Origin of the sequence: Cohnella thailandensis (genome assembly GCF_014212135.1) — a bacterium.
GTDB lineage: Bacteria > Bacillota > Bacilli > Paenibacillales > Paenibacillaceae > Cohnella > Cohnella thailandensis.
The window spans coordinates 115,344-230,686 of record NZ_JACJVQ010000017.1; the positions used below are offsets into that span (position 1 = coordinate 115,344).

The window sequence follows — 115,343 nt, forward strand, 5'->3', positions numbered from 1 at the left end:
TCGGGGCGGAGAAGGGCGTGACCTCCGCTCCGTGGGAGTCTCTTAAGGAGCTGTGCGCGGAAGCGGACGTCGTCATCAATACGACATCCGTCGGCATGTCGCCTAACGCGGAGGCGACGCCGATCGACCCCGAGTGGCTTCGCCCGGGGGCCGTGGCCAGCGACCTCATTTACAATCCTCTCACGACCGCCTTCCTCAAGGGGGCCGAGAAGAGAAGCTGCCGCATTCACGGCGGTTTAGGTATGTTCGTGTATCAGGGCGCCTACGCCTTCGAATATTGGACGGGGCAGCCCGCGCCGGTCGCCGCCATGCGAGGCGCCGTGCTGGAATCGTTCGGGGCCGCCGTCCCGTCCTGATCATTCAAGACCGATAAGGAAAGCAGGTAAGCAACCATGTTGACAGGCAAACAAAAAAGATTTCTGCGTTCGCAAGCGCACCATCTCGATCCGATCTTCCAAGTGGGGAAGGGCGGAACGAACGATCACCTCATTCGCCATATCGAAGAGGCGCTGGAAGTTCGCGAGCTGATCAAGGTGAATATTCTGAACAACAACGACGACGACCGCCACGAGGTGGCCGAGGAGCTCGCGGAACGCTCGGGAGCCGAACTCGTACAGGTCATCGGGAAGACGATCGTGCTGTACAAGGAATCCAAGGACAACAAGCAAATCGTGCTTCCGCACTGAATGCGAGGTTGCGCCCCGACATGGACAAACGTTCAGACAGCGGCAAAATCCGGACGGGACTCATGGGAGGAACGTTCGACCCCATTCATATCGGGCACCTGATCGCGGCGGAAGCGGCGATGGAAGAAGCGGGCCTTGAGGAGGTCTGGTTTATCCCGACCAACACGCCTCCCCATAAGCCCCAGCCGGGAGCGGACGGAAGCCGGCGGCGCGCCATGGCCGCGGCCGCCGTCGCGGACCGCCCCGGATTCCGGGTCGAGGCGCTCGAGCTGGAGAGAGGCGGAGTCTCTTATACGATCGATACGGTAATCGCGCTTCAGGAGCGAGAGCCGGATCGGGAGTTCCACTGGATCGTCGGCACCGATATGATGAACGATCTGCCGAACTGGCGCCGAATCGAGGAGCTTGCCGAACGGATCTCCTTCATCTGCCTGGGACGGCATGGCGAGGAGAGCGAGGAAGCGGACTTGCCCGATTATTTGCGCCGCAAGATCGTTCCTGCCCGCATGACTCCGATCGGCGTTTCGTCGACGGACATTCGGGAGCGCAAGCGGAGCGGACGCTCGATCCGCTATCTCGTTCCTCAGGCTGTGCTGGATTATATTGAGGGGAATGGATTATATGAATCGTGAAGCTTTGATCGAAGCGACCCGGAGCCAGATGCCGGAGAAGCGGTGGCGACACGTTCAAGGCGTCGTCGATACGGCGGTTGAGCTTGCCGAGCGTTTCGGCGGAGACAAGGACAAAGCCTGGCTCGCCGCCTTGCTTCACGATTATACGAAAGCATGGGCGACCGATCGGATGGAGAAGCTCATTCGCGAGGAAGATCTGCCGAAGGAGCTGCTTGAGCATGACAAGGAGCTCTGGCATGCGCACGTCGGCGCCTGGGTCGTCCGGCGGGAGCACGGCATCGACGACGAAGAGGTGCTGGACGCGATCCGCTATCACACCTCCGGGCGGGAACGGATGACGCTGCTGGACAAAATCGTCTGCCTGGCCGATTATATCGAGCCGGGACGGGATTTTCCGGGCGTGAATCGAATTCGCGAGCTCGCGCAGAATAATCTGGAAGAAGCGCTGCTAGCCGGGTTCGACGGAACGATCAAGCTGCTTGTCGATCAAGGGAAACGAATTTTCCCTCTGACGGTGCTGGCTCGCAATGATTTGCTGCTAACGATAATCAAGAACAAAGGGTAAGGATATAGAGGAAGACGCGATAAGGAGGCTAATGAATGGCTTTATCTTCGGACAAATTGCTTCAAGCAGCCGCGCTGGCGGCGGAAGACAAGAAAGCGAACGACGTGGTGGCGCTTAATCTTCAAGGAATCTCGCTGGTGGCCGACTACTTCTTGATCTGCCACGGCAATTCGGACACGCAGGTGCTGGCGATCGCCACGGAGATCCGCAAGAAAGCGGAGGAATTGGGCGCCAAGGTACGCATCGAAGGCATGGACACGGCCCGCTGGGTACTGATCGACATGGGCGACGTCGTCGCGCACGTCTTCCATCGCGATGAGCGCGAGTACTATCACCTGGAGCGGCTGTGGTCCGACGCGAAGGCAGTGACCTTCGCATGACGCTGGCCGCGGGTACGATCACGACTCTGCTCGCCCGCAGGGAGGTTGCGCCTTACGGGTGGTTCCTTGCGGAGGAGGAAGAAGGCGGGCTTGAGGTTCTGCTTCCGTACGGCGAAATTCTCGGCGAAAGGCCGGAAGCCGGCGACGAAGTGGGCGTGTTCCTGTTCCATGACGACAAGGGGCGCATTACCGCCACGACGAGAGAGCCTCTCATTACGCTCGGCGAGATGCGCAGGCTGAAGATGGCGGACTTTCATCCGCGCTTCGGCTGCTTCCTCGAGATCGGCATCGGGCGGCAGCTGCTCCTTCCGATTAAGGAGCTGCCGGAGAAGAAGGAGCAGTGGCCGCAAGAGGGAGACGAGCTTCATGTCGTGATGAAGCATGACAAGGAAGGCCGGATGCTGGCCCGGTTGGCGAAGCTGGAAGACTTCGAGACGGCCGTCTTTCGCGCGCCGAGCTCCTGGCACCACGAAGAGAAAATCGCCTGGGTCACCGATACGTTCCGCGACGGCGTGTTCGTGCTCGTCGACGGCGGCGTCATTGGTTTCGGCGCGTTAGGCTACATACCGACGGCGTCGATGACGAAGCCTCTCCGCCTTGGCGAGAAGGTTCTCGCCCGGGTCACCCAGGTCAAGGATGACGGCCGGGTGACGCTGTCGATGCGCTCCTCCAAGGAGAAGGGACGGCTCGAAGACTCCGATCGGCTGCTGGAATTCCTGCGGGCGCGCCCCGGCGGCTCGATGCCCTACAGCGACGAGTCCCCGGCGGACGCGATCCAACGCCGTTTCGGCATCAGCAAATCCGCCTTCAAACGGGCGATCGGCAAGCTGATGAAAGAAGGCCTCGTCATCCAGCAGGGGAGCTGGACCAAGCTGACGGAGGCGGGAGGCTCCCCGGCTCCGGACGCGGGTAAAGATTCGGAGAAGGAATAGGTTCGACCCTGCCAAAGGGAAGCGTCTTCGGACGCTTTTTTTATCATCTATCGACTACGAGGGGGAGACTTGGGTGAGATCCTATCGGCAATTCGCCGCGGTTTACGATCGGTTGATGGAGGAGATGCCTTACGCGGAGTGGCTTAGCTTCGCCAGGCGCTGTTGGGATCGATACGGGATGCCGGCGACGATCGTCGATCTCGGCTGCGGAACGGGCAATATCGCGATACCATTGGCGAAGGCGGGCTTCCGGGTGTTCGGAGTCGACCTGTCCTCGGACATGCTGGCCATGGCCCGCAACAAATGGGAAGCAGGGGGCGGGCGCAGCCTGATCGCGTCGGCGGAGAACGGCTCGATTCGATGGCTTCAGCAGGACATGAGCGATTGGGAGCTGCCGGAGCCGGTCGACGCGGTCATCAGCTTCTGCGACAGCCTCAACTACTTGACCGAACCGGAGAACATCGTCTCGACCTTCCGTCGCACCTTCGAGGGGCTGGCTCCCGGCGGCTTGTTCCTGTTCGACGTCCATGCCCCGAGCCAGCTCGAGAGGTATGCGGAGGAGCAGCCGTTCGTGCTGGACGAGAAGGACGTCGCCTACATGTGGGTCTGCGATTACGATCCGGAGCGAATGGAGATCGAGCACGACCTCACGTTCTTCGTTCGCGAGGAATCGGGAGCCGGCGGCCCGAATTCCGGCTTGTACTACCGCTTCGAGGAATCCCACGTCCAGCGCGCCTACGATCCCGATTGGCTCGCCGGACAACTCGCCGCCGCCGGCTTCGAGGTGCTCCATCGCTTCGCGGACTTCAAGTGGGCCGACGCGAACGAGGAGTCCGAGCGGTTATTCTTCGTGGCTCGGAAGCCGATGGCGAATGCATAACTCAGCGGCTGGATTGTAAGGTGACCGATACACAAGCCGTCCCATAGACAGTTGGCAGTAAGCCCAGAATGAGTAATGGTTGGGTTCAAGTCGGCTAACCAAACGTTGCGTAAAGCGCCAAGATGAGTAATGGTGCACGTAGAATAATCAGTGGACACTCGTTAAGAGAAACCCAATAATAAAGCTTAACGGGAGGTGTTCACATGGGCGGACAACGGGTGCATCACAATGAGGAGTTCAAGCAACGCACGGTAAAATACATCCAGGAACAGACTAAGTCGGTGGTGCAGATTGCACAAGAATTGGATATTCCAGAAAAGACGCTTTACAGGTGGATTGGAAAGTACCGTCAGTTTGAAAATGAGCCTGTGAATAGCGCAGATCGCATTCGTGAGCTTGAACAGCTTCTCCGCGAGAAGGATAAGCAGGTTTCGGAGCTCGAACAGGAGCTTGAAATCGTAAAAAAAGCAGTGCACATCTTCAACAACCCAAGAAAGTAAAATTTCAATTCATTGAAGATCATAGCTCCGACTTTCCTGTGGAGAAGATGTGCATGATTTTAGGAGTTTCTCGGAGCGGATATTACAAGCGGAAGAACGCGGAGCCTAGCGCTCAAGCCCTCAAGAAAACCGAGATAATGGAACGCATCTCTTATCACTTTTATGATAAGAATGAGCAATACGGCAGCCCGAGAATTACCCGGCTGCTGCACGAGGAAGGCTACAATGTTACCGAGCGGACGGTCAGCATTTACATGAAAGAACTGAATATCAGAAAGCGATACGGCACTCCAAGCGGTGCGGATCGAAGCTTATAATCTGTTTCCAAAAAAGGAGCAAGCCCCGCCGGGCTTGCTCCTTTTAATGCTAACTTTTATCCGGCAACGCTCTTGCTCTCTTCCACCGGCTCGTAGCGGCCCGGCCAGAAAGCGGCGCGGCCGAGCAGAGTCGTGATCGCCGGAACGAGGAACGGCCGGACGACGAACGTGTCGAGCAGCACGCCGATGGCGGTCACCGTGCCGAACTGGACGAGCACCTGAATCGGCAGCGTGCCGAGAACGGCGAACGTTCCCGCCAGAATGAGACCGGCGGACGTGATGACCGAGCTGGTCTCGCCGACACCTTCCTTGATCGCTTGCTTGAGCGGCATCGTTCGGCGTTTCTGCCAGATGCTCGAGATCATGAAAATGTTATAATCTTCGCCGAGCGCGACGAGGAAGACGAAAGCATAAAGCGGGATGGAGCCTTGGATGGCGTCGGCTCCCATGAAGTGATGCAGCACGAGCCAGCCGAGACCGAGCGCCGAGAAGTACGACAGGATTACCGTCAGAACCAGATAGACGGTGGCGACCGCCGAACGCAGATACAGCAGAAGCAGCAGCGTAATCAGTCCGATGACGACCGGGATGATGACTCGCGTATCGCGTTCTCCGGTTGCCTTGTTGTCGTGCTGCTCGGCCGTCTGGCCGCCGACCCAGACGCTGTCCTCGGCGTTAGAGACGCCGGCTTGCGCAAGCGCGTCTTCCGCGGTCTCCCTCAGATCGGGAATGTGGCCCATCGCTTCGAGAGAATAGGGATTCATGGCGAACTGAATCTCGTACATTACGATATTCGGATTGCTCCGGCCGGTTTGGGGCTCGCCGACGACGCTGATATAGTCGAGCGACTCCAGTCTGTCGGCCAAGCCGGATACGTCCTTGCCTTGCGAGTCGACGATCACTTGAGCGGGGGCGAGCTCGCCCGGCGTGAATTTATCGCCGATCGTAGCGAACCCTTCGCGGGACTCCATATCCTTCGGGAACGAGGACAGAATATCGTAGGTGAATTTGACCTGCGTGCTGGCTCCTGCCAGCGCGCCGAGCACCACGACGCAGACGATGACGATCGTCCACGGCTTTCGGACGACTAGCGAGCCGACGCGATTGCGGGCAGGCTTCTCCGGAGCGGGAGCCGGTTTGCCGCGGCGGGCGGCCCGCTCGGCCTGCTGCTCCCGCGTGCGGGGAACGAACGGCCAGAACGAGGCGCGGCCGACGATGGCGAGCAGCGCCGGAACGAGCGTCAGCGAAGCGATGCCCATGATCAGAATGGCGATGCTGAACGGGGCGGCGAACCGCTGATAAGCACCGTATTCCGCGAGCAGCAGCGCGAAGAGCGCGAGAACGACCGTGATGCCGCTCATCGCGATCGCGCCCGACGAATCCGTAATGGCGGCGCGAAGCGCGGCGAACCGGTCGGATTCGGTCTTGAGCAGTTGGCGGAACCGGGCGATCAGGAACAAGCAATAATCGGTTCCCGCGCCGAACAGAAGCACCGTCATGATGGAGATGCCTTGCGAGTCGACGGTAATCCAGCCTTCGCGCGCCATCCAGCCCAGAATGGGACTGACCGCCAGATAAGCGAACCCGACCGCGACGATCGGGATGATCGCCAGAATCGGAGAACGATAAATAAGAAGCAGAAGAACGAGAACGAGCAGGACGGTGGCGACCATCAAGGCGAAGTCCGCATTTTGGAACAGGCCCGTCGCATCGATCTGAATTCCTACCGGTCCGCTGACCCTGGCGCTTAACTCGCCGGAATCGGCGGCGGCCTCGAACGGATCGGAGCCGAAGAGAGCCCGGACCTCCTCCTTGATCTCATCCACGCTATCTTTGAGTTGATCGGTGTCGGCGGCTTTCTCGAACAAAACCGGAGATACGAAAGCGGTGCCGTCTTCGGAAAGCTGCGACTTAAGAGCTTGAAGCGGCATTTGGTGCAGCGGCGGAACCGTTGTCTGATGGGGGACGGGCTCGGCCGTCAGCTTCTCCGACAGCTTCTGGATGTTCTGCAGATCGGCATCCGTCAGACCGCCGCCGCGATGCCAGACGAACAAGGCCGGGACGTCGGCTCCGCTAGGGAATTGCTGCTCCGATACGGCCTCCGCCTGTACGGAGGGCTTGGAATCGCTCAGATTGGGAGCGTTGTTCCGCTCCTGATCGCCGACCGCGGGAAGCAGGACGTTAAGCAGCGCCGCCGCGACGATCCAGACGAGCAGCGTGATCCACCGGCTTCGCTTGCCCGCGACCCATCGGCCTAAGAAGGTATTTTCTTTCATCCTCATTTTCTCTCCCCAGCTTCTATTTTGGACGATAATGGGCTATCACGGATAATTATATATACCGGAAGGTTAATTATCAAATGTGGCTCGCAAAAAAAATTTACGGTATGATGTTTGGAAGGTTTAACGTATGCGGAAAGAGGTATTCGGAATGAACAAGTCTAAGCCGAAAAGAGCGCCCGGGCGGCCCAAATTCGCCGATCAAGCTTCTCCGATGCGCGACACGGTGCTGAACGCGGCTTCGCTGTTGTTCATGGAATTCGGGTACGAGCCCGTCTCGATCAACCAGATCGCGGACAAGGCGGGCGTGACCAAAGCTTCGGTCTACTACTACTTCTCGAACAAAGCACAGCTGTTTACCGAGGCGATCTCCGAGATGATGAAGCGTATCAGCGTTTACTCGTCCCGGATTCTTAAGGAAGAAACCGATTTTAAGACCCGCCTTGCGAAGCTGGCCCGCGTGAAAATGTCTTCGACCCACGTCGAATTCGAAACGATGATGAGAGAGGCGCTCGCTTCCCTGTCCAAGGAGCAGCACGAGCAGATCCGGCAGGCGGAATTCGGCATCCATCTGGCGCTTGCCGAAGCGTTCGAGCAGGCCCTTAAGGACAAGGTGATCGAGTCGCCGCTCAGCCCGCTGCTGCTCGCCCATTCGTTCGCCGCCCTGCTGATGCTCGGCAACCGGGAGGCGGAGCTGACGCGGGAGACGGACGGGGAGGAGCTCCCCAAGCTGATCGTCGATCTGTTCTGGAACGGGATCGGGTCTCGCGCTTGACAGCGTTCGCGCGGTTTGGCTATAATCAGGGCATAATTATCGGCTGGGAAAAGGAACAGTAGCCGCAATCCGTCATTCAGAGAGCCGGCGCTTCGGTGCGAGCCGGTTGGCGGTAGCCGCGAACTCGCCTTGGAGCCGCCCGCGCGTAATCCGCTTCCGGCGGCAAGCGCGGCGTCGCCTTCTCGTTACGAAGGTAGAGTGGACGCGATGCCCAAGCAGGGCAGCCGTCAACTAGGGTGGTACCACGGGAATAATCCTCTCGTCCCTAGCGTGATTTTTGACGCTGGGGCGGGAGGTTTTTTGCTATCTGAGAGGGGTTATCCGACAATGGCGCAAGACAATCCGCACGGCTATAAGCCGCAGACGATCGAACCCAAGTGGCAGGGCTACTGGGACGAGAACAAGACTTTCCGCACGACGAACGATGCGGGCAAACCGAAATTTTACGCGCTCGACATGTTCCCTTATCCTTCGGGAGCGGGCCTTCACGTCGGCCATCCGGAAGGCTACACGGCGACGGATATCGTAAGCCGCTTCAAGCGGATGCGCGGCTTTAACGTCCTGCACCCGATGGGCTGGGACGCGTTCGGCCTGCCGGCCGAGCAGTACGCCATCCAGACCGGACGCCATCCGGCCGAATTCACGAAGATCAACATCGACAACTTCCGCCGCCAGATCAAGTCGCTCGGCTTCTCGTACGACTGGGATCACGAGATCAGCACGACCGATCCGGACTATTACAAGTGGACGCAGTGGATTTTCATCCAACTGTACAAGAAGGGGCTTGCTTACATCGCCGAGGTGCCGGTCAACTGGTGCGAAGCGCTCGGCACGACGCTGGCGAACGAAGAAGTCATCGACGGCAAGAGCGAGCGCGGCGGCCATCCGGTCGTGCGCAAGCCGATGCGCCAATGGATGCTCAAGATCACCGAATACGCGGAGCGCCTGCTGAACGATCTGGAGGAGCTGGACTGGTCCGAGAGCATCAAGGATATGCAGCGCAACTGGATCGGCAAGTCCACGGGCGCGGAAGTGACGTTCGATATCGAAGGCCATGAGGGGCAATCGCTTACCGTGTTCACGACGCGTCCCGATACGCTGTTCGGAGCGACCTACTGCGTGCTGGCTCCGGAGCACGATCTGGTAAGCGCGATTACGACGTCCGCGCAGAAGGCGGCCGTGGATGCGTATATCGAGCAGTCTTCGCGCAAGAGCGATCTGGAGCGCACGGAGCTGGCGAAGGAGAAAACCGGCGTCTTCACCGGCGCTTACGCGGTCAATCCGGCGAACGGCGAGAAGCTGCCGATCTGGATTGCCGACTACGTGCTCGGCGGCTACGGAACCGGAGCGATCATGGCCGTTCCGGGCCATGACGAGCGCGACTGGGAGTTCGCGTCGAAGTTCGGCCTGAGCATCGTCGAGGTCGTAAGCGGCGGCGACGTGAAGGAAGCGGCGTTCACCGGCGACGGCGAACACGTGAATTCGGGCTTCCTGAACGGCCTGTCCACGCCGGACGCGATCGCGAAGATGATCTCCTGGCTCGAAGAGAACGGCAAGGGCAAAGGCAAGGTCACCTACCGCTTGCGCGACTGGCTGTTCAGCCGCCAACGCTATTGGGGCGAGCCGATTCCGGTGCTGCACTTCGAGGACGGCACGATGGAGACCGTTCCGGAGGAGGAGCTTCCGCTGCTGCTGCCGGAGATGGAGAGAATCGAACCGTCCGGCACGGGCGAATCTCCGCTCGCGAACGCGACCGAATGGGTGAACTACGTCGGCAAGGACGGCCGCAAGGCGCGCCGCGAGACGAACACGATGCCGCAATGGGCGGGCAGCTCGTGGTACTACCTGCGGTTCATCGATCCGAAGAACGACAAGGAGCTCGTCTCCTTCGAGAAGCAGAAGGAATGGCTGCCGGTCGACCTGTACATCGGCGGCGCCGAGCACGCGGTGCTTCACTTGCTGTACGCGCGCTTCTGGCACAAGGTGCTGTACGACATCGGCGTCGTCTCGACGAAGGAGCCGTTCCACAAGCTCGTCAACCAAGGGATGATTCTCGGCACGAACAACGAGAAGATGTCCAAGTCCCGCGGAAACGTTATCAACCCGGACGACATCGTGAACGAATTCGGCGCGGATACGCTCCGCCTGTACGAGATGTTCATGGGGCCGCTGGAAGCGACGAAGCCGTGGAACACGAACGGGGTCGAAGGGATGTACCGCTTCCTCGGCCGCGTATGGAGACTTTTCGTAGACGATAACGGGAACTTAAACGAGAAGATCCAGGACGTGCCGGGCGACGAGGCGTTCCGCCGCACGTGGCACCGCACGATCAAGAAGATTACCGAAGACTACGAAGGACTGCGCTTCAATACGGCGATCAGCCAGATGATGATCTTCATCAACGAAGCGTATAAGACGGACGTTCTTCCGAAGCAAGCGATGGAGAACTTCGTGCAGCTGCTGTCTCCGTCCGCTCCGCATATCGCGGAAGAGCTCTGGGAGCGCCTCGGCCATTCCGGTTCGATCTCCTACGTTCCTTGGCCGGAATTCGATCCGGCGCTCACAGTGGACGCCGAGGTCGAGATCGTCGTGCAGGTGAACGGCAAGATCGCCGAGCGCGCGATGGTCGCGGCCGACCTGGACGAAGCGGGATTGCAGGAGAAGGCGCTTGGTCTGGAGAAGGTACAGTCGCTGATCGCCGGCAAAACCATTCGCAAAGTCATAGCCGTCAAAGGCAAGCTCGTCAACATTGTAGCCAACTAACTAGGAAGGGGCGGCCTCTCTCATGGAGAGGTGCGCCCCTTTGTCGTCTCCGAATGCCGCTAGCCGTCGCTGTTTAATGAAGCATCGACTTTGTCCAGGTCCTCCGCAAATTTGGCGTGCGTCGTGCGGAGCACCCGCAAGAAAGCTCCGTCCGTCGCCTGCTTGAGCTCTTCGAGGGCGGCCGCCGTAATCCCTCCGGGCACGGACACCCGCTTCTGCAGCTCGGCGGGAGAGCAGCCCGCGGTTTGCAGCAGACGGGCGGTGCCGAGCAGCATATCCCTGGCGAGGACGGAAGCGGTCTCGCGGGCGATGCCCGTCGTCGACACGGCTGCCTCGATGAATTGCTCCAGCAGGTTGGCCATGAACGCGGGACCGCAGCTTGCGATATCCGACGCGACCCGAACCTCCTCCTCGGCGACCTGGATCGGACGGCTGATCGAGGAGAATAAACGGAAGAGCAGCGCACGGTCCCTCTCCTCCAGGCGGCTCCCGAACATGACGAGAGACGAGCCCGCGAGCGTCTCGTTCACGATGCTTGGAATGATCTTGGCCACCTTGCAGGGAAGATGCTCCTCGAGCGACGAGATCCGAACGGGACTCGTAATGGAGACGACAATCTGCCAAGGCTGCACGACCGGAGCGATCTCCTGTAGAACGCCGCGGAAGTCCATGGGCTTTACGCATAGGAAAACCAGATCGGAATCGAGAGCCGCGCTTGCGTTGGAAGGGGCGATCTGGAGTCCGGGATACCGGTTAGCTAGCGCATTCGCTTTGGACAACGTGCGCGAAGACAGGAGGATGTCCGCGGGGCGCAGCGCCCCGGAACGAATGAACGAACCCGTCAACATGCTGCCCATGCTGCCAGCGCCGATGAAGCCGACCTTCATCTTCGACCCCTCCCCTTTAGACGCTTTAACTTCTTCACATTGTATGTGGCAGGGCTTGGCCGTCATTCTTATTTTCCGACAATTATCCAATAGGGAGGTAATCAAGATGAATAGCAAGAGCAGCCGATCCATTCCGGATAAGAGAGGGCTGGCCGCGGGGGCGACGGCTCTGGCAGGCTTGGCGCTGCTCGGCTGGGCGTTTCTGCAGCCGCCTAAGGAGGCTGGGGTTCCCGGATGGACTCCGGTGAACGAGCAGGTGGCGGAAGCGCTGCTTCCGTTCTCGGAGACGGAGCCCGCGCCTAGTCCCGCGGCCCAGCCTTCGGCTGTCGAGCTTCAGGCTGCTGCGGGGACGGCGCCGGCCTCGTCGGGCGCGTCCGAACCGTCTCCGGCCTCGTCAGGCACTTCTGAACCGTCTCCGGCCTCGTCAGGCACTTCTGAATCGTCTCCGGCTTCGTCAGGCGCATCCGAATCGTCTCCGCTGCCGTCCGCGCCCGAATCCGCCGTTACCGAATCCGTTCCGGACGGCCGCTTGAATCTTAACGCGGCGACGGCCGAGCAGCTGGACGAGCTGAAGGGAATCGGCCCCTCCAAAGCGCAAGCGATCGTTGCTTACCGGGAGGAGCATGGGGCTTTCAAGAGCGTGGAGGAGCTTCTTCAGGTGAACGGAATAGGCGCCAAGGTGTTCGCGGCTATCCGGGATTCGCTTAAAGTATAGGTTCCTTTTTAATTCCTATCTTTTCACTTGGATAAAAGTGTGAGACAATAGGCGGGAATTAACAATTCGTGAGAGGCATGGGAGGAGTAAGAAGATGACAACGAATCGTGAATTATCTTTGGAAACGCTTGCCGTACATGCGGGCCAACAGATCGACCCGACGACGAATTCGAGAGCGGTGCCCATCTATCAGACCAGCTCGTATGGCTTCCGGGATACCGAGCATGCGGCGAACCTGTTCGCGCTGAAGGAATTCGGCAACATTTATACCCGCATCATGAATCCGACCTCGGACGTGTTCGAGCAGCGGATCGCCGCTTTGGAAGGCGGAGCCGCTGCGCTAGCCGTGTCGTCCGGACAAGCCGCCATAACGTATTCGATCCTCAACATCGCCCAAGCGGGCGACGAAATCGTCTCCTCTACGAACTTGTACGGCGGAACCTACAATCTATTCGCGATTACGCTTCCGAAGCTCGGCATACACGTCAAATTCGTCGATTCCTCCGATCCGGACAATTTCCGCGCCGCTATTACGGATAAGACCAAGGCGCTGTACGCCGAGACGATCGGCAATCCGAAGGGCGACGTGCTCGACATCCAAGCGGTTGCGGACATCGCTCATGAGCACGGAATTCCTCTTATCGCGGACAGCACGTTTTCCACTCCTTATCTGACTCGCCCGATCGAGTTCGGAGCCGACATCGTCGTGCATTCCGCGACCAAGTTCATCGGCGGTCACGGAACGTCGATCGGCGGCGTCGTCGTCGACAGCGGCAAATTCGACTGGAAGGCCAGCGGCAAGTTCCCGGGCCTCACGACGCCGGACCCGAGCTATCACGGAGTGGTGTATACCGAGGCGGTAGGGCCGATCGCTTATATTATCAAGATGCGCGTTCAGCTGCTTCGCGACATGGGCGCGGCGTTGTCTCCGTTCAACTCGTTCCTGTTCCTGCAAGGGCTGGAGACGCTGCACCTGCGGATGGAACGCCATAGCAGCAACGCTCTCGCGGTAGCGAAGTTCCTTCAAGAGCATGCGGCCGTCGAGTGGGTCAGCTATCCGGGCTTGCCGAATCATCCTTCCCATGAGCTGGCCAAGAAGTACTTGCCGAAGGGACAAGGGGCGATTCTTACGTTCGGCATCAAGGGCGGGCTTGAAGCGGGGAAGAAGGTCATCAACTCGGTGCAGCTGTTCTCCCACCTTGCGAACGTCGGGGATTCGAAGTCGCTCATCATCCACCCGGCCAGCACGACTCACCAGCAGCTCTCGGAAGAAGAGCAGCTTTCGGCCGGCGTCACGCCGGGGCTGATCCGGCTGTCGATCGGCACGGAAGGCATCGACGACATCCTGTACGATCTGGACCAAGCGCTGGCCGCTAGCCAAGCGTAACGGAACAGGGTATTCTAGAGGAAACGGCGCTTAGTCGCGTTTTCCTTGCAAAGAAGGCAGTTGGAGGTTAGGAATAGAATGGCACAGACGGTGCGCAAAGACTGGGATACTTACTTCATGGATATGGCCTTTATGGCGTCGACCCGCTCGCGTTGTCCAAGGCGGCATGTCGGCGCGGTGCTCGTGCAGGGCAAGAAGCTGCTGGGAACGGCGTACAACGGCGCCCCGATGGGCGTTCCGGATTGCTCCGAGGACGGCTGCATGATCGTGGAAGAGTTCGAGGCTCCTCCTCCGGGAGGCGAGGCATCGGGACTGATCAAGAAGCAGCGCTGCATTCGGACGATTCACGCGGAGCAGAACCTGCTGCTCTTCACGGACCGGATCGATCGGGAGGGCTCCTCCGTCTACGTGACGGACCAGCCCTGCTGGACCTGCTCGAACATGTTGGCGAACAGCGGGGTCAAGGAGATCGTCTACCACCGGGCGTATCCGAAGGATCAGGAGAAGGTCACGGGCTTGATGCGGCAGCGCGGCATTCTATTCCGCCGGATCGACGGCTACACGCCTCCGCCGGATACCGAAGTACAGGATGTTTCGGTCGGATAAGCAAGTTCATATTGCGAGAATGAGGAAGAACCTCGTCACCTTTGCGGGCGGCGGGGTTCTTTTGTCGTTATGGCGCTCGAGGCGCAAGGACGTTCGAAGAGCAAGCCGATTTTCGGAGAAAAGGAGAGGAGCGACTTGAGCAGACGGCCGCTGGTGGCATTTATGGCTTGCTGGACGTTGGGCGCATCGATTTATTCGCTGTTTCAAGGGGCGTCCGCGATCGGCGTTTTGTTCGGTGCCCTTCTGCTTCTGGCGGCGTATGCGCTCGCCGTTCCCGCCTCCCGGAGGCTCGTCGCGGCATGTGCCGCGGCGCTCTTGTTATCGGCGGGAGAGCGCGTATGGATGGACGCCAGGCACGGCTCCGATATTACGCCGCTTCTCGGCGGCCGGGAGGAGCAGCCGGCCATCGTGAGGGGACGTCTCGACGCCCCGGCTGCCATCGACGGCGAAGTCGTCACGTTCGAGCTCCAAGGCGAATCGATTGAGCTAGGGGAGAACGGGGCGGACGGCTCCGGAGCCTCTTCCGTGCCGATCCGAGACAAGCTTCTCGTTCGGATATGGCTGCAGGAAGAGGAGGAGCAGCGAATCGCGGCTTCCTGGAGGCGGGGAGATGAAGCCGTCATTCAAGGAGAGCTCCAGCTGCCGGCGGATGCGGGCAACTTCGGAGGCTTCGACTATCGGAGTTATCTCCGAAGTCTGGACATCCACTGGTCGCTCACGGCAAAAGGAGCTTCCGCGGTCTCCGTTCAACCCTCGGATCCGCCGTGGAGGCTGCTTCCTCTTCGCCTGGCGGACTCTTGGAGAGAGAAGCTTGGCGGCTGGATGGACAGGCTTTACGAGGGGACGGATCGGGGCTATATGAAAGGTCTCGTGCTCGGAATCGAGGACGATCTGGATCCCGAGCAGTTCGCGGCCTTTTCCCGTCTGGGGCTGACCCACGTGCTTGCGATTTCGGGACTTCACGTCGGCGTCGTCGTTTATATTTTGCTGCAAGCGGCATCGATGCTCAGGCTCCCTCGGGAGCGGGGGCAGGAGCTGGCGATCGCGGCCCTTCCGGCTTATATGCTGCTTACCGGCGCTTCGCCTTCCGCGGTGAGGGCCTGCCTGATGGCGATGCTCGCTCTCTATATGGCCCGCCGGAATCAATTGAAGGACGGCCTGCATCTTCTGTCCGCGGCGGCGCTTGTCATGATGATGCTGGAGCCGCGTGTCGTCGAGAACGTCAGCTTCCAGCTGTCGTTTGTCGTGACCGCGGGGTTGCTGCTGTTCGTTCCGGGCGTAAACGATTGGCTTGCGCCTCTCGTCCGCTGGAAGTCCATGAGGGGAGCTCTCGCTGTCACTCTAACCGCGACGGCGGTCTCTTTTCCCATCTCCATCTATTATTTTCACCAATTCCACTTGCTCTCGTTCGCGGCCAACCTTCTGCTCGTTCCGTTCATCAGCTTCGTCATCATGCCCCTCGGCATGGCCTCCTTGGCGCTCGCAGGCTTGTGGTACCCGCTCGGGAGAATGACCGCGCGGATCGCTTCGTGGGGCAACGGGCTGACGGATCTCGCGATCGCGAAGATGGAGAGCATAAACGGGCTTCAAACGTATTGGCCGCAGCCTTCCCTACTATGGGTGTTCGCCGCTTATGCTTTGCTTTTCGCGACTTTCGGAGCTCTGAATCGTTTATATACATGGAAGCATGAAACGACGGAATTAAGGGATAAGGTTCAGATCGAGCTTAGAGCTCTGCGGGTGCCGCCGCGTTCGGGCACGGATCGGATAGGGGAGGATACGGTCCCGTTGGCGGAGGCGCTTCCCCATCCGCTTGCCGCCAACACTAAGCAAGGCAAGCGAAAGCTTCTGCTTCTCATGGCCTGTTGGGGAGTATGGCTCGCTTGGGGCATTCAGCCGGCAGCCCTGGATCGCGATGCGAAAGTCATGTTTCTCGATGTCGGACAGGGGGACTCGATTCTGCTTCGTTCCGGCACGGGCAAGTTCGGCCTGATCGACGCGGGGGGGACGGTACAGTTCGGCAAGAAGGAAGAATGGAAGATGAGGCGCGACCCGTACGAGGTCGGGCTGAAGACGGTCGTCCCTCTGCTCAAGCAGCGCGGAGTGCGCAGCCTGGATTGGCTCGTTTTAAGCCATCTGGATCAGGATCATATCGGGGGAGCTCTCGCCGTGCTGGAGCATTTTCCGGTCAAAAGGCTGTTTTTTAACGGTACGGTGAAAGAGGACGATACGGCGCGGGAGCTCTTCGAGCTCGCGGAACGGCGAGGAATTCCGATGTTCTCGCTTCGCCAGGGAATGAGTTGGGCATGGGATCGCTCCTCTTCCTTGCAGGTTCTTTACCCTCCGAATCGTGGGGAAGCCGGGGTCGAGATCGAGCCGGAGCAGAACGATCGCAGCGTCGTCCTCCTTCTGACGATGTACGGGAGGACTTTTCTGCTGCCGGGAGACCTGGAAAAGAAGGGAGAGGCCGAATTGCTCGTCGCGGCCGCCGGCGATACGAAGTCCGTCGACGTCTTGAAAGCCGGACATCACGGAAGCAAAACCTCCACGACCGAACCGTGGCTGAGAGAATGGGCTCCGGGCGAGGTTGTCATATCGGCGGGACGCAACAACTTGTACGGGCATCCCCATTCCGACGTCCTCGGGCGGTTGGAGGAGCTTCGGATTCCTTATTACCGGACGGATCTGAACGGGGAGATCCAATACCGGGTATCGCCCCGGGGAGAGCTGATCCGGAGGACGAAGCGGGAACCCGAATCCGAATCCCGATTATTCTATCGATTGACTTGAAATATAGGCATTGCTAGACTGTGAGAAGCGTAAACAACCAGGCCGCTAAATTTCCTGATGTTAGCATGGAGCTTGGTGCAACTTTTCGACGCTCGTTTGCGTTAAGGGAAGTGCAGAGGGGAGGATCTTCTGTGGTGGAGCTGGATCTTATCAAAGCTGCGCAAGCCGGCGATCGCGACGCCCTTGTGGAGCTGCTCCGCGGAATAGAGAATCAAGTATATCGCACCGCATACTACTTGCTAAACAACGAACAGGATGCGCTCGACGCTTCTCAGGAAGCCTTGATTAAAATTTATACCAAAATTCATACTTATGAAGAGAAGGCCCAATTCCGGACATGGGTTCAGCGGATCGTGACGAATCTGTGCATCGATAAGTTTCGCCGAATCCGTCCGTCGGTGTCCATCGACGAGCACGAGCTCGTTTTCGAATCGGCGGACAACGTCGAGGACGAAGTCATGTCGGCCTATGCCTCGGAAGAGATCCGCGAAGCGATCGGCAAGCTTCCGGAGCATCATCGGACCGTCATTATTCTTAGGTATATGCAGGACTTCTCGTATAACGAGATCGCGGATTCGTTGAATCTGCCGCTTAATACGGTGAAATCTTACTTATTCCGGGCAAGGCAGCAGCTGCAGACGCTGCTGCGAGATTATCAGAAAGGAGGTGTTCGGGGATGACTTGCGATGAAGGAAGGGAGCTTATCCAGCATTCGATCGACAGCGATCTCGATTCGCAAGAAACCGTGCTAATGAACGAGCATATTCGAACTTGTCCGGACTGCGCCGCTTTCCTCGAACGTATGACCCTCCTGTCGAAGAACCTCGCGGAGCTTCCGCGGGTCGCTCCTCCTTTCAGCTTGGTGGATGCCATTCTGCCGAAGCTGGAGATCATCGACGCGGAGGCTCGCGTTGCGGAGGCTCGCGCCGCGCAAACGGGGAACGCCGTTTCGGAAGAGTCTGCGGTACCAGCCGAGCTTCCTCGCCGACGGAACCGATCGACGCTGCGGCGCGTTGCCGGAGCGATCGCGGCGGGACTCGTCGCCGGACTGGTCATCGTGACGGCGCCGTCGTTGTTCCATTCGTCTTCGAACGACAGCGATTCGAAAGATTCGGTCGCTCTCTCGGAAGCGCCGGCGGCCAAGTCGGAGGCCAGATCGTTCTCAACGGAAGCTTCGCAAGACTCGGCCGGCTTCTCCGCGAATTCTTCCCAGAGCGAAGATGACGCGGAAGCTCCTTCGGAGACGGAATCCTTAGGCACGGAACCGACTGCGTCGGTTAAATTCGCCGAGCCGGCGCCGTCGGTAGGCGAGTCGGCCGCACCCGCGGCGGATAGCTCGGATACGGCGGGCGCGGGGGAAACGAAGGAGACAACGGGATCGATCGAGAGCGGAGCGGTCGCGCCTTCGAAGGGAATCGCTCCGAGCGCGACTCCATCGCCTTCGGCCGAAGCGACCGGCAAGTCGCTGGCGGGAGAATCGGGCGGGGAGGGCTTGGTTCCTTCCGAGGGCGGAGAGACGAGCGGCGCTCTTGAAGACGCGGAGATGAACGGGGCGTTAAGCGTACCGTTCCCGGCGCTCGAATGGATATCGCCGGACCAGAAGCTTAAAGCCGTCGCCGAGGAGCAGAGAATCAGCGTCTATTCCAATGAAGACCATTCGTTGATTTTCCAAAGCGCGTTGCATGAAGGAGAGTCGCTTAGCAGCGTTTATTGGGAGCAAGATTCCTCCTTGCTTCATTACTCCTGGAAGGATTCGGAGGGCAACATCAAGGATATGGTTTGGGACGCCTCGGCCAACGTCGAGAGCCCGGCAAGCGAGTCGCCGAACGAAAGCTCCGGCGAGTAACGTTCTTCCGCGATGCTGCGTATGATGAAGCATAAACGTTGGAGACGTTCGGCAGCTATGGAACGTCCAAGGACTTTAGGTCGCGGTCGTTCGCGCACGGTTCCATGGGCCGGGCCGGCGGACGTTGACATAGATGTCCACATGCGAAGAGACTGTCTCGGAAGGTTCCGTCGGAACCGGAGGAGGCAGTCTCTTCGTTTCGATCGGCGGCGGAGATCCTGCGTTCCTGCCGGCGCTCCCTGGCGCTAGTTGCGGCTCGGCCTCCACATTTGATAGACTTTGAATGACGCAGGCATTCCATGCCTGCAGGAAGGGGAAGCATACGATGGAGGCTAGGAAAGCTCTGCGGGAAGTGAGAGAAGGCAAGATCAAGCCTTATTACATACTGTTCGGGCTGGAATCGTATCTGGTCCAGGAATTTACGGAGAAGCTGACCGCGAAGCTGATCGAGGCGGAGCACAGGGACCTCGGCGTCATTCGCTTCAGCACGGCGGAGAGTCCGCTCGACGAGATTCTTGACGAAGCGGAAACGATGCCATTCCTCGTGCCGAGCAAGCTCGTTCTGGTCCGGGACAGCGTCGTCTTCGGAACGGGCCGCGAATCGGCCAAGATCGAGCACCGCGCCGAGCGGCTTCTCGAGTACATGAAGCAGCCGATGGACAGCACGGTGCTCGTCTTCATCGTACCGCACGAGAAGCTGGACGAACGAAAAAAGCTCGTCAAGCTGGCGAAGGAGAAGGAAGCGGTCGTGTCGTTCACCCCGCTGCCGGCCGAGGAGCTGATGCAGTGGATTTCGAAGCGGATCGAGTCCCAGGGACGCCAGTCGGATCCCGGAGCGGTAGAAGAGCTGCTGCGGAGGGTGGGCCCGGACATGAGCTCGCTCGCGGCCGAGACGGACAAGCTGTGCCTGCACGCGGGCGAATACGGCAAGGTGACCGTCGATTCGGTCGCGACTCTTGTGCCGGCAAGCACGGAGCAGAGCGTATTCAAGCTGACCGAAGAGATCGCCTCCTTGCGCACGGATCGGGCTCTTGCTTTGTACTACGACCTGCTGAAGCAGAAGGAAGAGCCGATCAAGCTGGTCGCGCTGCTGGTCAGGCAATTCCGGCATATGCTGTTCGTGAAGGAGCTCGGCAAGCAGGGGTACACCCCGCAGCAGATGGCGGGGCAGATCGGCCTTCACCCCTACGCGGTGAAGGTGACGGCCGACCAGGCGAAAGGGTTCTCGTCGGAGCGGCTGTCGTCGGTGCTGGAGCGGTTGGCGGAGCTGGACTACGAGATGAAGACGGGGCGAGTGGAGAAAACGCTCGGACTCGAGCTGTTCCTGCTGAAGACGGGCTCGGAGGGCGGCGGCTGACGGGCGTGGAGGCTTGCGGGCGGTGGAGGCTGATGGATGACTTCCGCCTCCTGGCAGGAAGGTCAAGAGCGACTGGCGATGGTCTACAGGCTCAACTGAATAAAATCTACTCAGGCAAGCCCGCGACCGACCGAGCAGTTGGCTCAGTTGAGTAAAAAATATACTCAAGTAAGCCCTCGCCCGGCCGAGCAGCCGGCCAAATGGAGCCTTATTTACCCAATTGGCCTTACAAGCAAATAAAAAAGGTTGACCTTGGGAACGAAATACTTCGCGACCACAGTCAACCCTTTATTTGTTTGAACGGTTATTAAGCCTTAGGCTTGAGAAGACAACGCGTTCAACTTCTTAGCCAGACGGGACTTCTTGCGGGCAGCCGCATTCTTATGAATAAGGCCTTTGGTTACCGCTTTGTCCAACTTCTTCTGAGCGAGTTGAAGCGCTTCTTTAGCAACGTTCACGTCCGTTCCCACAACGGCTACGTCAGCTTGCTTGACAGCCGTGCGAAGCGCGGACTTCTGGGAAGCGTTGCGCTGACGACGCTTGTCGTTCGTCTTCGTCCGTTTGATAGCGGATTTAATGTTCGGCATTGATTTCACCTCCTGGCAAAGCAACAAGTATTTCTCCAGACAACTTGTAACATTCTATCATGGAGGGGGGCAAAACGCAAGCAAAACAACAGGCGAAGCGCTCGGCCAAAAAGCGTTAGCCCGCGATTTTGGCCCGCTGCCAGGCTTCGGTCTCTGCAGAGGAGGAGAGAGATGATGAACGAGCAACAACTGGATTTAAGGGAATACGAGGTTCAAATCGACTTGGCCGTCGAGGCCAGGGAGCTGGCGGGCTCGCCGGACAGCCAGATTCCCGGAGTTTGGTCGGAGACCGAGAAGGCGAACGGGATTACCGTTACCCGCATGCATATCCAGTCGGACGAGGGCGCGAGGGCGATCGGCAAGATGAAGGGCCATTACGTGACGCTCGAGGTGCCTCAGCTGAGAAACGGGGACTCCGATCTGCAAGACAAGGTGGCGACCACCTTCGCGAAGGAGTTCGAGGGCTTCCTGAAGCGCGTCGGCATCGGAAGAACGGCGAGCGTGTTCATCGTGGGGCTGGGCAATTGGAACGTCACGCCCGACGCTCTCGGCCCACTGGTCGTCGAGAATATCATGGTGACGAGGCAGTTTTTCGAGCTGATGCCGGACCAGGTCAGCGAGGGCTATCGGCCGGTCAGCGCGGTCGCGCCGGGTGTGCTCGGAACGACGGGGATCGAGTCGAGCGACATCGTGCAGGGGATCGTGGAGAAAGCGAAGCCCGAGCTGGTGATCGCCATCGATGCGCTGGCGGCCCGGTCGCTGGAGAGAGTCAACACGACGATCCAGATCGCCGATACCGGCATTCATCCGGGCTCCGGCATCGGCAACAAGCGCAAGGGGCTTACGCAAGAAATTCTAGGCGTTCCCTGCATCGCGATCGGCGTTCCGACCGTCGTCTACGCGTCCACGATCGTGAACAACACGATGGATCTGGTCCTGCAGCACATGGAGAAGCACACGCCGAATACCGACAAGCTGTTCGGCGTCTTCGGAACGATGGAAGGCAACGAGCGGCTTCAGCTCGTCAAGGAAGTGCTCGACCCTCTCGGCCATAACCTGCTCGTGACGCCGAAGGAGATCGACAAGTTCATGGAAGACACCGCCAACGTCATCGCGAGCGGTCTGAACGCCGCGCTTCACGAAGCGGTGGACACGGACAACGTGGCGGCATATACGCACTAGCCGACAAGATAGCCGAGAAGGCCTCGAGAGCGAGCGGACAAACCGCCGCCTTCGAGGCCTTTTCGGGATGATGGCCAAACATGGAATATAAACGCAATGAATCGTAATTTAGCAACATGATATCTTTGTTAGTCCATGTTATGATGTCACATAGCTAACATTTTGCCGATCCGGCCCTGCGCCGGACCGGACAAAGGAGATGTGAGAGATGGGCATCCTTGTAAACGAGCAATCGTTGACGTTCCATTTGCAGGCCAAAGACTCGAGCTACGTCATTCAGGTGATCGACGGCTATCCCGTTCATCATTACTGGGGCAAGAAGCTTCGTTCGGACAGCAATCTGAACAACCTGGCGAACTATCCGGAGAACGCTTTCCTGGATCGCCTGCCTCAAGAATACGCTCAATTCGGCTCGGGAGATTTCCGCCAGCCGGCCTACCAGATTCAATTGGAGGACGGCTCCCGCGTAACGGAGCTCGTCTACAAAGGCTACCGGCTCCTTGCCGGCAAGCCGCCGCTCGACGGTCTTCCGTCCGTCTACGCGGAATCGGACTCCGAGGCTCAGACGCTCGTACTGGAACTGGAAGACAAGTATTCCGGGCTGACGGTTTATCTGAACTATACCGTCTTCGAAGGCTTCGACGCGATCGCCCGCTCGGTCCGGTTCGCTAACGACGGCAAGCAGCGGCTGCGCCTCATGCACGCCTTCAGCGCGAGCGTGGACATGCTGAACAAATCGGACTACGAGATGGTGTATTTGGCGGGGGCTTGGTCCCGCGAGGCGCACGTTCGCCGCAGGCCGATCGGCCCCGGCGGCTCCCGCATCGAGAGCCGCAGAGGAATGAGCGGCCATCAATTGAACCCGTTCGTCGCGCTGGCAAGCCCGAAGGCGGACGAGGATCAAGGGGAAGTGTTCGGCTTCAGCTTCATTTACAGCGGCAACTTCGCGGCGGACGTCGAGGTGGATCCGTTCGGCTCCACCCGCGTCTCGATCGGCCTCAATCCGTTCGACTTCGCTTGGAACCTCCCGGCCGGCGAGTCGTTCCAGACGCCGGAAGCGGTCATGGTTTACTCGAACGGCGGCCTGGGCGACATGTCCCGCACGTTCCATAAGCTGTATCGCACCCGGCTGTGCCGCGGCGCGCACCGCGACAAGGAGAGGCCGATTCTCGTCAACAACTGGGAAGCGACCTACTTCGACTTCAACGCGGACAAGATCGAGTCGATCGCCGAAGCCGGAGCCGAGCTCGGCATCGAGCTGTTCGTGCTCGACGACGGCTGGTTCGGCAAGCGCAACGACGACACGACGTCGCTGGGCGACTGGTTCGAGGACCGGAACAAGCTGCCTAACGGCCTCAAGGATCTGGCCGAACGCATCAACTCCCGCGGCCTCAAGTTCGGACTCTGGTTCGAGCCCGAGATGGTTTCCCGGGAGAGCGAGCTTTACCGCGCCCATCCCGACTGGTGCCTGCATGTCGAAGGACGCCGCCGGACCGAATTCCGCACGCAGCTCGTGCTCGACTATTCGCGCCAAGAAGTCCGGGATTACATTTACGGATTGCTCAGCCGGATTTTCCGCGAGGTTCCGATCTCCTACATCAAGTGGGACATGAACCGCTGCCTGACCGAGGTCGGCTCGGCCGACGCGCCGCCGGAGCGTCAGCTGGAGATCGGGCACCGTTACGTGCTCGGCTTGTACGAGCTTCTGGAGCGCCTCACGGCGGAGTTCCCGCATATCCTGTTCGAAGGCTGCTGCAGCGGCGGGGGGCGTTTCGACCCGGGCATGCTCTACTACATGCCTCAGACGTGGACAAGCGACGATACCGACGCGGTGGAGCGGCTCAAAATCCAATACGGGACGAGCCTCGTTTACCCGATCAGCACGATCGGAGCCCACGTCTCCGCCGTTCCGAATCACCAGGTCGGCCGCTATACCCCGCTCGAGATGCGCGGCGACGTCGCGATGTCGGGCAACTTCGGCTACGAGCTTGATCTGACCAAGTTCACCGACGAGGAGAAAGAGGTCGTCAAGAAGCAGGTCGCGACGTACAAGGAAATCCGTTCGCTCGTCCAGCAAGGGGACCAGTACCGGCTCATCAGCCCGTTCGAAGGCACGGAGACATCCTGGATGTTCGTGTCCGAAGACAAGAAGGAAGCTCTCGTCTTCTACTTCCGCGTGCTGGCGGAGCCGAGCGCGCCTCCGAAGTCGGTGCTGCTCCGGGGCTTGGATCCGAACCTCGATTACCAAATCGACGGAGAGGGCGAATGGCTCGGCGGCGACCGGCTGATGCAAGCGGGCCTTAAGATCGAGCATCGCACGGGAGATTACTTAAGCCGGATGTACCGTCTGCGTTCGCGCGCCTGAGGATTGAAGTCCACGATTCCGAATGGATAAGCAGCATAACGATATCGGCAAGCCCTCTGACTTTGCGAAGCAGGGGGCTTTCCTGCGTTCGGGGCTCCGAAAACGTTTTTTGCTCTTGATCGAGGATAATCGAGTATAATAGAAACAAGGTGAAAGATGGCTAACCGTGTCCGCGAACCGCGGACGGCGCCGTCTTTTCGTTTGAACAAAGGGGAAAAGCACGCCATGAAAAGACGAATGCCGCGACTGCCGAGCAGGCTGGCGATTCCGGCGAGCCGGATGGAGACCAAGCTTGCGATCGTGTTCCTGTTCCTGATCATTCTGCCTATCGGACTTATCAGCTATATCTCGTCGATACGGTATTCGGATACAATCGAGAAGAACACCGTAACCTATGCGACGCAATTGACCGACCGAATGATGAGCAAGCTGGACGATTACATGCTGGACATGAAGAAAATCTCGATCCTTCCCTCTTATCTGGCGGAGCTGAAGGACGGGCTCAAGATGTCCAACAACCTATACGACGGCAAGATGAACAGGAATGAGGACCTGACCGACCTATCCCCGGAAGAGCAGACGAGAACCATCGAAATCCAGCGCAAGATCGGCAGCAACGTCAATCTGCTCAACAACATCAAGAGCGGCACGAATTCCTTTTACATGTTCGACCGTTACGGCCATGTCTATTACGAGACCAAGAACCAACGGATTCGGGCGGATCTCTCGACCGTCTATGCCGAGTGGAGCGAGAAAGCCTACGCAGCCCACGGAACGCCGGTCCTGCTTAGCACGCAGGAGGTCGCGAACTCTCCGAACGCGAAACGTTACGTCTTTACCGTCGTGCGGGAGCTGATCGACCCGGCTTCTTACGCGCGGCTCGGAGTGATCGCCCTGGACGCCAACATCTCGGTCATCGAGAACATCGTCAAGGATCTCGATACCGCGACCAAAGGGCAGACGATGATCATCGATAACGACGGTAAGGTTATCTACGACAGCGAGAAGAAATACTTGACGCAGAATTGGACGAGAAACGATCTGATGGAGCTGACGAACAATTCGCACGGCAGCTTCCATTCGGACATGGACGGCGAGCCTTCGCTGACGATCTACAAGCAATCCTCGGAGACGGGCTGGCGGGTGCTAATGACGATCCCCCAGGAGCAGCTGATGGAGGATGCGACCCTCACCCGCAATTTCACGATCATATCGGCGAGCGTGATCATGATTTTCGCCCTGCTTATCTCGCTCGTTCTCGTGTTTGCGCTTACCCGGCCGATGAGATCGCTGGTCAAGCTCATGAAGGAAGTGCAGACCGGCAACATGGACGTCGTGTTCCCCGTCGTGCGGCGCGACGAGATGGGGCTTGTCGGCAGCGCCTTCAATCGGATGATCGACCGCGTCAAGACGCTGATCTCCGATATCGTCGTGATGGAGAAACGCAAAAAAGAGGCGGAGCTGCAATCGCTGCAAACGCAGATCAATCCTCATTTTATCTATAACACGCTGGAATCGATTCGGATGACCGCCGTCCTGAATGACGATAATGAGGTTGGCGAAATGACGAGGCTGCTCGGGAAGCTGCTGCGCTACAGCATTCATGCCGGAACCGAGACGGTGCCTCTCGAACAGGAATGGGATCATCTCCGGATGTACGTTCAATTGTTGAATTACCGCTACGGGAACCGGTTCAAGCTCGAGCTTCCGGAAGACTCGGAGATTCGGATGAACGTCATGAAGCTGCTCTTCCAGCCGATCGTCGAGAACGCCGTTTACCACGGAATGGACGAGGACAAGACCGGCATGACGATAAAGATCGAGCATCAGCTGGAGGGCACCGATCACCTTTTCCGCGTGATGGACGACGGGGTCGGCATGGATGAGGACAAGCTGTCCCAGCTTAGAGCGGGTCTTCGGGAGGAATTGGCGGAATGGGACGGACACGGAATCGGACTCCGGAACGTCAACGAACGGCTTAAGCTCCGGTACGGGGAACCGTACGGCATCGGCATCGAGAGCGAGCCCGGCGTCGGAACGACCGTTATCGTCCGGATCCCGCAAGCCCATATGAAGGAGGAATAGCAAGTGCTTCGTATCGCGATCGTAGACGACGAAGAGAGAATCCGGCTTGGCCTGGCCAAGCTGATCCAACAGGCAGGAGAAGCGTACGAGGTCATCGGTTTATATTCAAGCGGGCAAGAGCTGCTCGACGCGCTGTCCGAATCGCAGATCGATCTGATCATCACCGATATCAAAATGCCGCAAATGAACGGGCTCCAACTGATCGAGAAGGTGCAGCAGCGCAAGCCGAAAATCAAATTCGCGATCGTCAGCGGGTTCAACGACTTCGCGTTCGCCCGGCAAGCGCTTCGCAACGGCGTCGAGGACTATCTGCTCAAGCCTGTCGATCAGAACGAGCTGTTCCAATTGCTGCAGCAGGTCAAAACGCACGTGGAGCTGGAGCGGTACCGGAAGACGGTAGCCGTCGACGAGCATATCCGGCTCCTGCTTCGCAACGACATCGAACAGCTGCCTTCCCACATGATTCAGGAAGCGAACCGGGAGCTTAGCCAGACCCCGCTGCTCAAGGACCATTATGCCGTCATGATTCTTCACGAAGAGCAGGAAGTGAGCGCCGGGCGCGTCGAGAAGCTGATCTCGGGCTGGGCGAGGGAGTTTCGGATCTTGAGCTGGGAGCCGCGCCAGACGGTCATTGTCATCGCGATCGGCTCGTCGGACCACGCGGATACCGCGAAGGAGCTGGGAATGACGCTTCTGCAGAAGCTGCCCGCCTTCTCCAAGGCAAGGTTAGGGATCAGCGCGATCAATCAAGGCGCCTTGAAGCTAAGGGAGACTTATCGCTCGGCGCTCGGGGCTCTTGAAGCGGCTTGGTACGAATCGGGCACCAGGGCGTTCGCCGACGCGTCCCACGCAAGCAAAAGAACCGAAGAGGGACTTCAACTGCAGCGTTATTTGGACAAGGAGCTGAGCCCGGCGCTGCACCTGCTCGATTTCGAGAGGGTGGATGCCATCCTTCAAAGCTGGAAGCAGGATGTTCTCAAGCACCAATTACCCTGGTTCTCCTTGCGGGAGAGCTGCTCCTCGATCCTGGCGAAATTACGCGACGAAAGAAGGGCTCGCAGCCTCTCTTCCTCGGATTCGGAGGAGGAAGCGGAGAGATGGATTCCGAGCCGCTTTCTGGACTGGCAATCGTTCGCGGCCGAATTCCTGGCGGCCGTAAACGAGCAATTGCAGCAGCTTAAAGACGAAGGCAAGACGAATCGCGTCGTCGAGACCGTCAAAACCTATATCGACAAGCATTACAAAGAAGAGCTGGAGCTCAACCGGCTGGCGGAGACCGTCTTTTTGACGCCGAGCTACCTAAGCAAGCTTTTCAAGACCGAAACCGGCGAGACGATTACCGACTACATCATCTCCGTCCGCATCGAGCATGCTAAAGACCAGCTCAGCAAGGACAACGGAATGAAAACGTACGAGATCGGAGAATTGGTCGGATACCCCGATCCGGCTTATTTCAATAAAGTGTTCAAAAAAATAGTAGGAATGACTCCCAAAGAATACAGAGAAAGGGCAAGACGCTAACGAGAAGCCAAGTTAGGTTGCAGTTATCTAAAATCAAGACAAGGAAAACAAACAGAAAACATTAAAAAGATAATCTTGAACCATTATAATGAACGTAACAAGCTTGAAAGCGATGCCACTTGTCGGTGCTTCGAGCCAAGGAAGCAGGAGGTTGTTATGTTCAATTTAAGCTACAAAACACAGCGGATTCTTATTTTATTCGGATTCCTTCTGATTCCTGTCCTCCTCTCCTTAACCTTTACTTACATTCCAGCCGCGTCATTGCTGTACTTCAGCTTTACGGACTGGACCGGTTTGGGTTGGGAGATGAACTGGGTCGGTCTGGATAACTATAAGGAAATTTTTAGCCGTCCCGAAATTTTCGGCGTGTTCAAGAACAACGCCTATTACTTCGTCGGCGGTCTGATCCAGACGGCGATCTCGCTTTATTTCGCGGTTATCCTAACCAATCGCCTGAAAGGCCGTAACTTCTTCCGCGTCATGCTGTTCCTTCCGTACGTTCTCCATAGCGTGGCGGTCGTTATCATGTTCCGGAACGTTTACCATGCGGAATACGGCTCGCTGAACATTTTCCTGGACGCGGTCGGCCTGAACTCTTGGCAGCAGGAATGGCTCGGCAATCCAAGCCTCGTCAACATCTCGCTCGCGTTCATCTCGATGTGGAAGTTCATGGGCCTTAACATGGTCATCTTCATCGGCGCCATGCAATCCATCCCGAGCGACCTTTACGAAGCGGCCAAAATCGACGGCGCGAATTCGTGGCAGAGCTTCCGGTTCATCACGCTGCCAAGCATCAACGGCGTCGTGCAGCTGATGCTGATCATGTCGCTGGCCGGCTCCCTCGAAGCCTTCGATACGCCTTATATCATGATGAAGGGCGCCAACGACACTTCGACGTTCGTCATTCAAACCGTGGAAATGGCATTCAAATTCCAGAAGGCGGGTCTCGCTTCCGCCATGGCTGTTGTCCTCCTGATCATGGTGTGCATCTTGATCGGCATCCAAAAACTCATCTTCAAGGAGGAGAAATAATCATGGAAGTCCGCCCTCCGTTATGGGTCACCCTGGCCAAATACATTTCGCTTCTCGCCGCCATGTTCGTGGTCTTGTTCCCGATCTACTCGATCTTCGTCGGGGCGTTCAAGACCAAAGAGGAATATTACCAATCCGGCCTCGGCTTGCCGCAGGATTGGTTCAACTTCGATAACTTCTCTCGGGTATACGAAGTAGGCAAGCTCGGTCTCGGCTTCAAGAACATCCTGATCATCCTCGTGATAACGCTTATCGGCAACATCATTCTCGGAACGATGGTCGCCTATGCGCTCGGACGCTTCGACTTCAAGCTGAAGAAGCTCATCATGGGCATGTACCTGATGGCGACGTTCATTCCGATGGTCACGACTCAAGTCGCTACGTTCACGGTCGTTAAAGAGCTCGGCCTGTACAACAACCTCGGAGCCCCGATCCTGATCTATCTGGGAGCGGACGTCCTGCAGATTACGATCTACTTGCAGTTCATTCGCAATATCCCGAAGGATCTGGACGAGAGCGCGATGGTCGAAGGAGCTTCGCTGTTCAAGATCTATCGCTCGATCATCTTCCCGCTGCTGACGCCGGCGACGGCTACGCTGCTTATCCTGAAGACGATCAGCGTTTACAACGACTTCTATACGCCTTACCTGTATATGCCAAGCCAGGATCTGCGGGTCGTATCGACGGCGCTCTACGCCTTCATCGGTCCGAACGCCGCCCAGTTCAACGTCATCTCCGCAGGCATCCTGATCATCTTTATCCCGACCGTTATCGTCTTCCTGTTCATGCAGAGATACATTTTCTCGGGCGTAACGAGCGGAGCGGTCAAGTAAGATCGGCTATGTCCGGATAGGCTCGCGATGAGTCGGCTATTTCCTAACGCAAACGAGTGTGTTATGATAACAGATAATTTGTTATCGACTATTCGACATGCGTGGGAAAGGGCCGGCTCATTTTATGTCCAAAAAAGTAACGATGCAGCAAATCGCGGATCACGTCGGAGTGTCCAAGTTCGCGGTCTCCAAAGCTTTAGCCGGCAAATCCGGAGTAAGCGCTGACACGAGAGAGAAAATCATCGGGGCGGCGACGCAGCTCGGCTATTTCGTGCAGAAGAAAGCGAAGCCGGCTAACGCCCGCGCGCCGCTTCCGGAATCCGCCGGCAAGTCTCAGCGGGATACGATCATCGTTCTTATTCCCAACGTTAGATATCAGAATCGGCATTCCTTCTACTGGGGCCGAATCATCGACGGCATCACGAACGGCTTGGAGGAGCACCAGATCGGCATCATGATCGTGACCGAGCATATCACCGACAACTTCGCCAAGCTGATCAATCCGGACGGCGTGCTCGGCCTGATCGGGGTCGGATTGATCTCCAACCAATTGCTGCTCGAGATTCGCAACCTGGGCATTCCGTTCGTCATGGTCGACCACGAGGATCCGCTCATTCCGTCGGATTCGCTCTTCATGAACAACTTCGAATGCATGCGCAGGGTGACGAATTATTTGTTAGGCAACGGTCACGAGCGCCTGCAGTTCGTCGGCAACATCCGGTATTCGAAGAGCTTCTCCGACCGTTGGCTCGGCTATCGCTCCATGATGGAGGAGATGAACGTCGAGCTGGATCAATGGCCGGAGCTGCTGACCTTCGAAGGCGACAACCGTTCGGAGATGACGGAGACGCTGGAAGCGATCATTCATCGGTATATGGAAGAGAAGGAGCTGCCGACCTCGTTCGTCTGCGCGAACGATTCGATCGCCTTATGCGTGATGACGGTGCTGATGAAGCTCGGCGTCGACATTCCCGGGAAGTGTACCGTAACGGGCTTCGACAACATCGAGGATGCCGCGCTCTGCAAGCCGACGCTCAGCACCGTTCACGTCAATAAGGAAGCTCTCGGCCAACGCGCCGTCGAGACGCTGCTCTGGAGAATCGCGCACCCGGACAGCCCGAAGGAGAAAATTCTGCTCTCCGGAGATTTCGTATTGCGGGAATCGACGGCCCCGGCTTCGGCGGCGGCATCGATGTAGTTTAGTTAGGCGCTTAGGCGCAAGGACTGCAACGCTTCTTCGGAAGGTTGCGGTCTTTTTTTCGTTTAAATGGGATTGCGGCTTCGCAGCTTGTATTTTCGCCCATCCTGCCTGCTTGTTATTGACTTCTCACCCTGGGGTGATAAAATGCTGATTGTGAGATGTTATTAAAATAGAGAAACAAAAGTCTAACAATAATAACATTTTGGTTTACAAAAAGGAGTGAGCAACATGAACACGTGGTCGGAGACGGTATGCGGGATGACCTGGGGGTGGACCGGCGTCCGCGGCACTTGGACGGGCGAGGCCGCCGATCGTTCGATGGAAGAGATGGCGAAGCTCGGAGTCAACTGGGTGGCGATCGCGCTCGCGGCCCTGCAGGAGCATCCGCAATCGACGGCGATCCCTTTCCGCGAGGAGCCTACCGTGACGGATGCCGAGGTTCGCCTCGCGATCCGCAAAGCCAAGTCGCTGGGCCTCAAGGTGTGCCTGAAGCCGGTCGTCAATTGCGCGAACGGCACGTGGCGCGCTCACATCGGGTTCTTCGACAACGACATTCCGGGAGAGCCGACTTGGCGGGAATGGTTCGCTTCCTATGGCGAGTTCATTAAGCACTACGCGGCGATCGCCGAAGAAGAGGGCTGCGAGATGTTCTGCATCGGCTGCGAGATGGTCCAGACGGACAAGCGGGAGGCGGAATGGCGCCGGCTTATCTCCGAGGTTCGCCCGATCTATGGCGGGCTGATCACCTACAACTGCGACAAGTATCAAGAAGGATACGTCGCTTGGTGGGATGCGGTCGACATTATCTCCTCCAGCGGCTATTACCCGATCGGCGAATGGGAGGAGCAGCTCGATCGCATCGAAGGCGTCGTGAAGAAGTGGAACAAGCCTTTCTTCTTCATGGAAGCCGGATGTCCGAGCCGCGAAGGCTCCCCGAGCCGTCCGAACGATTGGTCCCTTCCGGGCGGCCCGTCCGAGGAAGCGCAGAAGCGGTACTACGAGGACATGTTCGCTGCGAACGCGAAGCGCGACTGGATGAGGGGCTTTATGCTCTGGGACTGGCCGGCCAAGCTGTACGACGCTTCCGAAGCGGCGGCCAACGACGATTATTGCATGTACGGCAAGCAGGCGGCGGACGTCGTGCGCGATCATTATACGAACCTATTGAAAAAATAAACGAGACCATAGACTGGAGGAGACGGGTACATGAGCGAACTCGCTACGGCGCAATGGCGCGAGCAGCTGACGTCCGAGCTCAAGGACAACATCCTGGGCTACTGGATCAAGAACACGGTCGATAACAAGCACTTCGGCTTCATCGGCGAAATCAAGAGCGGCGGGGAAGCCGTGGAAGACGCGGATAAAGGGTTGGTGCTTCACGCGCGCATTCTGTGGACCTTCGCGTCCGCCTACCGCGCTTATAAAGATAATGTTTATCTGGATATGGCTAAACGCGCCTACGAGACGTTGCGCACGAAATTCTGGGATTCCGAATTCGGCGGCCTCTATTGGATGATCGACGTGAACGGCAAGGCGACGGCGGACAAAAAGCAAGTGTACGGCCAAGCGTTCGTCATTTACGCTCTTGCCGAGTTCGTTCGCGCGACGGGCGACCAAGAGGCGCTCGCTTGGGCGGGCGAGATCTACAAACTGCTCGAAAAGCATGCTTACGATCCCGTGCACCTCGGCTACGTCGAAGCGCTGGCGCGCGACTGGACCGAGACGGCGGAGCTGAGCCTGAGCGGCAAAGACCTGAATGAACGCAAGTCGATGAATACCCATCTGCACGTGCTGGAAGGCTACACGAACCTTTATCGAGTATGGAAGCCGGAAGGGCTGCGCGCGAAGCTGAAGGAGCTCATCGAGGTTCATTTGGACAAAATCATCGATTCGAGCACGCACCACTTCCTGCTGTTCTTCGACGACGAGTGGCATTCCAAGACGCCTCACGTGTCCTACGGCCATGACATCGAAGGCAGCTGGCTGCTCTGGGAAGCGGCCGAAGTGCTCGGCGACGAGGAGCTCCTCCCCCGCGTGAAGGAAGCGGCGCTTCTGATGGCGCGCGCGACGCTGGAGCAGGGCGTCGACAAGGACGGCGGCGTATACAACGAGTTCGACGGCGACAGCCATCTGGACGACTCGAAGGATTGGTGGCCGCAAGCCGAAGCGATGGTCGGCTTCCTGAACGCTTATCAGCTGTCCGGAGATTCCGTTTACCTGAACGCCGCCAAGAAGAGCTGGACGTTCATCCGCGATTGCATCAGCGACCGCGAGGGCGGCGAATGGCATTGGCAGGTCACGCGCGCCGGGGTTCCGGTTCGCTCCGAAGATCAACCGAAGGTCGGGGCATGGAAGTGTCCTTACCATAATAGCCGCGCATGCTTCGAGGCGCTTGAGCGCATCAATTTCTAAGAGAAGAGGGATAATGGAATGAGCAATTGGATGGAGCAATTGAAGAGCTTGGCCGCTAAGCAAGAAGAGTTGATCGCGAGGCCGAACCCGGCCGTCGTGCCCGGCAACGGAATCTTCTACCGCCACGAACACCCTGTCGTCACCGCCGAACACGCTCCGCTGTACTGGCGGTACGACCTGAACCCGGAGACGAACCCGCACCTGATGGAACGCATCGGCGTCAACGCCGCTTTCAACGCGGGCGCGATCGAGCTGGACGGCAAGTTCTACCTGATGGTTCGCGTAGAAGGCGCGGACCGCAAGTCTTTCTTCGCGGTAGCCGAGAGCGATTCCCCGACGGAAGGCTTCCGCTTCTGGGATTATCCGGTTCTTCTTCCGGAGACGGAAGATCCGGACATCAACGTCTACGACATGCGTCTGGTGAAGCATGAAGACGGATATATTTACGGCCTGTTCTGCTCCGAGCGCAAAGACCCGGACGCGCCTAAGGGCGATACGTCCAGCGCGGTCGCCCAGGGCGGCATCGTCCGCACGAAGGACCTGAAGACATGGGAGCGCCTTCCGGATCTGAAGACCCCTTCCCCTCAGCAGCGCAACGTCGTGCTTCATCCGGAGTTCGTGGACGGCAAGTACGCGTTCTACACCCGTCCGCAGGACGGCTTCATCGATACCGGCGCGGGCGGGGGCATCGGGTGGGGCTTGTCCGAGAGCATGAACCCTGCGGTCGTTCCTCGCGAATCGATCGTCGACGAGAAGGTATACCACACGATCAAGGAAGTGAAGAACGGCCAAGGCGCGGCGCCGATCAAGACGCCGAAGGGCTGGCTGCACATCGCCCACGGCGTTCGCAATACGGCTGCCGGACTTCGTTACGTCATCTATGCCTTCATGACCGACTTGAACGATCCGAGCAAGGTCATTCATGCGCCGGCCGGTCACCTGATCGCGCCGGAAGGCATGGAACGAGTCGGCGACGTCTCGAACGTCGTGTTCACGAACGGACTGATCGCGCGCGACAACGGCGAATTGTATATTTACTACGCTTCCTCCGATACTCGCCTCCACGTGGCGTCCACGACGATCGACAAGATGGTCGACTACGTGACGAACACGCCGGAAGACGGGCTCCGTTCCCGCGCGAGCGTCGAGACGCGCTCCGCGCTCATCTCCAAGAACCTGGAGCTGATGAACCGTCCGGAGTACGCTTTCCTGAAGCGCCAAGGCTGATTCGGTTAGGTTTTTCCATTAGCTAACAATTTGGCGAACGGAACGCAAGAAACGAATAGAAATGAATAGAAACGCCTAACAACCCTCTGTAGCAGCGATAAATCGCTCAATTACAGGGGGTTGTAAACTAAAATTATTTGTTTGTTATCATAAATGATGACAATAAAAACAAAATGGTTGCCTGTTAACCTAGCTAGAAATGCTTATAATTAAGAAATGTAAGCGATGCCAAGTCGTTTTCATAACGGGTTGGCAGACTCGCGAAACCAATTTTTTGGGGGTAGTGCTTAAGATGAAAAAGAGTTCTTTGACAGTCCTGTCCTTGATTCTGTTGTCCTCCGCCCTTGCGGCTTGCGGCAACAACAACAATGAGAACGGCAACGCTTCTTCTTCTCCGTCGGCATCGGCATCGGCTTCCGCATCCTCGGATGCAAGCGGTTCCGCTAACGCCGAACTGTCCGGCAAGATCAAGGTTCTGACACACCGCACGGACCTTGTCGACGACGGCACGATGGCTAAATACGCCGAGAAGTTCAAAGAAAAGTATCCGAACGCCGAAGTGGAATTCGAAGCGGTAACCGACTACGCGAACAACATTAAAGTTCGCCTGACGACCGGCGAAGCCGGCGACGTCAACATGATCGATTCCAGCCTTCCTCCTTCCGAATTCCCGAAATACTACGAGCCGCTTCCGGACTCGATGTTCGAAGACGTGTATTTCGCGGACTATGATGCCTACGAAGGCAAGCGTTACGGCATCACTTCCGGCGTGAACACGACCGGTATCGTCTACAACAAGACGGCGTTCAAGAATGCCGGCATCGACAAGATCCCGACGACTCTCGACGAGCTGTATGCTGCCGCGCAGAAGCTGAAGGACGCCGGCATCACTCCGCTGTACATGAACTACGGCGCTCAATGGCCGGTCTCGAACTGGGGCGAAAACTTCTACACGACCCCTGCAGGCGATGCGAAGTGGACCGACACGCTGATCTCCCAGGACGCTCCGTTCACGGTTGACGGACCTTGGGGCCAACTGATCAGCATCGCCCGCACGTTCGTCGAGAAGGGCTGGACGGAGAAGGACCTGTCCACGGACAACTGGGAAATGTCGAAGGGCGAAGTCGCCAGCGGCAAGGCCGGCATGTACTTCCTCGGCAACTGGGTTATCCCGCAAGTCATCGGCGCGGGCGGCACTTCCGAAGACATCGGCTTCTTCCCGCTTCCTTACGACAACAGCGGCAAGTACAACGCTCCGCTGGGCGGCGACTACTATGTCGGCGTAAGCAAGGACAGCAAGAACAAGGAACTGGCTATCGCATGGGTCGACTTCTTCGTTAAGGAGTCCGGCTACTCCGCCGATTCCGGCATGATGTCCGTCCTGAAGTCCCAGGAATCCACGATTCCGCAATTCGCCGAGTTCCAATCGTTCAACCCGACCTTCATCGAATCGACGGCCGTCGATCCTCGTTACACCGAGATCGCGAAGAAGGCCGAAATCGATCTGGGAACGGGCAGCGTCGACCAAGAGCTGATCGTCGCCAAGGATCTGCAAAAGGCATTCGACGAGCTGAACGCGAAATGGGCTAAAGCCAAGAAGGATCTTGGCTACTAAGATCCAATCAGCCCCTGCATAGAATAACCAGAACCAGCCTCCCGGCCAACCAGGCCGAGGAGGCTGGTTTTTTTGTGTTTCCGTAAGGATTCTCCAATCTCGTTCTATCAGATTGCTCTCTCTCATACACTTCACTATCAAGCCAAATAATAGAGAGACTCCTTCTACAGGGAACATAGGGAGGCAATCATGAAACGAATCGTCGTCGTACGCCGCAAGCGACCCGGCCGCCATCTACGCCGCATTCTCTCGACCGGCAAGGCTTTTCTCCTCTTAAGCTTCAGTTCGATGCTCGTTTTCCTTATGCTCGGGTTAGGTGGCATGCTGCAGAATACGTTGTCTTCCAGTCCGATTCAAACGATGAAAGGCTTTGCGGCCTCCTTATCCAGCGATCTATTCTCCTCTCTGTTAGGTATGGAATTGCCTCATATGGCGAAACAAGAAGATAGCGACGCGTTTTCCGCGCAACGGATGGCGGCATTCCTGGTCCGGTTCCTGACCGATCTGAACCCGAACGACCCGAAGAGCCTGCTGGAGCTCGGAATGCCCGGAGTCGCCCAAGACAAGGCGGTTCTGCTCCGGCCGGGCTCGGGCGGCAACGCGGACGACGCGCCGCTGGACCATGCGCCGGAGATCCAAACCGAGGACGCTCCCGGCGTGGAACCGGACGGAGAGGAAACCGGGGAGCCAAGCGAGCCTCCTGCGTCCGAAGCGCCGCCACCCCCCGGGGACCCCGCCGGTACTCCGGCTCCGGAGGACGGGACCGAGGCTCCGGATTCCGGCGAGACGGAAGGCCGCAAAGTCGTCTTCGTCTATCACTCCCACAATAGGGAATCTTTCTACCCGGAGCTTAAAGCCGGAACGAAACAGCCGGATTCGGGCGCGGTGAACGTGACGCTTGTCGGCAAGCGGCTCGTCGGCCAGTTGGAGAAATTAGGAGTCGGCGCGGTACACTCCAACGACGACTACGCGAAGACGATCAAGGATTACAACTGGAACAACTCCTATAAATACTCTCTCCAAACGGTCAAAGAAGCGATGGCGGACAACAAGGATTTGCAAATCTTTTTCGATATCCATCGCGATTCCCAGCGCCGAAGCAAGACGACGACGACGATTAACGGAGTCGATTACGCGCAGGTGTACTTCATCATCGGGCATCGGAATCCGAACTGGGAGGAGAACGAGAAGTTCGCCAATTCGATCCATCAGGTGCTGGAGAAGGAATATCCGGGCCTCTCCCGGGGAATTTGGGGCAAGGACAGCACGACCGGCAACGGGGAATACAACCAATCGGTGTCTCCGGACAGCGTGCTTATCGAAATCGGCGGCGTGGACAACACTCTCGCGGAATGCTACCGGACGGCGGACGCGCTGGCCAAGGTGGTCGCCGAGCTTTATTGGGAGCGGCAGGATGCCGTGCAAGTGAGCGGCCGGGCCGCGGACACGTCAAAACAATAAGGAGCGGAGAGCTATGAGAAAGGATCTATTTAAATTGATGATCGTCGCGGGGGCCATTCTGTTTGCCGTCCTGTTCGGCATGGAGCTGGCAAGCAGCGGCATTCAATCCGTATACGGGCCGGTAGATTCGGGCGGCTCCGCTTCAAGCGGCGGCAACAGGAACGAAGCCTCTGCCGATCCGGTAGCCGACAACCCGCGATACCAAGACTCTTACGAAGAAGAGGCTCCCGAGAATGCGAGATACGGCAACGAGCCTGAAGGCATCTCTTATGATTCCGAAGCGGCCGCCCAAGAGGGGGAGGCGGTCATCCCGCGGCTCGACCGTCCGTCCATGGTGGATCGGCTCGCGGGCAAGACGGCGGAAGCTCTGCAGAGCGCGTCCAAAGGCGGAATCCATTTTATCGTGAACCTGTTCAATCGGACGACCGAGTGACGGATAATGTCTAAAAATAAGACAAAAGGCCGTAGAAATCCTCGGATTTTGTAGTAGGGGTTACAGAAATGGTCCTATTTCCTGTGGTAGTATCTTCATGGGAATAAAGTTCTAAGAATCATAGAGATAGAGAGAATGGATAGTGGAGCGGGGACATGAGGCTAATACCGGTTGATGAATTAGTGGCAGGGGATCTGTTGGCAAAGGGTTTATTCGACGAACACGGGCGGTTGGTCCTTCAATCAGGAGCCCAATTGAACGATAAATTAATAGAAGGCATTAAACGCTATGGACACCGGTACATCTTCGTCGACGTTGCCGGGGACAGAGTCGGAAGAAGGGACTATGGCTTCAAGAGAAGCATTAGAGGCTTGACGAAGGATATGCTTCAGAGGGTATTCGAGTCCATTCGGACGCAAAGCCCCCTTCCCGACAGCCAATTGATGGAGTGGGCGGACCATATCTCCGATGCGGTTCTTCAGGAGCAAGAAGTCCACGTCCATGTCGGCGATTTGGAATTGGACAAGGAAGAGGAGCTTATCTCGCACAGCGTGAACGTGACGTTCCTCTCCTTGCTGACGGCCAGAAAGCTCGGCTACAAGCATAGTGCGCTGCGCGAGGTGGCGATCGGAAGCCTGCTGCACGATATCGGCCTCGTTCGTCCGATGGATACCGCGGTGGTGATTCGGCATCCGGTCATCGGATTGGAGATGGCTCGCCGGATCAAAGGAATTCCGGAAGCGTCGCTTCGCATGATCGCTCAGCATCATGAGCAGGTGGACGGCAGAGGATTCCCGCACGGCTTGGACGGCGGGCGGATCGACGAAGCCTCCCAGATCGTCGGCCTTAGCAGCGAGTTCGATCTCTTCCTGAGGGACGGCGCCCGCAAGCGCCTGCCGTGCGAAGGAGTCGACTTCATCATGTCGAAGATCGATACCTCCTTTTCCTATGGCGTCGTGAGCGCCTTCGTGAAGTCCTATCAGCCTTATCCGACAGGAACGCAAGTCCGGCTGACCGGGGGCTTGCTCGCGACGGTGTGCGAGCAGAACAAGGGACATTCCTGCCGCCCGGTCGTCAAGCTCGCCCAATTCGGCACCCGATTCGACCTGCTCTCGCATACGACCTTCCGGATCGAAGAGGTTCTGGCGGAGCCGGCATTTTCGCTAGGGGGAACAATTGCATGACGGTAACGTCCGCGAAATTACGGTCCACGTTTCCTTTTTTCAAGGATACGCCGACCGAGCTGCTCGACAAGATCTCGCCGAACATCGTCGAGAAAAGCTTTCGGAAGGGAAGCGTCATTTTCCTGGAAGGGAGCACGGGGGAAGAAATTTTTTTTATCGCTTCCGGAACCGTGATCGTATCGACCTTAAACAATAGCAAAAAAGTCGTATTAAGCATTCTGAGAGAAGGGGATTATTTCGGCGAGATGGCCCTCGTCATGCCGGGTCTTGCCCGTTCGGCGACGGTAGAGACCTTGACGCCGACCAAGCTGTATTCCCTTCGCAAAAGCGCCTTCGAGCTGCTGTACGACCAGGATAGAGCCATCCTGGTTCACCTGCTCCTAAGCTCGATGGAACGGCTCAACCGCGCGAATCAGCAGATCTACGACATGACTTTTCTCAGCGTTCGGGCGAGAATCATCAAGCGGTTGTTGGCCCTTTACGACCAGTACTCTCTGGGCGATTCGAAGTCCGAGGGGCCGATTCCTATGAAAATAACGCATCAGCAGCTGGCGGACATGGTGGGGGCGGTCAGGGAGACGGTGTCCAAAATCGTTCAGGAGCTATGCGACGACGGATTGATCGCCATTCGCCAGAAAATGGTTTATATCGCCGATCCGGCCCTTTTGCGAAGAAGGCTGGAGAAAGAAGCCTAAGCCGATTGACAATCGTTGGCAGAGTCTCTACAATGAGGTCATATGCTTAACAAAGGGGCAATTTTCATGTTGGTCTTGGTTCTTAACTGATCAATTGGATAAACCGTTTTTTCGATGCGATATGCGGCTGCTGCAGGCAGTCTATTCCTTTGCGTCGATTAACGGTTTCTGATTGCCAGGGAAGAACCGGTCAAGCACGCCCCAGCCGTTAAGGCAACGTTCGGGCCATTGACCGTGCTCATTCGGGCACGGTCTTTTTGCGTCTATTTTAAGCCCTAAGAAGGCTTATTTAAGCGCAGCTCCGACGTTGCTCCATACAGGCCGCGCGCTTCGCCGATCTTGGCGAGCCGCGGCTTTTTTGCCGTTCGGTAAATTTCGAAGAAGAAAACGGAGGCACGTCCCATGAGAGAACATTCGTTAATCAAACTGGAATATCATAGAGCGCTGGATACGGTTAGGCAATACCTCGTCACGTATCCGGGAAGGAAGCTGGCCGAGCGTCTGCAGCCTTCGACGGATCGGGTGACGATTCGGGCCCGCATGGCGGAGACCGAGGAAACTAGGAAGCTTCTGTCCAAAGGAGCGCAGCCGCCGCTGCCGTCGCTTGAAGGGGTGGAGGAGGTCATGGCGCTTCTCGGCACGGGGTATATTCTGTCCGAGCAGCAGCTGGGCTGCCTGGCCCGGTTTATTCGCAGCTGCGGGCAGCTGATGAAGTTCATGGAAGCCAAATCCTTGGAGGCGTCCGTCGTCGCTTCTTATTCGGCTTCCATGTACGAGCTGGACGGCTTGCTCCGCTCGATCGAGACCAGCATCGACCGGGGGCGGATCGTCGACGGGGCGAGCGCGGAGCTCGGGAAGGTCCGCAAGCGGATCCGGATCGCGGAGGAGAAGCTTCACCGGAAGCTGGAAGCGCTGATGGCGAAGCATTCCTCCCATCTGCAGGAGAGGCTGGTCAGCCAGAGGGGCGGCCGATTCGTTCTTCCTATTAAGAAGGAATACCGCAAATTCATCCGGGGAGCGGTTCTCGACGAATCGTCCAGTGGCCAGACGGTGTTCGTCGAGCCGGAGGAAGCGAGTTCTCTGGCGGAAGAGCTTCAAATGCTGCGTTCCGAAGAGAATCGGGAGGAGATGCGTATTCTGGCGGGCTTAACGGAAGAAGCCGAGACCAACCGGCAGGAGCTGTCCGTCAACATCGAGACGGTCGGCCACTACGACTTGCTGATCGCGAAGGCGAGATGGGCGCTCGCGATCGACGGGCGTCCCGTCGAATTGAACGAAGAAGGAATCATCGAGCTTAAGGGAGCGAGGCATCCTTTCCTCGGCGCGAATGCCGTTCCCTTGAACGTGAAGGTCGGGGACGATTACCGCTCGCTGCTCATAACGGGACCGAATACGGGCGGCAAGACAATCGCCCTGAAGACGGTCGGACTGCTGACGTTGATGGCCCAGACGGGGCTCCTCGTTCCCGCGGAAGAAGGCAGCCGATTGGCCGTTTTTCGCCAGGTGGAGGCGGATATCGGGGACGATCAGAACTTGGATCGTTCGCTCAGCACCTTCTCCGCCCACTTGACGAACCTGATCGGCATTCTGTCGGAGGCCGGCCGGGCTACGCTTGTCCTGCTTGACGAGCTCGCGACCGGAACCGATCCGGGCGAAGGGGTCGGGCTGTCGATCGCCGTGCTGGAGGAGCTCCATAGAAGAGGAAGCGTCGTGCTGGCCACCACCCATTTTAACGAGATCAAGCAGTTCGCCCGGGTAACTCCGGGGTTTCGCAACGCCCGAATGGCATTCGACGAGGAGTCGCTGCGTCCTCTTTACCGGCTGGACATGGGAGAAGCGGGCGACAGCTACGCTTTCGTGATCGCGAGGAAGCTCGGGGTGGAGGAGAAAATCCTTCGTCGGGCCAAAGAGATAGCGGAGCGGCTTCAAGCGGGACGGGGGAAGACGGAGGACGGGGCGCTGTTCGAAGGCGCGGAGCTTCCCCCGGCGGAAGCGAAAGGGAGTTCAAGAAGCTCCGGAGATCCCGCGCGGCGGCCGGCTGCGAATCGCGAGGAGGCCGAGGAACCGGCCTTTAAGGTCGGAGACGTCGTCTGGATTCCGAACCTGAAGGTGACGGGAGTCGTGTTTAAGCTGCACGACGAGCGAGGCAATATGATCGTTCAAGTCAAGGGACAGAAGCTCCGCATCAACCGAAAACGCGTCAAGCCTTATATCGACGGCTCCCGATTGTACCCTCAGGATTACGATATGGATATCGTCTTCGATACGATCGCCAACCGGAAGCTCCGGAAGCAGATGGGCAAGCGCCATGTCCAAGGTCTCCGGATCGAGAGGCCTCCCGGAGACTAAACGATCGCGGCGATTGATGACCTGCCGATCCGTTGCTATAATAGATTGGATAGCCTCATGATTCGAGGATCCGGTGGAGGTACTGATGGCAGACAATCAACGCAAACAGAGCCATATTCGCAATTTCTGCATTATCGCGCATATCGACCATGGCAAATCGACTTTGGCCGACCGCATCTTGGAATATACGGGAACGCTGACGTCCCGCGAGATGCAGGACCAAATACTCGATTCTATGGATTTGGAGCGGGAGCGGGGCATCACCATCAAGCTCCAGGCGGTCCGGCTCCAATATAAGGCCGACAACGGCGAGACGTACACGCTTCATCTCATCGACACGCCGGGGCATGTCGACTTCACGTACGAAGTGTCGCGCAGCTTGGCGGCCTGCGAAGGAGCGCTGCTGATCGTGGACGCGGCCCAGGGCATCGAAGCCCAGACGCTGGCGAACGTCTACCTGGCGCTCGACAACAACCTCGAGATCCTTCCGGTCATCAACAAGATCGACCTGCCGAGCGCGGAGCCCGAACGGGTGAAGCAGGAGGTCGAGGACGTCATCGGCCTCGACGCCAGCGAAGCGGTGCTCGCATCCGCGAAGAACGGCATCGGCATCAAGGAGATTCTGGAGCAGGTCGTCCACAAGATCCCGGCTCCGCAAGGGAACATCGACGCGCCGCTCAAGGCGCTGATCTTCGACTCGCACTATGACGCCTATAAGGGAGTCGTCTGCTACGTCCGCGTGATCGACGGAAGCATCCGCGCGGGCACCCCGATCAAGTTCATGGCGACGGGCGCGACCTTCGACGTCGTCGAAGTCGGAACGTTCAAGCCCCGCGCGACCGTCGTCGACGAGCTCGGTCCGGGCGACGTCGGCTTCGTGACCGCCTCGATCAAGAACGTCAAGGATACGCGCGTCGGCGATACGATCACGAACGCGAAGGCGCCGACCGCGGAGCCGCTGCCCGGCTACAAGCGGATCAATCCGATGGTCTTCTGCGGCCTGTATCCGATCGATTCTTCGGACTACAACGACCTGCGCGACGCTCTAGAGAAGCTGGAGCTGAACGACGCCTCCCTGCGATTCGAGCCGGAGACGTCCCAGGCGCTCGGCTTCGGCTTCCGCTGCGGCTTCCTCGGCATGCTGCACATGGACGTCATCCAGGAGAGAATCGAACGCGAGTTCAACATCCCGCTGATCACGACGGCTCCGAGCGTTATTTACAAGGTAACGCTGACGAACGGCGAACAGCTCGACATCTCGAACCCTTCCGAGTATCCGGATACGGCGAAGCTCGACTTCGTCGAAGAGCCGTACGTGAAGGCGTCGATCATCGTCCCGAAGGATTACGTCGGCGCGATCATGGAGCTCTGCCAAGGCAAGCGCGGAGAGTTCATCGACATGCAGTACCTGGACACGAACCGGGTCACGCTCAAGTACGAGATCCCGCTCGCCGAGATCGTTTACGACTTCTTCGACCAACTGAAGTCCAGCACGAAGGGCTACGCTTCCTTCGATTACGAGATCTCCGGCTATCGCCAGTCCAACTTGGTGAAGATGGATATCCTGCTGAACGGCGAGCAGGTCGACGCCTTGAGCTTCATCGTTCACCGGGATCGCGCTTATCAGCGCGGCCGCATCATCTGCGAGAAGCTCAAGGACCTCATTCCCCGCCAGATGTTCGAGGTGCCGATCCAGGCGGCGGTCGGGCAGAAGATCATCTCCCGCGAGACGATCAAGGCGATGCGCAAGAACGTTCTCGCGAAGTGCTACGGCGGGGACATCTCGCGGAAGCGCAAGCTGCTCGAGAAGCAGAAGGAAGGCAAGAAGCGGATGAAGCAGGTCGGCAACGTCGAAGTGCCTCAAGAGGCGTTCATGGCCGTCCTGAAGATCGACGAATAGATGATTGGAGACGAGGAATGAACCGGGAGACCGGTTCATTCCTTGCTTACGGATAGAAAGGAGGGAACGCCGATGTCCGTCGGTCCCTTAATGAATCGTTCCGCGGAAGGGGCGGCCCGGGTCCCCTTGCACGAATGGACTCCCCGCGCGCTCTATATCCATATCCCCTTCTGCACGAATAAGTGCTTTTATTGCGACTTCAACTCCTACGTGGTGGAAGGGCAGCCGGTCGACGCTTATCTGGACGCGCTGGAGCGGGAGATGGAGCAGACCGTGCAAGCTCTTCCTCCCGAAACGATCCGGAAGGTGTTCGTCGGAGGCGGGACGCCGACCGTGCTGAACCCCGTTCAGATGAAGCGGTTCCTGGATTCGGTCTCCAGACACTTCCCGGTGGCTAGGGATGCCGAATTCACGATGGAGGCGAATCCCGGCACGACCGATCCGGCGAAGCTGGAAGCGATGCTGGCCGGCGGAGTGAACCGGATCAGCTTCGGCGCGCAATCGTTCGACAACGAGCTGCTGAAAGCGATCGGCCGCATCCACGAAGCGGACGACGTCATTCGCAGCATCGGCAATGCCCGCGAGGCGGGCTTTACGAACTTGTCCATCGACCTGATGTTCGGCCTGCCGCGGCAGACGCTGAAGCATCTGGCGGACAGCGTCACGACGGCGCTTCAGCTCGACCTGCCGCATTATTCGCTGTACAGCCTCAAGGTGGAGGAAAATACGCTTTTCCATCGTTTGTACGAGCGAGGAGAGCTGCCCCTGCCCGAAGAGGATCTCGAGGTGGAGATGTACCGGCATCTCCGCGACCGGCTGGGCGCGGCGGGCTACGCGCAGTACGAAATCAGCAACTTCGCGAAGCCCGGACGCGAGAGCCGCCACAACTCGACCTATTGGCATAACGAGCCTTATTACGGGCTCGGCGCGGGAGCGCACGGGTATGCCGGAGGAGAGCGTCATCTGAACATCAAGGGAGTGCAGGCCTACATCGACGCCGCGAACGAGGGTCTCCCTCGGAAAGAAACCAATCCCGTCCCGGTCCGGGAGGCCATGGAGGACTTCATGATGGTCGGATTGCGGTTGCTGGAGGGCGTTCGGGGGGAGGAATTCAAGAAGCAGTTCGCCGGCGCTTCCCTGGAAGACGTCTTCGGGCCGGTGCTCTGGAAGCTGCGCGGCCAAGGCCTCATCGAGCCGTTCGGAGAGGGAGTCTCCGCGGGATACCGTCTGACGGAGACCGGCATTCCTCTGGGCAACGAAGTGTTCGGAGCTTTCTTGGAGTGAAGCGATAAGCAAATGGTAAAGCGGCGGCTGGAGAGTTCCAGCCGCCGCTTTACTCATTCGAGCGATCCGCCATCTTCTCGTTAAAAGCCCGAGACTGGCCTTTGGCGATGCTCAAGGTGTTCCAGCTCGCGGAACGAGCGGCTTTGACGAGATAGACGATCTGGCCCGTGTGATAGGACAGATGCGTAATCTGGCGATGGATTGCTTTAAGCACGGTATGCGGTTCCCCGCGGATGGTCACCGTGCGCAGCAGATCGTCGGGGCGCAGAGACTCTATCGCGTCAAACAGCGCCTTCCAGCCACGCTCCCATAGCTCGATCAGCGTTTCCCTCGTCCACTCCTTTTCCTCGAATTCCGCATCGCGGTTCCGATCCGGCTTCTCCCCGTCGCTTGTCAGAAAGTCCGTCCATCTCGAGAGCATGTTGCCGGCCATGTGCTGGACGATGACGGCGACGCTGTTGCTCTCCGGCTCGGGCTTCCAGCCGATTCCCTCTTCCGAGAGTTGCTTTAAGGCCCCGTCGCCCAGCTTCTTCGTTCCGCGGAAGTCGGCAATGGCCAACTCCAGCGCATAAGCGCCGATCGATTCCGTTTTGTCCATGCGATCCTCTCCTTTCCTTCATTATAAGAAGAAATGCATAACGGAGGTTAGTTGATTTTTTTATAACACGATCGCGCAACTTGCGTAAAAAACACTATTGAGTTATCATTCGCTCTGTTGTATATTTATTCACATCGATTGATTTCGGATTCAGGGAAAGAAGGGATACGCGTGAACATGACCATTACTTGCCGCAAGGCGAATCCAACAGACGTGGATGCCTTGCACGAGCTCATTCAAGGATACGCAGCCAAGGGGATCATGCTTCCGCGATCCAGAGAGGCGCTGCTGCGCCACATCGATTCTTTCTTCGTTGCGGAAGAGGGCGGCATGCTCATCGGGTGCGGTTCCTTGTTCCGTCTCGGGGCCGATCTGGTCGAGATTCGCTCGCTCGGCATGGCCGAGGGCTACAAGGGCAAAGGGCTAGGAACGATGATCGTGAACGCGTTGATAGAAGAGGCGCGCGCGATGAAGACTCCGAAGGTCATGGCGCTTACGTATGCGGTCGACTTCTTCCTTAAGAACGGATTCAAGGTCGTCGACAAGGAGATTTTCCCTGAGAAGGTATGGACCGACTGCGTTCACTGCAGCAAGCGGCATGCCTGCGACGAGATCGCCGTCGTCCGCGTGCTGAACGAATCCGTTCCATCCTGATCGGCATTCATACGCATAACCATTGCAAGCAGGCGCCAAACCGTACGGAACGTTCTTGACAACGACCGGAACGGTTTGGTATTTTTGTAGTAGTGATTAGCACTCAACCACATTGAGTGCTAACGACAAAACAGGGAGGGGACGCGGAGTGCTAAGCGAACGTCAGAGAATGATCCTTAATGCCATAGTCGACGACTATATCCGTTCTGCTGAGCCGGTCGGTTCTCGCAGCATATCGAAACGATCGGACGTAGCCTTCAGTCCGGCTACGATTCGGAACGAGATGGCCGATCTGGAGGAGCTGGGCCTGCTGGAGCAGCCTCACACGTCCGCCGGGCGCGTTCCCTCCATTAAAGGCTACCGCTATTACGTCGACCACCTCATTCAAGTAGGCGGAATCGGCGAGCAGGACATGCGGAAGATCCGGGGCTTTTTTGCCGAGAAGATGATCCTATGGGAAGAAGTCATCGGCCACGCCGCGACGATTCTGTCGCAGCTGACGAACTACACCTCGATCGTGCTTGGCCCGGAGACGTTCCAGGCGACGCTGAAGCATTTTCAGCTCGTTCCGATCAACGAATCGTCCGCCGTCGCGATCATCGTGACGAGCACGGGGCACGTGGAGCATCGCACCGTGAGCATACCGGAAGGAATCGGCATGGACGACATCCAGAAGATCGTGAATCTGCTCAATCATAAATTGAGCGGAATTCCGTTCATCAAGGTGAAGTCGGTGCTCCACAGCGAGATCGGCAAGGAGCTCAGCCGGATCGTCGATAGCTGCGAGCAGATTCTCGACGTGCTGGAGACGACTCTGGCCGAGAAGACGGAGCCCAAGGTCTATCTCAGCGGAACCACCAATATTCTGACCCAGCCGGAATTCAAGGATTTGGGCAAGGTCAAGGATATTCTGGATATGCTTGACGAGACGCCGAAGCTTCTGCGGCTTTTCCATTCCGTTCCGGAAGGCATTCAGGTTAGAATAGGCACGGAGAATGCGATGGAAGCGATCAATCAGTGCAGCTTGATTACGGCCACTTTTTCCTTTGAAGGACAATCCCTCGGATCGATCGGCATACTGGGTCCTACCCGTATGGATTACGTGAAGGTACTGAGCTTGCTTGACTATTTGTCCAAGGATATGTCGTCGTGGTACGCCAAGCAGCACAAGTAAAAGGGTATATCCCGATTAGTCGAGTGGTACGGTAAGGAGGTGATCCCTGCGTGAGCAGTCCAGAAATGAAGGAGCACGAAGAGATGGAACAAGAGCGCAACGCCGCTTCCGAGGAAGCCGTTCAAGAGACGACGGAGGAGCGGGCGGATTCGAACAACGAGATCGAGGCGGAGGACGCCATTCAGGAAGATCCTCGCCTTGAGGAGCTCCGCAAGCAGGCGGAGGAAGCGAACGGGCGGTTTTTGCGAGCCCAGGCGGATTTCGATAACTATCGCCGCCGTACGCTTAAAGAGAAGGAAGAGCTCGCCCAATACGCATCGATTAAGCTTATCGGCAGCTTGCTTCCGGTCGTCGATAATTTCGGCCGGGCACTGGCGACAGGCGGCGAGTCCGCCGACGTCCAGTCCTTCGCTAAGGGCGTGGACATGATCTACCGTCAGCTGTGGCAAGTGCTGGAAGGCGAGGGGCTTAAGGAGATGGAGGCTGTCGGCCAGCCGTTCGACCCCGAATTCCATCAAGCGATCATGCAAGTGGAATCGGACGAATACGAAGAAGGCACGGTCGTCGAGGTCGTGCAGGCCGGGTACATTCTTAAAGATAAAGTCATTCGCCCCGCGATGGTCAAAGTCAGCGGGTAACGATAGAACAACGTTAACCTAGCGAGAAGGAGCTGTTTATAATGAGTAAGGTAATTGGTATCGACTTGGGAACGACGAACTCATGCGTAGCGGTAATGGAGGGCGGCGAAGCCGTCGTTATTCCGAATCCGGAAGGCAATCGCACGACCCCTTCGGTCGTAGGCTTCAAGAAGGACGGCGAGCGCACGATCGGCGAAACGGCGAAGCGCCAGGCCATCACGAACCCGGACCGCACGATCATCTCGATCAAGCGCCACATGGGAACGAACCACAAGGAGACGATCGACGGCAAGGATTATACGCCGCAAGAAATCTCCGCGATGATTCTCCAGAAGCTGAAGTCGGATGCCGAGGCTTATCTCGGCCAACCGGTTACCCAAGCGGTTATCACGGTTCCGGCGTACTTTAACGACAGCCAGCGCCAAGCGACCAAAGACGCGGGCAGCATCGCCGGTCTCGAGGTGCTGCGTATCGTCAACGAGCCGACGGCTGCCGCGCTTGCTTACGGCCTCGAGAAGCAAGAAGACCAAACGATTCTTGTCTTCGACCTTGGCGGAGGCACGTTCGACGTCTCTATCCTGGAGCTTGGCGACGGCTTCTTCGAAGTTAAGGCGACGAGCGGCGATAACCACCTCGGCGGCGACGATTTCGACCAAGCGATCATGGAATATCTGTCCGCCGAGTTCAAGAAAGAGCACGGCGTCGACCTGCTCAAGGACAAGGCGGCCGTTCAGCGCTTGAAGGATGCTGCCGAGAAGGCGAAGAAAGAACTGTCCGGCGTCCTCAGCACGACGATCTCCCTACCGTTCATCACGATGGTCGACGGCGTTCCCCAGCACTTGGAGCTGAACCTGTCCCGCGCGAAGTTCGACGAGCTGACGGCTTCCCTGGTCGAGCGCACGATGGCTCCGACCCGCCAAGCGATGTCCGATGCCGGCTTGTCCGCTTCGGAGATCGACAAGATCGTCCTGGTCGGCGGTTCCACCCGTATTCCGGCCGTTCAAGAAGCGATCAAGAAGCTGACGGGCAAAGAGCCTCACAAGGGCGTTAACCCGGACGAAGTGGTCGCGCTGGGAGCAGCCGTGCAAGCCGGCGTATTGACCGGCGAAGTCAAGGACGTCGTGCTTCTCGACGTTACTCCGCTGTCTCTCGGCATCGAGACGGCAGGCGGCGTCATGACGAAGATGATCGACCGCAACACGACGATCCCGACGAGCAAGTCGCAGGTGTTCTCCACCTTCGCCGACAACCAAACGCAGGTCGAGATCCACGTTCTGCAAGGCGAGCGCGCGATGGCGAAGGACAACAAGACGCTCGGCCGCTTTATCCTGAGCGACATCCCGCCGGCTCCTCGCGGCGTTCCGCAAATCGAAGTCTCTTTCGACCTCGACGCCAACGGCATCGTGAACGTCTCCGCTCTCGATAAGGGAACGGGCAAGAGCCAGAAGATCACGATCACTTCCTCCAGCGGCCTCAGCAAGGAAGAGATCGAGCGCATGCAGAAGGAAGCCGAGCTTCATGCCGACGAAGACGCGAAGCGCCGCGAACTGATCGAAGCGAAGAACTCCGGCGACCAGTTGATCTACACGGTAGAGAAGACGATCAAGGACCTCGGCGACAAGGTTGACGCCGGCGAGATCTCCAAGGCGGAAGCGGCGAAGGAAACCCTCAAGAAGGCGCTCGAGAGCGAGAACCTCGACGAGATCAAATCCGCGACCGAAGCGTTGACGGAAGTCGTTCAGCAGCTCTCCGTCAAGCTCTACGAGCAAGCGCAAGCCGCTCAAGGAGCTCCGGGAGCGGAAGCCGCCGGCGATGCGGGCTCGGCTCCGAAGAAGGACAACGTCGTCGACGCCGACTACGAAGTCGTGGACGAAGACAAGAAATAAGATTCCGAATAGTTAACGAAAGTCAAAGCAGCTTCGGTTAGCCGAGTCGTCCAGCCGTTTTCTGAATTTCCTCTAAGGTCTATATCTCCCTGGAATATTTATGTCCGCCCATCGAGCCCCTTTGCATTCGCGAAGCAACCGTTCCGAACGAAGGGGCGAGGTCCGGCGGCCGGAAGGAGATATAGACCGGCTATCGGGGGAAATCCGTTCAGTGAACGATAGGCGCTCTCCGGCCGCGAAGCCCGCTTTGACTTTCCTCATGAAGATGGAGGTGGGGAAGTGGCCGACAAGAAAGATTACTATGAGGTGCTTGGCGTAGGCCGAAACGCCTCCGCGGACGAAATCAAGAAGTCCTACCGCGGTCTCGCGCGCAAATACCATCCGGACGTCAACAAGGAAGCGGACGCGGAGGAGAAGTTCAAGGAAGTCAAGGAAGCGTACGACGTCCTAAGCGACGATCAGAAGCGGGCGCGCTACGACCAGTACGGGCATGAAGACCCGATGGCCGGCTTCGGCGGCGGCGCGGGCGGAGCGGACTTCGGCGGCGGCTTCGGAGACATCTTCGACATGTTCTTCGGAGGCGGCGGCGGCCGCAGGGATCCTAACGCCCCGCAGCGCGGCAACGACCTGCAGTACACGATGACGATCGAATTCAAGGAAGCGGTATTCGGCAAAGAGACCGACATTACGATTCCGCGGACCGAGACGTGCGACACTTGTCACGGCAACGGCGCGAAGCCGGGCACCAAGATCGACACCTGCTCCGTCTGCCATGGCTCCGGCCAGCAGGAAGTGGCGCAGAACACGCCGTTCGGCCGGATCGTCAACCGCCGCGCGTGCTCCAACTGCGGCGGCCGCGGCAAGATCATCCGCGAGCGCTGCACGACTTGCAGCGGCAGCGGCCAAGTGAAGCGCCAACGGAAGATCCACGTGAAGATTCCGGCCGGCGTGGACGACGGCTCGCAGCTGCGCGTCAGCGGCGAAGGAGAAGCCGGCGTGCGCGGAGGACCTAACGGCGACTTGTACCTGGTGCTCCGGGTGAAGTCGCACGACTTCTTCGAGCGCGAAGGAGACGACATCTACTGCGAGGTTCCGCTGACGTTCGCCCAAGCGGCTCTCGGCGACGAGATCGAGATTCCGACGCTGACGGAGAAGGTGAAGCTGAAGATTCCGGGCGGTACCCAGACCGGTACGTTCTTCCGCTTGAAGGGCAAGGGAGTGCCGAAGCTGCGCGGCTACGGCCAAGGCGATCAGCACGTCAAGGTGACGGTCGTCACCCCTACTCAGCTGAATGACGACCAGAAGGAGCTGCTCCGCCAATTCGCCGCCAAGAGCGGAGAGGAAGCGAGCAGCGAGCATCATGAATCGATTTTCGAACGCATGAAAAAAGCCTTCCGAGGCGACTAGGCGATCGGCCTTGACCATGGAAGCCGGACGGAATCCCGGAGCGAACCTCCCCGCGGATCCGTCCGGCTTCGTTCGTTCGTACAGCCTGCCATGAATGAGCCTCCCTGGTTCGGAGCAAGCTAATGCAATCATCGGCATTGATTTTATCTGCCGTGAACCGAGGGAGGCTGATCGGAATGACAGATAACGGCAATGGACAAAACCTAAGCTCTTACGACGCCGAAGCCGGCTCCTTGCCCACCGCGAAAGCGGAGGACGTCGAGTTCTCCGGCGAGCTGGCGGACGAAGAAGACCGGATCGCGCAGCAGCGCGCCCGAGAGGCGGACGCCCGGGCGGCCGAATACGAGGGGGATTAGCCAAGTGGACATGCAATCCCTTCAGGCAAGCTTCCATCATCAGGAACAGGCCGAGGAAGCGGTTCGCAAGCTAGTCGCCTTAAGAGCGAATCGTTTCCGCATGGAGAGATCGGGGGGAGGCGCCGACTTCGGCTCCAAGCAGGCTTCCGCGGATTCCAGCATGAGCGAGCTGTCCGCTTCGCTGATCGGAGCTTCCCGGACCGAGGCGGCTGCCGAGCTCGGAACGGACTCCGCCTTAGGGCAGCCGGACTTCAACCTGACGGTTGACGTTCCCGCCGAAGCGGTGGAGATGGCTCGCAAGGTCATCGAGTCGGTCGGAGGCCAATGTCACTGAAGACGACGCTTCGTCGCAGCCTTTATGCTCGCGGCGAAGCGTTTTTTTGCGTCCGGGGAAACGTTGCGTGTATAATGAAGGACATCACGGGCGCGACGAGCGCTTTTTAGAGTTTGCGGGGAGGAACATAAGTTGCGTTGGTTCGAATTGACCGTGTTTGCGACGGAACCGTCCCAAGAGATGGTTGCGCATTATTTGACCGAATTGGGCGCCGGGGGAGTCTCCATCGAGGAATCCTGGTCTCCGGATAAGCCGAGGGACACTTCGCTGGGGCAATGGTACGACAAGCCTCTGAACGATATTCCCGCCGGTTACGCCTACATCAAAGGGTACTTCTCGGAAGATGCCGATATGGACGGCATCGCCGCCGAGATGAACGAGCTGCTCAAGGGGCTTCCGGAGTTCGGCTACGATGCCGGCGACTTCGAGATCAGCCGGGCCGAGGTGGACGAAGAGGATTGGGCGCACGCTTGGAAAAAGTATTTCAAGCCGATCGCCGTCTCCGAGCGTCTCACCATCAAGCCGACTTGGGAGGAGTACGAGGCGAAGCCGGACGAGCTCATTATCGAGCTGGACCCCGGCATGGCCTTCGGAACGGGGACCCATCCGACGACGGCTCTTTGCCTGCGCACGCTGGAGGGGGCGATCAACGAAGGAGACAACGTGATCGACGTCGGCACGGGCTCCGGAATTCTGGCGATCGGGGCGATCAAGCTGGGCGCGAACCGGGTGCTGGCGCTCGATCTGGATCCGGTCGCGGTGTCCAGCGCGACGGAGAACGTCAAGCTGAACGGACTGGAGGACCGGATCGAAATCCGGCTGAGCGATCTGCTTGGCGTCCTTCAAGACAGCGGGCGGCAGCCGGGAGAGGTCAGCAGCGTGCGTCCTCCGGTCGATCTCGTCGTCGCGAACATCCTGGCGGAGATCATCCTACTCTTCATCGGCGACGTATACGACGTGCTGAAGCCGGGCGGCATTTATATCGCCAGCGGCATTTACAAGAATAAAGAAGATGACGTGGCTTCCGCCTTGCAGGCCGCGGGCTTCGAGATCATCGACCGCGTTCGCCAGGACGATTGGATCGCGTTCGTATCCGGCAAGCCGAAAGGGGAGGACGAATGAACTTTTTCGCGTATCCCTTAGAGCACATGCCCTTCGTCGTCGTGACGATGCTGGTTGCTTTTACGATACACGAATTCGCGCATGCCTGGACCGCATGGAAGTTCGGGGATTCGACCGCTTACGAGCAAGGCAGAGTCACGCTGAACCCGGCGGCCCATATCGACTGGCTCGGCGTGATTTTTCTGCTGATCGCCGGATTCGGGTGGGCGAAGCCCGTCCCGGTCCGCCGGGGCCGATTCAAGCATCCGCGGCTGATGAGCGTTCTCGTCACCGCGGCGGGGCCGATCAGCAATCTCCTGCTCGCTTTCGTCGGGTTGGCGATCATGTATCTTCTCGTCAACCTGGGCGTGCTTAACGATCCGTCGGCGGCGGTGCGGGAGAACGTAGGCATGTTCATGGCTTACTGGCTTCATATCAACGTTATTTTGTTCCTGTTCAACCTGATTCCCTTGCCTCCGCTGGACGGTTACCGGATCGTCGAGGAATTCGTTTCCGTGAAGCTGAGAATCCGGATGGCCCAGAACGAGCAATGGGGCATCTTCGTCTTTATTCTCCTCGTGTTTATACCGCCGCTTCGGGACGCGACGATCGATCCGCTGTTCTCTCTGGCTCTGCCGATCGTGCAGGGCATGCATGAGATTACGGGGGCGATCTTCGGCCATCACGCGGATTCTTCCATTATCCCGAGCCTATACGGGTGGAGGTTCTGACGGAAGAGGAGATAGAGCTGGTCAACGCGGAATGAGAGCGGAATCTCGTTGGCGTCTAGAACGCCGAAGAAGCCGTGCGTAGACGTTTCGGATAAGGATCGAGTAAAATAGATTCTCCGAAACGTTGAAAAAAGGAAGTCCTTCGGGTCTTCGGGAGGATAGATGGCATGCAGCGTTATTTTGTCGGGCCCGAGCAGGTCGGACCCGATCAAGTCGTCCTGGAAGGCGACGATGCCCGGCATCTGGCTACGGTTATGAGGGCTAGAGCGGGCGAGGAATTCATCGCCTGCGACGGTTCGGGAAGCGAGACGCTCGCGAAGATCGTCTCCATCGAACCGGGGCGCATCGCGGCGTCGGTCGTGGAGCGAAGGCCAAGCTTGGCCGAGATGAGCTGGCGGGTGACGGTCGCCCAGAGCTTGCCGAAGGGCGACAAGCTGGAGACGGTCATCCAGAAAGGAACCGAAGCGGGAGCCGCCGCCTTCCGGCCGTTCCTGTCGAAGCGCACCGTCGTTCAGTACGACGAGCGCAAGGAGGCGAAGCGCCTCGAGCGATGGCGCAAAATCGCGAAGGAAGCGGCGGAGCAGGCCCATCGCGGACTCGTTCCCGAGATCGCCGCGGTCTGTTCCTGGAAGTCGCTCGTCGAGAGCATGACTCGTTACGACCTGACATTGATATGCTATGAAGAAGAAGGAAGACGCGGGACGGGACTTCGAACCGCGCTCTCTTCGTTTCGACTAGGATTCGCGGGCGACGCGGAACGATCTCCGCGGGTGCTGCTGGTCGTCGGTCCCGAGGGCGGCTTCGATCCCCTTGAGGTGGAGCAAGCCGTAGGGGCGGGGGCCGTCCCGGTCGGCCTGGGAAGGCGAATTCTTCGCACGGAGACGGCCGCGCTCGTGGCGCTGGCTTGCGTCGCTTACGAATCCGGGGAATTGGGAGGTTGAAGAACGATGCCTTCGGTGGCATTTTACACATTGGGCTGCAAGGTGAATTTCTACGATACGGAAGCCATGTGGCAGCTGTTCAAGAAAGAAGGCTACGAGCAGGTCGACTTCGAGACGACGACCGCCGATGTCTACGTCATCAACACGTGCACGGTCACGAATACGGGCGACAAGAAGAGCCGGCAGATCATCCGCCGCGCCGTTCGCCGCAATCCGGACGCCGTCATCGCGGTGACGGGCTGCTACGCGCAGACGTCGCCGGCGGAGATCATGGCGATTCCGGGCGTCGACCTCGTCGTCGGAACGCAGGATCGCGACAAGCTGATGTCGTTTATCTCGGACATCCAGCGGGACCGCAAGCCGGTCAACGCGGTGCGCAACATCATGAAGACCCGCGAGTTCGAGGAGCTGGACGTTCCGGCGTTCGCCGACCGGACGCGCGCTTTCCTTAAGATCCAAGAGGGCTGCAACAACTTCTGCACCTTCTGCATCATTCCTTGGTCCCGCGGGCTGTCCCGCAGCCGGGCGCCCGAGAGCGTGCTGTCCCAAGCGAGACAGCTCGTCGCCGCGGGCTATCAGGAGATCGTCCTGACCGGCATCCACACCGGAGGCTACGGGGACGATCTGGAAGGCTACCGGCTGGCGAACCTGCTGGAGGATCTCGACAAGATCGAAGGACTCGAGAGAATCCGCATCAGCTCCATCGAAGCGAGCCAGATCGACGACGAGATGATCCGGGTGCTGAACGGCTCCAAGAAGATGTGCCGCCATCTGCACATCCCGCTGCAAGCCGGGGACGACGCGATCCTGAAGAGAATGCGCCGCAAGTACACGACGGAGGAATTCGCCGGGAAGATCGCCCGAATCAAGGAAGCGATGCCCGGCGTCGCCATCACGACCGACGTGATCGTCGGCTTCCCGGGAGAGACCGAGGAGCAGTACGAGAACGGCTACCGGTTCATGGAGCGGATCGGCTTCTCCGAGATGCACGTGTTCCCTTATTCCAAGCGAACCGGAACGCCGGCGTCCCGCATGGACGAACAGGTGGACGAAGAGGTCAAGCATGCCCGCGTCCATCGGCTCATCGAGCTGTCGGAACGTCTTCAGGGCGAGTACAGCCGCCATTGGGTCGGCGAAGAGCTGGAGGTCATTCCGGAGCGGGTGACGAAGGGCGAAGACGGCAAGGTGCGGCTGGCGGGTTATTCCGACAACTATCTGTCCGTCGAATTCGAAGGCGACGAGTCGATGTATCGCAAGCGCTGCCTCGTTCGGGTGACCGAGAGCGGAGCGAACGAGAATCGGGGCGAGCTGATCGCCGTGCTGAGCGACGTGCGGCCGATGGCCATGCAAGCGTAGAAGGACCATGAGGTCAGCGAGAGATTTCATAACGACGGATCGTTCGCAGGAAAGCTCCGACGGTATGAAATCTTTCTGCTGTCTACCTATCGGAGGAGAGGCCCGGGTGAAAGAGATATCGGCAGGCGGGGTCGTCTACCGCAATCGAGACGGCAGGCTGGAGATCCAGCTGATTCGTGACCGGTTCGGCAAAATCACTCTGGCGAAAGGCAAGCTGGAGGCGGAGGAGACCGAGCGGCAGGCGGCGTTGCGCGAGGTGGAGGAGGAGACGGGAATCAGGGGCGCGATCGTGGCCCCGTTGTCCGTCATTCGTTACGAATACGAGTCCTCGGAGCGCGTAACCGTTCAGAAAGAAGTTCATTATTATTTGGTCGAAGCGGGAGAGGGCTCGCATAGGGCCCAGACGGAAGAGATCTCCGGAGTGGATTGGTTCAGCCCGGAGGAGAGCTGGAGGCTTCAGCTGGCGGAAGGCTACGACACGAACGACGAGGTGCTGCGGCAAGCGTTGGAGAAGCTCGGCATCTCGACGCTCGGCCATTCCCGTCCGGACGCGGCCGGCAGATTCCCGATCTGGCTGCCGGGAACGCCGATCGCTCCGTTCATCGATCATACGCTGCTTAAAGCGGAAGCAAGCTCCGCGGACTTCCGGAAGCTGTGCGAGGAAGCGCTTCTGTACGGCTTCTATGGCGTCTGCGTGAACGGCAGGTGGGTTCGCCAATGCCGCGAGCAGCTGAGCGGCACGAACGTGAAGGTATGCGGGGTGGTCGGCTTCCCGCTGGGCGCCGGCGCGACCCGCGCGAAGGCTTTCGAGGCGGCTGCGGCGGTCGAGGACGGAGCCGCGGAGATCGATATGGCGCTGTCCGTCGGCAAGCTGCTGGAGGGGGACTACGCTTCGGTAGAGAGGGACATCTCCGCCGTCGTCCAGGCCGTACAGGGCGGAGCGCTCGTGAAGGTCATTCTCGAGACGGGCATGCTGACGTCCGATCAGAAGCGCGAAGCTTGCCGACTGGCGGAAGCGGCCGGCGCGGATTACGTGAAGACGTCGACCGGGTTCGGACCGGGAGGTGCGACGGCGGACGATATCGCGCTCATGAAGGCGAGCGTCTCTTCCCGAATGGGCGTCAAGGCGTCGGGAGGCATCCGCGACGCGGCCAAAGCGCGGCAGCTGCTGCTCGCGGGCGCGAGCCGTCTCGGCACCAGCTCGGGCGTGGCGATCGCAGCCGGCGCCGCCGGTTCGGCGATGGGCTCGGAGAGCTGCTGAGCCGCTTTAAGCGGCGGGCGGAAGTCCGCTGCTCTTGCCGGCCCCGCTGCTTCCGCGGCGGTACATCAGCTGGGCGAACGGAAGAACGAGCAGGGAGCAGGCGATGTTGAAGATCGTCTGGCCGTGAGCGATCTGCGCCGCCGGATCGTCGGGGGCGAACGCGGAAGCGGCGGCGAGCAGCTGGCTCATGAACGGGTAGAACAGGGCGGCTCCGGACACGTTCAGCGCGATCTGGGCGAGGGCGACGAAGCGGCCGCCTTTGCCCCCTCCGAGCGAGGCGAGCAGGCCCGTGAAGCAGGTTCCGACGTTGGCGCCGAGCACGATGGCGATCCCCGTCTCGGGAGAGAGGGCACCGGAGTTCGCGAGGCCCATGGACATGCCGATGACGGCGGCGCTGGAATGAACGGCCGCGGTGAGCGCGGCTCCGCCCAGCACGCCCCAGATCGGCTCGGCTTCCGCTTTGGACGTCAGCTCGAGAAAGCTGCTGCTCTGCAGGAGCTGGGGCCCGATGGATTGAAGCACGGCGAAGCCGATCAGCAGCAGGCCGAAACCGGCGAGCGCGGCGGCCCCGAACCGCATCGGCCCGATCCATCTCTTGGGCAGCCGGGGGAGAAGCTGCATCTCGCCGGCCAGCGCCGTCCAGCCCCACGCGGCGAGGGCGACGAGCAGCACGGGAATGCCGTAATCGTGCAGGCGAAGGCTCATCAGCTCGGTCGTCAAGCAGGTGCCGACGTTCGTGCCGAGAATGATGCCTAGAGTCTGGCCGAGCGGGAGCAGCCCCGCGTTCACGAGCCCGATGGTAATGACGGTCACGGCCGTGCCGCTCTGGAGCGTCGCGGAAGATAGCGTGCCCGTGAGGAAGCCCTTCAGCGGAGTCGAGGTCGTCCGGCCAAGCACCTCGGGCAGGCGGCTTCCCGCCCATTGGCGAAGAGCGGCTTCCATCAGCTTCATTCCGAAGAGCAGGAGAGCCAGTCCGAACGTCGAAGCGAACACGATATTGGCGATCATCGGGAAGACCAGCTCCTTTCTGCGTCGAACAGGTTCGCGAATTTCTCTGCCAAAAGGGAGAAAACGCGTTACAATAAGGTTGCTATAGTCGATATGACCGACTGCCTCTCCGCCGAGAGCGTCAAAGAGGCGTGCAATAGACGATAACGTTTTTGCTTGCCCAGTAATATATGTGATGAACGGACAAGTCATGATAGGAAAGGTGGAGCTAGCCATGGCAAGCTCGAATCAATCAGGAGATCAAGCTTCTAACCCGGCTTCCGCGCAGACGCCCGCGAAGGCGCGAGTCGTGCTCGCCCGTTCGCGGCGTCCGCGTCTGGAGCAGGGCCATCCTTGGATCTATGCCAATGAGATCGAACGTACGGAGGGAGAACCGGTCCCGGGAGATCTCGTCGAGATCCATAATCACAAAGGCCAATATTTAGCGACGGGATATTGGAACCCTTCCTCCCAGATCACCGTCAGGATCGTCTCCTATCAGCCGCTGCAGGCGATGGACGAGGATTGGTTCCGGGACAAATTCCGGCAATGCGCCGCTTACCGGGAGCGTTTCGTGGGCGCCGAGAGGTCTTGCCGGGTCGTTTTCGGAGAAGCGGACTTCCTCCCCGGCTTGGTCGTCGATCGCTTCGAGGACGTCCTGGTCGTTCAGGTGCTGACTCTCGGCATGGACGTCGCCCGGGATAGCTGGCTTCCGGCGCTTGTCGATACGTTTAAGCCCAAGGGCGTTTACGAGCGCAGCGACGTCGGCGTCCGCACGCTGGAAGGGCTGGAGGAGCGCACCGGCGTCCTCTACGGCGATTGCCCGCGGCATATCGTCATCGAGGAGAACGGCCTGAAAGTGGAGGTCGACATCGAAGGCGGCCAGAAAACCGGCTACTTCTTCGATCAGCGGGAGAATCGCGCCGCCATCGCGCCGGTCGTGAAGGGTTGGGGCGCGCGCAGCGGAATCAAGCTGGAGGAGCGGGAGACGGAAGATGGCGTTAAGCTCGTCCCCGTCAATTCGAAAGGCAACGAGGTCACGTTCCCCTATTGGGACGGCGCGACCGTGCTCGAATGCTTCGCGCACACCGGCAGCTTCACGCTTCATGCGTGCAAATACGGCGCGAAGAAGGTCACTTGCCTCGACGTTTCCGCGCACGCGATCGAGACGGCGAAGCGGAACGCCGAGCTGAACGGCTTTACGGACAGGGTAGAATTCGTGACGGCGGACGCTTTCGAGTATTTGCGCCAGCAGGTCAGCGGCAAGGAGGAGCGGGCGGCTCGCAGCGAAGGCAAAACGGACACGTCCAAGAAGCTGTCGGGGGAGGCCCGCACCTGGGACGTCGTCATTCTGGACCCTCCGGCCTTCGCCAAGACCAAGCGAGCCGTGCCGGGGGCGATCCGCGGCTACAAGGAGATCAATCTTCAGGCGATGAAGCTGATCAACGAAGGCGGCTACCTCGTGACGGCGAGCTGTTCCTACCACGTCCGGCCGGACTTGTTCATGGAGACGCTTCTCGATGCGGCTGCGGACGCCGGCAAGACGCTCCGGTGCATCGAATGGCGCGGGGCCGGCAAGGACCACCCACAGCTGGGCGGCGTCGAAGAGGGGCACTATTTGAAGTTCGGCATTTTCGAGGTTCGGTCCCGGAAGCAGCTGTAGAGCAAACTGTCGACAATTGTTAGGAAAATGTTAGTGTCAAAACCTGTAACTTTCTTAATCTCTCTCTTGTAATCTTAAGATACGGTTACGACGATGAGGGGGATTAAGATGACGGACATTCTGCATTTCGGCAGTCGCACGGTGCCGTTGCTGAATAGAGCCAAACGTCTGGAGAGCAGGCGGCTGCTGCAGGAACGTATGAAGGAAATGACGCTCGACCTCGAATTCCGGCGGAAGTGGAAAAAAGTGACGAACGTGGAATTGTGGTCCGATGCGGCGATCTTCAAGTTCTCGGACGGCACGAAGCTGTATCTGAACATTTCTTAAACATATAAGCTAACAATTAGTGAATCGACGGGTGCCGGGGCATCCGTCGATTTGTTTTTTTCTAAACGGAGGCTAATAGCCGACGGATGCAATCGAACGTGTGTGCGCATGGTCTCCTTGTGTTACAATAGAGTCTATCAGGTTGACCGACAAGACCGGGAGGTAGAGGAATAGATGACGCTTCGGCTAATAACGGGACGTTCCGGAAGCGGCAAGACCAGGGCGTGTCTCGACGAGATTCGCGAGCGGCTGAAGGAGAACCCGGACGGCCCTCCCCTCCTGTTGATCGTGCCCGAACAGGCGACGTTCCAGGCGGAATCTGCCATGGTGGCGACGAAGGGACTCCATGGCTTCCTGCGGGCGCAGGTGCTTAGTTTCCGCCGGCTGGCTTTTCGCGTCATGCAGGAGACGGGCGGGCTGGCGAATATACCGATCAACGAGAACGGGAAGGCGATGCTGATCCACAAGGCTTTGCAGCGGCGGCGCTCCGAGCTAAGGCTGTTCCGTTCGGGAGCCTCGGCCGGCGGGCTCGTCTCCAAGCTGGGAGATCTGTTCACGGAGTGGAAGAGATACGGCAACGACAGCGGGAAGCTGCTGGAGTCGACGAGGGCGGAGGGGAGCTTCGCGCTGGACGAAGCGCCTCTGCTGGAGGACAAGCTCCACGATTTGACGCTGCTGTATCGGGAATTGGAAAAGGAGCTGGCCGGCAAATGGATGGACGGAGAGGACGCTTTGGCCCGGCTGGTGGAAGGAGCCGCGAACGCGCCGCTTCTCGAAGGCGCCGAGGTGTGGCTGGACGGCTTTCACGGCTTCACCGAGACCGAGTACGAGGTCGTCGGGGCGCTCCTTCGCCGGACGAAACGCGTCTCCGCGGCTCTGTGCCTGGATCGCCCCTACGAAGCGGGCGAGCGCCCGGGCGAGCTCGAGCTGTTCCACCCGACGGCGACGACGTCCGCCCGGCTATGCGAGCTGGCGGAACAATCCGGCGTCGCGATCGAGGCGCCGCTCGTCCTGAAGCCGCCCGTGCTTCCGAGGTTCGCGGGCAGCCTGGTTCTCGCCCATCTGGAGCTGTCGTACGGCGAGCGCCTGGCATGGAACGGAGATAGAAGGCTTCTGCAGCCGGACGGGGCGCTGTCGGTTCACGCGGCGGCGAACCGAAGGGCGGAAGCGGAAGCGGTCGCGAGGGATATGCTTCGCCGAAGAAGGGCGGGCGAAGTCCGGTGGCGGGACATGGCGGTTTTCGTTCGCAATATCGAGGATTACGCGGACCTTCTCGGACAGGTTTTCTCCGATTACGAGATTCCGTACTTCCTCGACGGCAAGGCGGCGGTCGCCCACCATCCGCTCGTCGAGTTCGTCCGTTCCGCCCTCGAGACCGTCTTGTCGGGCTGGAAGTCCGATCCTCTCTTCCGCTGCGCGAAGACCGATCTGCTCCGGCAGGCGGGAGAAGCCGTAACCCGCGAAGACGTGGACAAGCTGGAGAATTACGTGCTGTCCGCCGGCATCGAAGGCTGGAGATGGCACGACGACCGGGTCTGGCGGCCGCTAAGCGGCTCGGATCTGGAAGCCGAGGAGCAAGGCGGCGGAGAAACGCAGATGGAGCGGTTGATCAAGATTCGCGACGCCCTGCTGGCTCCTTTGCGCCGAATGGAGCAGAAGCTGAAGAAAGCGGCCACGGTGACGGAGCTGTGCGTCGCGCTATTCGAGCTGCTCGAAGAGACGGAGGCGGCAGACCGGCTCGAGCGCTGGAGCGCCCAGGACGAAGCGGCCGGGCAGCCGGGCAAAGCGAGAATGCATCGGCCGCTGTGGGACGGCGTCATGGAATTGCTCGATCAGCTCGTCGAGATGACGGGAGAAGAGCGTCCGGATCTTCCGCTGTTCGTCGGAATGGTGGACGCGGGGCTGGAGCAGCTCAAGCTGGGGGCGGTGCCTCCGGCGCTGGACGGCGTCCTGATCGGCAGCCCGGAGCGGACCCGCTCCGATCGCATCTGCGTGCTTTACTTGCTCGGGGCGAACGACGGCGTCATGCCGCAAACGATCCGCGAGAACGGCTTGCTCTCCGAAGAAGAGAGAGAACGCCTCGGGGATTCGGGAGTTCGAATGGCTCCGGGCGCCAAGCGCCGGCTGCTGGACGAGAGATTCCTCGCGTACTGGACGCTGACGACGCCTACCCGCCATCTCTGGATCAGTTATCCTATGGCGAACGAGGAAGGCCAAAGCTTGCACCCTTCGGAGATCATCCGGCATTTGAGAAAAAGGTTCCCGGGCTTGCCGGTAGGCTCGCTGTCCGCCGAGCCCGTTGCCGGCGACCCGGACTCCAAGCAGCTGGAGTTCGCCGTCTATCCGGGGCGCTCGCTCACCTACCTGGTCTCCGCGTTCCGCCACTGGAGACAAGGGGGGGAGCTTGCGCCGGGCTGGTGGTCGGTCTACCGCTGGCTGAGCGAGCGGGAAGAATGGCGCCCGAAGCTCGGGAAGCTCCTGTCCTCCTTGCTTTACCGGAACGACGAAGAGCCGCTGACGAAGGAGACAAGCCGTCTGCTCTACGGAGACCGGCTGCTCGCGAGCGTCTCGCGGATGGAGCGGTTCGTCTCCTGCCCGTTCCGGCATTTCTCCTCGCATGGGCTGCGCCTGCGCGAGAGAAGGCTGTATCGGATCGATGCGCCCGACATCGGGCAGCTGTTCCACGCCGCGCTCCGGCAAACGACCGAGAGGCTGTTCGCGGAAGGGCCGGCGGCCATGGACATGGCCCGTTGGCAAAGCGAAGCGGCCGCGGCCGTGGAGCGGCTGCTGCCGAAGGTCCAGTCGCAGATCCTGCTGTCCTCGCACCGGCATCAAGCGATGGCGCGCAAGCTGAGGGACATCGTCTCCCGGGCTTCGGCCATGCTCGGAGAGCAGGCCAAATGGTCGGCATTCCGTCCGGTCGGCCTCGAGGTCGATTTCGGGCCGACGGGAACGCTGCCTCCGCTCTCCCTCGACCTGGGCAACGACCGCTGGATGGACATCGCGGGACGAATCGACCGGGTCGACGCGGCGCCGTCCCAGGACGGGGTTCTGCTCCGTATCATGGACTACAAGTCCGGCGCGGTCAAGCTGAAGCTGGACGAGATCGCCTACGGGCTATCCCTGCAGATGCTGACCTACCTGGACGTCGTCGTGTCCCACGCTCCGAGCTGGCTGGGGCTTCAGGCGAGCCCGGCGGGCGTGCTTTATTTTCACGTGCACAATCCTTTGATTCATACCTTGAACGGATTGTCGCGGGGCGATGCCGATCAAGCGATGAGGAAGGAGTTCCGCATGCAAGGGCTCGTGCTCGCCGACGGGGACGCCGTCACGCTGATGGACGAATCGCTCGCGGACGGGGGCAAGTCGACGATCGTGCCGGTCGAATTCAAGAAGGACGGCTCCTTCTCGTCGCGTTCCCAGGTGGCGGACGAACGCCAGTGGGGAGTGCTGCGGAGATCGGTGAGGAAAAGCATCAAGACGATCGGCAAGCGGATCGTCGAAGGGGACGTCTCGATCGCTCCCTATCGGCTTGACAAGCGCAGTCCGTGCCAGATGTGCGAATTCCGGCCGGTCTGCCAATTCGACGGCCAGATGGAGGGCAATTCTCTCCGCCAGCTGCCGAAGCCCGGCAGCAAGGAGCAGGCATGGCAGTGGCTCGAAGGGAACGGAGCGGCCGAGGAAGAAGGAGGAAGGACATGAGGAACGCCCGATTGGAGGCGACGTACAACAAGCCGGAGGGAAGCCGCTGGACGGACGAGCAATGGGCGGCGATCGCGGCCGGCGGCACGAACATTCTCGTCGCGGCGGCGGCGGGCTCCGGCAAGACGGCGGTGCTCGTCGAGAGAATCATCTCCCGGATCGCCGACGAGCGGCGGCCTCTCGACGTGGACTCCCTTCTCGTCACCACTTTCACCAAGGCGGCGGCCGCGGAGATGAAGGAGAGAATCCGGCTGGCGCTCGAAGAAGCGCTCGACCGCGATCCCGAGTCCGAGCATCTGCGCCGGCAGCTCGCGCTGCTTCCGCGCGCCTCGATCACGACGCTGCACTCGTTCTGCATGGAAGTGATCGAGAAGTACGCGCCGCTTATCGGACTCGATCCCGGCTTCCGGATCGCCAACGAGACGGAGGCCGAGCTGCTGCGGATGGATACACTCGACGCGCTGTTCGAGGAACGATACGAGAGCGAAGGGGAGAACGGGCCGCTCGCCCGGCTGGCCGATCAGTACGGCGGCGAGCGAAGCGACGAGCCCCTGCACGGCCTCGTGCTGGAGCTGCACGAATTCGCGCGCAGCCATCCTTGGCCGGAGTGGTGGCTGAGGGAGACGGCCGCCGGCTTCCGGGTCTCCGGCGCGGAGGAGCTCGCATCGTCCGTTTGGGCGGCCAGCATGAGGCAAGCGGTGGAACAGGCGCTAGAGGGGGCGTTGGCGCTGCTCGCGAGCGGCCGGGAGATCGCGGACGGTCCGGCGGGCCCCGCGCCTTACGCGGAGACGCTGGCGAGCGACATGGATGCGGTCGCCGGGGCTCTCCGGGCGGTTCGAGGCTTGCCGTGGGAGAGCTGGAACGCGGCGTTCGCGGCGATCTCCTTCGGCAGGCTGAAGCCTTGCCGCGGAGAAAGCTACGATCCCGAGCTTCAGGAGCGGGTCAAAGGGCTGCGCGACGAAGCGAAGAAGACCGTCGCGAAGCTGGCGGAGGAATGGTTCGTCCGCACGCCGGAGCAGTATGCGGAGGAGCTGAACGCCATCGCGCCGGACATGGCGGAGCTCGCCGAGATCGTCATCGCCTTCGGCGAACGCTACGAGGAAGCGAAGCGGGAGCAAGGGCTTCTCGACTTCGGCGATCTGGAGCATTACGCTTTGCGGGTGCTTCGGGACGAGTCCTCGTCTCCGGAGAGAACGATCCCGTCCGCGGCGGCGCTCGACTATCGCGAACGGTTCGCGGAAATTCTTCTGGACGAGTATCAGGACACGAACGAGGTGCAGGAGGCGATCGTCTCGTTGATCGCCAAGGAATCGCCGGGCAACGTCTTTATGGTAGGGGACGTGAAGCAGAGCATTTACCGCTTCCGCTTGGCCGAACCCGGATTGTTCCTCGCGAAGTACAAGAATTACGACGTATGGACGCCGCGCCGGGAGGACTTGCACGCCGTCCTGCCGGAGATGCCGGAGACGGTGGAGTCGGCGGAGTCGGCTGCGGCATTGGAGGCGCCGGAAGCGGCGGATTCGGCCGAGAGGGCAAGGGCGGCAGCGACGGTCGTTCTGGGTGAAGGGGACTCGGAGGAAGCGGCGGCCGGCGGGATCCGTCCCGCTCTCCGCGGGCTGCGGATCGACCTCGCCCGCAACTTCCGCAGCCGAACGCGGGTCGTGGATGCGGTCAACCATGTTTTCCGCCTCATCATGCGGGAGAAGGTCGGGGAGATGGATTACGACCGCCGGGCCGAGCTGATTTACGGCGAAGGATATCCGGCGGATGAGGAGACGGACGGCTCGCCCGGGTCCCCGCATTCGGTCGAGATGATCCTGCTGCAGTCCCACGGCCAGGTCGGCGCCGGAGAAGCCTCGGAAGAGGAAGCGCCGGAAGGGGCCGCGGCGGACCCGGAACGGGAGGCGGGGATTCCGGAGGAAGAGCTGGAGACCGTTCAGCTCGAAGCCCGCTGCATCGCCTCCGAGATCAAGAGGCTGATGGGCCATTCGGGAGAGAAGCCGTTCACCGTCTATGACGGCAAGAACAAGCTGTACCGCCCGCTCGCGTACCGGGATATCGTCATCCTGCTGCGGGCGGCGACTTCGCTGTCGCCGGCCATGCTCGACGAGCTGAAGGCGGCCGGCATCCCCGCGTACGCGGATCTCGCGACCGGCTATTTCGCCGCTACGGAAGTGGACGTCATGCTCTCCTTGCTGCAAGTAATCGACAACCCGGACCAGGACATTCCGCTCGCCGGAGTGCTGCGCTCGCCGATCGTCGGCCTGTCCGCCGAGCTTCTGGCGAAGATTCGCATTCAGGATCGCCGGGGCACGTTCTACGAAGCGGTCCGAGCGGCGGCGTCCGAATCGCCGGAGGCGGAGCTGGCCGAGCGTCTAACCGACTTCCTTGCGTCGGTGGACCGCTGGAGGAGCTTCGCCCGCAGAGAGGCGCTGGCGGAGCTGCTCTGGCTGCTTTACCGGGAGACGGGCTACTACGACTTCGTCGGCGGTTTGCCCGGAGGCGTCCAGCGCCAGGCGAACCTTCGCGCCCTCATCGACAGGGCACGCCAATTCGAGACGAGCTCGAGCTCGCGGGGGCTGTTCCGATTCCTCCGCTTTCTGGGGCGAATGCGGGATACCGGAGCCGATCTCGGCGCCGCCCGCGCCCTCGGCGAGCAGGAGGACGTGGTCCGGATCGTCTCGATCCACAAGAGCAAAGGGCTGGAATTCCCGGTCGTGTTCGTCGCGGGCTTGGGCCGCTCGTTCAACAAGCAGGATCTGAACGGCCTATTCTTGAAGCATAAGAAGCTCGGCTTCGGCCCGAAGCGGGTGGAAGCCGAGACGCGCGTCGCGTATCCGACGTTCCCGCAGCTGGCCATACGCCGCAGGCTGAAGGCCGAGATGCTCGCGGAGGAGATGCGGGTTCTGTACGTGGCGCTTACACGTCCGAAGGAGAAGCTGATCCTGATCGGAACGACGAAGGACGCGGACAAAGAATTGAATCGCTGGCGGGAGCTTGCCAACTCTTCGGAGAACGGGCTGCCCGACTATGCGGTCGCCTCCGCCAACCGGTACTTGGACTGGGTCGGTCCGGCCGCTACGCTCGCCGCCCGTTCCTGGAAGCTGCCCGGCGACGATAGAGGAGAGGACGGAGAAACGGCGGGGCCGACCGGGTGGCATTGCCGGGTCGTTCCGGCGGCCGCCTACATGCGCGCGCCGGAACCTCCGCCGACGCCGGACACCGGGGAGCAATCGGCCTGGAATCTCGTCCTGGAGCTGAAGCCCGTTCCGGTTCCGGCCTCGGAGGCGGGAGAGAGAGCCTACGAGGCGCTGTCGTGGGTCGACCCGCATCGCGAAGCGACGCAGCTCGCGGCGAAGACCTCGATCACGGCGCTGAAGCGTCAATTGCTCGAGTACGACAGACCCGGCTCGGCAGCGGAAGCTGCGGAGCAAAGCTTATCCGAGCAGGACGAGAGCGAGGAGCTGCGCCTGAACGCGGGAGAAGACCTGCCGGCAGTGTCGCTGACTTATCGCCTGCGAAGGCCGAAGTTCCTTGGCAACCGTTCCTTGACGCCCGCCGAACGCGGTTCCGTCGTCCACCTTGTCCTTCAGCATCTGCCGCTGAAGCCCGGAACGGACGCTTCGGACATCGAACGGCTTCTTGAGCTTCTGATCGAGAGGCGGATCGTAACGGACGAGCAGCGCCGGGCCGTCGATCCCTCGATGATCGCCGCCTTCTGCCGGACGCCGCTGTACGAGCGGATGTGCCGGGCCGGCAAGCTGTGGAGAGAAGTGCCGTTCAGCTACGGGCTGCCGGCTCCGTCCGCCTATCCGGCGGCAGGGAGCGGAATCGAGGAGGATACCGTGCTGATCCAAGGCGTCATCGACTGCCTGTTCCCGGAGGAGGACGGACTCGTTCTGATCGACTACAAGACGGACAACGTTTGGAACGGGGCATGGGAGGAAGCGGCGGAGAAGCATCGGTTCCAGATCGAGCGTTACGCGGAAGCGATCGCGGCGATTCTCGGCCGGCCGGTCAAAGAAGGCTACGTCGTCTTCGTGGACGGAGGCGAATGCGTGCGATTGCTGTAAGCGATCGCGGACGGGCGCCGTCCGGCTAGCCGAACGTACCTTGAAGCGCTATAATCCTTACTAGTAGATGAACCAAGCCGCGCGCAAGCCGGCTCGGAAGGAGAACCCCATGTCAGGCAAGAGAAAACTCGCAGTTCCGATTCTTCTTATCGCGATGACAGCGATGGCGATTTTGATCGTTCTGCTGTTCTCCAAGGTGCTTTTAAACGATCAAGCTTCATCGACCGACCGCGGCATTCGGCTGGCCGAGCAATACGAGCAGTGCCAAGCCTATGCGGCCGCGCTGCAGGGCGGAACCGAATCGCTAGCCACGGCGGATACGGCGGCGGACAGGCTTCCGGCCGCGGCGCAGCTGGGGCAGCTTGCTCCGTTGGAAGAGGGATGCGCGGAAGTGCTGTCGCGAAAAGCCGTCAATCCGGAAAATGACGAAGAGGCGGCCAAGCAGTCGATCTTGGCGGATTTGGAGAAAATCCGCGCCGCCGCGCAGCAAATCGGTCTTCATGAAGGCCCCGCAACCGATGAGGAGCAAGCGGCGTTGGCCAAGCTGCGGGCAGGCGGAGAAGAGCTTGCCGGAATCTTGGGCCAATACACGGTTCCGGCGGAGGGAGACCGCTACCGGCAGATGGCGGCCGGCGTCGATTGGACGAAGCCGGCGGCGGACGCGGCGCTTCGGATTCGTGAGCTTGCGGAATCTCTTCCCTCGAAGGGATAATCCGGAATTCCCGCCGAAGCCGCAGCCCCGTCCGTTGGACGAGCGGCACCCGATTGCGATATGATGAGGGCAAACGATGGAACACAGATGGAGGTTAGAAGCGTGGATTGCCTTTTCTGCAAAATTATCGAAGGATCGATTCCTTCCCGCAAGGTTTACGAAGATGAATTCGTGTATGCTTTCGAAGACATTCAGCCTCAAGCTCCCGTTCACCTTCTCGTCATTCCGAAGAAGCACATCCCCTCGATGAACGAGGCGGAACCGGAGGATGCGGAGCTTCTCGGACGCGTGCTGCTGGCGGCCAAGAAGGTGGCGCACGACGCGGGACTGGCCGACAGCGGCTACCGTTTGATCAACAACATCGGCAAGGACAGCGGGCAAGTCGTCTTCCACATTCACGTCCACGTACTCGGCGGCGAGAAGCTGGGCGCCCTGAACGCGTGACCCGACGATCGGCTCGAATCGTTCCAGGCCAAAAGGAAATAAAAACGAAATGGGCGAAAGTTGACACCTCTACTTTTCATCACCTATAATGAAGTTTGATAACCGTGTGTTGTGGTCTGTTCCGGAGGGAGGGATAACTGGTGTCCGAAACAAAAGTTCGTAAAAATGAAACACTCGACGCTGCACTCCGCCGCTTCAAGCGTTCAATCGCCAAAGATGGCGTTCTCGCGGAACTGAAAAAACGCAAGCACTACGAGAAACCAAGCGTTAAGCGGAAGAAGAAGTCCGAAGCCGCACGTAAACGCAAGTTCTAGGAGGAATCCGCATCATGAGTCTCGCGGAACGTTTGAACGAAGACATGAAGCTGGCGATGAGAGCGCAGGATAAATTCAAGCTCTCCACGATTCGAATGGTTCGTGCGGCGGTCAAGAATCAAGAAATCGATTTGCGCCGCCCGCTTGAAGATAGCGAAGTGCTCGACATATTGAGCCGCGAAGTCAAACAACGCAAAGATTCCCTCCAGGAATTTCAGAAGGCCGGCCGTGATGATTTGGCTACCGACTTAGCCGCAGAAATTGACATTATCGCTCAATATCTTCCTCAACAGCTGACCGAAGAAGAAATCAAAGCTATTGTTATGCAGACCATTCAAGAGACCGGTGCTTCTTCCAAGGCGGATATGGGGAAGTTGATGGGAGCATTGATGCCGAAGGTGAAAGGACGCGCCGACGGCAAGCTTATCAATCAGCTCGTCCAACAATTTCTGCAGTGATTTCTCGCAAACAAACGAAGCACTTCCTAGCGATAGGAAGTGCTTTTTCCATGTCTTGGATGTGTCCAAATTGTGAAAATCGTATGGAACCAAGGCGCTCTAATGTTCGTATACCTTTGTAATGTCGGAAAAAAATACATAGGCAGAGGGAGGGGTGCGATTGCTAAGGAAGATAAGGCCTGCGATTGGCGGACGGAGTCGAACATTCGCGCTCGCGTTTATGCTGTTGCCGCTGCTGCTGCTTATGCTGCCGATTTTCGCATTAAGCGAGGCGAGCGCGTCCGAAGGAGCGGCAACGGCGGAGTCGAAGCTCGTGCCGGAGAATGACGGCACGGGCACCGTCTACGTCGTTCCCGTCCATTCGACAATCGAGAGAGGGATGGCGTCATTCCTGGATCGGGCGATCGCCGAAGCGGAAGAGGCGAAGGCCGCTCTGCTCATCCTTAGGATCGATACGCCGGGAGGAAGCTTGCTCAGCGCCGACGAGATCGGCAGAAGAATTTCTTCCGCGAAGGTTCCGACCGTCGCGTTCGTGGAAGCGAAAGCGGCCTCGGCGGGAGCCTATCTGGCGCTGAATGCCGATCGAATCGTGATGGCGCCGGGCTCGACGATCGGAGCGGCGATGGTCGTCGACTCCAACGGCGACGCGGTCGAAAATCCGAAAACGGTGTCCTTCTGGGCCAGCGAGATGAAGTCGGCGGCGGAGAAGAACGGACGAAACGGTACGATCGCGGTCGGCATGGTCGATCCCCAGCAGATTGTCGAGATGAAAGAGATCGGCCGAACCAAAGAGAAAGGGCAGATCATCTCGCTGACGGCCAACGAAGCGCTTCAGGTCGGCTATGCGGATAAAATCGCCGGTTCGGTTCAAGAGGCGGCCGAGTGGGCCGGCATGGATCAATTTACGACGGTGAACGTGAACCCGACTTTCGCGGAGAAACTGTCCCGCTGGCTAACCTCGGATTTTATCTCGACGGTGCTGATGATCGTCGGGCTTGCGGGCATCTTCATCGAGCTGTTCGTTCCGGGCTTCGGGGCGCCCGGCATTACGGGAATCGTCGCCTTCGCCTTGTATTTCTTCGGACAGTACGTGGCGGGCTTCGCCGGATCGGAAGCGATCGTTCTCTTCGTTCTGGGTCTTCTGTTCCTTCTGCTCGAGATGTTTATTCCGAGCTTCGGAATCCTCGGCATTCTCGGCGTGGCCGGCGTCGCGGCGGGAATCGGGATGGCCGCTTACGACACGGGGGACGCGCTCCAGTCGCTTGGAATCGCCGTTCTGGTCGCCGCCGTCATCGTTGCCGTTGTCTCCTACCTTTTCCGCAGAAAAGGAATTTGGAACCGGCTCGTGCTTCGCGAGCGGTTGACGAGCGACGAAGGCTTCATCCCCGACGCGGGCCGCGAGATTTGGGTCGGCAAGACGGGAGTGGCGGTATCCCCGCTGCGGCCGTCAGGCACGGCGGAGGTGGACGGAACGAGAATCGACGTCGTCTCTTATGGAGATTATATCGAGCCCGGAACGCGAATTCGGGTTATGGAGACGGACGGGACGAGAATCTTGGTCAAAAAAGAATCGCCGGAGTAAACCGGTCGCGGTATGCTAAGATGGACGTAAAAACGAACGAACCTATCGGAGGGATCCTATGGATTGGAATATCGAACTTCTCGTAATCATCGCCCTGGCTTTTATCGTGCTCTGCGTGTTCCTGAGCTTCTTCCCGTTTATGCTCTGGATCTCGGCCTTGGCGTCCGGCGTGCGGATCGGAATCATCACGCTAGTCGCGATGAGGCTGCGCCGCGTTACCCCGTCGCGGATCGTCAATCCGATGATCAAGGCGACCAAGGCGGGATTGGGACTCTCGATCAACCAACTGGAGAGCCACTTCCTTGCCGGAGGCAACGTGGACCGGGTCGTCAACGCCCTGATCGCGGCGCAGCGCGCCAACATTCCGCTTGAGTTCGAACGCGCGGCGGCGATCGATCTCGCGGGGCGCGACGTGCTGCAGGCGGTGCAGATGAGCGTCAACCCGCGCGTCATCGAGACGCCGGTCGTCTCCGCCGTGGCGAAGGACGGCATCGAAGTGAAGGTCAAGGCGCGGGTGACGGTTCGCGCCAACATCGACCGCCTCGTCGGCGGCGCCGGCGAAGAGACGATTATCGCCCGAGTCGGCGAAGGCATCGTCAGCACGAACGGTTCGGCCGATTCCCACAAGGACGTGCTCGAGAATCCGGATCTGATCTCCCGCACCGTGCTGGCCAAGGGGCTGGACGCCGGAACGGCGTTCGAGATTCTGTCCATCGATATCATGGACGTCGACATCGGCAAGAACATCGGCGCCAATCTCCAGACCGAGCAGGCGGAAGCCGACAAGCGCATCGCCCAAGCCAAGGCGGAAGAGCGCCGCGCGATGGCCGTCGCCCAGGAGCAGGAGATGAAGGCCCGCGTCGTCGAGATGAGGGCGAAGGTCGTCGAGGCCGAGTCGGAGGTTCCGCTCGCCATGGCCGAAGCGCTTAAGGGCGGCAATCTGGGCGTCATGGATTACATGAACTTGAAGAATATCGAAGCGGATACCCAGATGAGAGGCTCAATCGGCAAGTCCGACCCTAGCCGCGGTGACGGCAGAGAAGGTTGATCGGGATGGAGCGGCTAATCGAGTTTCTCCTGGGCAACATCTATTACGTGGTCGTGGTCGTCGGGTTGATTTACGCGATGTTTTTCCGCAAATCCCCCGACGACGCCAAACGTCCGAACCGCATGCCGGACTTCGGAGGGGGAGGGCAGCGCCGGGAGCGCCCGCAGGGGCCTCCTCAGCGTCCTCGGAGGCCGGGCGAAGCGCCGGCCGGGACGAAGCCGCAGGGGCGGCCCGCGGCGCGTCCGGAACGCGAAGAGCCGCGCGGCGGGCTTCCGGGCCGGCAGGACGCGCCGGCTCCCGCGCGTACGGCCGAGCCGGCTTATGAGCCGGCGCCACGGCCCGCGGCTTCGCCGTTCGAGGCGCCCGCCTACGGGGAGCCGGCTCCGGCCGTGCCTGCGGCGCTCGCTGCGGCTCACGCGTCGCAGGCCCGCGCTGACGGCCCGAGTCCGTTCGCCGAGGAGCGCCCGGCGGCCTCGTCCGCGAGCCCGGTTTACGCGCCGTCTGCGGGCGGGCTGCAGCCATCGCGCGAAGACTTGGCCCGGGCGATCGTCTGGTCCGAGATTCTCGGACCTCCTCGCGCCCGCAAGCCATTTCGCCGATAACCGGTGAGAATTGGCATCGCATCGTATCCCTGCCATGCCAGGAATTGTATTTGGAAGTCCGGCATAAGCGGGACCGGTTCGCGGATATTTACTATCGAGCAGAGCTTCTACTGGGAGCTCTGTTTTATTTGCGATAGAACCTATTGCCGATCACCGACGCGCCAAGCGCCGCAAGATCGCCCGCAGTAGAGTCGTGGTTACCCAAGTGACGAGTAACTTTCCTCCAACTTTTCCGCCAACCGCCGAAACTAACTCGTCTATATAAGTCCTTTTTCCCAATCTACCGTCCTTCCAATCCTCTATTCGACTCCCCTGAAGGTACGCAAGCCGCTTCGATCCAAGGGTAGTTCCCCATTGGTCATTTTTGCCATGCGCAGGCCGAGGCCGGAGCATGATCCCGCATAAAGCCGCATAAGGTGTAAGGTAAAGGAGGGAGGCGCGTCATGCCGCGAGTTGTCCGCAAGCTGCGCAATTGGACCGCGCGCATCCTCGACTTACCGCAGGACGTCGTGCTGAACCTGCCGCGGATCACGATGATCGGCGGCATTCAGATGACCGTGGAGAATCACCGGGGCGTTCTTCATTTCTCCCCCGAATCCCTCCGTCTAGCCATGGAGAAGGGGGAATTGGAGATCACGGGGAACGAGCTGGTCATACGCAACATCGGAGCGGAAGAGGTTTTCGTAGAGGGGACGATAACCGGCGTCAAGCTCAGCGCGGGAAGCAAGAAGAATCCCTGAGCGGCCTGACGGCGGACGACTTGCTTGATAGATTCCAGCGGGCAGAGGAGATCGGCGCCGGAAGCGAACAGGCTTGCCGGCCCGTTCGATTCGAATGGCATGGGCGGAGACGACCTCCGGGCAAGAGGCGGAAGTCTCGCTTCCTTCCATGACCGGACAAGCCTCCCGGCCCGATCTCGATAAAAGGATGTGGGAGCGATGAAAGGCAGCTGGTTTCAATACGCGAAGGGCTTTGTAAGGGTCAAGCTGTACAAAGGGGACGCGGAGCAATTCCTGAACGAAGCGGTCAAGCAGCGCGTGGAGCTGTGGGACCTGAGCTTCGAGCGAGAAGGCAAGCTGATCTTCTACGTGTCGATTCCCGATTATTTCCGACTGAGGCCGCTGCTGCGGGCCGTGCGGGGGCGAAGCCGCGTTCTGGAACGGCACGGGCTGCCCTTTCAGATGGCGCGACTTGCGCGGCGCAAAACGTTCGCCGCGGGAATGCTCGGTTTCGTGGTCGCCTTATACTTGATGTCGACGCTCGTCTGGGACGTCGAAGCCGAAGGAACGGCGACCATCTCGGAGGAGCAAATCCTTGCCGCGGCCAGGGCGGAAGGGGTTCGCCCGTTCCAATGGTCGTTCCGCCTGGGAGAAACGACGGAGCTGGCCGATCGGATCGCCCAGCGGCTTCCGAACGCGACTTGGGTCGGAATCGATAAGCAGGGCACCAAGCTCGGCATAACCGTGATCGAATCGAGCCGCCCCGAGCAGACCAAGCTTCAAGGGCCTCGCGATCTGGTCGCAAGCGCGGACGCGGTCGTCACGCGGATCGTCGCCGAGAGCGGCCGTCCCAAGGTCGCGAGGAACGACCGCGTGCGCAAAGGCGACGTGCTCATATCGGGCATCGTCGGCGAAGGCGAACGTACGCAAGCCGTTATCTCCAAAGGAGAGGTGCGCGGGCTGGTCTGGTACGAATTCAAGATCGAGTCTCCCCTCGAGCGGGAAGTCAAAGCTTACACGGGAGAAGAGATCACGAGAAAATATTGGCTTATCGGCAACAGAGCGCTCCAGGTAACCGGATACAAGGGGCCGACCTTCGCGATGTCGGATACCCGCGCGGCTTACAAGAAGCTGAGGCTGGGACCTTGGACGCTGCCGTTCGGAAGCGGAATCGAGAAGGAGAAGGAAGTCGTCGTCTTGAGCGACCGCTTGTCGGAAGAAGAGGCGAAGAACGCGGGTTTGGCGCAAGCCAGGCTCGAACTGTTGGCGAAGTGCGGCGAAGGGGCGGTCATCAAGGCGGAAAAACTTTTGCATGAACAAACGGAGAATGGTAAAGTGGTGATAAATGTTCTGTTCGAGGTGGAACAATCCATCGCGCTCGAACGTCCCATAATCCAATATAACGTTCCACAGATGAATGTCGAGCAGGGGGAATGAGGCTTTTTGTCGGACACCAAGCAAATCATCGCGATACCACTCCGCAACGCGGCGGAAGGGCTGGCCCTATTCGGTCCCCAGGACAAGTTCCTGCGGATTATTCAAGAGGAATCCGAATCGCTCATTCATTCTAGAGAAGCGGAGATCATGATCGAAGGTCCCGAATCGGAGGTCCGATCTCTCCAGCAATTGTTCGACACCCTTCTTCAGCTCATCCGAACGGGTCTGCCGCTCGGGGAGCGGGATGTCAGATACGCTTACGAGCTTGCGCGCGAGATGAAAGCGGACGAGCTCCTGTCCTTGTGGAGCGGCGAGATCGCCACGACCTACAAAGGCAAGCCGATAAGCCCCAAGACGCTGGGACAACGCCATTACGCGACGACGATCCGCAAGAAGGACATCGTGTTCGGCATCGGCCCCGCCGGCACGGGCAAGACGTACTTGGCCGTCGTGTCGGCGGTCGCCTCGCTGAAGGCCGGCAAGGTAAAGCGAATCCTGCTAACCCGTCCGGCCGTCGAGGCGGGCGAGAACCTGGGCTTCCTGCCGGGAGATCTTCAGGAGAAGGTCGATCCGTATTTAAGGCCGCTGTACGACGCGCTTAACGACGTGCTTGGCGCGGACGGCGTGGCGAAGGCGATGGAACGCGGACTGATCGAGATCGCTCCGCTCGCCTACATGCGCGGCAGGACGTTGGACGATTCCTTCGTCATTCTCGACGAGGCCCAGAACACGACTCCCGAGCAGATGAAGATGTTTCTGACGCGGCTGGGCTTCGGCTCGCACATGGTCATAACGGGAGACGTCACGCAGATCGATTTGCCGAAGGGCAAGAAGTCCGGACTCATCGAAGCGCAGAGAATCCTGCGCAATATTCCGGATATCGGGATCGTGACCTTCTCGGAGCAAGATGTCGTTCGGCATCCGCTCGTCCAGAAGATCATTCTCGCTTACAACGAGGATCATCAAGAATCACAAGCGTAAAGGAGAGGAACGCCGGATGAATCGGAAACGAAGCGGCCCGGCGGGCATGCCGTCATCCTTTAAAGCGGGGGGCTGGAAGCACAGCGGGGCAGTAAGGATCATCTTGCTGCTTCTGTTCGTGCTGCTTTTTTACGTGAGCTTGGCTCCGCGCCTTGTCCCCGAGACCTACGATATCGCCTTGAACAGCAAAAGCGAGCACGAGATCAAAGCGCCTCACCAGATCGTAGACGAGAAGGCGACGCTCGAAGCGCAGGAGAAGGCGGCGGAGAAGGTCGATTCCGTCTATTCCAACGTAGGCCTTCATAACGAGCTGCTTATCGACGAGATCTTGATCCGGATCGACCAGTTGAACCAGGACGACCAGGTCACGACTCAGGACAAGGTCGATATCTACCGCAGGGAAATTCCGGAGAGACTCGACCAATATATCAGCAGCTTCATTCAGTCGAACTCCAATTCGACGGCTTATTCCGCCAATTTGCTGGCGGAGATGAAATCAGTCGTCGAGGAGCAGCAATACAGCATCCCGGAAGAGACCTTCTACAAGATGCCGAAGCTGACTTCGGAGCAGATCTCCGAGATGCGGACGGTAAGCCGGGAGATCGTGCGGAAGGTGTCCGGGGAATCGATCGCCGACGCGGAGACCGCCAGAATCACCGTACCGGAGCTTGTCAACGCAAGCTCCTTGTCGCAGAGGGCGGAGCGGGAGATCGTGCAGGAGCTGGCGCGCTTCGTCATTACTCCGAACAAGTTCTACGACAAAGACGCCACCGAGGAGGCGAAGGTCCAGGCGAAGCAGAATACGCCGGCCGTCGTCATCAAGCAAGGCGACCCGATCGTCAAAGCGGGCGAGGTCATCACGCAGGATATTTACGACCGTCTGGACAGTCTCGGCTTGCTGAAGGAGGAGAAAAACTATCTTCCGCAGCTAGGCGTCTTCCTATTGTCCCTATTGTTCGTGTCGGCTCTCGTCGGCTATCGGGAGTTCATGGCGGCGCTTGCTTCTTCTTCGTCCCCGACGACGGGCAAGCGCAGCAACGTGCAGTGGCTGATGCTGCTGCTGATATTCGCGCTGAATCTACTTTTGATGCATCTCGTCGCGCTGGCGCATAGCGAGAGATGGCCGTATATCGCATTCTTGGCTCCGGTAGCGCTGGGCAGCATGCTTGTCACGCTGCTGCTCGACATGCATCTCGGCATCGTGAGCGCGATATTGTTCTCTTGCCTTTCCAGCATCATTCTGAACGTAGGGCAGGAGACCGTATTCGACTTCCAATACGGCTTCGTTACCGCCGTCGTCTCGTTTGCGTCCGTGTTGGCGATCCATCGCGCCAGCCAGCGCTCCTCGATCCTGAAGGCCGGCGTCATGGCGAGCCTGTTCGGGTCCATCGCCGTCGTCGCCCTGCAGCTCGTCCAGTCCGACGTCGAACAGGGACAAATGCTGCAGACGGTCGGCTTCATGCTCGTCAGCGGGCTGTTTACCGCCGTTCTGGTCATCGGATTGATGCCGTTCTTCGAGCTTACGTTCGGCATTCTCTCGGCTCTTAAGCTGGTGGAGCTGTCGAATCCGAATCATCCCCTGCTCCGCAAGCTTCTAACGGAGACTCCAGGCACCTACCATCACAGCCTGATGGTCGGCAACCTGTCGGAGGCGGCGGCCGAGGCGGTCGGCGCGAACGGCTTGCTCTGCCGGGTAGGCTCCTTCTACCACGACGTCGGCAAGACCAAGCGGCCGTCGTATTTTATCGAGAACCAGAACGGCGGCGCGAATCCGCACGACAAGCTGGATCCGAAGGTGAGCGCCTCGATCATCATCGCGCACGCCAGAGACGGGGCGGAGATGCTCCGGCAGCATAAGATTCCGAAGCCGATCCGCGATATCGCGGAGCAGCATCACGGAACGACTTTCCTTAAATTTTTCTACTACAAGGCCGTCAAGCAGGCGGAAGCCCAGGGAGTGGAGAATCAATGGACGGAGGACGATTTCCGCTATCCGGGGCCGAAAGCCCAGTCCAAGGAAGCGGCGATCGTCGGCATCGCCGACAGCGTCGAGGCGGCCGTCCGCTCGCTCGATCACCCGACGGTGGATCAAGTCGAGGCGATCATCGCGAAGATTATCAAGGACCGGCTGGACGATCAGCAATTCAATGAATGCGATTTGACCATTCGTGAGATGGATAAGATCGCGGAGACGCTCAAGGAGACGGTGATCGGCATGTTCCATTCGCGGATCGAGTATCCGGACGATAAATCGCTCAAATCACGCGGAGACGCAAAGGAGCAACAGGAATGACCTTAACTTTGGAATGGTATGACGAGAGAGAAGGCTCCGACGAAGCGAAGGAAGCCGGCTGGAAGGAATTGCTGGAGCGGCTGCTGAAGCTGGCCGGCGAGTCCGAAGGGGTGGAGGCGGGCGTCGTCTCGCTCACCCTGACCGACGACGAGGGCATCCGCGAGCTGAACCGGGAGCATCGGGGGCTCGACAAGCCGACCGACGTCCTGTCGTTTCCGATGAGGGAACCGGGCGCCGACGAGCCGGAGATTCGCTACGACGACGACTACGAGACGGTCGAGGAAGAGCTGGACGGGGACGACGGGTTGGAAGCGGACGGCTTCGATCCTTTCGCCGAGATGCTCGGCGACATCGTGATCTCGGTGCCGAGAATGCACGAGCAAGCGGAGGAGTACGGGCATAGCGCGGATAGAGAGCTCGGCTTCCTCTTCGTCCACGGCTTCCTGCATCTGCTCGGCTACGACCACATGACCGAAGAAGAGGAGAAGACGATGATCGCCAAGCAGGAAGCGGTCTTGTCGAAAGCGGGGTTGTCCCGTTGAACGGGAGACGTAAATGGAATCGGAATGAGCGGGAATCGTTCCGCCATTCGATCGAAGGCATTGCCTACACGATGAAGCATGAGTTCCATATGCGCGTTCATGCCGCGGCGACGGTCGTCGTTCTCCTGGCGGCCGTCGCTCTTAAGCTGCGATCGGAGGAGTGGCTTTGGCTGCTCTCCGCCGTTGCGGCGGTTTGGGTGACGGAGCTGATGAATACGGCGATCGAGAGAACGGTCGATCTGGCGTCGCCCGGCGAAAGCGAATTGGCTAAAATCGCCAAGGATACGGCTGCCGGAGCGGTGCTCGTTGCTTCGATTTACGCCGTTGCGGTAGGGTCGATCGTTTTGGGACCGCCGTTGTGGGAGAAGCTGTTCGGTTGAAGGAAGACCCCGGGATGCCAGGATTGAAGTAATTATACATAATTATCGCGCGGGATCTCGTCTTCAAAAAACAAATAGATTGATAAGGGGAGGAATGGGAGAAAATGAGCTGGAGCGGTTGGACGCAAGAGAAGCTGCTGGAGCAAGCGGCCGAGGCGATGAAGAGAGCCTACGTCCCTTATTCCAAATTCAGGGTAGGGGCGGCGCTTCTGGATGCCGACGGGCGCGTGCATTACGGCTGCAACGTCGAGAATGCCGCATACTCCCCCTCGAACTGCGCGGAGCGTACCGCCCTGTTCCGCGCGATCGCGGACGGCCACGCGGCGCGTTCCTTCCAAGTAATGGCGGTCATCGGCGATACGCCGCAGCCGATTACTCCCTGCGGAGTATGCCGGCAAGTGATTTCGGAGCTGTGCTCCCCGGAGATGCCGGTCGTGATGGGGAACCTGCAAGGAGACATCCGCGTGACGACCGTGGCGGAGCTGCTTCCGGGAGCGTTCGGGCCGAGCGATGTGGAATACGGAAAGAAGGACTGACATGACGGACAAAAAAGACAAACCTAAATTCAAATCGGGCTTCGTGGCTATCGTGGGAAGGCCGAACGTCGGCAAGTCCACGCTGATGAACCAAGTGATCGGACAGAAGATCGCGATCATGTCCGACAAGCCGCAAACGACGCGCAACAAGATTCATGGCGTTTATACGACGGAAGAGATGCAGATCGTTTTCCTCGATACGCCCGGTATCCATAAACCGAACTCCAAGCTCGGCGATTATATGGTCAAGTCGGCCGAGGGAGCGCTCAGCGAAGTCGATGCCGTGCTGTTCCTGACCGACGTGTCCGAGGAGCTCGGAGGCGGCGACCGTTACATCATCGAGCAGCTTAAGAAAATCAAGACGCCGGTCTTCCTCGTGCTCAACAAGATCGACAAGGTGCATCCGGAGCAGCTGCTTCCGGTCATCGAGAAGTACTCCAAGCTTCACTCGTTCGCGGAGATCGTGCCGGTATCGGCGCTTCTCGGCAACAACGTCACGACGCTGCTGGACCAGATCGGCCGTTATCTGGAAGAGGGCCCGATGTATTACCCGGCCGACCAAATCACGGACCATCCGGAGCAGTTCGTCTGCGCGGAGCTGATCCGCGAGAAGATTCTGCAGCTGACCCGCGAGGAGATTCCCCATTCCATCGCCGTCGAGATCGAGAGCATGGGCAAGGGAGATAACGGCGTCGTGAATATCGGAGCCGTCATCTACGTGGAACGGCCTTCGCAGAAGGGCATCGTCATCGGCAAGCAGGGCGCGATGCTCAAGCAGGTCGGCAAGCTGGCCAGAGAGGACATGGAACGTCTGCTCGGCTCGAAGATTTTCCTGGAGCTGTGGGTGAAGGTGAAGGAAGACTGGCGGAACCGCGAGAGCGTGCTGAAGTCGCTCGGTTTCCGGCACGACTGACGGGGCGCAGCGGGCTCCCCCGCGCGACTTCTCTGCCGAATGGCTGATGGATGGCTAATGTTGTTAAGCATGCGGAAGCCCGGGCGGTGGCATCCTAACGACGGAATACGGGGCAAGTCATTTCCGGCGGAGAGGATGAGGCATTGTGCGGGACTTCACGTGGCACGTGTTTACGCAGACCGGCGATATCGAAGCCTACTTGCTGTATAAGGAAATGATCCAATTGGGGGCCGTCGGCCAAGGGCCGGAATCGGCGCCCGAAACAGCCTTGGGCGAGCCCGAAGGCGAACCGGCTTCGCCGTAAGGCGGAGCCGTCTCGATAAGTCCCGCCGGCGCTTAGAGCGGCGAGGCGGGGGTGGCGGAGGAGAGGCCGATGCTGTATCGCATGGAAGGGATCGTAATTCGCGGTACGGATTACGGGGAAGGCAATAAGATCATCACGATATTCACGCCGTCGCACGGCAAGCAAGGAATCGTGGTCAAGGGGGCTCGCAAGCCCAAGAGCCGATACGCTTCCTTAGCTCAGCTGTTTACGTACGGCGATTTTTCATTTTATAAGTCCGGCAATCTGGGCTCCTTGAACGCCGGGGAGATTCTCGAATCGTACCGCGAGCTCAGGGAGAATCTGGACCGATCCGCCTATGCCGCTTATGCCGCCGAGATGTGCGACCGGGTGGTCGGCGAGGAGGATGCCAGCGGGTACCTGTTCCACCAGTTCAAAGCGTGCCTGACGGCGCTGGCCGAAGGGAAGGACCCCGCCATCGTCATCCGAATCTTCGAGATGAAGGTCGTCCATGCGGTAGGCTATGCCCCGATGCTGGACGAGTGCGCGGCGTGCGGGCGAACGGAAGGCGGCTTCCGGTTCAGCGCCCATCTGGGCGGCGCGATATGCGAGCGGTGCCGGCATCAGGACCCGGGCGCCCTCGAGCTGGCGCCGCAAACCTGGAAGCTGCTTCGGATCTTCTCGAGGATCGATCTCAGGCAGCTCGGGCAGATCGACGTGAAACCCGCGATCAAGGCGCAGCTTAAGACGGCGATGAGGCGCTGGATGGATCACCACCTCGGGATGAAGCTCAAATCGGTTCATTTTCTGGACCAATGGGAGAAGCTGGACGAGCTGCCGCTTCCCGTTCGGCGATCGCCTCCCGGCGGACAGGAAGAGCAGTCAGAATGATTCAACGTTTCGCAACATATCCAGTACATAATCGGCGCTAAAGTATGTTATTCTGAGTACGGCACTTATTTGTATACGGCAAACGATCGCAAAGCTTCTTCCCTGTCCCACGGGCGGTGAAGAAGCTTTGCTTTGGCCATGGAAAGGGGTCGAACGATGGACAAGCTTAAAGAGAAATGGCTCGAATTCCGCAAAGCGTCGCGCTTCAAGGTCATTCCCGTGATGCTCATTCCCGTCGCTCTCGGCGCCTTGGGCGCTTACGTTTGGGACGGCGACTTCAACCTGTGGCTGCTGCTGCTCACGCTCCTCGGTTCGGGTTCCGCGCATCTTTTTTCCAACATGATCAACGACCTGTGGGACTACAAGAACGGCACCGACAAGGAAGCGCATGAGATGCAGGACGCGATCTCGACGAATTCCGGCTTCCTGACCAAGGGGATCTGGAGCGCGAAGAAGTTCGCGTTCGTGACGTGGATCCTGTTCGGAATCGCGGCTTTAAGCGGCATTATCCTTAGCTTTATCAGCGGATGGTGGGCATTCGTTTTCGGAGCGCTCGGCGGCTTGATCGCTTATTTCTACGTCGCTCCTCCGATTCGGTTCGGCTATCTGGGCAAAGGCTACAGCGAGATCGCGATTCTGCTCTCGTTCGGCGTCCTGCCCGTTGCCGGGTCGTATTACGTGCAGACGTCCCATCTCGATTACCGGGCTCTGCTGCTGTCCCTGCCGATCGGACTGCTGACGACGCTTATCCTGTTCAACCACCACTTCTTGCATTGGCAGGCGGATCGTCAGGCGGGCAAGAGAACATTGGTCGTCGTCTGGGGGGAGAAGAGGGCGCTTCGCTTCTCGCGGGCCTTGCTGCTGCTTGCCGTGCTTAGCCACCTTGCGTGCGCGGCGACGGGCGTCGTTCCGATCTACGCGCTGATCGCCCTGCTGACCGCGATTCCGTTGTATTCCGCGTACGGCAAGCTGAAGGAAAAGAACTCCTCCGTCGCCTACGCGCCGCTGATGGGCGCATCGGTCAAGATGACGTCGCAATTCGGAATCATTCTGATTTTATCGCTCGTCATTCAGGGGCTCATCCTTTAAAGCTCCCAATCTATACAACTGGAGATGAAGGTCATGGAGAAGATTTACGGAGATTTCCATACGATTCTGGACGAAGGCAAAGTGTGGAAAATGGGCGGCTTCAAGCTTCCGGACGGCTCGTTCTGGGAATATCGGGAGCCGGACGCCACCGTTATCGTTCGTAACGGGATGCTGTACGTGCGTGCTCCGCTGAGCCGCGGCCACGATCGCATTCAAATCCTCGACAACGCCAAGCACATGTACTACTCGGTCGAAGAGGTGGAAGCGCCCGAGCGGGGCGAGCTGACCTTCGAGTTCCAGCTTCGCTGCCGCACGCAAGGCACCGCGCCCGGCGACCTGTACGACGGGTACGTCTCGCTGAACCTGCTCGACTTCACGACGGGGGCCGCGCTCGACTTCTTCGCCGGCGACGATAAGTACGCTTCGGTTTACGCGGTGCTTCCGTTCCCGGGCGTCGCGGTGCCGCCTTCGGATAAAACCCGCTACTTCTGCGTCTTTAAGGAAGACACGAACTTCAAGGCCCGCGAATTCAACGATTACAAAATCGTCTATAACCGCGCGAAGGACGAGGTCGTTTTCTACGTGAACGGGGAAGAGGTACGCCGCGAGAAAAACGTTCCGATCAAGTTCAACCGCTTCACGATCGCTCTCGGCATCATGACCGAGAAGGATTTGTCGCCGGAAGGAAGCGTGTCGGTCCACGGCCAGACGGTTATCGCGGAGTATTCTCCGGTCAAGGTGACGATCAAGGAGCAGGCGGGAGAGTAATTCGACGAAATTCGTTTGACACGTCCCGGCAGCTTGAGCTACAATGTACTTTACAAATGGATTGGCGCTCGAAGAAGGAGAAAGTAGCCGGTTGCCTGTCGGCAGCTGCAGCGAGTCGGGGGATGGTGCAAGCCCGGCGCGACGGATCGGCGAATGGCGTCTCCGGAGAGGCATCCATTATGGTGTGAAAAAGCGGGCATGCGCTCGGATTCCATCTGGCCCCATCCTCGGATCGAGGTTGGCCGGAGCAATGGGGAACGACGCTGCCAAGTAGGGTGGAACCGCGGGAACGCAACGCTCCCGTCCCTACGTCTGCAGGGGCAGACGTAGAGACGGGAGCTTTTTGTCGCTTCCTCTCTCGCAGGCCCGCCAATTCAGCCCGTTTTGAGGGATAAGGAGCGATTGGGAACATGAATTTTCAGCAAATGACATTGACGCTGCAGCAGTTCTGGGCGGAACAGAACTGCATCGTCGTCCAGCCGTACGACGTCGAGAAGGGCGCCGGAACGATGAACCCGATGACCTTCCTGCGAACGATCGGACCGGAGCCGTGGAACGTCGCGTACGTGGAGCCGTCCCGCCGTCCGGCCGACGGACGCTACGGCGAGAATCCGAACCGTCTCTACCAGCATCATCAATTCCAGGTGATCATGAAGCCGTCTCCGGACAACATCCAGGAGCTGTACCTGGAGAGCCTGCGCCGTCTCGGCATCGATCCGCTGCATCACGATATCCGGTTCGTCGAGGACAACTGGGAATCCCCGACGCTGGGCGCCTGGGGCCTGGGGTGGGAAGTTTGGCTCGACGGCATGGAGGTGACGCAGTTCACGTACTTCCAGCAGGTCGGCGGCATCGACTGCCATCCGGTCGCGGTAGAGATAACGTACGGCATGGAGCGTCTCGCTTCCTATATTCAAGATAAAGAAAACGTGTTCGATCTGGAGTGGGTCGAAGGGGTCAGCTACGGCGACGTCTTCAAGCATCCGGAATACGAGCATTCCAAATATACGTTCGAGGTATCGGACGTGCCGATGCTGTTCCAGCTGTTCTCCACCTACGAGGCGGAAGCCAAGAGAGCGATGGACGAGAACCTCGTGTTCCCGGCGTACGATTACGTGCTCAAGTGCTCGCACGCGTTCAACCTGCTCGACGCGCGCGGCGCGATCAGCGTGACGGAGCGGACGGGCTATATCGGCCGCGTGCGCAACCTCGCCCGCTCGGTGGCGGCGACGTTCCTGCAGGAGCGCGAACGCCTCGGATTCCCGCTGCTGAAGAAAGGAGAGGAGCAACATGGCTAAGGATCTATTGCTCGAGATCGGCTTGGAAGAAGTGCCTGCCCGCTTCGTGCGCGGAGCCATCGACCAGCTGAAGGATAAAACGGAGAAGTGGCTGGAAGGAAGCCGCCTCGCCTATGAAGAAGTCAAAGCCTATGCGACGCCTCGCCGCCTTGCGGTTCTCGTGATCGGCCTCGCGGAGAAGCAGGCCGACGTCAGCGAGGAAGTGAAGGGACCGGCGCGCAAGATCGCCAAGGACGCGAACGGGGAATGGACGAAGGCGGCGCTCGGCTTCGCGAGAAGCCAGGGAGTCGAGCCGGAAGACCTGTTCTTCAAGGAGCTCGCGGGCGTCGAATACGTCTACGCGAACAAGTCCAGCATCGGCGTCGAGACGGCGGGATTGCTTCCGGAAGCTCTTCCCGCGCTGATTACCTCGCTGACCTTCCCTAAGAACATGCGTTGGGGAGGCTACGAGCTCCGTTACGTTCGGCCGATCCGCTGGCTGGTCGCTCTGTTCGGCTCGGATGTCGTACCGTTTGAAATTACCGGCGTGCATGCGGGCGATACGACTCGGGGGCATCGTTTCCTGGGGACGGACGCAAAAATCGTCGAGCCGTCGCAATATGTGGAGAAGCTCCGCGAACAAAGCGTCATCGCGGACATCGAGGAGCGGCGCAAGGAGATTCTGGACGGCATCGACCGGCTGGCGGAATCGCGCGGCTGGACGATCGCGGTGAAGGACGACCTGCTGGAAGAGGTTCTATTCCTGGTCGAGACTCCGACGGTGCTGACCGGCTCCTTCGATCCTTCGTTCCTCCATATCCCGCAGGAAGTGCTGATCACGTCGATGAGGGAGCATCAGCGCTACTTCCCGGTGCTGGACAAGGCGGGCAAGCTTCAGCCTTACTTCGTTACCGTCCGCAACGGAGACTCGGCTTCCATCGAAGTGGTGGCGAGAGGCAACGAGAAGGTGCTTCGCGCCCGTCTGTCCGACGCCAAGTTCTTCTACGAGGAAGACCAGAAGGTTCGCCTTCCGGACTTCCTGGCGAAGCTGGAAAATATCGTTTACCACGAGGAGCTCGGCACGGTGGCCGACAAGGTCCGTCGGATCTCGGCGGTGTCCGGCAAGCTGGCCCGCAAGCTGAACGCGGACGCTTCCGCGCAGGCGGACGTCGGCCGGACGGCGGAGCTGTGCAAGTTCGACCTCGTGACCCAAATGGTCTACGAATTCCCCGAGCTTCAAGGAATCATGGGCGAGGACTACGCGCTGAAGGCCGGCGAGAGCCAAGCCGTCGCCAAGGCGATCAACGAGCATTACTCGCCGCGCAACGCGGGCGATACGCCGCCGGCTTCGCTCGTCGGAGCGATCGTCGGCATCGCCGACAAGATCGACACGATCGTCGGCTGCTTCTCGATCGGCATCGTGCCGACTGGCTCTCAGGACCCGTACGCGCTGCGCCGCCAAGCGGCGGGCATCGTCGCTACCCTGCTTGCCCACGAGCTGGATTTGACGCTTCCGGAGCTGTTCCGGATGGCGCTCGAAGCGCATGCCGAAGCTCGTCCGCTCAAGCGCGAAGCGTTCGATATCCTGAAGGATCTGGGAGAGTTCTTCTCGCTGCGCGTGAAAAACGTGCTGACGGAGCAGCACATTCGCTACGACGTCGTGGACGCCGTTCTCAGCGCGGGCTCGGATGACGTTCGCCGGACGATTCTTCGGGCGAAGGCCCTGCAGCGGCATGCGGAAGATGGACGCTCGGAAGCGTTCCGGCCGACGGTCGAAGCGTTCAACCGCGTCGCGAACCTGGCCGCGAAGGCCGGGGAGTCCCGCCAAGTGATTCCGGATCTGTTCGAGAACGCGGCGGAAGGAGCGCTTTACGAAGCGTGGCAGAAGGCGCACGGCGAGTACGTTCTCGCCTGCGCGGAAGCAAATCTGGCCGACGGACTCGGCGCGCTCGCGGCCATGACCGGCCCGATCTCGTCCTTCTTCGAAGCGGTCATGGTCATGGCCGAGGACGAAGCGATCCGCAACAACCGGCTGTCGCTGCTCGCCTTGATCGCGGACGACGTTCGTTCGTTCGCCGATTTCTCCAAATGGGTAGGTTAATCCGATAGGAGGTGCGCGGGATGAGCGCCGAGAGCGTCACCGTTTACGTGGTGTCCGATTCCGCCGGCGATACCGGCGAGCTGGCCGTTCGCGCGGCGGCCGCCCAGTTCCATCCGCTGCAGGTGCAGATTCGCCGGATCGGCTTCATTCAATCCTGCGAAGCGATCGATGCGGTTCTGGCCATGGCGGCCAAGGATAGCGGCATCCTGTTGTTTACCCTCGTCATTCCGAATTTGCGGAATCACATGGTCGAGCGGGCCGCGAACGAGAACATCGTCGCGATCGACCTGCTCGGCCCGCTGATCGAGAACATGGAGAGAAGATTCGGGCGTCCTTCCCGGCATGAGCCCGGCTTGAACCACGTTCTGGATGCCGGCTATTTCCGCAAAGTCGAAGCCGTCGAATTCGCCGTCCGATACGACGATGCGCGGGATGTCACCGGCATCGGCAAGGCGGATATCGTCCTGACCGGCGTGTCCCGCACTTCGAAGACTCCGTTGTCCATGGTCCTCGCGCACAAGACGTTCAAGGTCGCGAACGTTCCGCTCGTTCCGGAACTGACGCCGCCGCGGGAGCTGTTCCTGGTGAATCCGAAGAAGGTCATCGGCCTTACCATTCGGACGGAAGCGCTGAACGCGATCCGGAAGGAGAGGCTGAAGGCGCTCGGATTGCCGGATTCCGCCTCCTACGCCACGCTCGCGCGAATCGAGCAGGAGCTGGAATTCGCGCATCGGATCATGAAGAAGATCGGCTGCGTCATCATCGACGTCTCGAACAAAGCCGTCGAAGAAACGGCAAGCCTCATCCTGGAACATTTCCAAAAGTGAGGCGTGGCCGGCGACCGGGCCGGAATCGCGCGCCGTCTAAGCATAACCAGCCATTCGCGACGCGGAATGGCTGGTTATTCGTTGAGTAGGACTAAAGGGAACATTTGACAAAAATTCGACATATTTGTGGCCGAAGTCTTGACAGCGGCGGGTATTAGGTATATCATTTGAAAATTTAATGGGACGCAGGCAGGATTTTGAACCGGATTAGCGTATATAATATTACGGCAAACTTTGGCCCAGATCATGTGGTGATGTCGGATGATCCCGTTTCGGAATCGGGTTGTGGTGGATGGAGACGCTTGTCCGGTCAAGGCGGAGATCGCCCAGACGGTGCGCAGCTGCGGCGCGACGGCGCTGCTGGTGTCTTCCTATGCGCATCATCTCGTCAGCGAGCCTTCGGTAGAAGTCGTGACGGTGGATTCGAGCGATCAAGCCGCGGATTTGTACATCGCGAACGCCTTGAAGCCGACGGACGTGCTCGTTACCGGAGATTACGGCTTGGCGGCGATCGGTCTTGCGCGCGGCGCGGCGGTGCTGACGCCGAGAGGACGGCAGATCTCCGAATCGGATATCGGCGGCCTGCTCGAGCAGCGTCATCTGTCGGCCAAGATGCGGCGCGGCGGCGCCCGCACCAAAGGGCCTCGCTCGTTTACGGACGAGGATCGCGACCGATTTCGGCATAAACTGACATTTCTCCTTCGGGATTTGCAGGAGAATCCGAATCGTTAGCGAATTATACTATCGGATCGAATCAAAAGCTGTCGCCTGCAGATCGGGAGAACGAATGTTCGAAGCCGTCGGTTCAAATCGCGAATCGAACCGTTTCGCGGTCGGGTCTCGTATAAGAAGGTGAAGCCAGAATGAACAACGGAATGATCCCGCAAGAGGCGATCGACGAGGTGCTGAGGCGCTACGATATTGCCGAAACGGTCGGTCGCTATGTTCATTTGACCAAGCAAGGGAAATATCTTAAGGGACTGTGTCCGTTCCACTCGGAGAAGACGCCTTCCTTCACGGTGACGCCGGAGAAGCAGATCTATCACTGCTACGGCTGCGGCAAGGGCGGAAACGTCATCAAATTCGTCATGGAGATGGAGAACGAGACGTTTCCGGAGGCGGTCAAGCGGCTGTCGGAAGAAGCCGGGCTCCCGGTTACGTGGACTCTCTCTAAGGAAGCGGAGGAGATATCCCCCAGACAAAGGGAGAAGGATACTCTATTCGAAGCGAACGCCTATGCAACGAAGCTGTACCATTATATCCTGCGCAACACGGCCGCCGGAACTCCGGCGATGGATTACCTGAGGTCGCGCGGCTTTACGGACAAGCTGATCGAAGAGTTCGGGATCGGCTACGCCCCCTCCAGATGGGATACTCTCACCCAGGCGCTCGCCCGCAACAACTTCGGGCTCGACGAGATGGAGAGGGGCGGCCTGCTGCTGAAGCGCCAAGAAGGTGAGGGCTTCGTCGATCGGTTCCGCGATCGGGTCATGTTCCCGATTCACGGGTCGGACGGCAAGGTCATCGCGTTCGCCGGCCGATTGATGTCGGCCGGACAGCCCAAGTACATGAACTCCCCGGAGACGCCGGTCTTCAACAAGAGCCGAACGCTTTACCGGCTTCACGAAGCTCGGGGACCGATCCGCAAGCTCCGGCAGGTCGTTCTCTTCGAAGGGTACGTCGATGTCATCAAGGCCTGGTCGGCCGGCGTCCACAACGGAGTAGCGACCATGGGAACGGCGCTTACCGCGGAGCATGCTTCCGTGCTGCGAAGGTTCGCGGACGAAGCGATTCTCTGCTACGACGGAGACGATGCGGGTCAGGCGGCCGCCCAGAAGAGCATTCCGATTCTGGAGGAGGCGGGGCTTCGGGTTCGAGTCGGCATGCTGCCCAAGGGGAAGGATCCGGACGAGTATATTTCGGAGAACGGTCCGGACGCTTTCATGAGGGAAGTTATCGAAGGAGCCGTATCGACCGTTAAATTTCAGCTCATCTATTTGAGGAAATCCCATATACTCCTAGAAGAAGAGGGGAAGATCCGCTATCTGCGGAGCGCGGTCAAGCTGATTGCCCGCAGGGAATCCCCGACGGAGCGGGAAATGTACCTCAAGGAACTGGCGCAGGAATTCGGCGTCTCGATCGATACCCTCAAGCAGGAAGCGTCGGAAGTGCGCCGGCAAGAGAAATTGGGCGCTTCTGGGGATATTCCGGACGGATCGTGGAATAATGTATGGAATGACAAGAGAACTTCGTCCAGGCATCCCGCGCTGGAGCCGGCCTACGTTCAAGCGGAGAAAAGGATCCTTTCATGGATGATGCTGGATTCGGAAACGGCCTATCTTGTCCAAGAAGAACTGGGCGATCGGTTTCATATCGAGGATCACGCAGCGATTGCTGCTTATTTATATACTTATTATTCGCAAGGCAACGATCCGGATGTTGGCAGGTTCATCGCGTTTCTGCAGAATGACCGGTTGGAGAGATTGGCTAGCGCGATCGCCCTCGAAGATACTCCATTCGACGAGAGGGTATTGAAGGATTGTCTGCGCACGATCGGTCAGGCTTCATTATCTCGTGATATCGACCGGCTTAAGGAAGAGCTGCTGCGTGCGGAGCGCGCTGGCGACATCATGCTTGCGGCAAAAATTGGAACAGAGATTATCGCCCTGGAGAAACAGTTGAAGTAGCAGTCGGCTGCTTAAATTCCGGGGAGGAGGGAGTCGGTAATGGCGAACGATCAACACACTGGGCTGGAGACGGAACTGACGCTGGAACAGGTCAAAGCCCAATTAATGGAGCAGGGGAAGAAGAAGGGTTCCCTGACCTATAAAGACATCATGGAGAAGCTCTCTCCTTACGACCAAGACACGGACCAAATCGACGAATTCTTCGAGCAGCTTGCGGACATCGGCATCGAAGTCGTGAACGACCATGACGAGCTCGGCCGCAGCAACGACGAGGAAGGACACGACGAATTCAACTTCGACGACGACCTGTCTTTGCCGCCGGGGATCAAGATCAACGATCCCGTTCGCATGTACCTTAAGGAAATCGGACGAGTCCCGCTGCTCGGCGCCGACGACGAAGTCGAGCTCGCCAAGAAGATCGAAATCGGCGGCTACGACGGCGAAGAGGCGAAGAAGAGACTGGCGGAAGCCAACCTCCGTCTAGTCGTCAGCATCGCGAAGCGGTACGTAGGACGAGGCATGCTCTTCCTGGATCTAATTCAAGAGGGCAACATGGGCCTTCTGAAAGCGGTCGAGAAGTTCGATCATACGAAGGGCTATAAGTTCAGTACGTACGCGACCTGGTGGATTCGCCAAGCGATCACGCGCGCGATCGCCGACCAAGCCCGGACGATCCGGATTCCGGTGCACATGGTCGAGACGATCAACAAGCTGATCCGCGTATCGCGTCAGCTTCTTCAGGAGCTGGGACGCGAGCCGACGCCGGAAGAGATCGCCGAACAGATGGAGCTTAGCGTCGACAAGGTTCGCGAGATCATGAAGATCGCCCAAGAACCGGTCTCCCTCGAGACGCCGATCGGCGAAGAAGACGACTCTCATCTCGGAGACTTCATCGAAGACCAGGAAGCGCTGGCCCCTGCGGACGCGGCCGCTTACGAGCTGCTGAAGGAACAATTGGAAGACGTGCTGGATACGTTGACCGAGAGAGAAGAGAACGTTCTGCGGCTGAGATTCGGCCTTGACGACGGCCGTACCCGCACCCTGGAGGAAGTAGGCAAGGTATTCGGAGTTACGCGAGAACGGATTCGCCAGATCGAAGCGAAGGCGCTTCGCAAGCTTCGCCATCCTAGCCGGAGCAAACGACTAAAAGATTTCCTCGAATAAGCCGATACAGGTATTAGCCTGTTTAGGAGACCTTCTACCGAGACGGTTGGAGGTCTTTTTGTTCCACAAACGGGCGAGAGGAGCGGTCGTTCATGCCAGCGTTGGATGAAGATAAGAAGAAGCTGATCGTCAATGAGATCGAATATTGGCGCCGAGGGAAGATGCTGCCCGAGCAATATTGCGACTTCCTGCAAAATTTGTATTTGGATGATTTGGCAGATCGGCCTAAGAATATGGTTGGAGCCGCGATTCGAAGAATAGAAAGAGCATCGCGCAAAGAATGGTTCCTTGTTATTGGAATTTTTGTAAGTGTTTGTTTGATCGTACTTCATTTTAGCGTGTTTCCCCTCCTATTGCAAATCGCTTTGATCGGCCTTGGCACCTGCGGCTTCGTGGTTGGAAGCGCATGGTGGAGGGAGAAGCTGCCCAAGCGGTCGTACTTGCTCGCATTCGGCGGCGTCCTCTATTTGATCGTTACCGGCATCTCCCTGCTGGAGCTTCATGATTGGACGCAAGGCTCGGGGCCTTTGCTGCTGATAGGCATATGCGCGCTCGTTTGGATCGTATGCGGGATCGTCATCCGGATCGGCTTGCTCCATTGGGCGGGCTGGATGGCCGTCGTGGCCCTATATGCGAGCTTGCTCTGGAAGCACACATCCGATCCGTCCTGGTTCGAGGTTCAGCTATATTGGCTTCCGGCTTCCCTGCTGTTCGGCTGGCTGAGCTGGTTCGCTTATGCTAAGATCAAATCGGCGGGCGGGGTGCTGTTCGGAACGGCGCTCGTGCTGTGGTTTATGCCGGAGCTGTATTCCGCTTTGCTCGGGGTTAAGGGCGGCTTTATGATCGGCGAATGGATCGTTAAGACGCTTCTGCTGGGCTTGCTGCTTTATCGATTTAGAAAACAATGGATGGAATGGGTTGTTTAACGAATGACGGATACGAAAGCGAATGCAGCGAACATGAAAATATCCCGCCGATTGTCGGCGCTGGCGGAATGGGTTCCCGAGGGAGCCCGTTTCGCCGATATTGGGACCGATCACGCGCTACTGCCCGTCTATCTGGCGAGCTCCGGACGAATTCGGCTGGCCGTTGCCGGAGACGTGCACAAGGGTCCCGTGGAAGCCGCCAGAAGACAGGTCGCTTCCGCCGGGTTAGCCGACATTATCTCCGTTCGTCACGGCGACGGCCTGTCCGTACTGCGCCAGGGCGAAGCGGATACGGTTTGCATCGCCGGCATGGGCGGAAGCTTGATGGTTCGCCTGCTCGAGGAGGCGGGACCTCTTCTGGACTCGGTAACTACGCTGGTCCTGTCTCCCCATGTGGCCGAAGAGCAAGTGCGTCGTTGGTTGAACCACAACGGCTTCGTGCTCGCGCGGGAGCGAATCCTGTTCGAGGACGGCGAATATTATACTTTGCTCAAGGCGGAGCGGGACGAGAGCGGGAGGGCGCGGGAGAGAATTGCCGAGCTCTATTCCCCTGCCTTACTGGCCCCGTGCTGCGCTGTCGTGCCGGAGGAGCTGCTCCTCGCGATGGGACCTCTCCTGCTGCGCTCTCCGTCGGAGGAATTTCGCGGCAAGTGGGAGCGGGAGCTGGCCAAGCGCGAGATGATTCTCGGTCAGCTGCGCAAGTCGAGTCAGCCGGAATCCGCCGAGAAGGCGAAGGAATGGGAGAGCTTTAACCATCGTTTGAAGGAGGTGCTCGCGTGTTTGCCCGGGGAGAAACGATAATCCAATACATGGAGAAGCTGGCGCCCAAGCATTATGCGGTGCCGGACGACCGAATCGGCTTGCAGGTCGGCTCGCTTCGCAAGGAAATCCGGAAGGTCCTGATCGCTCTCGACGTCAACGCGGAGGTAGCGGAAGAGGCGGCGTCGCTGGGGGCGGAGCTGATCATCGCTCATCACGCGCCGATCTATCGTCCGCTTAAGCACCTGCAGACGGATACGCCGGCAGGCGCGCTGATGGCAAGCCTTCTCCGCAACGATATCGCCGTTTACGTCGCCCATACGAACCTGGATACCGCCGACGGCGGCATGAACGACTGGATGGCCGAAGCGCTCGGCCTGGAAGGGCGCGCCGTGCTGGAGGAGGTTCATACCGACAAGCTGTTCAAGCTGGTCGTATTCGTGCCTAAGGACCATGCGGAGAAGGTCAGGGGCGCGTTATTCGGCGCGGGAGCGGGCTGGATCGGCAATTATAGCGACTGCAGCTTCAACGTAGACGGAACGGGCACTTTCCTGCCTCGCGAAGGCTCGAATCCGTTCATCGGCAAGCCCGGCAAGCGGGAGGAAGCGGAGGAGGTTCGGATCGAGACGGTCGTGCCGGACAGCGTCCGCAAGGCGGTTATCCAGGCGATGCTGAAGGCTCATCCTTACGAAGAAGTCGCGTACGATCTTTACCCGATGGACCTCAAAGGGAGGACGTTCGGACTGGGCCGCGTCGGCGCGCTGCCGGCGGCCGAGAGCCTGGACGAGTTCGCGGAACGTGTCAAGCGGGCGTTCGACGTTCCGTTCGTGCGCGTCGTCGGAGACGCGGGACGATCGGTCCGCAAGGTGGCCGTCCTGGGCGGCTCCGGCTCGCGCTACATTCGCCATGCGAAGTTCGCCGGGGCGGACGTGCTCGTCACCGGCGACATCGATTACCACACCGCGCAGGACGCGGACGTAATGGGCCTCGCCATCGTCGATCCCGGCCACAACGCGGAGAAGATCATGAAGCCGAAGACGGCGGAGTGGCTGCAAGCCAAGCTGCGCGAGCAAGGCTACGAGACCGAGGTTATTCCTTCGTCGATCGACACGGAGCCGTTCCGGGTCAAATAAGCATCTTTAAGTCCGCATGCCGTTCCAAGCGGAATATTCGCCACATGCGGAACTCATTTCCGTTTGTATTCCGGGACGAATCCATGTATACTAGACGTTGCGCATCGGAAAGTTTGACAGACAATCGCTGGCGGCGCGAGCCGCGAGAGGAAAGTCCGGGCTCCATAGGGCAGGATGCTGGATAACGTCCAGTCGGCGCGAGCCGAAGGATAGTGCCACAGAAACGGACCGCCGATGGACTCAATCCCCAACCGGTTTGGGGGCCTCCGCAAAGTAATCGGATTAAGCTTCGAAGCTTATCGTCACTTTGTGGGGATGAGTATCAGGCAAGGGTGGAACCGTGGTGTAAGAGACCACGAGGGGCATGGGCGACCATGCTCCTGGTAAACCCCATCTGGAGCAAGACCGAAGAGGAACGCGGCAGCCTTCGAGGCTGCAGCCCTAGCCCGGGGCGCGTTCGGGTTGGTCGCTTGAGCCGTTCGGCAACGGACGGCCTAGAAAGATGATTGTCGCTTCCATCCGTGGGAGGGCCGCCCGGCCCGCGATACCACCGGAAGTACAGAACCCGGCTTACGGCAAACTTTCCGGCAAGCAAGAACCCCCGCAAGGCTTAGGCTTTGCGGGGGTTCTTGCATTTCTTTTAATCTTCGATTTCAACGTCGGCCGTTTCTTCTTTCTTGCTCGTAACCTTCAGTGTGATCAGGATGGCCGCGATCAACGCGAAAGCGATCAGCGCGAGGAGCGGGATCGTGATGACCCCGAACCAATCCAAGTAATCCTTGTTGCAGGGCACCCCGGAGCGGCAGGGGACGACGCCGCTGAAGCCGGGGACTTTCTGTTCGGCATAGTGGTAGATGGAGATCAAGCCACCGATGATGCTGAGGGGAAGGACGTACCCCGCGATTCGCCGATCGTCCTTAAGGGCGGCTCGTCCTAGCAGCAGCACCTGCGGATACATAAAAATCCTTTGGTACCAGCACAGATCGCATGGAACGTAATGCATCACTTCGCTGAGGAACAAGCTGCCTCCGGTCGCGACCAACGAGACGACCCAAGCCATGTAAAGCCCGTAATTGCGAATTATTGCGGACACGCTTCATTCCTCCGTCAGGCGTTCTCGGCGCTTTCTTTCTCCGCGTCGGCAACCGCCTTTTCAATTCGTTCCAGGAACTTCTTCGGATCGAGCGAGACGCTGTCGTCGAGCCGCTCGCCATTCACGAGTACGGCGGGAGTGCCGGGGAATTGCTCGGAACGGGCTAACTTGTTCTGCTCATCGATCTCGTCTTGGTACGTTTTGTTCTCGATGTCGCTTCTGAGCTTGTCGTAATCGATGTCGAGCTCGAGCGACTTCGCGAGATCGACCAGATAGTCGGTCGTTGCCCAAGCGAGCGATTCGTCCGGCTGATTCCGATACAACGCTTCGTAATATTTCCAGAATTCCTCGTTGCTCTGATGGTACACCGATTGGGCGGCTAGAGCGGCTGTATTCGAGTCCGCGCTAATGATGGTGTAGTTAAAGAACGACAAGGACACTTTGCCGGTGTCGATGTATTTCTCTTGAATCTCGGGCATGACGTTTAAGGTGAAGTATTGGCAAGCCGGGCACTTGAAATCGCCGAACTCGGCCAGCTTGACGGGCGCATCCGCCGAACCGAGCAACGGCGCGTTATCGTAATTCAATTCAACGGGCTTCTCCGCGGGCTTAAAAATAATTAGAAGGGCAATAAGGGCAACGAAGACGACGGCGGTCGCCCACATGATGATTCTCATTCTTCGCTGTTTCTGCTTCTTAATCTGTTCTTTTTTGAGTCTTTCTTCCGCTTTTCTCTGCGATTTCTGCTGCAAGGATCCTCTTCCCTTCTTTCTACATATAGCCATAAGGACATAGCTTATTCCATTGTACAAGCAATAGCTTAAAAAAGCATGAAAAATCGCGACAAAAAAGCCCGAGGCTGGAGCAATAGCCTCGGGCTTTGACGGTTTTTCGAATTTTGTCCGATTTTACTCAAGAAGATGGATATCGTCTTAATAATTCTTCGACCGCCCGCCGGATCCGCTCCGGATAGAGCTGAAGCGATCCCCTCGTTTCGGGCAGCGTTCCGTCGGCCTCGGTCCCCGCGGTACCCGCGGTCCCGGCAGCGGCGCCTTGTTGAGAGCTTGCCGCGGCGACGGCCGAATTCACGTCGATCTGTCCATAGCCGAATTCGACATCCCTGCCCGCCGCCCCAAGGTCCTTCGCCGTGCCGCGCAGCAGCTCCATCACTTGCTCGTTGGACAGGGAAGGGTTGGCGGCTCTCACCAGCGACGCGGCAGCGGCCACATGCGGGCTCGCCATCGACGTTCCGGATAAAGCGGCATAACGGCTTCCCGGGTAGGTGCTGGCGATCGAAGTTCCGGGAGCGGCGACATCGATGTAATCCCCGTAGTTCGAATACTCGGCTTTGGTTTCGTCGTCGTTCGTGGCGGCCACGGCGAACACTTCCGGGTAAGCGGCGGGATAACCCGGCTGATCGGTGTTGTCGTTGCCGCTCGCCGCGATCAGAACGACGCCCTTGTCATGCGCGTACTTGATCGCATCGTGAAGGAATTCCGCGGAAGCGTAGTTGCCCAGGCTCATGTTGATGACGTCCGCCCCGTGATCCGCCGCCCAGATGATTCCTTCGGCTACGGAATAAGTCGTTCCGGCGCCGGAGCTGTCGAGGACTTTGACCGGCATGATCTTGGTGAACCAGGTCATGCCGGCGATGCCTTCGTTATTGTTGACATGGGCGGCAATGATGCCGGCCACGTGGGTCCCGTGTCCGACGTCGTCGGTCGGCTGCTTCGTAGGATCGATGATGTTTTTGCCCTCTACGAGCCGCCCTTTCAGATCGGGGTGATCCAGCTGCACTCCCGTGTCCACGACGGCCACCACCATGTCCTCCTTGCCGCGGGTGACGCTCCAGCCTTTCTCGGTCTCGATCACAGGCAAATTCCATTGGTATTGGGAATACAGCGTGTCGTTCGGCACGACCTCGGCTCCGGTACCTGTCCCCGTACTCGCGCCTGTCCCTGTTCCCGCGTCGTTGCGTGGAAAGCCGTTCCCGTTCGTGAGATACAGGTAATGGGGTTCGACGAAAATCGGATTCCACTTGGCGAAATAATGCTTAAGCTCGTCCATGCTGTGACTGCCGGAGCGGAACAGGTACGTCTGGCCGCGATGCCTCACGACCGATAAATTCAGCTCCTTGCGCAGCTTCAGCAGCTCTCTATCGTCAAGCGGCTTGCGGAACTTGACGACGATCTCGTCGACCGCGTAGTGGCTTGCGTTGCCGTTATCCTCGCCGGTGCGCACCGTCTTGTCTTTATTCGTGTTGGGAACGACCGATTCGACGCGATAGCGGCCTTCCGCCGGAAACGGGACGACGCGCAGGTTGCGCCGTTGATGCCGTTCCACCTCTTGGACGACATCCGTTCGCACGAGCGCGATGACCCCGTCTCCTTTTTTAGCGTCCGGGTGGGCCATGACAAAATGGGTTTCGCCGTCGTAACGGAACGAAGGCGACTCGTAGCTTCTGCCTTCCTTAAGCGCCTTCTTCGCTTGCGTCAATCCGGTGGAAGCCAGCTTAAGCAGCGGTTCGGGCGCTTTCCCTTCCTGAACGGGAACGCCGCCTCGAATCCAAATGACTCGAACCATGTGCGGATGAGACCGGACGACATCCTTCAGATGAACCGAACGCTTGCCATCGGGGATACGGTTATGCTCGTCCACGAATTTATGCATATCCCTGGAGCAGTCGAGCCGGCACAGCTTCTCCGTGGCGGCCATATCGCGCAGGATGCGTTCCTGCTTGTACGATTGCTCCTGGTTCGGCGTGATTTTCCACGGGGTGCTTTGCTGCCGGATAACCTGCTTCTGCTCCGAACGGTAAGAGGCGGGACTCGGGGCGGGGGACTTGGCGGTCTTGGGCGGCGCGATGAGCGGAACCACGAACAAGGCCACCCCTGCCGTGAATAATAAGCCAACGATGGCGTAGCGGCGCACTTGGTCATTTCCTCCTTTTTGAAGAAAAGCTGATGATGATATTCTAAGGTTAGCTTGGATACCGGGGGCAAAAATATACGGCTATTTTCTGCCTCGACAGTACCGTTTCCCTTCGATTTGTGGTACTATGATTTTGATTTTCGTCACCTGTCCTAGAACCGACGACGCGTACGCTTGTGGATAATGAAAGGGGAAAGCTAATCATGCCAACCGCCAACATTAAGGCGATTGCCGAATCCAGCCGAGAAAAATTGAAATTCGCGATCGAACTGCTTGAGAATTTTCTTAACAATTACGCTCTTCCGCAGCTGACAGAAGGCGCCAGCGACGAATCGGTCAAAGTGCACGCAGGCCTGCTGTCCGATCTTCGCCATCTGCTCGTCTTCTCCGAAGTGGCCTACGAGAAGCTCGGAGCGCTGCTGCGTCGCCCCAACTTCGATAATGACGCCGCTGAGCGGGTTCTATATGACGTATATCATCATTGCGTAAACAATTACTTCTACCCGAAGAACGAAGCTTATTCCGAGGATGGCCGTTACGCCTACACGGGGCAAGACGCGATTCGTTTCCGGGCCAAGCCTTCCCGCGCCGTACGCGATGTCGTGCTCGGCATCTCCCGCAGCTACGAGGAGCTTCGCGACGAGCTGTCGTATTACGAAAGCGAATACTTGACACACCGCAGAATGCAAGGACAAGCGAAGTCCTAGCTTAGCGAAAGATAACGAAGCTTCCTTCATCCCCCACCCTCCGATTCGCATACCGCGCCTAAAGCGGGGTGCACACTAGAACCGGGGGGTGATTTGTTTATGCCGAATGGCGTAGCTTGCAGCGTTAGCAACTGTTCGTTCTGGGGGGAAGGCAATCGATGCGCGGCCAGCGAAATCACGATCGAGATCGACGCTCATTCGAAGCAGCGGTTCGGGGACGCCGAATTCGCCGAAGAAGGATTCGCGGAACATCAGGACACGGCGAGCAGCTCCAAGACGACGTGCTGCCTAACCTTCCGACCGAAGGATTAACGGAATAAACCGGGACTATGGAATCGCTTCTGGCGACAAGCTGGGCATTAAGTCCGACTGTTCATGTCGAACCCTGATGTTGTACAATATGGATAAGGTTTGTACAACGGACAATCTCGGGAGCGACTGCAATGACGGATACCAGAGTAACCATGGACCCTCGAATGATGAAGGAATTGCTGCTTAGCCAATTTTTAAGCGGAGTGAATCCTTTCGATACCCAGACGTCCTATGTTTCTTCCACGGACGGCGGAGACGATTTGTTCTCCCAGCTGCTGGAGCAGATGCTGTCGGCGGACTCGGATTCCTACGGGGATGCGTTGGCGAACGCGGATTTTTCCAGTCTAAGCGGCTCATACGGACTCGGCCTTAGCGGTCTAAGCGGATTGGGCGGACTCGTCGGCTATGGGGCTGGTCTTGACAGTTCAAGCACGCTAAGCGGCTTATCCGGCTATGGCGGCCTCGGTCTCGGCTATTCTTCGGGAAGTGCCGTAACTTCCCTTCTTGGCGGAATTGCGGGAGGCGGACTGACGAACGATACCGGCTTTACCTCGGCATATGACAGTCTCATCCTGCAAGCGGCGAACCGATACGGGGTCGACCCGGCCCTGATCAAGGGAGTCATTCAATCGGAATCCTCGTTCCGGGAGAATGCCGTATCTTCCGCGGGCGCCAAAGGGCTCATGCAGTTGATGGATGCCACGGCTCAAGGCCTGGGCGTAACGGATTCCTTCGATCCGATGCAGAACATCGATGCCGGAACGAGATACCTGAGCTATCTGCTTCGCAAATACAACGGCAACGAAGCGACCGCCCTTGCGGCTTACAATGCGGGTCCGGGACGCGTCGACCGGCTCGGGATCACGACGAACGAAGAGCTGGCCGCGAGATTAACGGAGCTTCCCGAAGAGACGCAGGCATATATCCAGAAGGTTCTCTCGAACCGCAATATTTGGAGCTCGGCATTATAGTACGGTCGATTTGGCCTTTATAACCTTTCTTGTGATAGGATCGAAGCAGGATGCAAATCTTGCTTTGATCTTTTTTTGATTGCTTAATCGGGTATATAATAGATGTCCAGAGAGGAGAGTCAACTTGAGAACCTTTTATTTCGATCATTGCGCTTCGACTCCTCCTTACGAGCAGGTCGTTCAGACGGTCGGCGAGCTGATGCGTCTGCACTATGCCAACGCGACGGCTTTGCATCGTTCCGGCCAGGAAGCCGCCAAGCTGGTGGAGAGGGCCAGGCAATCCGTGGCGCAGTCGCTGGGAGCCAAGCCGGAAGAGGTGCTGTTCACCTCGGGAGGCACCGAGAGCAACAATCTGGCGCTGAAGGGAATCCTGTTCGCGGGAGGAAGAAGAGTACCCAAGCATTTGATAACGACTTCCATCGAGCATTCTTCCGTTTACAATACAGCCAAGCAGCTTGAGCGATTCGGAATCGAAACGACGATTCTGCCGGTCGACCGGACGGGAAGGGTGTCGCCGAGCGACGTGGAAGCGGCCATCCGCCCGAACACTTCCCTCGTAAGCGTCATGCACGTGAACAACGAGACCGGCATCGTTCAGCCTATCGAAGAGATTGCCGAGCTTCTGGCCGCGTTTCCGCAGGTTCGTTTCCACGTGGACGGCGTTCAAGCCGTCGGCAAAGTGCCGATTCGTTGGGCGTCGGTCAAAGGCATCGATCTGTATTCGGGCTCCGCGCATAAGTTCCGAGGTCCCAAGGGAGTCGGGTTCCTTCTCAGAAGGGAAGGAATCGAGCTTGATCCGCTGCAGGAGGGCGGAGGGCAGGAAGAAGGGATGCGGGGCGGCACGCACAATCTGCCGGGCATCGTCGGAATGTCGCAAGCGCTGCGGCTGACGATGGAATCGATGGAGACGAGACGGGGCAATATGTTCGCGCTAAGACGGCAATTGATCGACGCGATCCGGGAAATTCCGGAGCTTGTGCTGAACGTGCCGGAAGATGAGGAGCTTGTGTCGCCGCAGGTCGTGAACCTGAGCTATCCGGGAATGAGGCCCGAGGTGCTCGTTCATATGCTGGAGAAGCACGGAGTATACGTGTCCACCCAATCGGCCTGCTCCTCGAAGAGTCTTAAGCCGAGCCGCGTGCTGCTGGCCATGGGCATGGGCGAGGAGCGCGCTTCGGGCAGCCTTCGGATCAGCTTCGGGGACGAGCATGATGCGAAAGACGTCGGCGAGCTGGCGGAGCGATTGAAAATGACGGTTGCGAAGCTGAAGCCGCTCGAGAGGAGCCGAGGATGAGTTACGAGCTGATATTGGTACGATACGGCGAATTGACCCTCAAAGGTCGAAACCGCAAGAAATTCGAGGATCTAATGTTCCTCAAGCTGAAGCAGGCGCTTCGTTCGTTCGAGGCGATCGGATACGAGAAAAATTTCGGCCGGGTCTACGTTCAATTGAACGGGGAGAGCTACGACGAGGTGGCGGCCAAGCTACGGGAGATTTTCGGCCTACACTCCTTCAGTCCCGTGCTCCGCGCGACTCACGACCTCGAGGATATTAGGGCCAAGGCTCTTCAACTGATGCGAGCGGAGAGACCCGTGCCGAGGACGTTCAAGGTAACGGTAAAAAGAGCGTGGAAAGAGTATCCGCACGACTCCCAGGAGATGAATCATCTCGTCGGCGCCCACGTGCTGCGAAACTCGCCCGAGCTGAAGGTAGACGTTCGCCAGCCGGACGTCGAGCTGAAGGTGGACATTCAACCGCAAGGCGTATTTCTGTATTCCACGATGATTCCGGGCGCCGGGGGGTTCCCGCTGGGCATGAACGGCAAGGCGATGCTGATGCTCTCCGGCGGGATCGACAGCCCTGTCGCCGGCTGGATGGCCATGCGCAAGGGCTTGGAGATCGAAGCGGTGCATTTCCACAGCTACCCGTTCACGAGCGAGCAGGCGACCGAGAAGGTGATCACCCTCACGCAGAAGCTGGCCCATTACGGCGGGAAAATCAAGCTGCACCTCGTTCCGTTCACGGATCTGCAGACAAGAATGGCGCAGAGCGGACACGATCATCTGATCATCACCTTCATGCGGAGAACGATGCTCCGAATCGCCGAGAAGCTCGCCGAGCGAAGCGGGGCGCTCGCGATCGTCACGGGCGACAGCTTGGGACAGGTAGCGAGCCAAACTCTCAGCAGCATGAACGTCATCGGACGAACGATCTCCATCCCGCTGTTAAGGCCGCTTGTCATGATGGACAAGCAGGATATCATCCGCTACGCGGAGAAGATCGGAACGTACGAGACGTCCATCCTTCCGTTCGAGGATTGCTGCACCCTGTTCGTGCCGAAATCGCCGGCCACGAATCCGAATCTCCGCATCGTGGAGAAAGCGGAGGCGGAATGGGGAGAGGAGCTCGAGCGCATGATCGACGAGGCGGTTCAAGGGACCGAAACGATCGTCATGACGCCGAACGGCCGCCTCGTTCGCAAGAAGGAAGCCGAAGCGGCGGCGGATCGGTGGTTTTAAACAAAAAGCTCCTAACGACTCTAAATGTCGTTAGGAGCTTTGTGTTAGCTGGAAGTTTAGTGGGATTCGCGGCGCTTGGCGCCGGAAGCCTGCTTGTCTTGGCCGGACGCATTGGCTTTGGCCAGGGCTTTCTGAGCTTTGATCGAGTTGGTCCAAAGTCCGCCGACGACGATCGCGACGACCATGACGGCGATGAACGTATAGGTCAGCACCGGATTGCCGTGGAACAGATTGTCCAGCTTCGGCTCGTGGGTGACCATCTTCGCTGCCGTGTATGCCAGAACGGCGGAGCCGATATAGACGATCCATGGGAACCGGTTCAGAAGGCCCACGAACAAGGTGCTTCCCCAGACGACGACCGGAATGCTGATCAGGAGGCCGATGATAACGAGCAGCGTTTCGCCTTGGGCCGCTCCGGCGACGGCGATGACGTTGTCGAGGCCCATCGCGGCGTCCGCGATCACGATCGTCCGGACGGCCGCCCAAAGCGAAGAGCCCGCTTTGACTTCCTCGTGGTGCTCTTCCTGCACCAGCAGCTTATAGGCGATCCACATGAGAACGACTCCGCCGATAGCCTGCAAGAAAGGTATTTCAAGCAGATAGACGACCAATAGGGTCGCGACGACCCGAATGACGATCGCTCCGCCGGTCCCCAGCCAGATCGCTTTCTTCTGCGTCTCCTTCGGCAGATTCCGGGCGGAGAGTCCGATGACGATCGCGTTGTCTCCGGCCAGCAAGAGATCGATAAAGACGATGGTAAGCAACTTTCCTAGAAAATCCAAGCTAAAAATATCCACGGTGATCTCTCCTCAAACAAACCTCTATCCTAGTTAGTACGGGGCGCCTCGTCAATCGGATTCATTTTCTCATCATAACGAACAAAGCTTGTACATACACCTGATTTAAGGGGGTGCAGTATGGGACTCGGGGAAAGCTTTATGGTGTTCGTCGAGATCGTTCTGATCAATCTTCTGCTCAGCGGAGACAACGCGATCGTCATCGCGATGGCTGCAAGAAGGCTCCCGCCGGCTCAGAGACAAGCCGCCGTCTGGTGGGGAACCGCGGCCGCGGTCGTGCTTAGATGCGGGCTTACTCTCGCTGCCGTGGTTCTGCTTAGCATTCCGTTCATGCAAACGGTCGGCGCCTTGTTTCTGTTCGCGATCGCCTTGAAGCTGCTGCTGGATCATGGCGGTCACGAAGCGCAGACGCAGGCGGCATCTACGCTGGCCGGAGCGGTCTGGACCATCGTGGCGGCCGATTTCGTCATGAGCCTGGACAACGTGCTGGCCGTAGCCGCCGTAGCCCAAGGCGACGTCGTGCTCCTGATCATCGGGATCGCCTTAAGCATCCCCATTATTATCTGGGGCAGCTCTTTCATTATTCATCTGCTTGATCGTGCGCCCTATTTAGTTTACATCGGAGGAGGGCTGCTTGGCTACGCTTCCGGCGAGATGTTATTGAAGGATCCCGGCCTTCGGAAGATTCTCCCGTTGGCGGCGGAAGGGGTTGCCGAGAGCCTGCCGTTCATCGCCGTAGCCGTGCTGCTGGCCGCCGCGCTGTTGCTAAGACGCAGGAAAGCCTCTTGAATGCCGCCTTATAACCGGGGACTTCATCGTCAAAATTCACTATTTTTTCAACTCGGGAACTGGTATTTTGAGATGATTTCCAGTACACTTAGGGTTAAAAAGAGGCTTGTCATTCTCGTTCGATAGGTTCGGGTCAAACAGGCGAAGATTGGCAGTCTTCAGACAAAGTGGGGGAACATCGTGAACAAGCAATCCGCCGCGGTAGGGGTATTGGCACTGGCTGCGGGATTGGTCATTCTGCTCGGCAAGCTAGGGGTATTCGCCTTCATTGGCACCGTTTTTTGGCCGTTGTTAATTCTAATCCCGGGAATTTTGCTTCATGTTCTATATTTCGGTCGAATGCTTCCTGCGATAACGCTTGTCCCGGCAGGAATTCTTACGGTGGTCGCCGTCCTGCTCGTCATCGGCAACTGGTTCGGCTGGCACTCGATGAAGTACCTTTGGCCGTTCTTCATTCTAAGCGTCGGAGTCGGTCTTTACGAATATTACGTATTCGGACCGGATCGTTCGAAGTCGCTCTGGACTTTATCCCTTGCGTTAATCGCGGTATCCGTTCTGCTGTTCTTCATGACCCTGCTGTGGTCGTGGGGCGCTTATCTGCTCGCGGTCATTCTGATCGCGGTCGGCGCGTGGATGGTGCTGAAGCGCCCGCGGTTCCGATAACCCGCTTGCTAATTGATTGTTTTGGCGTATAATAGAAGGGATGTAGGTGGAACGTCGGCCTTGCGTCGACGTTTTTGTTTGTTCGCGTAACCAAGGGCCGAACTTCCTTGGGATCGACCCTTTATATAAAGATAGGAGTGGAACTATGCATCCAAGAGATCGCATTCGCAATATTGCTATCATTGCGCACGTTGACCATGGCAAGACCACGCTGGTAGACCAATTGCTTCGCCAATCCGGCACGTTCCGGGAGAATGAACAGGTTCAAGAACGGGCGATGGATTCCAACGATCTGGAACGGGAACGCGGCATCACGATCCTCGCCAAGAACACGGCAGTCCATTACAAGAATAACCTGATCAACATCGTCGACACCCCGGGACACGCCGACTTCGGCGGCGAAGTGGAACGGATCATGAAGATGGTAGACGGCGTCCTGCTCGTCGTCGACGCGTTCGAAGGCTGCATGCCGCAGACGAAGTTCGTGCTTCGCAAGGCGCTCGAAGCCGGCCTCACCCCTATCGTCGTCGTCAACAAGATCGACCGTCCGGCGGCTCGTCCGGCGGAAGTCATCGACGAGGTGCTCGAGCTGTTTATCGAGCTTGAGGCGAACGACGACCAGCTGGAATTCCCGGTCGTCTACGCTTCCGGCCTGAACGGCATCGCCGGCATGTCCCCGGATAACCTGACCGATACGATGGAGCCGCTGTACGAGACGATTATCGAGAAGATTCCTTATCCGAAGGAAGACACCGAAGCTCCGCTGCAGTTCCTCGTCACCCTGCTCGACTACAACGAATACCTGGGACGCATTCCGATCGGGCGCGTCAACCGCGGCAAGATCCGCCAAGGCCAGCCGGTCGCCGTTCTGGACCGCGAAGGCAAGGTCCGCCAAGCCCGGATCGAGAAGCTGTTCGGCTTCCAGGGGCTGAAGCGCGTCGAGATGGAAGAAGCCGCCGCGGGCGACATCATCGCGATCGCCGGCATCAAGGACATCAATATCGGCGAGACGATCGCCGATCCGGCGAATCCCGAGGCGCTGCCGGTCCTGAAGATCGACGAGCCGACGCTGCAGATGACGTTCCTCGTGAACAACAGCCCGTTCGCCGGACGCGAAGGCAAGTTCGTCACCTCCCGCAAGCTGCGCGAGCGCCTGTTCAAGGAGCTGGAGACCGACGTATCGTTGCGAGTGGACGAGACGGACAGCCCGGACGTGTTCGTCGTCAGCGGCCGCGGCGAGCTTCACCTCGGCATCCTGATCGAGAACATGCGCCGCGAAGGCTACGAGCTTCAGGTCTCGAAGCCGGAGGTCATCATTCGCGAGATCGACGGCGTCAAGTCCGAGCCGATCGAACGCCTGCTCATCGACGTGCCGGAAGACAGCATGGGCAACGTCATGGAGAGCCTCGGCACGCGCAAAGCCGAGATGGTCAACATGATCAACAACGGCAACGGCCAGATTCGCCTGGAGTTCCTCATTCCGGCCCGCGGGCTGATCGGCTACCGCACGAACTTCCTGACGCTGACCCGCGGCTACGGCGTGATGAACCATGCGTTCGACAGCTACGGACCGGTCGTAGGCGGACAAGTCGGCGGACGCCACCAAGGCGTTCTGATCGCGAGCGAATCCGGCACGTCGACGTTCTACGGCATGATGGGCGTAGAAGACCGCGGCATTCTGTTCTTGGAGCCGGGCACGGAGGTTTACGAGGGAATGATCGTCGGCGAGCATACCCGCGACAACGACATCGTCGTCAACATCTGCAAGGAGAAGGCGCTCACGAACGTACGCTCCGCGACGAAGGAAGACACCGTTCGCTTGAAGACGCCGCGTCTCATGTCCATGGAAGAGGCGCTGGAGTACCTGAACGACGACGAGCTTTGCGAAATTACGCCGAAGTCGATTCGCTTGCGCAAGAAGCTCTTGGTCAAGAGCGAACGCGAGCGGGCGGAGAAGCAACGCAAAATGGCGGAATCCGGCGTATAACGCCGGATTTTTCCCGCACATCACGGAGGGACCGTTTATGCAGACTTGGTTCGCAGATCATCCCTTGGTTTCCTATTTGCTAATTCTCGCCTTTACGATATATATTTTTAACGCGGTCTTCCGCATGGGGAAGCTCCCGATCCTGAAGGAGATCCTCGTTTACATAGTGATGGCGATCGGATGCCTCGTGCTGCTCGTTCTTCAGATCGACAAGCTGCCGATCATCCAGTGCATGTCGGTCGCGGTCATTATGATGCTGATGCTTAGGATGCGCCAGCTCTACGACAAATGGCGCGGCAAGCGCTCCGGAACGGGCGCGTCGGAGTCGACCAACCAGCAATAGTATTCGGAGCAAGAGCGGAATGCTAACGATTCGTTATCCCGCCGATCGGTCTCGTGGAAGGCTTCGGCGGAGTCGAATGGGGGGATTCTATGCGACTTACCGACACGTTGTTCTATTGGCTGCAGACGAAGAGAATGACCGAGCTTCGCCCCGAGGACGAGGCGGCGAGGGATTCGCTTCGCTTTTTCGCGCAAATTTTGTCGGAAGATCACGATCTCGCAGAGTTTGCTGTCGCATCCAAGGACTCGGCGAAAATTTACGTCGTCTACACCGTTCGCGGTGAAGCTCCCAAGACGGTTTGGTTCGATCGCGAGGCTGCCGAGCAGTTGGCGGTCGATCTGTACGGGAACGGAGAAGGGGCAGAGGACGACCAACCCGAGGTGAATGAATGAGCACTCCCGCACCGTTGCCTCCTCGAACCAGAACGAAACCGCAGGCAACGAAGAAAAAAACAAAACGGCGTCCCCGTCGTTTTCTAGTCTTCCTGTTCTCATTTCTTATCGTTGTTATCGTTGCGCTTGCCGTGTATGTAGGCGATTTGTGGAGAGATACGAACGCCGCGCTCGAAGACATAGCCTTGCCGGCCGGCAGCGCCAAGCCGATCGCTTCCGAAGATAGGGCCCAGGTCAAGCCGTTGTCCATGCTTCTGCTGGGCACCGATTATCGCAAGGAAACGGGCAGCATGAACACCGACGTCGTCATGGTCATCGCGATGAACCCGAATTCGAATACGGCCACCGTCGTCTCGATTCCTCGCGATACGAATCCGGAGCTTGAAGGCTATCGAACGCAGAAGATCAATGCGTTCTATGCCGGGTTCCATCGCAAGGCCAAGGAGGGAGAAGATGCCGACGCTTATGCCCGCAGCAAAATGCGGGAGATGATGAGCGAGTTCTTCGGCATCCCGGTCGACTATGCGGCGGTCGTGAACTTCCAAGGCTTCTCCGACGTCATCAACGCGCTTGGCGGGGTCAAGGTTTACGTCGACCAAGATATGAGATACACCGATAGCGCCGACGGCACCGACATCAACCTGAAGAAGGGCGATCAGAAGCTGGACGGCAAGGAAGCGCTCGACTTCGTTCGTTACCGCAAGTCGAATCACGGCACGGCCGCTTCGAGCGACTTCGACCGCAACGACCGCCAGAGCCGGGTGCTTGCCGCGATCATCGACAAGATGAAGTCTGTCGGCGGCGCCACTAAGCTCGGCAACGTCATCGGCGCGGTCGGCGACAACATGCGGACGGATATCCCGAAGGACCAGATTATTAACATGTTGAAAGCCTATTACGATATCAATAAGGAACAAGTGCGGTTCATCCCGCTCGAAGGAGTATGGGACAGTCCTTACGTCTATCTGAATGACGAAAAGCTGGAAGAAGCGAAGCAAGCCCTTGCGGAGGAACTTACGACCGAGGGCCGCAAGGTGCAGGCCGCCGCTTCCCCGTCCGCATCCGACTCCAAAGAATAAGCGAAGCCGCCCGGCTTCTCCGGCTACCTGGAATGCAGCGGGCGTTTGTGCTTGGAATGTCGGACTCCCATATGCTATAATGAGGCCAACCAACCTTGAAGGAGGCCCGCGGATGGCGATTGCGGAGAGGGTTTTTCCCGATCATCTGAATATCCGTCTCTCCGAGGACATCTTCAAGGCGGAACCTGCCCGGCTTCATGTTCTCATGAAGAGAGGTGCCGAACGTAACGGCGCCCGTCTGGCAGCGTGTCCGGAATCTCCCATCCATCATGACTTCATAGCCGCAGAACGTCCGATTGGACAACTGTTCGCGGCCGTTAAGAAAGCCCAGTGAGCGATCACTGGGCTTTCTGTCATTTTCCGGAGGTGTTCGAATGGCCGGAGCGGCCGTCCAAATGAGTCTGCATCTTTTGAATCGTACCCGTTCCGTCCGGGGAAGCCGGGGGAACGACGCTGCGCGGCATTTGCGGGACGAGGCGGCCGACAATGTCCGCCATCTCTTCCGCGAAGCCCGCGATCGGCCTTCCGTTGTTCACGTCGGTCCGGATTTCGCGCAGCCGTTGGGCCATGTCGACATCCGCCGTCACGACGGCATCGATGCCGTAAGGGTCCTTGCGGAAGGCTTCCGCCACCGCGTACTTGATCGTACCGACCCTTGACCGCTCCATGGTGCTCTCGACGTCGATTCCGACGACCGCGTACTTGCCGAACACGACGCAGTTCGCCGCTTTGACGCCTCTGACGCTCGTGGCTAGCTGCTCGAGGTGTCTGGCTACCTCGTTCGCGTTCGCCTTCGTAATCACGGCGGCGCCCTGATTCTCGCTTTGAGCCCTTAGCCGGTTGCCCAGTTCAGGAGGGCTTGACTCGTTCCTAGCGTTGCCGCAGCCGGCCGAGCCGAAGGCTAACGCGGCAATCAGAAGTCCGGTGCCGATGCCTCCGCCGATCGATGTAAGTTTCATATCCAATCACCGTCCCAATGTGAATTCTGTCTGGAGGGGATGCCCGGAAAACGAACCCGATGCCTTCGCTTTCGATATCCATCGCAGGAGCCTGCTCTCATTGTTCCCCGTCGGCTGTCAATGATTCAACCTTTGTCTCCATTCGCCAAAATCCGTCGAACCCGGGAGGGACCACCGTTGAAAAAAATTTATGTGCTCGATACCAACGTGCTTCTTCACGATCCGAATGCGATGTTCTCTTTCGAGGACAACGAGGTCGTCATTCCTTCCGTCGTGCTGGAGGAGATCGACTCCAAGAAGAGGCTGGCCGACGAGATCGGACGCAATGCCCGGTTCGTATCCCGCGAGCTCGATCGCCTGCGGGAGAACGGCCATCTTCACGACGGCGTCTATCTGGAGAACGGCGGCTCGCTTAAAGTCGAGATGAACCATCGACGCTTCGTCCGGGTGCAGGAGCTATTCGGCGAAATGACGAATGACAACCGCATTCTGGCGGTAGCGCTGAATTACCATATGGAGGAGCAAGAGAGGGAGGGCGGGGGCAAGCCGGTAATCCTGGTCAGCAAGGATGTTCTCGTAAGGGTCAAGGCGGACGTTCTCGGCATCCAGACCGAGGACTACCTGTCGGACCGGGCGGTCTCGCCGAGCGATCAATATACCGGCCATTTGACGCTGCACGTTCATCCTTCGGTGATCGACGAATTTTATACGTACCGGTTTCTGGGCATTAACCACTTGGGATTGAACGCGAAGCTGATGCCGAACGAATTCGTCATTCTCCGGGATGAGCTCGGGACGTCCAAGTCGGCGCTGCTGAAGGTCAGCGCCGACGGCCATCGGCTGGAGCCGCTGCACTTAAGCAACGACCCGGTCTGGGGCATCACCGCGAGGAACGCGCAGCAGCGCATGGCTCTGGAGCTGCTGCTCAACGACGAGATTCCGCTCGTCACGCTGTCCGGCCGGGCCGGAACGGGCAAGACCCTGCTGACGCTGGCGGCGGGGCTGATGAAGGCGGAGGATGAGCACAAGTACAAGAAGCTTCTCATCGCCCGTCCGGTCGTGCCGATGGGGAAGGATATCGGCTATCTGCCCGGCGAGAAGGAAGAGAAGCTGCGGCCTTGGATGCAGCCGATTTACGACAATCTCGAATTTCTGTTCGACACGAAGAAGTCCGGAGATCTGGATAAAATTCTAATGGGGCTCGGAAGCATTCAAGTAGAGGCCCTCACCTATATCCGGGGCCGTTCCATTCCGGGACAGTTCATTATCATCGACGAAGCCCAGAACCTGAGCAAGCACGAGGTGAAGACGATCGTCTCCCGCGTCGGCGAGAACAGCAAGATCGTCCTGCTCGGAGATCCGGAGCAGATCGATCATCCGTATCTGGACGCGATGAGCAACGGGCTTACTTATTTGATCGAGCAGTTCAAAGGAGAAGGAGTCAGCGGACACGTGACCCTCGAGAAGGGCGAACGCTCCCGTCTGGCTCAGTTGGCCGCGGAGAAGCTGTAACCGCCGCTCAATTCTCGAAGCGATGCCAGCGAACTCCGCAGCGGTATGCTTCCGCGACGCGCTCCGCCCATTCCTCCGATTGGGCGTCGACCGCGAGCAGGCGGATTCCGGGCGGCTCGAGCCGAACGATCAATTCTTCCTCCAACTGCGCAAGGGCCGGGGCGGTTTCCGCTTCCGGCCTTTCCTCCGTCAATTCGAAGAACCGGACTTCCGACAGCACGGCGTATCGGTTCTCTTGGTTAGTCTCCACGATGTAGTCCTCGTAGCGCGGCCCTCGGCGGATGCCGTCCTCCGGAAGGAGCAGCAAGTCCAGCAGGTCGGATTCGACTTTATAATGCGCCAGCAGGTCGAGCACTGCGGGAAGCTCCTCCCGGGAACGGAAGATCAGCAGCTCCTTATGGCGATCGAACAGCTCGGCGCGGTCGGCGATTCCTTTGACGATCTGCGCATAGAAGCCGGGAAGCTTGCCGTCCGGCAGCCTCATTTCGACGCCGATCAGCTTTCTCATGTCCATCTCCTCCAATCGCGTCCTTATCGTTATCAACCAGTCTACCGAATCGCTCCAAGAAACTCCAGTCTCGCTCCCGCGATGCCTTTATTCTAAAAGCGGTTACAAAGAATTGCGCGACAATTCCGTTCTTAACTGCTATCATTAAAAGATAATGTTCAATTCGTAACGGACATCCGATTGGGAAGGGAGGAGACGGGTACGCGCCCCAAAACTTTGCTAGTCATCCTGTTGCTAGGGTTGATGGTGCTGTTCGTGTCTCCTCTCGCGACGTCGCCTTATTCGGTGTCCATCCCTTCCGCGGTGCCGGAGGAGCCGGATGCCGTGCCTGTCCTTACGCCCGTCGATACGTCCGCGGATCCGGCAGAGCTCGTCGTTTCGGCCGTCATTGACGAGAAAGGGTTCGAGCTGCTGCAGAAGCAAGACGAGGAATACCGCAGGATGCATCCGGAGCTTACGGTCAGCTGGAATCGAATCGATCCGGCGGCGGCGGATACGGAGGAGGAGCGGCTGGCGCTCGCCGATCAAGCGGACATTCTGCTCGTGCCGAACGAATGGATACGAAGGCTGGCGGTCGCGGGCAAGCTTAGTCCGGTCGATGCCGCTTTCGTGGGAGAAGCGCTGTCGGAGCAATTCGATGCCTTGATCTCGCAGATGAATTGGAACTTATATCTATGGGGAGTTCCGAGGGAGTTCGATCCTTACGTCCTGGTCTGGAACCGGAACGTGCTGGAGGCGGTCAAGACGGAGACGGACGGGATGGAGCTCCCGCTGAATCCGGAGCAGTGGCAAAGTCTGCCCCAGAAGCTCAGGGATGCAGGCTTGGTCAGCAACTGGCTGGCCATCGACCGGCAGGATCCGTTCGCTTTATTGGCGTGGCTCGGAGCGGTAACCGGCGAGAGGGAGGACGCGCTGTTCGAAGCGGGGGAAGACCTTTGGGGCGATTCGACGCTGGAGCCCGCGCTCTCTTTGCTGGCCCAAGAGCAAGCGGGGGTCGCTTGGCTGGAACCGGCGAAGGACGCGAGCTTCTGGCCGGCATTCGCCGCGGGCCGCTACGCTGCCGCTATCGCGCGCAATTCGGAAGCGGAGAGAGCGCTTCGAGAGCTGCCGGAAGCATCCGCCGCCGCGCTGAAGATCGACCGGGTTTCCTGGAACTCCGAATTCGTTTGGCCCGGCGGTTCCAGCTTCGCTCTCGCATCCGGTTCCGCGAACAAGGAAGCGGCTCTGGGTTGGATCGCCGAGATGACGAGCGAGGACAATCAATGGGAGAATTATCTCGCGACGGACAGGCTTCCGGTCTATCGCTCCTTATTCGAAGGCGGCAAGGGCGTTCGTCCTCCGGTGTCCGTGGCGGTCGCCGGGCGGTTCCCGAACCAGACGACGACCTCCATGGAGCCGGAGGTTCCCTCCCGGGCCAGCCTGCTGAAGAGCCTATGGGAGGAATGGCTGGAGGGCGGCATTACGCTGCCCGAATGGAGAGACAGCTGGGAGGACTCCAGAGGGTTACTTGCCGAGCCGGAGTCCGACGACTAGTTTCCCGTCCTCCATCTTGACCGAGTCCGCTTTTATATAAGAGATGAATTGCTGAGGATAGAAGCCGAGGTCGAACTCGTTCTCCAGATCGCGCCTTGTCGTATCCGGAAGCTCCAGATCGTTGAAGACAAGCTTATCCACGTGAAATAATATGGCGTTCTTCGGTTCGTTCTCGATCGTATAATGGCCTTCGATTCTCGCCTTGACGTCTCCGCTGCTTCCCTCGAGGATCATGAGGTCCGTCGCGAACGAGATGGTAAAATCGCGCAGACGGTCGTCCTGGTCGCGCAGAAATTCATTCAGCTGATCGTCGGTGATGGTCAGCTTCGCTTTGAGTCCGTTCGTCTCCAAGGCGTCCGGATGCTCCTTCAGCCAGTCGGGCAGCTTGGACATCGCTTTGGACAACGCCCGGAACTGCTGCCTGACCTCGTAGATGCCGACATTTTGCCAATAGGCCTGCATTTCCTCCATCATCCTGCGAAGCCCTTCTTCGTCTCCGCTGGCGGCAAGGAGCGAGTCGAGCTCTCGC

General features: G+C 59.0%; 106 protein-coding genes, 1 other RNA gene and 1 other annotated feature (2 of these 108 cut by a window edge). Of the genes, 95 read left to right on the forward strand and 12 right to left on the reverse strand.

The genetic code is table 11. The features are described from left to right. The 9 genes from H7B67_RS18735 to H7B67_RS18775 form a co-directional block, all read left to right on the forward strand. Positions 1–356, forward strand: the final stretch of a protein-coding gene (locus H7B67_RS18735) for a shikimate dehydrogenase (protein WP_185121389.1). 499 nt of this gene lie to the left of the window's left edge; only the last 356 of its 855 coding nucleotides appear in the window; its start codon lies beyond the left edge, outside the window; its stop codon occupies positions 354–356. Between the two features lie 36 nt (positions 357–392). Continuing rightward, complete coding sequence (gene yhbY / locus H7B67_RS18740) at positions 393–686, forward strand: ribosome assembly RNA-binding protein YhbY (protein ID WP_185121390.1); 294 nt, start codon at positions 393–395, stop codon at positions 684–686. A gap of 47 nt (positions 687–733) precedes the next feature. Further along, positions 734–1,318 carry a nicotinate-nucleotide adenylyltransferase gene (gene nadD, locus H7B67_RS18745; RefSeq protein WP_185121664.1) on the forward strand — a complete coding sequence of 195 codons (585 nt, stop codon included), beginning with the start codon at positions 734–736 and terminating at the stop codon, positions 1,316–1,318. Next, complete coding sequence (gene yqeK / locus H7B67_RS18750) at positions 1,308–1,883, forward strand: bis(5'-nucleosyl)-tetraphosphatase (symmetrical) YqeK (RefSeq protein ID WP_185121391.1); 576 nt, start codon at positions 1,308–1,310, stop codon at positions 1,881–1,883. The genes nadD and yqeK overlap by 11 nt, the downstream gene beginning before the upstream one ends. Before the next feature lie 35 nt (positions 1,884–1,918). Continuing rightward, positions 1,919–2,263 carry a ribosome silencing factor gene (gene rsfS / locus H7B67_RS18755; protein WP_185121392.1) on the forward strand — a complete coding sequence of 115 codons (345 nt, stop codon included), beginning with the start codon at positions 1,919–1,921 and terminating at the stop codon, positions 2,261–2,263. After that, on the forward strand, positions 2,260–3,195 hold the full coding sequence (locus H7B67_RS18760; protein WP_185121393.1) for a CvfB family protein: 936 nt from the start codon (positions 2,260–2,262) through the stop codon (positions 3,193–3,195). The genes rsfS and H7B67_RS18760 overlap by 4 nt, the downstream gene beginning before the upstream one ends. A 73-nt stretch (positions 3,196–3,268) precedes the next feature. Then, positions 3,269–4,075 carry a methyltransferase domain-containing protein gene (locus tag H7B67_RS18765; protein WP_185121394.1) on the forward strand — a complete coding sequence of 269 codons (807 nt, stop codon included), beginning with the start codon at positions 3,269–3,271 and terminating at the stop codon, positions 4,073–4,075. Positions 4,076–4,278: 203 nt separating this feature from the next. Further along, the gene (locus H7B67_RS18770; RefSeq protein WP_185121395.1) at positions 4,279–4,575 is read left to right on the forward strand and encodes a transposase; all 297 of its coding nucleotides are present in this window, start codon (positions 4,279–4,281) and stop codon (positions 4,573–4,575) included. A gap of 53 nt (positions 4,576–4,628) precedes the next feature. Further along, positions 4,629–4,892 (forward strand): IS3 family transposase, encoded by a 264-nt coding sequence (locus H7B67_RS18775; protein WP_185121396.1) that lies wholly within the window; start codon positions 4,629–4,631, stop codon positions 4,890–4,892. Between the two features lie 56 nt (positions 4,893–4,948). Here H7B67_RS18775 and H7B67_RS18780 read toward each other — a convergent pair whose 3' ends face one another. Then, the gene (locus tag H7B67_RS18780) at positions 4,949–7,168 is read right to left on the reverse strand and encodes an MMPL family transporter (protein ID WP_185121397.1); all 2,220 of its coding nucleotides are present in this window, start codon (positions 7,166–7,168) and stop codon (positions 4,949–4,951) included. Positions 7,169–7,322: 154 nt separating this feature from the next. On the opposite strand from H7B67_RS18780, the gene H7B67_RS18785 reads away from it, so the two are divergent. Both H7B67_RS18785 and leuS read left to right on the forward strand, forming a co-directional pair. Next, entirely contained in the window at positions 7,323–7,946 is a 624-nt protein-coding gene (locus H7B67_RS18785; RefSeq protein WP_185121398.1) for a TetR/AcrR family transcriptional regulator, read from the forward strand. 36 nt (positions 7,947–7,982) lie between these two features. Further along, positions 7,983–8,216 (forward strand) — a binding site (T-box leader). A gap of 57 nt (positions 8,217–8,273) precedes the next feature. Continuing rightward, positions 8,274–10,709: a leucine--tRNA ligase gene (gene leuS, locus H7B67_RS18790; protein ID WP_185121399.1), complete on the forward strand. Its 2,436-nt coding sequence runs from the start codon at positions 8,274–8,276 to the stop codon at positions 10,707–10,709. Between the two features lie 59 nt (positions 10,710–10,768). Here leuS and comER read toward each other — a convergent pair whose 3' ends face one another. Further along, positions 10,769–11,596, reverse strand: coding sequence for a late competence protein ComER (gene comER, locus H7B67_RS18795; protein WP_185121400.1), 828 nt, complete (start codon positions 11,594–11,596; stop codon positions 10,769–10,771). Positions 11,597–11,702: 106 nt separating this feature from the next. Between comER and H7B67_RS18800 the strand changes: the two genes are divergently transcribed. The 7 genes from H7B67_RS18800 to holA all read left to right on the forward strand — a co-directional run bounded on the left by H7B67_RS18800 (position 11,703) and on the right by holA (position 20,297). Continuing rightward, positions 11,703–12,311 carry a ComEA family DNA-binding protein gene (locus tag H7B67_RS18800; protein WP_185121401.1) on the forward strand — a complete coding sequence of 203 codons (609 nt, stop codon included), beginning with the start codon at positions 11,703–11,705 and terminating at the stop codon, positions 12,309–12,311. A gap of 94 nt (positions 12,312–12,405) precedes the next feature. Next, complete coding sequence (locus H7B67_RS18805) at positions 12,406–13,698, forward strand: homocysteine synthase (protein ID WP_185121402.1); 1,293 nt, start codon at positions 12,406–12,408, stop codon at positions 13,696–13,698. 78 nt (positions 13,699–13,776) lie between these two features. Beyond that, positions 13,777–14,304, forward strand: a complete 528-nt coding sequence (locus H7B67_RS18810) for a deoxycytidylate deaminase (RefSeq protein ID WP_185121403.1) — start codon at positions 13,777–13,779, stop codon at positions 14,302–14,304. Positions 14,305–14,439: 135 nt separating this feature from the next. Next, positions 14,440–17,094 carry a ComEC/Rec2 family competence protein gene (locus H7B67_RS18815; protein ID WP_185121404.1) on the forward strand — a complete coding sequence of 885 codons (2,655 nt, stop codon included), beginning with the start codon at positions 14,440–14,442 and terminating at the stop codon, positions 17,092–17,094. A gap of 131 nt (positions 17,095–17,225) precedes the next feature. Next, a complete protein-coding gene (locus H7B67_RS18820; RefSeq protein WP_185121405.1) occupies positions 17,226–17,774 on the forward strand; it encodes a sigma-70 family RNA polymerase sigma factor in 549 nt (182 codons plus the stop codon). Next, on the forward strand, positions 17,771–18,940 hold the full coding sequence (locus H7B67_RS18825) for a hypothetical protein (protein WP_185121406.1): 1,170 nt from the start codon (positions 17,771–17,773) through the stop codon (positions 18,938–18,940). The genes H7B67_RS18820 and H7B67_RS18825 overlap by 4 nt, the downstream gene beginning before the upstream one ends. Positions 18,941–19,265: 325 nt before the next feature. Continuing rightward, the gene (gene holA, locus H7B67_RS18830) at positions 19,266–20,297 is read left to right on the forward strand and encodes a DNA polymerase III subunit delta (protein WP_185121407.1); all 1,032 of its coding nucleotides are present in this window, start codon (positions 19,266–19,268) and stop codon (positions 20,295–20,297) included. 314 nt (positions 20,298–20,611) lie between these two features. Here holA and rpsT read toward each other — a convergent pair whose 3' ends face one another. After that, the gene (gene rpsT, locus H7B67_RS18835) at positions 20,612–20,884 is read right to left on the reverse strand and encodes a 30S ribosomal protein S20 (protein ID WP_185121408.1); all 273 of its coding nucleotides are present in this window, start codon (positions 20,882–20,884) and stop codon (positions 20,612–20,614) included. 174 nt (positions 20,885–21,058) lie between these two features. Here rpsT and gpr point away from each other — a divergent pair, with 174 nt between their 5' ends. From gpr to hemW, 18 genes are all read left to right on the forward strand, one after another. Beyond that, positions 21,059–22,066, forward strand: a complete 1,008-nt coding sequence (gene gpr, locus H7B67_RS18840; RefSeq protein WP_185121665.1) for a GPR endopeptidase — start codon at positions 21,059–21,061, stop codon at positions 22,064–22,066. 208 nt (positions 22,067–22,274) lie between these two features. After that, positions 22,275–24,431, forward strand: coding sequence for an alpha-galactosidase (locus H7B67_RS18845; RefSeq protein ID WP_185121409.1), 2,157 nt, complete (start codon positions 22,275–22,277; stop codon positions 24,429–24,431). A gap of 225 nt (positions 24,432–24,656) precedes the next feature. Next, complete coding sequence (locus tag H7B67_RS18850; RefSeq protein WP_245363473.1) at positions 24,657–26,516, forward strand: cache domain-containing sensor histidine kinase; 1,860 nt, start codon at positions 24,657–24,659, stop codon at positions 26,514–26,516. A 3-nt stretch (positions 26,517–26,519) separates the two neighbouring features. Beyond that, a complete protein-coding gene (locus tag H7B67_RS31330) occupies positions 26,520–28,037 on the forward strand; it encodes a response regulator (RefSeq protein WP_185121410.1) in 1,518 nt (505 codons plus the stop codon). A gap of 156 nt (positions 28,038–28,193) precedes the next feature. Further along, on the forward strand, positions 28,194–29,069 hold the full coding sequence (locus tag H7B67_RS18860) for a carbohydrate ABC transporter permease (protein WP_185121411.1): 876 nt from the start codon (positions 28,194–28,196) through the stop codon (positions 29,067–29,069). 2 nt (positions 29,070–29,071) lie between these two features. Next, positions 29,072–29,902, forward strand: a complete 831-nt coding sequence (locus tag H7B67_RS18865) for a carbohydrate ABC transporter permease (protein ID WP_185121412.1) — start codon at positions 29,072–29,074, stop codon at positions 29,900–29,902. A 124-nt stretch (positions 29,903–30,026) separates the two neighbouring features. After that, on the forward strand, positions 30,027–31,100 hold the full coding sequence (locus tag H7B67_RS18870) for a LacI family DNA-binding transcriptional regulator (RefSeq protein WP_185121413.1): 1,074 nt from the start codon (positions 30,027–30,029) through the stop codon (positions 31,098–31,100). 231 nt (positions 31,101–31,331) lie between these two features. After that, a complete protein-coding gene (locus tag H7B67_RS18875; RefSeq protein ID WP_185121414.1) occupies positions 31,332–32,279 on the forward strand; it encodes a glycoside hydrolase family 113 in 948 nt (315 codons plus the stop codon). A 30-nt stretch (positions 32,280–32,309) separates the two neighbouring features. Then, positions 32,310–33,515 carry an AGE family epimerase/isomerase gene (locus H7B67_RS18880; protein ID WP_185121415.1) on the forward strand — a complete coding sequence of 402 codons (1,206 nt, stop codon included), beginning with the start codon at positions 32,310–32,312 and terminating at the stop codon, positions 33,513–33,515. Between the two features lie 18 nt (positions 33,516–33,533). Next, a complete protein-coding gene (locus H7B67_RS18885; protein WP_185121416.1) occupies positions 33,534–34,742 on the forward strand; it encodes a glycoside hydrolase family 130 protein in 1,209 nt (402 codons plus the stop codon). 292 nt (positions 34,743–35,034) lie between these two features. Continuing rightward, complete coding sequence (locus H7B67_RS18890) at positions 35,035–36,357, forward strand: ABC transporter substrate-binding protein (protein WP_185121417.1); 1,323 nt, start codon at positions 35,035–35,037, stop codon at positions 36,355–36,357. A 189-nt stretch (positions 36,358–36,546) separates the two neighbouring features. Next, on the forward strand, positions 36,547–37,818 hold the full coding sequence (spoIIP, locus tag H7B67_RS18895) for a stage II sporulation protein P (RefSeq protein WP_185121418.1): 1,272 nt from the start codon (positions 36,547–36,549) through the stop codon (positions 37,816–37,818). Between the two features lie 13 nt (positions 37,819–37,831). Beyond that, positions 37,832–38,251, forward strand: coding sequence for a DUF3679 domain-containing protein (locus H7B67_RS18900; RefSeq protein ID WP_185121419.1), 420 nt, complete (start codon positions 37,832–37,834; stop codon positions 38,249–38,251). A gap of 254 nt (positions 38,252–38,505) precedes the next feature. Further along, on the forward strand, positions 38,506–39,435 hold the full coding sequence (locus tag H7B67_RS18905; RefSeq protein WP_185121420.1) for an HD-GYP domain-containing protein: 930 nt from the start codon (positions 38,506–38,508) through the stop codon (positions 39,433–39,435). Continuing rightward, entirely contained in the window at positions 39,432–40,130 is a 699-nt protein-coding gene (locus tag H7B67_RS18910; RefSeq protein ID WP_185121421.1) for a Crp/Fnr family transcriptional regulator, read from the forward strand. Before H7B67_RS18905 ends, H7B67_RS18910 begins: the two co-directional genes overlap by 4 nt. Before the next feature lie 402 nt (positions 40,131–40,532). Further along, complete coding sequence (locus tag H7B67_RS18915) at positions 40,533–42,479, forward strand: endonuclease MutS2 (protein WP_185121422.1); 1,947 nt, start codon at positions 40,533–40,535, stop codon at positions 42,477–42,479. Between the two features lie 85 nt (positions 42,480–42,564). After that, complete coding sequence (gene lepA, locus H7B67_RS18920; protein WP_185121423.1) at positions 42,565–44,379, forward strand: translation elongation factor 4; 1,815 nt, start codon at positions 42,565–42,567, stop codon at positions 44,377–44,379. A gap of 90 nt (positions 44,380–44,469) precedes the next feature. Then, positions 44,470–45,663 carry a radical SAM family heme chaperone HemW gene (gene hemW, locus H7B67_RS18925; RefSeq protein WP_185121667.1) on the forward strand — a complete coding sequence of 398 codons (1,194 nt, stop codon included), beginning with the start codon at positions 44,470–44,472 and terminating at the stop codon, positions 45,661–45,663. Positions 45,664–45,712: 49 nt separating this feature from the next. On the opposite strand, the gene H7B67_RS18930 is transcribed toward hemW, so the two are convergent. After that, positions 45,713–46,261, reverse strand: a complete 549-nt coding sequence (locus H7B67_RS18930) for a DinB family protein (protein WP_185121424.1) — start codon at positions 46,259–46,261, stop codon at positions 45,713–45,715. A 177-nt stretch (positions 46,262–46,438) separates the two neighbouring features. Here H7B67_RS18930 and H7B67_RS18935 point away from each other — a divergent pair, with 177 nt between their 5' ends. The 12 genes from H7B67_RS18935 (at position 46,439) to deoC (ending at position 58,100) form a co-directional block, all read left to right on the forward strand. Next, the gene (locus tag H7B67_RS18935; RefSeq protein ID WP_185121668.1) at positions 46,439–46,915 is read left to right on the forward strand and encodes an N-acetyltransferase; all 477 of its coding nucleotides are present in this window, start codon (positions 46,439–46,441) and stop codon (positions 46,913–46,915) included. Positions 46,916–47,063: 148 nt separating this feature from the next. Then, complete coding sequence (hrcA, locus tag H7B67_RS18940) at positions 47,064–48,089, forward strand: heat-inducible transcriptional repressor HrcA (RefSeq protein WP_185121425.1); 1,026 nt, start codon at positions 47,064–47,066, stop codon at positions 48,087–48,089. Positions 48,090–48,154: 65 nt separating this feature from the next. After that, positions 48,155–48,727 carry a nucleotide exchange factor GrpE gene (gene grpE / locus H7B67_RS18945; protein WP_185121669.1) on the forward strand — a complete coding sequence of 191 codons (573 nt, stop codon included), beginning with the start codon at positions 48,155–48,157 and terminating at the stop codon, positions 48,725–48,727. 41 nt (positions 48,728–48,768) lie between these two features. Then, positions 48,769–50,613 carry a molecular chaperone DnaK gene (gene dnaK / locus H7B67_RS18950; RefSeq protein WP_185121426.1) on the forward strand — a complete coding sequence of 615 codons (1,845 nt, stop codon included), beginning with the start codon at positions 48,769–48,771 and terminating at the stop codon, positions 50,611–50,613. 279 nt (positions 50,614–50,892) lie between these two features. Continuing rightward, positions 50,893–52,020 (forward strand): molecular chaperone DnaJ, encoded by a 1,128-nt coding sequence (dnaJ, locus tag H7B67_RS18955; RefSeq protein WP_185121427.1) that lies wholly within the window; start codon positions 50,893–50,895, stop codon positions 52,018–52,020. A 176-nt stretch (positions 52,021–52,196) separates the two neighbouring features. Then, a complete protein-coding gene (locus tag H7B67_RS18960; protein ID WP_185121428.1) occupies positions 52,197–52,376 on the forward strand; it encodes a YfhD family protein in 180 nt (59 codons plus the stop codon). A gap of 4 nt (positions 52,377–52,380) precedes the next feature. Further along, a complete protein-coding gene (locus H7B67_RS18965) occupies positions 52,381–52,710 on the forward strand; it encodes a hypothetical protein (protein ID WP_185121429.1) in 330 nt (109 codons plus the stop codon). A 132-nt stretch (positions 52,711–52,842) separates the two neighbouring features. After that, positions 52,843–53,832 carry a 50S ribosomal protein L11 methyltransferase gene (prmA, locus tag H7B67_RS18970; protein WP_185121430.1) on the forward strand — a complete coding sequence of 330 codons (990 nt, stop codon included), beginning with the start codon at positions 52,843–52,845 and terminating at the stop codon, positions 53,830–53,832. Continuing rightward, complete coding sequence (locus H7B67_RS18975) at positions 53,829–54,542, forward strand: site-2 protease family protein (protein ID WP_185121431.1); 714 nt, start codon at positions 53,829–53,831, stop codon at positions 54,540–54,542. The genes prmA and H7B67_RS18975 overlap by 4 nt, the downstream gene beginning before the upstream one ends. Positions 54,543–54,709: 167 nt before the next feature. Then, positions 54,710–55,483: an RsmE family RNA methyltransferase gene (locus tag H7B67_RS18980; protein ID WP_185121432.1), complete on the forward strand. Its 774-nt coding sequence runs from the start codon at positions 54,710–54,712 to the stop codon at positions 55,481–55,483. Between the two features lie 6 nt (positions 55,484–55,489). Further along, a complete protein-coding gene (mtaB, locus tag H7B67_RS18985; protein ID WP_185121433.1) occupies positions 55,490–56,839 on the forward strand; it encodes a tRNA (N(6)-L-threonylcarbamoyladenosine(37)-C(2))-methylthiotransferase MtaB in 1,350 nt (449 codons plus the stop codon). A 106-nt stretch (positions 56,840–56,945) separates the two neighbouring features. Continuing rightward, positions 56,946–58,100, forward strand: a complete 1,155-nt coding sequence (deoC, locus tag H7B67_RS31335) for a deoxyribose-phosphate aldolase (RefSeq protein ID WP_342592469.1) — start codon at positions 56,946–56,948, stop codon at positions 58,098–58,100. Positions 58,101–58,106: 6 nt separating this feature from the next. On the opposite strand, the gene H7B67_RS18995 is transcribed toward deoC, so the two are convergent. Further along, positions 58,107–59,108, reverse strand: coding sequence for a Na/Pi cotransporter family protein (locus H7B67_RS18995; RefSeq protein WP_185121435.1), 1,002 nt, complete (start codon positions 59,106–59,108; stop codon positions 58,107–58,109). A 214-nt stretch (positions 59,109–59,322) separates the two neighbouring features. Here H7B67_RS18995 and H7B67_RS19000 point away from each other — a divergent pair, with 214 nt between their 5' ends. From H7B67_RS19000 to rnpB, 33 genes are all read left to right on the forward strand, one after another. After that, positions 59,323–60,750: a class I SAM-dependent rRNA methyltransferase gene (locus H7B67_RS19000; protein ID WP_185121436.1), complete on the forward strand. Its 1,428-nt coding sequence runs from the start codon at positions 59,323–59,325 to the stop codon at positions 60,748–60,750. A 108-nt stretch (positions 60,751–60,858) separates the two neighbouring features. After that, positions 60,859–61,077 carry a hypothetical protein gene (locus H7B67_RS19005; RefSeq protein WP_185121437.1) on the forward strand — a complete coding sequence of 73 codons (219 nt, stop codon included), beginning with the start codon at positions 60,859–60,861 and terminating at the stop codon, positions 61,075–61,077. A 174-nt stretch (positions 61,078–61,251) separates the two neighbouring features. Next, positions 61,252–64,779, forward strand: a complete 3,528-nt coding sequence (gene addB, locus H7B67_RS19010) for a helicase-exonuclease AddAB subunit AddB (RefSeq protein WP_185121438.1) — start codon at positions 61,252–61,254, stop codon at positions 64,777–64,779. Further along, complete coding sequence (locus H7B67_RS19015; RefSeq protein WP_185121439.1) at positions 64,776–68,852, forward strand: UvrD-helicase domain-containing protein; 4,077 nt, start codon at positions 64,776–64,778, stop codon at positions 68,850–68,852. Before addB ends, H7B67_RS19015 begins: the two co-directional genes overlap by 4 nt. A gap of 109 nt (positions 68,853–68,961) precedes the next feature. Continuing rightward, on the forward strand, positions 68,962–69,564 hold the full coding sequence (locus H7B67_RS19020) for a BTB/POZ domain-containing protein (protein ID WP_185121440.1): 603 nt from the start codon (positions 68,962–68,964) through the stop codon (positions 69,562–69,564). Positions 69,565–69,666: 102 nt separating this feature from the next. Next, a complete protein-coding gene (locus H7B67_RS19025) occupies positions 69,667–70,008 on the forward strand; it encodes an HIT domain-containing protein (RefSeq protein ID WP_185121441.1) in 342 nt (113 codons plus the stop codon). Between the two features lie 140 nt (positions 70,009–70,148). After that, positions 70,149–70,322, forward strand: a complete 174-nt coding sequence (gene rpsU, locus H7B67_RS19030; RefSeq protein ID WP_080840534.1) for a 30S ribosomal protein S21 — start codon at positions 70,149–70,151, stop codon at positions 70,320–70,322. Between the two features lie 14 nt (positions 70,323–70,336). Next, positions 70,337–70,780 carry a GatB/YqeY domain-containing protein gene (locus tag H7B67_RS19035; RefSeq protein ID WP_185121442.1) on the forward strand — a complete coding sequence of 148 codons (444 nt, stop codon included), beginning with the start codon at positions 70,337–70,339 and terminating at the stop codon, positions 70,778–70,780. A 160-nt stretch (positions 70,781–70,940) separates the two neighbouring features. Next, positions 70,941–72,362, forward strand: coding sequence for an NfeD family protein (locus H7B67_RS19040; RefSeq protein WP_245363470.1), 1,422 nt, complete (start codon positions 70,941–70,943; stop codon positions 72,360–72,362). Between the two features lie 58 nt (positions 72,363–72,420). Continuing rightward, the gene (floA, locus tag H7B67_RS19045) at positions 72,421–73,410 is read left to right on the forward strand and encodes a flotillin-like protein FloA (protein ID WP_185121443.1); all 990 of its coding nucleotides are present in this window, start codon (positions 72,421–72,423) and stop codon (positions 73,408–73,410) included. A 5-nt stretch (positions 73,411–73,415) separates the two neighbouring features. Beyond that, positions 73,416–74,012, forward strand: a complete 597-nt coding sequence (locus H7B67_RS19050; protein ID WP_185121444.1) for a hypothetical protein — start codon at positions 73,416–73,418, stop codon at positions 74,010–74,012. A gap of 443 nt (positions 74,013–74,455) precedes the next feature. Next, a complete protein-coding gene (gene yqfC, locus H7B67_RS19055) occupies positions 74,456–74,752 on the forward strand; it encodes a sporulation protein YqfC (protein ID WP_185121445.1) in 297 nt (98 codons plus the stop codon). 198 nt (positions 74,753–74,950) lie between these two features. After that, positions 74,951–76,168: a sporulation protein YqfD gene (yqfD, locus tag H7B67_RS19060; RefSeq protein ID WP_185121446.1), complete on the forward strand. Its 1,218-nt coding sequence runs from the start codon at positions 74,951–74,953 to the stop codon at positions 76,166–76,168. A gap of 6 nt (positions 76,169–76,174) precedes the next feature. Further along, the gene (locus H7B67_RS19065) at positions 76,175–77,149 is read left to right on the forward strand and encodes a PhoH family protein (protein ID WP_185121447.1); all 975 of its coding nucleotides are present in this window, start codon (positions 76,175–76,177) and stop codon (positions 77,147–77,149) included. A gap of 16 nt (positions 77,150–77,165) precedes the next feature. Beyond that, positions 77,166–79,442, forward strand: a complete 2,277-nt coding sequence (locus H7B67_RS19070; protein ID WP_185121448.1) for an HD family phosphohydrolase — start codon at positions 77,166–77,168, stop codon at positions 79,440–79,442. After that, positions 79,439–79,984, forward strand: coding sequence for an rRNA maturation RNase YbeY (ybeY, locus tag H7B67_RS19075; RefSeq protein WP_185121449.1), 546 nt, complete (start codon positions 79,439–79,441; stop codon positions 79,982–79,984). Before H7B67_RS19070 ends, ybeY begins: the two co-directional genes overlap by 4 nt. Continuing rightward, positions 79,981–80,364, forward strand: a complete 384-nt coding sequence (locus tag H7B67_RS19080; RefSeq protein WP_245363468.1) for a diacylglycerol kinase family protein — start codon at positions 79,981–79,983, stop codon at positions 80,362–80,364. Before ybeY ends, H7B67_RS19080 begins: the two co-directional genes overlap by 4 nt. A gap of 104 nt (positions 80,365–80,468) precedes the next feature. Continuing rightward, entirely contained in the window at positions 80,469–80,900 is a 432-nt protein-coding gene (gene cdd / locus H7B67_RS19085; protein WP_185121450.1) for a cytidine deaminase, read from the forward strand. A 1-nt stretch (position 80,901) separates the two neighbouring features. Then, a complete protein-coding gene (era, locus tag H7B67_RS19090) occupies positions 80,902–81,813 on the forward strand; it encodes a GTPase Era (RefSeq protein WP_185121451.1) in 912 nt (303 codons plus the stop codon). A gap of 145 nt (positions 81,814–81,958) precedes the next feature. After that, positions 81,959–82,117 carry a YqzL family protein gene (locus H7B67_RS19095; RefSeq protein ID WP_185121452.1) on the forward strand — a complete coding sequence of 53 codons (159 nt, stop codon included), beginning with the start codon at positions 81,959–81,961 and terminating at the stop codon, positions 82,115–82,117. Positions 82,118–82,186: 69 nt separating this feature from the next. Continuing rightward, on the forward strand, positions 82,187–82,987 hold the full coding sequence (gene recO, locus H7B67_RS19100) for a DNA repair protein RecO (protein ID WP_185121453.1): 801 nt from the start codon (positions 82,187–82,189) through the stop codon (positions 82,985–82,987). Positions 82,988–83,143: 156 nt separating this feature from the next. Then, a complete protein-coding gene (locus H7B67_RS19105; RefSeq protein WP_185121454.1) occupies positions 83,144–84,076 on the forward strand; it encodes a prenyltransferase in 933 nt (310 codons plus the stop codon). A gap of 33 nt (positions 84,077–84,109) precedes the next feature. Further along, entirely contained in the window at positions 84,110–84,844 is a 735-nt protein-coding gene (locus H7B67_RS19110) for a DUF6081 family protein (protein WP_185121455.1), read from the forward strand. A 410-nt stretch (positions 84,845–85,254) separates the two neighbouring features. After that, entirely contained in the window at positions 85,255–86,142 is an 888-nt protein-coding gene (gene glyQ / locus H7B67_RS19115) for a glycine--tRNA ligase subunit alpha (RefSeq protein ID WP_185121456.1), read from the forward strand. Then, the gene (glyS, locus tag H7B67_RS19120; protein WP_185121457.1) at positions 86,135–88,222 is read left to right on the forward strand and encodes a glycine--tRNA ligase subunit beta; all 2,088 of its coding nucleotides are present in this window, start codon (positions 86,135–86,137) and stop codon (positions 88,220–88,222) included. Before glyQ ends, glyS begins: the two co-directional genes overlap by 8 nt. Positions 88,223–88,242: 20 nt before the next feature. Beyond that, on the forward strand, positions 88,243–89,049 hold the full coding sequence (locus H7B67_RS19125) for a pyruvate, water dikinase regulatory protein (protein ID WP_185121458.1): 807 nt from the start codon (positions 88,243–88,245) through the stop codon (positions 89,047–89,049). 261 nt (positions 89,050–89,310) lie between these two features. Then, a complete protein-coding gene (locus H7B67_RS19130; protein ID WP_185121459.1) occupies positions 89,311–89,781 on the forward strand; it encodes a YaiI/YqxD family protein in 471 nt (156 codons plus the stop codon). Between the two features lie 131 nt (positions 89,782–89,912). Next, positions 89,913–91,736: a DNA primase gene (dnaG, locus tag H7B67_RS19135; protein WP_185121460.1), complete on the forward strand. Its 1,824-nt coding sequence runs from the start codon at positions 89,913–89,915 to the stop codon at positions 91,734–91,736. Between the two features lie 39 nt (positions 91,737–91,775). After that, the gene (gene rpoD, locus H7B67_RS19140; RefSeq protein ID WP_136371883.1) at positions 91,776–92,900 is read left to right on the forward strand and encodes an RNA polymerase sigma factor RpoD; all 1,125 of its coding nucleotides are present in this window, start codon (positions 91,776–91,778) and stop codon (positions 92,898–92,900) included. Positions 92,901–92,992: 92 nt separating this feature from the next. Further along, positions 92,993–93,826, forward strand: coding sequence for a hypothetical protein (locus tag H7B67_RS19145; RefSeq protein ID WP_185121461.1), 834 nt, complete (start codon positions 92,993–92,995; stop codon positions 93,824–93,826). Between the two features lie 3 nt (positions 93,827–93,829). Continuing rightward, positions 93,830–94,627, forward strand: a complete 798-nt coding sequence (locus tag H7B67_RS19150) for a tRNA (adenine(22)-N(1))-methyltransferase (protein WP_185121462.1) — start codon at positions 93,830–93,832, stop codon at positions 94,625–94,627. Then, positions 94,603–95,718 carry a Nif3-like dinuclear metal center hexameric protein gene (locus H7B67_RS19155; protein ID WP_185121463.1) on the forward strand — a complete coding sequence of 372 codons (1,116 nt, stop codon included), beginning with the start codon at positions 94,603–94,605 and terminating at the stop codon, positions 95,716–95,718. Before H7B67_RS19150 ends, H7B67_RS19155 begins: the two co-directional genes overlap by 25 nt. A gap of 108 nt (positions 95,719–95,826) precedes the next feature. Continuing rightward, an RNA gene (gene rnpB, locus H7B67_RS19160) (RNase P RNA component class A) lies at positions 95,827–96,306 on the forward strand. Between the two features lie 52 nt (positions 96,307–96,358). On the opposite strand, the gene H7B67_RS19165 is transcribed toward rnpB, so the two are convergent. The 3 genes from H7B67_RS19165 to H7B67_RS19175 form a co-directional block, all read right to left on the reverse strand. Next, complete coding sequence (locus tag H7B67_RS19165; RefSeq protein WP_342592466.1) at positions 96,359–96,811, reverse strand: disulfide oxidoreductase; 453 nt, start codon at positions 96,809–96,811, stop codon at positions 96,359–96,361. A gap of 14 nt (positions 96,812–96,825) precedes the next feature. Then, positions 96,826–97,488, reverse strand: coding sequence for a DsbA family protein (locus tag H7B67_RS19170; RefSeq protein WP_185121464.1), 663 nt, complete (start codon positions 97,486–97,488; stop codon positions 96,826–96,828). 235 nt (positions 97,489–97,723) lie between these two features. Further along, positions 97,724–99,742, reverse strand: coding sequence for a S8 family serine peptidase (locus H7B67_RS19175; protein WP_185121465.1), 2,019 nt, complete (start codon positions 99,740–99,742; stop codon positions 97,724–97,726). A 203-nt stretch (positions 99,743–99,945) separates the two neighbouring features. Here H7B67_RS19175 and H7B67_RS19180 point away from each other — a divergent pair, with 203 nt between their 5' ends. From H7B67_RS19180 to thiI, 5 genes are all read left to right on the forward strand, one after another. Next, positions 99,946–100,449, forward strand: coding sequence for a DUF3907 family protein (locus H7B67_RS19180; protein ID WP_185121466.1), 504 nt, complete (start codon positions 99,946–99,948; stop codon positions 100,447–100,449). Positions 100,450–100,548: 99 nt separating this feature from the next. After that, the gene (locus tag H7B67_RS19185; protein WP_185121467.1) at positions 100,549–100,761 is read left to right on the forward strand and encodes a DUF1540 domain-containing protein; all 213 of its coding nucleotides are present in this window, start codon (positions 100,549–100,551) and stop codon (positions 100,759–100,761) included. A gap of 131 nt (positions 100,762–100,892) precedes the next feature. Further along, positions 100,893–101,732, forward strand: a complete 840-nt coding sequence (locus H7B67_RS19190; protein ID WP_245363466.1) for a lytic transglycosylase domain-containing protein — start codon at positions 100,893–100,895, stop codon at positions 101,730–101,732. 124 nt (positions 101,733–101,856) lie between these two features. Next, positions 101,857–103,026: a cysteine desulfurase family protein gene (locus H7B67_RS19195; RefSeq protein WP_185121468.1), complete on the forward strand. Its 1,170-nt coding sequence runs from the start codon at positions 101,857–101,859 to the stop codon at positions 103,024–103,026. Then, positions 103,023–104,252, forward strand: coding sequence for a tRNA uracil 4-sulfurtransferase ThiI (thiI, locus tag H7B67_RS19200; RefSeq protein ID WP_185121469.1), 1,230 nt, complete (start codon positions 103,023–103,025; stop codon positions 104,250–104,252). Before H7B67_RS19195 ends, thiI begins: the two co-directional genes overlap by 4 nt. A 56-nt stretch (positions 104,253–104,308) precedes the next feature. On the opposite strand, the gene H7B67_RS19205 is transcribed toward thiI, so the two are convergent. Next, on the reverse strand, positions 104,309–105,049 hold the full coding sequence (locus tag H7B67_RS19205) for a YjbE family putative metal transport protein (protein ID WP_185121470.1): 741 nt from the start codon (positions 105,047–105,049) through the stop codon (positions 104,309–104,311). Between the two features lie 120 nt (positions 105,050–105,169). On the opposite strand from H7B67_RS19205, the gene H7B67_RS19210 reads away from it, so the two are divergent. From H7B67_RS19210 to H7B67_RS19240, 7 genes are all read left to right on the forward strand, one after another. Next, positions 105,170–105,838, forward strand: a complete 669-nt coding sequence (locus H7B67_RS19210; RefSeq protein ID WP_185121471.1) for a TerC family protein — start codon at positions 105,170–105,172, stop codon at positions 105,836–105,838. A gap of 180 nt (positions 105,839–106,018) precedes the next feature. Beyond that, the gene (locus H7B67_RS19215) at positions 106,019–106,501 is read left to right on the forward strand and encodes a hypothetical protein (protein ID WP_185121472.1); all 483 of its coding nucleotides are present in this window, start codon (positions 106,019–106,021) and stop codon (positions 106,499–106,501) included. 145 nt (positions 106,502–106,646) lie between these two features. After that, positions 106,647–108,488: a translational GTPase TypA gene (typA, locus tag H7B67_RS19220; RefSeq protein WP_185121473.1), complete on the forward strand. Its 1,842-nt coding sequence runs from the start codon at positions 106,647–106,649 to the stop codon at positions 108,486–108,488. A gap of 37 nt (positions 108,489–108,525) precedes the next feature. Then, positions 108,526–108,831 carry a YlaH-like family protein gene (locus tag H7B67_RS19225; protein ID WP_185121474.1) on the forward strand — a complete coding sequence of 102 codons (306 nt, stop codon included), beginning with the start codon at positions 108,526–108,528 and terminating at the stop codon, positions 108,829–108,831. Between the two features lie 89 nt (positions 108,832–108,920). After that, positions 108,921–109,223, forward strand: coding sequence for a hypothetical protein (locus H7B67_RS19230; protein ID WP_185121475.1), 303 nt, complete (start codon positions 108,921–108,923; stop codon positions 109,221–109,223). A 146-nt stretch (positions 109,224–109,369) separates the two neighbouring features. Beyond that, entirely contained in the window at positions 109,370–110,302 is a 933-nt protein-coding gene (locus H7B67_RS19235; RefSeq protein WP_245363464.1) for an LCP family protein, read from the forward strand. A 112-nt stretch (positions 110,303–110,414) separates the two neighbouring features. Further along, positions 110,415–110,636 (forward strand): hypothetical protein, encoded by a 222-nt coding sequence (locus H7B67_RS19240; protein WP_185121477.1) that lies wholly within the window; start codon positions 110,415–110,417, stop codon positions 110,634–110,636. 19 nt (positions 110,637–110,655) lie between these two features. On the opposite strand, the gene H7B67_RS19245 is transcribed toward H7B67_RS19240, so the two are convergent. Further along, a complete protein-coding gene (locus tag H7B67_RS19245) occupies positions 110,656–111,261 on the reverse strand; it encodes a YhcN/YlaJ family sporulation lipoprotein (RefSeq protein ID WP_185121478.1) in 606 nt (201 codons plus the stop codon). Positions 111,262–111,438: 177 nt separating this feature from the next. On the opposite strand from H7B67_RS19245, the gene H7B67_RS19250 reads away from it, so the two are divergent. Further along, positions 111,439–112,773 (forward strand): PhoH family protein, encoded by a 1,335-nt coding sequence (locus H7B67_RS19250; protein ID WP_185121479.1) that lies wholly within the window; start codon positions 111,439–111,441, stop codon positions 112,771–112,773. Between the two features lie 7 nt (positions 112,774–112,780). Here H7B67_RS19250 and H7B67_RS19255 read toward each other — a convergent pair whose 3' ends face one another. Beyond that, positions 112,781–113,281, reverse strand: a complete 501-nt coding sequence (locus H7B67_RS19255) for a hypothetical protein (RefSeq protein WP_185121480.1) — start codon at positions 113,279–113,281, stop codon at positions 112,781–112,783. Between the two features lie 216 nt (positions 113,282–113,497). On the opposite strand from H7B67_RS19255, the gene H7B67_RS19260 reads away from it, so the two are divergent. Next, a complete protein-coding gene (locus H7B67_RS19260) occupies positions 113,498–114,814 on the forward strand; it encodes an extracellular solute-binding protein (protein WP_185121481.1) in 1,317 nt (438 codons plus the stop codon). Here H7B67_RS19260 and H7B67_RS19265 read toward each other — a convergent pair. Then, positions 114,785–115,343 carry the 3' portion of a coiled-coil domain-containing protein gene (locus H7B67_RS19265; RefSeq protein WP_185121482.1) on the reverse strand. 545 nt of this gene lie beyond the right edge of the window, so only the last 559 of its 1,104 coding nucleotides appear in the window; its start codon lies beyond the right edge, outside the window; the stop codon is at positions 114,785–114,787. The genes H7B67_RS19260 and H7B67_RS19265 overlap by 30 nt on opposite strands.

Bases quoted from the DNA above. Each gene is read 5' to 3' on its own strand.
- yhbY (WP_185121390.1), top strand. From the start codon at position 393: ATGTTGACAGGCAAACAAAAAAGATTTCTGCGTTCGCAAGCGCACCAT.
- yqeK (WP_185121391.1), top strand. From the start codon at position 1,308: ATGAATCGTGAAGCTTTGATCGAAGCGACCCGGAGCCAGATGCCGGAG.
- rsfS (WP_185121392.1), top strand. From the start codon at position 1,919: ATGGCTTTATCTTCGGACAAATTGCTTCAAGCAGCCGCGCTGGCGGCG.
- H7B67_RS18760 (WP_185121393.1), top strand. From the start codon at position 2,260: ATGACGCTGGCCGCGGGTACGATCACGACTCTGCTCGCCCGCAGGGAG.
- H7B67_RS18770 (WP_185121395.1), top strand. From the start codon at position 4,279: ATGGGCGGACAACGGGTGCATCACAATGAGGAGTTCAAGCAACGCACG.
- H7B67_RS18775 (WP_185121396.1), top strand. From the start codon at position 4,629: ATGATTTTAGGAGTTTCTCGGAGCGGATATTACAAGCGGAAGAACGCG.
- H7B67_RS18780 (WP_185121397.1), bottom strand. From the start codon at position 7,168: ATGAAAGAAAATACCTTCTTAGGCCGATGGGTCGCGGGCAAGCGAAGC.
- H7B67_RS18785 (WP_185121398.1), top strand. From the start codon at position 7,323: ATGAACAAGTCTAAGCCGAAAAGAGCGCCCGGGCGGCCCAAATTCGCC.
- leuS (WP_185121399.1), top strand. From the start codon at position 8,274: ATGGCGCAAGACAATCCGCACGGCTATAAGCCGCAGACGATCGAACCC.
- comER (WP_185121400.1), bottom strand. From the start codon at position 11,596: ATGAAGGTCGGCTTCATCGGCGCTGGCAGCATGGGCAGCATGTTGACG.
- H7B67_RS18800 (WP_185121401.1), top strand. From the start codon at position 11,703: ATGAATAGCAAGAGCAGCCGATCCATTCCGGATAAGAGAGGGCTGGCC.
- H7B67_RS18805 (WP_185121402.1), top strand. From the start codon at position 12,406: ATGACAACGAATCGTGAATTATCTTTGGAAACGCTTGCCGTACATGCG.
- H7B67_RS18810 (WP_185121403.1), top strand. From the start codon at position 13,777: ATGGCACAGACGGTGCGCAAAGACTGGGATACTTACTTCATGGATATG.
- H7B67_RS18825 (WP_185121406.1), top strand. From the start codon at position 17,771: ATGACTTGCGATGAAGGAAGGGAGCTTATCCAGCATTCGATCGACAGC.
- holA (WP_185121407.1), top strand. From the start codon at position 19,266: ATGGAGGCTAGGAAAGCTCTGCGGGAAGTGAGAGAAGGCAAGATCAAG.
- rpsT (WP_185121408.1), bottom strand. From the start codon at position 20,884: ATGCCGAACATTAAATCCGCTATCAAACGGACGAAGACGAACGACAAG.
- gpr (WP_185121665.1), top strand. From the start codon at position 21,059: ATGAACGAGCAACAACTGGATTTAAGGGAATACGAGGTTCAAATCGAC.
- H7B67_RS18845 (WP_185121409.1), top strand. From the start codon at position 22,275: ATGGGCATCCTTGTAAACGAGCAATCGTTGACGTTCCATTTGCAGGCC.
- H7B67_RS18850 (WP_245363473.1), top strand. From the start codon at position 24,657: ATGAAAAGACGAATGCCGCGACTGCCGAGCAGGCTGGCGATTCCGGCG.
- H7B67_RS18860 (WP_185121411.1), top strand. From the start codon at position 28,194: ATGTTCAATTTAAGCTACAAAACACAGCGGATTCTTATTTTATTCGGA.
- H7B67_RS18865 (WP_185121412.1), top strand. From the start codon at position 29,072: ATGGAAGTCCGCCCTCCGTTATGGGTCACCCTGGCCAAATACATTTCG.
- H7B67_RS18870 (WP_185121413.1), top strand. From the start codon at position 30,027: ATGTCCAAAAAAGTAACGATGCAGCAAATCGCGGATCACGTCGGAGTG.
- H7B67_RS18875 (WP_185121414.1), top strand. From the start codon at position 31,332: ATGAACACGTGGTCGGAGACGGTATGCGGGATGACCTGGGGGTGGACC.
- H7B67_RS18880 (WP_185121415.1), top strand. From the start codon at position 32,310: ATGAGCGAACTCGCTACGGCGCAATGGCGCGAGCAGCTGACGTCCGAG.
- H7B67_RS18885 (WP_185121416.1), top strand. From the start codon at position 33,534: ATGAGCAATTGGATGGAGCAATTGAAGAGCTTGGCCGCTAAGCAAGAA.
- H7B67_RS18890 (WP_185121417.1), top strand. From the start codon at position 35,035: ATGAAAAAGAGTTCTTTGACAGTCCTGTCCTTGATTCTGTTGTCCTCC.
- spoIIP (WP_185121418.1), top strand. From the start codon at position 36,547: ATGAAACGAATCGTCGTCGTACGCCGCAAGCGACCCGGCCGCCATCTA.
- H7B67_RS18900 (WP_185121419.1), top strand. From the start codon at position 37,832: ATGAGAAAGGATCTATTTAAATTGATGATCGTCGCGGGGGCCATTCTG.
- H7B67_RS18910 (WP_185121421.1), top strand. From the start codon at position 39,432: ATGACGGTAACGTCCGCGAAATTACGGTCCACGTTTCCTTTTTTCAAG.
- H7B67_RS18915 (WP_185121422.1), top strand. From the start codon at position 40,533: ATGAGAGAACATTCGTTAATCAAACTGGAATATCATAGAGCGCTGGAT.
- lepA (WP_185121423.1), top strand. From the start codon at position 42,565: ATGGCAGACAATCAACGCAAACAGAGCCATATTCGCAATTTCTGCATT.
- hemW (WP_185121667.1), top strand. From the start codon at position 44,470: ATGAATCGTTCCGCGGAAGGGGCGGCCCGGGTCCCCTTGCACGAATGG.
- H7B67_RS18930 (WP_185121424.1), bottom strand. From the start codon at position 46,261: ATGGACAAAACGGAATCGATCGGCGCTTATGCGCTGGAGTTGGCCATT.
- H7B67_RS18935 (WP_185121668.1), top strand. From the start codon at position 46,439: ATGACCATTACTTGCCGCAAGGCGAATCCAACAGACGTGGATGCCTTG.
- grpE (WP_185121669.1), top strand. From the start codon at position 48,155: ATGAAGGAGCACGAAGAGATGGAACAAGAGCGCAACGCCGCTTCCGAG.
- dnaK (WP_185121426.1), top strand. From the start codon at position 48,769: ATGAGTAAGGTAATTGGTATCGACTTGGGAACGACGAACTCATGCGTA.
- H7B67_RS18960 (WP_185121428.1), top strand. From the start codon at position 52,197: ATGACAGATAACGGCAATGGACAAAACCTAAGCTCTTACGACGCCGAA.
- H7B67_RS18975 (WP_185121431.1), top strand. From the start codon at position 53,829: ATGAACTTTTTCGCGTATCCCTTAGAGCACATGCCCTTCGTCGTCGTG.
- H7B67_RS18980 (WP_185121432.1), top strand. From the start codon at position 54,710: ATGCAGCGTTATTTTGTCGGGCCCGAGCAGGTCGGACCCGATCAAGTC.
- mtaB (WP_185121433.1), top strand. From the start codon at position 55,490: ATGCCTTCGGTGGCATTTTACACATTGGGCTGCAAGGTGAATTTCTAC.
- H7B67_RS18995 (WP_185121435.1), bottom strand. From the start codon at position 59,108: ATGATCGCCAATATCGTGTTCGCTTCGACGTTCGGACTGGCTCTCCTG.
- H7B67_RS19000 (WP_185121436.1), top strand. From the start codon at position 59,323: ATGGCAAGCTCGAATCAATCAGGAGATCAAGCTTCTAACCCGGCTTCC.
- H7B67_RS19005 (WP_185121437.1), top strand. From the start codon at position 60,859: ATGACGGACATTCTGCATTTCGGCAGTCGCACGGTGCCGTTGCTGAAT.
- addB (WP_185121438.1), top strand. From the start codon at position 61,252: ATGACGCTTCGGCTAATAACGGGACGTTCCGGAAGCGGCAAGACCAGG.
- H7B67_RS19015 (WP_185121439.1), top strand. From the start codon at position 64,776: ATGAGGAACGCCCGATTGGAGGCGACGTACAACAAGCCGGAGGGAAGC.
- H7B67_RS19020 (WP_185121440.1), top strand. From the start codon at position 68,962: ATGTCAGGCAAGAGAAAACTCGCAGTTCCGATTCTTCTTATCGCGATG.
- H7B67_RS19035 (WP_185121442.1), top strand. From the start codon at position 70,337: ATGAGTCTCGCGGAACGTTTGAACGAAGACATGAAGCTGGCGATGAGA.
- floA (WP_185121443.1), top strand. From the start codon at position 72,421: ATGGATTGGAATATCGAACTTCTCGTAATCATCGCCCTGGCTTTTATC.
- H7B67_RS19050 (WP_185121444.1), top strand. From the start codon at position 73,416: ATGGAGCGGCTAATCGAGTTTCTCCTGGGCAACATCTATTACGTGGTC.
- yqfC (WP_185121445.1), top strand. From the start codon at position 74,456: ATGCCGCGAGTTGTCCGCAAGCTGCGCAATTGGACCGCGCGCATCCTC.
- yqfD (WP_185121446.1), top strand. From the start codon at position 74,951: ATGAAAGGCAGCTGGTTTCAATACGCGAAGGGCTTTGTAAGGGTCAAG.
- H7B67_RS19070 (WP_185121448.1), top strand. From the start codon at position 77,166: ATGAATCGGAAACGAAGCGGCCCGGCGGGCATGCCGTCATCCTTTAAA.
- ybeY (WP_185121449.1), top strand. From the start codon at position 79,439: ATGACCTTAACTTTGGAATGGTATGACGAGAGAGAAGGCTCCGACGAA.
- cdd (WP_185121450.1), top strand. From the start codon at position 80,469: ATGAGCTGGAGCGGTTGGACGCAAGAGAAGCTGCTGGAGCAAGCGGCC.
- era (WP_185121451.1), top strand. From the start codon at position 80,902: ATGACGGACAAAAAAGACAAACCTAAATTCAAATCGGGCTTCGTGGCT.
- recO (WP_185121453.1), top strand. From the start codon at position 82,187: ATGCTGTATCGCATGGAAGGGATCGTAATTCGCGGTACGGATTACGGG.
- H7B67_RS19105 (WP_185121454.1), top strand. From the start codon at position 83,144: ATGGACAAGCTTAAAGAGAAATGGCTCGAATTCCGCAAAGCGTCGCGC.
- H7B67_RS19110 (WP_185121455.1), top strand. From the start codon at position 84,110: ATGGAGAAGATTTACGGAGATTTCCATACGATTCTGGACGAAGGCAAA.
- glyQ (WP_185121456.1), top strand. From the start codon at position 85,255: ATGAATTTTCAGCAAATGACATTGACGCTGCAGCAGTTCTGGGCGGAA.
- glyS (WP_185121457.1), top strand. From the start codon at position 86,135: ATGGCTAAGGATCTATTGCTCGAGATCGGCTTGGAAGAAGTGCCTGCC.
- H7B67_RS19125 (WP_185121458.1), top strand. From the start codon at position 88,243: ATGAGCGCCGAGAGCGTCACCGTTTACGTGGTGTCCGATTCCGCCGGC.
- H7B67_RS19130 (WP_185121459.1), top strand. From the start codon at position 89,311: ATGATCCCGTTTCGGAATCGGGTTGTGGTGGATGGAGACGCTTGTCCG.
- dnaG (WP_185121460.1), top strand. From the start codon at position 89,913: ATGAACAACGGAATGATCCCGCAAGAGGCGATCGACGAGGTGCTGAGG.
- rpoD (WP_136371883.1), top strand. From the start codon at position 91,776: ATGGCGAACGATCAACACACTGGGCTGGAGACGGAACTGACGCTGGAA.
- H7B67_RS19145 (WP_185121461.1), top strand. From the start codon at position 92,993: ATGCCAGCGTTGGATGAAGATAAGAAGAAGCTGATCGTCAATGAGATC.
- H7B67_RS19150 (WP_185121462.1), top strand. From the start codon at position 93,830: ATGACGGATACGAAAGCGAATGCAGCGAACATGAAAATATCCCGCCGA.
- H7B67_RS19170 (WP_185121464.1), bottom strand. From the start codon at position 97,488: ATGAGAATCATCATGTGGGCGACCGCCGTCGTCTTCGTTGCCCTTATT.
- H7B67_RS19180 (WP_185121466.1), top strand. From the start codon at position 99,946: ATGCCAACCGCCAACATTAAGGCGATTGCCGAATCCAGCCGAGAAAAA.
- H7B67_RS19185 (WP_185121467.1), top strand. From the start codon at position 100,549: ATGCCGAATGGCGTAGCTTGCAGCGTTAGCAACTGTTCGTTCTGGGGG.
- H7B67_RS19190 (WP_245363466.1), top strand. From the start codon at position 100,893: ATGACGGATACCAGAGTAACCATGGACCCTCGAATGATGAAGGAATTG.
- thiI (WP_185121469.1), top strand. From the start codon at position 103,023: ATGAGTTACGAGCTGATATTGGTACGATACGGCGAATTGACCCTCAAA.
- H7B67_RS19210 (WP_185121471.1), top strand. From the start codon at position 105,170: ATGGGACTCGGGGAAAGCTTTATGGTGTTCGTCGAGATCGTTCTGATC.
- typA (WP_185121473.1), top strand. From the start codon at position 106,647: ATGCATCCAAGAGATCGCATTCGCAATATTGCTATCATTGCGCACGTT.
- H7B67_RS19225 (WP_185121474.1), top strand. From the start codon at position 108,526: ATGCAGACTTGGTTCGCAGATCATCCCTTGGTTTCCTATTTGCTAATT.
- H7B67_RS19230 (WP_185121475.1), top strand. From the start codon at position 108,921: ATGCGACTTACCGACACGTTGTTCTATTGGCTGCAGACGAAGAGAATG.
- H7B67_RS19240 (WP_185121477.1), top strand. From the start codon at position 110,415: ATGGCGATTGCGGAGAGGGTTTTTCCCGATCATCTGAATATCCGTCTC.
- H7B67_RS19245 (WP_185121478.1), bottom strand. From the start codon at position 111,261: ATGAAACTTACATCGATCGGCGGAGGCATCGGCACCGGACTTCTGATT.
- H7B67_RS19255 (WP_185121480.1), bottom strand. From the start codon at position 113,281: ATGAGAAAGCTGATCGGCGTCGAAATGAGGCTGCCGGACGGCAAGCTT.